This is a genomic window from Campylobacter gracilis (assembly GCF_001190745.1).
GTDB classification, from domain to species: domain Bacteria; phylum Campylobacterota; class Campylobacteria; order Campylobacterales; family Campylobacteraceae; genus Campylobacter_B; species Campylobacter_B gracilis.
Genome location: NZ_CP012196.1, coordinates 1,193,928 through 1,309,270 on the forward strand (window position 1 = coordinate 1,193,928; position 115,343 = coordinate 1,309,270).

Below are 115,343 nucleotides of genomic sequence, written 5' to 3' on the forward strand. Positions count from 1 at the left end.
CTTAATGAGTGGCAGCCGTAAAATAGCGCTACTTTTAAATTTGTTAGCGGTCTAACGACTTTAGCTTTTAATGTATCTAAGCTTTGATATAGCACCCAAAGCAGACTCGTAATCTCGGTGCTTCCCTGATACTGCATACCGCCCTCTTTTAAAAAGGTATTGATATAGCTTTTTGCTCCCTTATCTAGAGTAAGTTTAGCCTTGGTTAGAGTTAGCATACAGGTGGAGCATGTAGTTAGCAGAGGCATCTTCATACCCTCGGCTAGCGCGATGTTTCTGGCATTGGCTACTAGGCTTGCCATAGGATCGACGCATTGAGCTTGACTAGCCCCGCAGCAGCTCCAGCCTTTTATCTCATGAAGTTTAATACCCAGCACCGGAGCGATCGCTTCAAGTGAAATTTTAGACTCCTTTGCGGCTTGACTTAAAACGCAACCCGGGAAAAATGCAAATTCGTTATTCATCCTCTCCTCCTTATTCTATCTCGCCGCTAGCTTGAGCCTTGCGTGCGGTCTCTATCATCTTAACGAGCCCTGCATGACCCTCGATCTCCTCGCCTCCGAATACGTGCAAAGGATTCATCTTGCCCGCAGCCATTAAATTTGCCGCTACGTCCATCTTACCCATATTTGCAAATACGCCTTCGCTTCTCAAAGCAAGCTTGATCTCGTTTAGCCTTCCGCTTCCCTCTACGATATCTAGTAGGAACGCCTCGGCATGACCAGGACCGCTTCCTGCGGTTAAGCCCTTTTTCATCGCTAGGGCGCGAAGTGCGGTGATATCGCTTTGAGCGCTTATACCTTTAGGGCAGCGATCGGCGCACTCTTGGCAGTGCACGCATAGCCATAATCCGTTTAGTACCGCAGGCTTTAGATGAGGCATAGCGTCCTTGCTTCTTGAATCAAATGCGGCGCGGTTAGCATGGGTAAAAACAAAGGGCTGCATATAATCGCTCGCATCGGCTCCAAGCTTATTGCATTCGCTAGCGCAACATCCGCAAAGGATGCAATCCCACTGCTTTTTGACGCGCTCCATCTGCTCTGGGCTTTGCTTACAGCCCTTATCGGCGCTAAATTCTTTCTTAGGCGTAATGGTCGGTTTGATCTTTCTTAAATTCTCGATACTAGGCTCCCAGTCCACCACCAGATCCGAAATCACTCGGAAATTATTTAGCGGCGAGATCGTAAAGCTATCGGGGTTTTCATACTCCGCAAGCAAAGCCTCCATCTTGGTATCGCAGGCGAGATATGAGTGCCCGTTTACCCTCACGGCACAGGCTCCACATATCGCCATACGGCACGCTGCGGTAAAATTTAAAGTGATGTCTAAATTTTGCTTAATAAACTGCAAAACTCCAAGCAGGGTCTTTCCTTTGATCTGCTCCAAACTAAGCTCGTAGGCTTGCTTATAATTTTTGCTTCCATCGAAGCGGTCTATGATAAATTTCATTGGGGTTTCCTTCCGTCAAGAGAGAATTCCGTAACGACGACCTCTTTGTAGCCCAAGCTTAGCTCGCCTGCGTCGTTCATCGTCACGATACTGTGCTTTAAGAAATTTTTATCGTCGCGCTTCGGATAATCCTCTCTGGTATGCGCGCCGCGGCTTTCCAGCCTCTTTTGCGCAGCCAAACACGCACAGCGCGCAAGCAGGATCAAATTTCCAAGCTCAACATAGTCGGTAAATGCGGTATTCATAACCGGATTTGCATCCGCAACGTGCAGCTCGTCGTAGCGCGCTTTAATGCCCTCTAAATTTTGCGAAAGCAGATCGAGCTTCTCGCCTGTTCTAAAGATGCCCATATTGTCCCAAAGCTGCGCGCCTAGCTCTTCGCGTAACTCATACATCTCGTTTGCCTTGCCCGAGCCGTTTGCGATCTGCTTAAATTTAGCCTGCCATTTTTGCGCGAGCTCGCTCGCTCTTTTACCGTCACCAAAACCGCTTTGTTTTGCAGCATAATCCGCTGCGCCGAGCCCTGCAAGCTTGCCCGTTACAACGGCGTCGGTTAAAGAATTTCCGCCTAAGCGGTTTGCGCCGTGAATCGAGATACAAGACGCTTCGCCCGCGGTATAAAGCCCTGAAATTTTAGTGCTCATATCGTCAAATTTTGTGACTTCAATGCCGCCCATCGAGTAGTGTGCAGTAGGACGAATCGGAATCGGCTCCTCGATCAGATCGATGCCCTCAAATAAAATAGCGGTGTGTCTAATTTTAGGAAGGGCTTTTAAAATTTTATCTTTTCCGAGATGTCTTACGTCAAGTAGCACGTATGCGCCGAGCCCCTCGCCGTAGCCCCTGCCCTCGCGAATCTCGGTTTCGATTGCGCGAGCTACGACATCGCGCGGCGCAAGCTCCATCTTTTCGTGGTAATTTTTCATAAAGCGCTCGCCTTTGTTATTGAGCAGATATCCGCCCTCGCCGCGCGCAGCTTCGGTAATGAGCGCGCCGCCGCTTTTGATGCCTGTGGGATGAAACTGCACCATCTCGGGATCGCTAAATCCAAGACCTGCGCGCAGTGCCGCCGCGATACCGTCACCGGTGGCGATATAAGGTACCGAGGTGCGGTTGTAAAACATCCTCGTATATCCGCCCGTAGCGATTACCAAGGCTTTGCAAAGCACCGGATAAAAATCGCCGGTTTGGATATTTCGAAGCACGACGCCCTCGCATTTGCCCTCAGGCGCGCTGATCTCAAGCAGCTCGTGATCGATTAGAAATTTCACGCCGTTGCTGACCGCATCGTCAAAACAGGCGTGCATCAAGATATGACCCGTCTTATCGGCGGAGTAGTTGCATCGTTTTTTAGACGCGCCGCCCATGAAGCGTTGCGCTACGCCGCCCGGGACGCCGCTTTCTTTGCCGTCCACGCCGCCGCTGGCGTTTCTTGAAAATAGCGTGCCGATGTAATCCATCTCGGCAATCGTAGGACCCGCGAGTTCGCAAAATTTAATCGCGGCGTCCTGATCTACGAGATATGCGCCACCCTTTACGGTATCGTAGGCGTGAAGTTTGTATGAATCGCCGCCACTGAAACTCGTAACGCCGTTGATACCGCCTTCTGCCATACAGGTAGCGTTGCGCGAAGGCATCATCTTCGTAGCCACGACTACGCTGAGATTTGGATTACTCTTTCTTACCGCTACGGCTGCGCGCAAACCCGCGCCTCCCGAGCCGATAACGAGTACGTCCACACTAGGAAGGCCGCCTTCGTTGCCGCCGTCTGCGCTTTTACTCTTGTCGGTATCCACGCAGCCGCTAAGGCTAAGCGCGCCGACGCTGATACAGGCGGATTTTAAGAAATCGCGTCTGTTAAAATTTGATTCGCTCATTTTCCTCTCCATTTGAGAAATTCTTAGCTTAAGTTTAAAGTTCTAAACTAAAAACGTAATTTTAGTTTCATTTTTAACATAAGTCAAATATTATTTAGTGTATCATTTCATAAGAATTAGATTATCAATTGGAGAGGCTAAATGAATTTGCATCGCATGGAGCTAGTATTAAAAGTAGCAGAATTCCGCAGCTTTACTAAGGCTGCCGAAGCACTTAAAATCCCGCAGCCGTCGCTATCGCAGAGCATTTTATCGCTGGAACGTGAGCTTGGAACGCAGCTTTTTAACCGCACGAGTAATCCCATTTCGCTTACGCGCGCGGGAAAAATTTACGCTAGTAAAGCCAAAGTCATTTTTGACGCCATAAACGACCTAAAAAGCGATATTTCTGAAATAAGCGGCGTAAAAAATGATAAAATTCGCATCGGTTTTTCGCAAAACGGCTATAATCTACTGCCGTCGCTACTGCCGATGTTTTGCAAGAAATTTAAGGATTCGGATCTGCAAATCACGCAGTTTTCTTCTGCGCTTAGCATTCGTGAAATGCTACTTCAGGGCGATCTTGATGTCGGTATGCTGATACTGCCCATTGATATGAGCGGACTTGACGGGGTTAAAATTCTAACGCAAAAAACCTATGTCGCTCTAAGCTCCACCCATCCGCTCTCGCTTGAGTTTAAAAACGAATCTGTTCCTAAAATTGACATTTCGCGCTTAAAAGAGGAAAGATTCATCCTGCCTAATCAAAGCCTAAGAAGCGCCGAGCAGATAGATGCATTTTTTGCTGCTGCGGGATTTGCGCCGAAAGTGTTGTGTCGCACGGAGACTTTTGATATCGCCAATGCTATCGTCGCAAGCGGCGCAGGAGCGTGCTTTAGCATACCGCAGATGATAAAAGAGGATAAGGCGAGCAGGATAAAGCTCTTTGATGTAGGCGCGCGTGAGCTCGATAATACGCTGATAATTGCCTACAAAAAAGGCAAACGTCTAAACCATCTAGCGCAGGCATTTATCAAAACTGCACGTAAAATTTCTAATGAAATTTAAAATTCATAGCTCGCAACGATAAATGATAGATTGAGTTTTTGCAGCACTTTGCCTCTCTTTTAGCTTTTGCATAAAAATTTTTAGAGCAGATTTTGCTCAAACTTGGGATAAAATTTCAAACTAAGCTTAAATTAGAATTTTGCCAATAGAATTTTTTATTGCTAAAATTTCACTTACAATTTACGACGGAATTTAGCGCGAAATTCTAATTTTTCACTCCATTTAAAATATCCAAATCCTTGTTATACACCTTAGTATCTACTTCAAAAATTCCAAGCAGCGTGTGAAAAAGATTATCGTGCGAAAAAGCGTCATCCTTGTGCGATTTAAGCGCACTTAGATCATATCTTTCGCGCATTTTTCCCTCACCTAACCAAACGATAGCGCCGATATGCTTTTGCGCCTCTGGAGCGAAAAGATAGGGCATACCGTGCAGATAAACGCCGCCCTCGCCGAGGCTCTCGCCGTGATCGCTCATATAGATCATCGCCGTTTCGTGCGTCTTAGAATACGGTTTTAAAAAATTTATAACCCTACTTAAAAAATAATCCGTGTATAAAATCGCGTTATCATAGGCGTTTGAAATTTCTTGCTGCGAGCAGTTTTCAAGCTCGTTATCGCGGCAAACGGGGCTAAATTTTTCAAATTCTTTCTTATAGCGCTTAAAATACGCAGGCCCGTGATTGCCCATCTGATGCAGCACGATTAACACGTCTTTGCCCGCGTTTTCGGCGACAAATTTATCAAGCCCTGCAAGCATCCCCTCATCCCTGCACTCTACGTCGCAGATTGGATTATTTTGCGGAATTTTAAAATCCTGATATTTCACGCGCAGCGCCACACCTTTGGAATCGGAATTGTTATCGCGCCACAAAATCGCCATGTCATCAGCGCGGTTTAGTATGTCTAATACGTTTTGCTCCTCTGCGGCCTTTTCGACACTAAATTCATCGCGATTTAACAGCGAAAACATGCACGGCACGCTTTGCGCCGTCGAAGTGCCGCAAGAATGGGTATTGCTTAGGCTTACGACACCCTGCTCTTTAGCTAGCAGCGGATTAGTATCTCGCTCGTAGCCGTTTAGCGAAAATCTATCCGCTCTCGCCGCTTCACCCACGACTACGACGACGAGCTTTTTTGGGCTTGTGGAATTTTTATCGATATGCGCGTCCGTAGCGATTTGCATCAGAGGCTGCGAGCCTTGCTTTTTGGATTTTGCGACAAATTTAACGCCGCTGTAGATCCAATATCCGGGATTTGCGTAGCTGCGTAAAATTTTATGCTCTCTGAAAAACGACGCGTAGTATTTGCTAAATCCAAAAAGCAGGGCCGCAATGATTATTATGCAAATGCCCGCTGTTTTGAGTTTAGCTAAAATTTCAAATTTAAGCGGACGGTAGCTAACGCGCGAGCGAGCAATCAGCACGCAAGGTAAGACGCCCAGCACCAGCACATAAATCGCCAGTCGCAGACTGAAAAGATCCGCGGACTCGGCAAAGTTCGTCTGGGCTGCGTTACGTATCATCTCAGAATCGATTACGACGTTATAGCTATCCATAAAATACGCTGTAAACGACGAAATAAAAAAACAGATCATCAAAATCGGCTTGGTCGTATAACGCGAGCTAAAAATCGTAAAAAATAGCGTCAAAAAAGCGATCAAAGCCGCCACGTCGCAGACAAGATAGATAAAATTTAGCCCCGAGATTCCGTATGCATTTATGATATTTTTGAAAAAAGAGAAGTTAAAAAATGCCACAAAAGCAAGCGAGCTTAGAAAAATAAGCTTCTGCTGCGACGGATTTTTGAAAAAGCTAGGCACGAAGCGTTCCTTGAGATAAAATTTCAAGTTGAAATTTTACGGCGTTTTGGTAAATGCTCGGAAATTCCGCGCTTCGTATCTCACAAATCGCAGCAAAATTTTTGTGAAATTTTAAAATTCTTCGCGTATTCATCTTAGCTTCATCTTGGAATTTTAAAATTGCGCCATCCAAAATAAATTTGGAAATCAAATCAAAAGGATTAAAGATGAAAAATCTTAAAGCTTTAGGCGCACTCGCCACTACATTCGCCCTTGCGGGCGCATTAAACGCAGGAAGTTTTAGCGAAAAAGACGCTAAAGTTTCATTCGATCAAGCAATAGGGATCGCGCAACAAAACTTTGGTGACGCGACTATAAAAAGCGTAGAAATCGACGATGAGCACGGAAGGCTCGTCTATGAGATCGAGTCGTATAAAGAAGGTAGCGAAAGCGAGATCAAAATCGACGCTCAAAGCGGCGAAATTTTAAAAACTCAAACGCAAAAGAAGCTAAAGCCTAGTAAAATTGATTATTCGCAGGTCAAAATCAGTGCCGCAGACGCTCGCGCCAAAGCACTTAGCGCAAACGCCGGCTGGGATTTTCGCGAGGTTGACTTAGAAAGCAACGGCGGTAAGCCTGCATACGAAGTCAAACTACGCCAAGGCATGAGCAAAAAAGAGGTGCTAATCGACGCCGCTACGGGCGTGCAGATCTTGCAGTGTCAAAAATAAGCAAAGGTGCGAGATGAAAAATCAAAGCTTAAAGGGTGGAGCAGATAACTCCGCCCAAACTAGTGAGGCTTTGGACACTAGGGATTTTAGCATAAATGAAAACGTTGATGCTATAATTTATGATGCCCAAAATGCAGGCGCGGCTAAAAATTTAGATGAAAATGCGCAAGATTTTTCGGTAAATTTAGCAAGTGAAACAAGCGAGCGGAATCTCGCGTCCTGCGAGCAAAATTCTAAAGATTTTTCTAGCGTGGAATGTTGCGAAAAGCAAAAGAATTTTGTAGATGCGAAAGATTGTGAGGGCGAGCGGAATTCTTCGCAGACGCAAGACTTATCAAGTGCGCAAAATTTCGCTAGCGAGCAAAATTTCGCCGATACACAAAATTTTTCTGATACAAGTAATTTAGCAAGCGCGCGAGATTCTGCCAGCGCAGCAAGCTGCGCGGAGGCTTGTAATTCTTGCAAGCCGGTGCTTTGCAGCCGCTGCAAACGCGAAATCGCTAAGCAAAATTTCAAGCTTGGCTGCGTAGGATTTGGGCTTTTTGCGTTAAATATCGCAGCAGGTGCCCTAAATTTTTTAGGGCGGTTAGGAAGCGTAGCGGATAAAAAGGCAAACGAGATTAGAGCTAGACAAAAGGCGTCTGCGAATTAGCGCAGCTCCCAACGCTACTGAAATTTGACGGTGCATAAAGCGAGCGGGTTTACACATCCAAGGCGCCGCAAAATTTATGCGTTTTTGGCTAAAATGGCGGATTAGAATTAGCAAAATTTTAAAGGAACGCTTTGAAAATTTTACTTGTCGAGGATGAAAAAGATCTAAATCAAATCATCGCAAAATGTCTGAAAAAGGACGGCTACAGCGTAGATTGCGCCTTTTGCGGCAAGGAAGCGCTAGAGTTTTTGGATGTCGCGAAATATGACGCTATCGTGCTTGATGCGATGATGCCCGTGATGGACGGCTTTGAGTTTTTGAAGGCGGCGCGGGCGCGCGGACTTGGAACGCCGGTTTTATTTTTAACTGCGCGGGACGCCAAAGAAGATATCATCGCAGGGCTTGATCTGGGCGCAGACGATTATATGGTTAAGCCCTTTGATTTTCGTGAGCTTTTGGCGCGACTTCGCGCAATTATCAGGCGTAAAAACGCTACTGCGGATAACGAAATTATCATAAGGCAAGTGCGCCTAAATTTAAGCAAAAAATCGGTCGTCTGCGCGGGCGAGGTGGTGGAGCTAACGGGTAAGGAATATAGAATTTTAGAGCTTTTAATGCTAAATCGCGGTGCGATTTTAAGCCGCGAACAAATCGGCGAGAGCATTTGGGATTTTAGCGACGAAGCAAGCTCAAATGTTATCGATGTTTTAATCAAAAATATCCGCAAAAAGCTAGGCGAGCACGGCGATATAATAGAAACGAAGCGAGGGCTTGGCTATGTCGTGGCAAAATAGCAAGATTTGGATTAAAATTTCGGCGATTGCGAAGCAGATTTTTGTCACTACGGCGCTTTTCATATTAAAATTCGTGCGAAATTTTAAACAGAATTTTACGCATAATTTTGCGTGTTTAAAGAAAAGCCACAAGAAAAATCCCACGCAAAATATCGAGTTAAACCGGGCTCTAAATTCTACTCAAAGCCGGGCGTCAAATTTTAAACGGAATTCCACGCAAAATCCGGCATCAAATTCCGCGCCAAATTTTTCTGCTACAAGCGCAACGCCTGATCTAGCGCAAAATTCTAATAGCGTTCTCGCGCAAAATCAAGGACAAAATTTCGTGTCTAAAATCGCGATAAGAAATTTAACTCAAGCCTTAGTCCTTGCATTCTCAACTGCTAAAGAAAATTTTAGCTCACGCGCGCTACCTATCAGCCTACGCGTGACGCTTTATTACAGTGTATTTATTTTGGCGCTTGCAGGCGCTATTATCGGCATTTGCGGCTATATTTTAGACGAAGTATCAGGAAGCTCCGTCAGCCAAAAAAAGCTTGCCCATCTAGTGCAAAAAGCCGCGCGCGAGGGAAAATTTAAAAGCTTTGATGACGGTGTATTTTTCTACGAACATGACGGACAAAGCGGCGTGATCGCGGGGTTTGTGCCTAAAGGCTTCGATCCTGCGTTGCCGCTCTCGCGTCAAGGCGCGCGCGAGGTGGAGCTTGACGACGATGAGTTTTTCTATTATGACGCGCAGATCAAAGGACGCAGCGCATGGATACGCGGCGTCATCGCAGTTAGCGAGTTTGAGCTTGCGATGAAGCGCGTGATGCTAATCGCTCTTATCCTATCGCCGCTATTTGTAGTGCTCGTCATCTACGGCGGCTACGCGATCATAAAAAGAGCGTTTAAGCCCGTGCGCACTATGTCGCGTACAGCTAGCGAGATCGGAGCTAGCGGCGATTTTACGCGGCGAATAGAACTACCGCGAGGCAAGGATGAGCTAAGCGCGCTCGCGGCTACGTTTAATGAAATGCTAGCATCGCTGCAAAGCGCGTTTGAGCGCGAGCGGCAGCTAAGCGCCGACATTTCGCATGAGCTGCGTACGCCTGCTGCCGTCATACTGGCTCAAAGCGACTACGCCCTAGCCTACGAACAAGACGCGAGCGAGGCAAAGGAGAGTTTCGCGGTCATCAATAATCAAGCGCGTAAAATTTCGGCGCTAATAGAGCAAATTTTAGAGCTTGCCCGCTTGCAGCGCGGCGTGTGTTTGGCACCCGTAAGCTTAAACAAAATCGCAAGCGAGTGTGCGCAAGACTTTCAACTTTTGTGCGCACAAAAAGGGCTAAGCTTTAGCTCGCAGATAGCCGAGGGCGTGCGCGTAAACGGCGATGAGCTGCTTTTGACCAGGCTGATTAACAATCTTTTAAGCAATGCTTTAAAATTTACGCGCAGCAGCGTCGTTTTAGAGCTTTGCGCGAGCGCAGACGCGTGCGAACTTAGCATAAGCGACGATGGAGAGGGCATAGAGCCTGCTTTGCAAACTAAAATTTGGGACAAGCTCTATCAAATCGAGCGTTCCAGAAATCGCGAGCAAAATAGCGGCGCAGGGCTCGGGCTAGCCATCGCCTCACAAATCGCAAAGATCCATAATGCGCAGATTTTACTACGTAGCGAAGTAGAACGCGGAAGCAAATTTAGCGTAAAGTTTAAGAAGGTTTAGGCGGTTTTGTGGGCTTGGTGGCGCAAAGAAATGCTGGGCGGCGAAATTCTTAAAATTTTATCGCCTATTGTTGCTTAAAATTTAACGACTATAGCCGTATATAGGGGCGATGGTGTAATTTTAATTAGGCCGGCGTCGCCAATAATATCGGATGATTTTTGCGATAGTCGTGCGCTTTTAAATTTAAATGGGTCAAATTTTAAAATTTAGTTTTACCGAGAAATTCCGCGGCAAATTAATAAGGCAAGGCGCAGCATTTTGCCTTGGGCGAAGTGATAAGGCAAGCGCTTTAGAGCTTAAGTAGGCCGGCGCGGGTAATTTAAGAATTTTGAGATATGCGGCAAAATAAGCCTTCGCTGAAATTTCACGACGCAGTATTACAGGATAAACCTTTGCTAAAATTCTAAGACGCCACATTCGGTTCTAAAGAATTTAAATTTAGGAGTATCTAGCGACCAAGTAAAATTTAAATACGGAGCAAAAAAGACAGACTGAGATTTAAGACCGCCTACATAAGCGAAATTTTGTCTTTTTGCCTGCTTCGTCCTCGTAGCTTACGGCGATATAATCAAAGCCGTTTGCCTTACCTCGTCCCATGAGGCAGCCCCGCCGTTTATTAGTATGACCCTACCGCGCTCGTCGGTCTCGTATCCGTCCATTTAGTCGTCGTAGTGATTTCTGTAGCCAAATTTTACGCGGGTCTTGCACGGCGGTAGATTAAATTTCACTATATAGCTACGGGCTACTTTTCTGCGCCATATTCGTCGCAAAACGTCGCGCCTTAGCCGTACGCAGTGCTATCAAAAAGTAAAATTTCCTCGCCCGTTTTTACGCATTTAATTGCGAGCTTGCATGGTATGAGCTCGCCCTCACAAGTCCGCAGGGATGGAATTTCCTAAATTTTTCGCCCTGCCTAGGATCGTAATCGCTCTGCGTTCGCATATATTTACGCACCTGTAGCAAAGCGTGCACTCATCGCCGAATTGCGCCTTTTTGCAAGCGAGCTTTATGTTTTGCATCGGGCAGGGTTTGACGCAGGCCCCGCATCCGCTGCATCGCGATGGATCGAGGCTCGGCTTGCGCTTGGCAAAGGGGCTTTTATCCCAAATTTTCATCCAAAGTCGCTGTCCTAAAAACCCTGCGATACGACAGAGCGCGCCCAGCCCCTCTTGCGGCGGACGATTTGCGCCAAGCGCCTCCGCAACGCGTCTGACTTTAGCGTCCGCCTCTTTGATTATGCGCTCGTTTTTCGCTTGCGAGTAGCCAAAAATCGCCACGTCTAGGATGAACGCGGGCATTTTGATATGAGCGCCGCCCGTTATGTTTGCGCCGAATTGTTTTAAAACTCTAGCCGCGCACCCTGCCCCGTCGCCGCTGAAAATCTCCATCGTAGCGAGGATGAATACGTTTTTGCCGCTAAAGCTCGCGCCGTTTCGGTAGAGGAAGTCGCGCACGATACGCGGTAGGTCGCTAAAATAGACGGGATATGCCAAAATGACGTCGTTGTGGTGCTTTAAAAGCTCGCCGCAGGCCTCGCTCTCGATCGAGACGCAGACGCCGCCAAGATGAGCGATGAGCCTACTCGCGCAATGCTTCGTGTTGCCCGTGGCGCTAAAATAGATCGCTATCATACGCGTCTCCCAAACTATGCGAATTTCGGTAAAATTTAACCCTTACCGAATAAATAGAATTTTACGCTTCTTTTGCATTGCATAAAATTTTAAAATTTAGACGTGACGGCGAAATTTAAATATGCCGTCGCGCCCTAAAAAAGCAAAATCAATTCAGATATTTTCTGCCGCCACCATGCCAAAAACCATACAATCAGCCATGCTCATAGTACCGAGTCTACTTGCGCCGTGAACGCCACCGGTGATTTCGCCCGCAGCGTATAGCCCTGCGATCGGCTCGCCGCTAGCTGCGTCGATAACCTGGGCTTTGGTATTGATCTGCACGCCGCCCATGCAGTAAAGAATTTTCGGGCTTGTTTGGCACGCATAAAATGGAGCTTTTGATACGTCGATACCGCTTACGTCGGCTTTTGTCAAAGGCTTGCCAAACTCCGGGTCACTTCCTGCTTTGACATAGCCGTTAAAATCCGCGATGGTTTTTAAAAACGGCTCCAGCGGAATTTTATAAAATTTTGCAAGCTCTTCCAAGGTATTAAATTTTTTAATTGAGCCTGCTTCTACACCTTTTGACGTATAGACCGGATTATTTGCATCAACTGCGGCTTGATCGCAGATATTTACGGGGTAGTTGTCGTTATTTTCGCTCTCCGCCATGCATTTAAATATCGCTTCGGTTTTGATCTTGCGCCCGGCGTGCTCGTTCATAAAGCGTTTGCCCGTCTTTGGATCGACGGTTAGACCATAGTCGTTAGCGCAGTGATTTGAAAATAGCGCAGAAGTACCAAATCCCTTCTCGCTAGGATTAGTATAAGGATTTAGTTGAATCCAGCTGAGTTGCAAAGGATTCGCACCTAGCTTCATCGCCGCGATAAGCGTACCTGCGGTAGCACCGGGTTGGCTTACGGTTTCGATATTGTCTTTTAGATACGGCACCTGCTGCGCGCGAAACCACTTATCCGAACTGTATCCGCCCGCAGCCAAAATGACGCCATCTTTGGCTTTAAAAAATTTTACTTCGCCACTTTTGTTTTCCCTATCATCGCTAGCAAGCTGCGGATCGAACTTATATTCTTCGCGACACTTTACGCCTACGACGCGACCGCTGTCATCCACGACAAAATCATCAAATTTAGTACGCTTCTTGATTACAGCATTTGCATTTTCCTCGATCGCCTTATGCATCGGCTGGATGTAGCCCGAGCCGCTAGCATTTTTGGCCTGTACGGCGCGCTTTAGCGAGTGTCCGCTAGCAGATATCACCTTGCCCGAAAACTCCACTCCGATGCTTTTTAGGTATTCAAAAGCGTCGCCTGCACGGTCGTAGATGACGCCTAGCAAATCTATATGATTTAAATTTAGCCCGTCTTTTAGGCAATCTGCGATGAAAGCCTCCTTGCTATCCGTGATGCCCGCGGCTTTTTGGAATTCGTTATTTGGCACCGCCATATTGCCGGCGTTAATGACGGAATTTCCGCCCGCACGACCCATCTTTTCGATCATAAGTACCTTTTTGCCGCGCTTAAGAGCCTGAAGTGTCGCCATCGAGCCTGCAAAACCGCTACCGATAACGACAACGTCATATTCTTCGTCAAATTTTACGTCCTTAGCGTTTTGCGTTGCACTAGCGCTGCTTGCAGCCAAAGCCAGAGCTCCCGCCGCGCCGATTTTAATAAAATTTCGTCTTGAAATTTCTTGCATTTTTTGCTCCTTGCGTTGAAATTTTATAGATTATACACCCACGTAGCGAAATTTAACGTAAAGACTTAGTGATAGAATTTTAAAAATTTAGAAAAGAAAATTTTAAAAGCGCAAATTTAAAGCGAATAAATTCCGCTCCGCTAGCCGAAGGCTAGGCGTAAATTTTAAAATTTACGGCGCACGGATTTGCTCGCCGCCTGTGCGAAATTTTGCCGCCGCTATAAAATTTTAAAGTGCGCGGTATTCAAATTTAAAAGACGCGCGGCAGAATTTTAAGTGCTTTAAATTTTAAAACGCTTTGAAATTCTACGGCACGCTTTGCGGCTTTGTCTCGAAAATTTTAAAGACTCGCACAGTATTTCGGCGCAAAGCACGCACCGCTACTTCGCGCCGAAATTTAACAAAACGCGCGTTGACAACCGCTTCGCGCCGAAATTTCGCGGGCGCTAAATTTAAGCCCCGATTGTTTCGCCAGCGATCATTCCGAAAACCATACAATCAAGTATCGCGTAGGTTCCGAGCCTACTTGCGCCGTGCACGCCGCCGGTTACCTCGCCCGCAGCCCAAAGCCCCGGGATCGGCTCGTGAGTAAGGCTAGAGATGACCTGAGCTTTGGTGTTGATCTCAAGTCCGCCCATCGTATGGTGCACCTTCGGCATCGTGCGGCTTGCGTAAAACGGTGGCTTGGAAACGTCGATGCCGTCCAGTTTATCGACAACCTTGCCGAATTCCGGATCTTTGCCCGCTTTGACGTAAGAGTTATAATCCGCGACGGTCTTTAAAAACGGCTCCAGCGGCAGATTGTAAGCCTTCGCAAGCTCCTCTAGAGTGTTAAATTTTTTCACGACGCCCGCTTCTAGAGGCCTTGAGGTATAGACTGGGTTACGCGCGGCGACGGCTTGAGAGTCGCAGACGTTTACCGGATAGTTGTCGTTTTTCTCGCTCTCGGCGATAACCTTAAAGCAAGCGTCTGCCTTAATCTTGCGTCCTGCGTGCTCGTCCATAAAGCGCTTGCCCGTCTTTGGATCGACGGTAAGACCGTAGGTGTTGCAGCAGTGATTAGTAAAATTTACCGCAGCGCCGAAGCCCTTCTCATCTGGCGAGCAATATGGAAGGAACTGAATCCACGACGTAAGAAGCGTAAATGCGCCGATTCTATTTGCCGCTAGCATCGCTCCCGCCGAGCTTCCCGGATGGTTGGTGCTATCTATGCTAGGCACTACGCGCGGATCTTGGATCTGGCGATACCATAGATCGCGTCCGTATCCGCCCGAAGCTAGCAAAACGCCGTCTTTGGCTTTATAGCTCTTTTTCTCGCCGCTTTTATTTTCCAAATCGTCGCTAAAAAGTTTCGGATCAAATTTATACTCCTCGCGAGCTTCTACACCCACGACGCGGCCGCTATCATCCACGATAAAATCGTCAAATTTCGTGCGGGTCTTGATCGTGACGTTAGGATCGTTTTGAAGTTTACCCATCATCGGCTGGATGTAGCCCGAGCCTGAGCCGTTGGTCGATTGTAAGCTTCTTGCGACGCTATGGCCGCTCTCAAATATCAGCTTATCGCTAAATTCCGCTCCGCAGCTAGTTAAAAGATCCACCGCATCGTTGCTGCGATCAAACATCACGCCCAAAAGATCGGTATGATTGAGCCCGAGTCCGTCTTTTACGGCATCGGCGATAAAAAGCTCCTTACTATCTTTGATACCTTGTGCGACTTGAAATTTATTCATCGGAGCAGCCATATTTCCGCCGTTGATGACGGAATTTCCGCCCGCGCGACCCATCTTTTCAAGCACCAGCACCTTTTTACCGCGCCCGCTAGCTTTAATCGCCGCAGCAAGTCCCGCAAAACCGGTGCCGATGATGACGATATCGTATTCCTCGTCAAATTTGACATCCTTGGCGTTTTGCGCTGCAGTCGCGCTACTAGCCCCCAGCGCAAGTGCCCCCGCACCCACCGCGCTAATCTTTAAAAAACTACGTCTTGATACGTCTTGCATTTGCAACTCCTTTAATTGAAAGTGTATATTTAAAAGAAATGATAACTCGAATTTAAAGGTAAGTCAAATAGAATAACGTTATAAATAGATAGTAAAAAGCTATGAAATATGGGCGTTGATATAAAATTTTGAAATTCGGCGGGCGAGCGGAATTAAAATTTTAAAATTTTATCAGGCGTTCGTTTACAAATATCTGTCGAGCATAAAAGAGCTCGGCGCGAAAATCGCAATAAATGCAAATCCGCGCCGAGCTTTAAAGCCGCTACGCCTTAGCGAGCGACCTTAAATTTAAGCGTTTGCAGATCGTAGTTATTTACCTGCTCGTATTGCATATCCTCGATAGAGATCGCAGGAAGCGCGCACGAGCCCGCCATAATCACGTTTATCGGAGTATAGATGACTCCGCTGCTATTCTCTCCATCTCGCGGATCATAATAGAAATAGCCGCTTTTTGGGAAGCGAAGCACTCGGTCATACAGATACTCCGTGTGTTCTAGTGCCACGCTGTCTTGCATGCCCTCGACTCTAGCCTGCGCAGCCGAGCCTAGGCGCTCATTGACCGCCTCAAAGCAGCTAGGCATCGCCTCGTCGATTACGAAATTATAAAGATAATAATTCGCTCGCCAGCTGATCTTAGAGTAAATTTTCTGCCCTACTTTAAGCTTGTTTAGATCGACGACGTTACCGCGAGCATCTATAAATTCGCGGTAAATTTCAATCCTCTTGCTATCCATAGAATGGGCGTTTAGGCTCTGTATGCTCAAAGCCTCATGCTTTAAAGGCGCGCTTTCATATCCAAAGCCAAGAGCGGTAAAAAATAGCTCGCCATTGCCGATCATCGGCGTAAATTCTATCGCGCCGTCTTTTACCGCGAGTTTGGTATCTAACGGCGAATTGAAATTTTTCGCCTCGCCGTCGTATTTTAATGCAAAATGGGCTTCTTTTTTCGCGTCCTTAAAATATGCATCAAATCCGCGTATTACGCTTGCTCGCTCCTGCGTGTTGTTTATATTTTTTAGATCGCGAATGATCGCATCGACCGTGCGAGCCGTGCTATCATCTTTGATGCCAACCTTGCCGAATGCATAGAGCTTAAAGGCGGCATCTCTTACATCGCTAGCAAATGTCAAACCTGCTCCGTTATCAGCGTAATCGTAATTCGCCTCATCTATTTTTTCGAGCATAAATTCAAACTCAGTCGTCATATTGTGCTTTTTAAGTATCGCAGCCAAGGCGATACTAGCCATCGGCGAGTCTTTATAAAGATCGTTGTCGTAAACGAAATTTATCTCATCATCGTCCAGTTTGCCGTATTGATCTAGCACGAAATCCGCGTATATGCGGAGCGTATCCTGATCTTTGTAGCTTGATTTTAGCGCGCTAAAAATTAGCGATCTTTGCTTATTGCTAAGGAATTTATATCGCGTATCAAGCTCTAGCAAAACGTCGCTTGCATAGATCGAAGCATAGTAGTTAGTAACGCCGTGAGCACTCCAGTAACCGAAATCGCCGTTAGGTTTGAGGCGAGATAAAATTCTACTTGCATACTCGTTTACGCGGTTGGTTAAGGTTTTATTGGAGTCTTTGCGTGCGACATAATCAACCGCTATCATTCTTGAAGCAAGCTGTTCGGTGCAGCCGTAAGGATAGAGATATAGCTCGTCCGCTAGGCTAAAAGCATTAGGCGTAGCACTGATGTGAGTATAAATTTCTTTATAGCTCGGATCGACTTTGAGAGTTACCGGCTTATCGCCGTAGCTTACGTGAAATAGCTTCGAGCGCGGAAACTGGCTGATTATGTCAAATTCTACATCATTGCTAAATTTTTGCCCGTTTGCGTCAAGATCAAATTTAATATTTGCATCTGCAATATCAAGCGCGCTCGCGGTGAAGTTCGTGTGCTTGACCTCCAGCGGTTTAAGCGTGAAATTTGCCTCACCGCCGCTTATAGCGACCGAAGGAGATGAGCTGATTTTCAAGACCGCCTTTTGCTCTTTGTCAGTCGTATTGATGAGCGTTAGCGGCACGGAAATTTCATCACCGCGCACCATATAGGTTAGATCGGCGGGCTTTATAACGACGTCGTCTCGGACCTTGGCTTCGACGTTTGCAGAGCCGATCGTAGCCGCCTCTCCGATAGCCATGGCGCTTAGACGGATCGTGGAGTTGAAATTTTTCGGCATCGCAAGCTCAAATTTCGCCTCGCCGTTTGCGTCTGCTTTTGCGATCAGCATTTTGATAAATTTTTTCTGCTTTTTGTTTTCGACCGGGCTTAAATTTCGTTTAGCTTTCGCCATCACGCCGTCTCCGCCGAAGCTTAGCTCTTTAGCAGTAGTTTGATACACGCTAAGATCGTCGTAAATGTCGAAGTATCGCAGCGCAAAATACGCGCTAACGTCAAACGCCTTAAATGCATCGAGCTCCTCTTGTGAGACGATATCTAAAATTCCAAGATCGACCGCGTATAGTATGACTTTGGAATTTGGCTCGCTTTTTACGCTGATCTGCGCATTTTGCCCGTTTTTGTAGCTTTTCTCGGCTAAAATTTGCACGCCAGCCTTGTGCGAGCTCGCATCTAGCGCCACCGGCACGTTTGCATAGGCTCTAAGCGGCATCGCAGCGGGTGTCGCAGCGCGCGCGATTACAGCGTTGATGTGTCCTCCGACGAAATTCTCCGGCACGCTAAGCTCAAATTCCGCGCTACCGCCTTTGACGGATAGAATTTTATAGTCGTAAACCTGCTCTCCTACGAGCGAGATATTTAGCACGCCGCTTTCTACCGGCGAATTGATGACGCCTTTAATTTTATCTCCGGCTTTAACCTTGTCGCTTGCGAGTTTGATTTTAGCGCTTTGAACGTCTTTAGCATTTACCCGTCCATAATATCCCCAGCCGCTTACATCCACGCGCACGCCAGCACTTGCGCCGCTTGAGTAATCGTTTGCGACGATTAGATAATTGCCGCCGTTTTGGAATTTATACTCAAACTCGCGCGCATCGGTGCTAACGGCGCTTACGAGATTAAAGCTTTCTTGCTCGACGTATCTATTGCCGTCATAAACGTAAGTAAAATCGTCGCGGTAAATTTCAACGTCGATCTTGCCTTTGACGTCGGTTTTGGTTTTGGAATCTAGTAGCGCAAAGCCGAATTTTACGCTATCGCCGCTTGATATAAAATCCTTGTTCGCGCGAATTCCTACGATACGATCATAAGGCAGATAGCTCAGGCTGCGATATGCGTTTACGTTTTTGCCCTCCTCGGTTACGCTGAAATTTAGTAGAATATTTATGGCGTTAGAGACATTTAGATCAGCTGCTGCCGGCGAGAGTGCAAGCTCTTTTTTGCCGGCGGAGCTTAGCGTAAATTCTGCCCTGCGAAGCTGCGTAGCGCCCTTTTTCTTTAAGCGATCGTTTAGAAACGAAAAGCCCTCGTAGCCTTTAATTTTCAGCTCTTTTTCATAGGCGTTTGCTTCCAGTGAGCCTTTCAAATCTCCAGCCGGCGCGCCTGCAAGATAGTTTGAGCTTAGCTTTAGCGTGATGATCTCATCTGCGCCATATTCGTCTTTGGCAGTGAGAATTTCATTTTTAATGCGGTTTGGGACGAAATTTTCTACGCTGAAGCTTTTAGAAGCGATGATTTTATCCTCATAGATGAGATCTAGGCGGTAAGTGCCGCTTTTCTCGCCCATCAGCTCGTCGATTTTAACGCTGCCGAACTCATCGGTGTTTTGCGCGCGCGTGATGATCACAGTGCCGCTAGGATCGTAAATTTTAAATTTAATCGGCGTATTTTTTAAAGAGCTAAAATCGCGATTTTTCATCACGATCGTGCCTAAAAGCCGCTCGTTCGGGCTTATTAGCTCGCTTGCGAGATAAACAAACGGACGCTTTGCAGTAATCGTTTTCTCGACGCTTGCAACGGCGTTATTAAATAGCACGAACGCATGCTCACCCCCCTTGCTAATCTCGATAGAGCGCGGGTTTTTAGCTAGAATTTCCATATTTTCTAATCTTAAAATTCCATCTCCGTCCGTTTTATCCTCTACGATTAGCTCGTTTTTATCGCTGTAAATTTTAACCTTCGCCCTGCTTAGCTCCTCGCCATTACTAAGCCTAGAAGTATAAATCAGTGCGCCGCGCTCAAGTAGCACCACTTGAGCCGTAATGTCGCTAAGATAGGCTACGCGCGAAACCTCTTGCATCTTTTCGCCCACTTTGTAAAACGCCGTGATTTTATAAATTCCATCCTCGTAGCCTTTAAAATCCATCGCGATTTTATGCTCCGCAACGGCGTTTTTAGCGCCTCCTATATCGAAGCTCTTAACCGCGATCTCGCTAGCTAGCCCACCTACGCTATCTTCGTTGCTTTCAAAGTTTAAAAAATACCTAAAATTTTGCTCAGGGACTTTAGCAATCGAAATTTTAACCTCATTTACGTTTGAGCTTTTAAATGCCAACGAAGCGGATTTTGGGATAAAATTTTTCTCGTCACTAAAGGCTACAAAAGGCAGCCTATCGCCCATTTTTACGCTTTGTTTTATCTCGTCTCGCAAGATATATGAGCTATCTCCGAATCCCTTTAGCAGCCTGATATCGTAGCTTTTATTCGGCATAAACTCGTCGCTTACTATATCTGCATAGTAGTAGCATGAAGGATCGTCGCTTTCGCCGCCCTCTTCATCTTCGTCGTAATAATAATATCGCGGCTGAGTGAGGCTAAATTTACTCACGCCTGCGATCCTTATGTATTTGGCGGACAGCTCGTCCATATAGTTAGGAAAACACACTCTAGCTGCGAGCGAGCCGTCTTTTAGAGCCGCGGGGCGAATCTGCACGCCACTTAAATTTGAAGCGTTAATGCTGTCGTTAAAAGGCTCTTCGTCCGTGCGCAGCTCCACCGGATTTTGCAGCTTTGCGCCCGCTTTTGAGGTGAGAGATTCTATTTGCAATACGACGTTTTGTGCCTTAGGATCGAAGCTGAATAAAAAATTCCGATCATCGTGAGAGCTAAGCTCGTAGGATATGTCGTTTTGGGCTAAATTCTGCGCGCGGTAAATTCTAGTCGCTTGCTGTAGCGCGTCCTTGCTAACCGTATCGTTAAATTTGATTGCCACTAACCCGGGACGTAGAAGCGCGATATGCTCGGTGCTAAAAGGCTCTGTCTCGAACTCAAAGCGCACCCCGCGCGCCTCGCACGAATAATTAACCCCGGCGCTAAGCATCGGCTTTGGATAGAGCCTGATTGAGCTCTCGCTCACGCTTTCGTAGGTGCCCGTGATTTTGGGAGTGCATTTTAGGATCTGCTTTTGCGTGACGCTAAATCCACTGCCGTCCACCCCACTAATCTCGTAAGCCCCGCTAGCGTATTTGATCTCTACGCCCGCAGCAAAGCTAGCCAAAGCGCAAAATAGCGCTGCGCTTAGTAGTTTTGTCTTCATAAAATTCCTTTGCAAAAATTTTACGAAATTATATACAAATTAACCTTTTATTTTCTTTCATTTACTCTAAAATTTGCTTTAGCGAAATTTGCATTTTCGTCCAAGCAGCCAAGCTCGAAATCCCCTGCGCCGAGGTTAAGCGTAAAAGCCTCGCCGTTAGTGCGCGCAAAATATTCTCCCGTTTTAACTTTAGAATTTGCAGGCGCTAGGCTTAGCGTGGTAAAATCTCGTGCCGCGGAATTTTGCTGCGAGGAATTTCGATCCGTAAAATTTTTCGCTGTGAAATTTTCAGCCTCCGAATTCTGCTCTGTAAAATTTTGCAAGATAGAATTTTGCGACGCCAAATTCTGTATGGCTGGATTTTTAGCTATGAAATTCCATCCCGCAGAATTTTGCTTCGTAAGATTTTGTGATTTTAAATTCTGTGGCGTTAAATTATCTTGCTGCGCCGCGCTAAAATGCTTGGAATCCAAATCCGCGGAATTCTCCCTCGTAAACGCGGTGAAATTTAGCGCTATAAACTCCCGCGAACCGCCGCTTAGTCTGATATATACCCGCTCGCCGAAAACCGCCGTGCACTGCACCTTAAGCCGCAGCGTGCCGTCCGCGCCGGTCTCGTAGGTTTTGGCGTTGATATCGTTTAGCACGGGCTTTACGGCGACAAATTTAGCCGCACACCTTCCCGCGCGCACCTTTTGCAGATCGATCAGACCTTGTTTTAGCAGATAAAAAAGCTCGCTCGTGCCGTAAATTTCGCACTCCTCGTTGGGCTCAACCCCATCGATCGTAAGATCGTCGGCGCTTTGCGCGCACTCCTTTTCACGGTACGCGTCGGTGCATACCCGCCGCAAGCTCACGCCCGCGGGGCGCGCAAACTCCACCTCGCCTAGCATGCCCGATTTATCGAGGAAGGCAAACATATTAAATGCCACCTTCGCCGCACTCACGCCGCCGCTAAGATCCCTAGTCTTGGAGCCATCGAAATTTCCCAGCCAGACGCCGAGAGTAAATTTCGGCGTGAGCGCGACGGTGTAGAGATCGCGCGCATCGGCGCTCGTGCCCGTTTTAAACATCAGAGGCGGCGCGTTTAGGGTGTTTTGCCACACCGAGCCGAGGTAGGAGCGCGGCGCGTTTCTTAGCATCTGCGTTACGATATAGGTGCTCTGCGGGGTTAAAATTTGCGCATCGTCGCCGATCTTTACACCCGCTATTTCGAGCTTTCGTAGCTTTCCGCCGTTTGCAAACGCGCTGTAAAGGCGAGTAAGATCCATTAGACTCATCGAAATACTTCCCAGAGCGATACCTGCGCCGTAATAATCCTTGCTAAACTCTGCCAGATGCACGCCACTAAGCATCTCGTACAGCCCGTCGTCCTCAAGCATCAAATTTAGCTTCACCGCAGGGATATTTAGGCTTAGACTTAGCGCATCCGTCGCACTCACTGCGCCCATGAAGCTCTGGTTGTAGTTGCGCGGCACGTAGCCCGCGAAGATTATCGGCGCGTCGATCAGCTTTTTTGAAGGGGTGATGAGCCCGTGCTGCAGGGCCTTGGCGTAGATGAAAGGCTTTAGCGTCGAGCCCACGTTTTTTTGCGAGCGCACGCCGTCGTTTTGCCCCTCATTGGCGCTAAAATCGTGACTGCCGATATAGGCGATCACGCTCATACTTTCGTTATCGATCAGCACCGCAGCGCCGTTTCTAACGCCCTTATCGCGCAGAGAGAGGATCTCGCTTTTCAAAAAGCCCTCAAGCGCGATCTGGGTTTTCAGATCCAAGCTCGAATAAATTTTACCCTCGCTAAGGCGCGCAAGCTCCTGCGCTCGCGCGGTTTGCTCCTTAGGCTGCGCGCCCCCTTTAGAGTTTGCGGAATTTTCCTGCGTCTTGGCGTTGGGATCGGAATTTATCTGCGCCTGGGTGGCTAAAGCGAAATTTTGCGGCACCTTGACATTGGGAGCGGGATTTGCCCGCGATTCGGCGCTTGCAGCAGAAGCTGTCTGCATTTTAGCGTTTGAAGTAGAATCTGTTTGCGTCCTAGTGCCTGAAGCGGAATTTGTCTGCGCACTAAAATTTACGTGCAACCGCTCGCCAGAGCTTGCATCTGCCTGGAAATTTTGCGGCAAACGCTCAGCACCTCGTTGCTCGTTCAAATTTAGATCTTGCGAATTTTGCGGGTCTTGGTGCGGATGCGCGATACTGACGACATTCTGCCGCTTGTTTAAATTTATATCCGCATTCGGATTTTGCGGCGGATACTCGGTTTGCCCTTTATCTGAATCTGTATCTGCCTGCGGATTTTGCGGCAAACGCGCAGCGCCTCGTTGCTCGTTTAAATTTAGACTTTGCGAGTTTTGCGACGGACGGGCAGCATTAATTGAATCTTGCCTCTCATCCAAATTTGCGCCCTCTCGTTCATTTGATTTTACGCTTTTTGGTTCATTCGGTTTCGCGCTTGCCTGCGATTCTGCGACTTCGCGCTCGTTTAAATTTAAGCTCGTTCCGCCTAAATTTAAACTCTTCGGCGCATTAGTTTTAAAATCCGCCTCTTTGGGATTCATTTCTTTCAAATCCACTTCCGCCTGCGCGTTTGCGGCGCTTGATAAATTCGCCCCAACCTTCGCCGCAGCCGTAAAATTTGATTCGGCACCAGCCGCGTCCGAAAAATTTAACTCTACCGCCGCGGCTCGGTGCGCAGACGAACTTGCTTGCCCAGCTGCCCCGCCGGGCGCTCCGACCTGCTCTAAATTTTGAGTGAAATTTACGTCATCTTTGACGGTAAAATTCTGCATTTTATAATTGTTAAACGCCAGTAGCGCGTAATGCGGCACATAATTGGGCGCTGCGTAGCGCCTGGGCGAAAACGGCTCGGCAAGAGCGCGCTCGTACTCGCTCTGCGAGATCACGCCGCCCTCTCGCAGCTGAGAAATTAGGCGGTTTTTGAGCGCGTTGATGTTTGATCTGCGGTCTAGGCGGTTTTTGTTAGGGTTTTTCGGGATCACGCTAAGAAGCGCGATTTGAGCGTTGCTAAGCTCGCGCAGGTCCTTTTTGAAGTAAAAATACGCCGCGGTCTTGACTCCCTCGATGTTGCCGCCGTATGGGGCGAGGTTGAAATACATTCCTAAAATTTCATCCTTGCTGAAGTGCCACTCCAGCTGAAAGGCGTTGAAAATTTCGATGATTTTGTTCTTGTAGCTGCGCTGTTTGGGGCGCATCATACGCGCAACCTGCATCGTAATCGTCGAGGCTCCGACGCGCTCGACGTTACCCTCGCTTTTTTTAGTAAAATTTTGCGTAAAATTATACGTAGCCGCGCGCAGGATCGAGGCTGGATTAACGCCGAAATGGTAGTAAAAATAGCGGTCTTCAAAGTAGATCGCGCTTTGTTTCAGCCGCGGCGGTATCTCGTCTGCGGCTGCGTAGAAGCGCCAAATTTGATCGTCGCTGATCTGCATATTTAAAATTTCGCCGTTTCGGTCATATAAAATTCTACTCTTCTGCTTATTTAGCATATCCAAATTTAGCGGATAAAGCGCGTCTAGGATCAAAAACAGAGCGAATGCAAATGCGCAAAATAGCGCGATTTTTAACATAAATTTTAGAAATTTCATCGCGCAATTATATCAAAGAATTTTAATGATTTTAGGCTATAATGGCGCCTTTTTGCAAAGGAATAATCTTGGACGCTCTAGCTAAGCTAAACACCGAACAATACGCCGCAGCAACCGCTCCTGCGGGGCACAATCTAGTAATCGCAAGCGCAGGCACGGGCAAAACCAGCACCATCGTCGCTCGGATTGCTCATCTGCTAAATCTCGGCACGAGTCCTAGAAAAATTTTGCTTCTTACTTTTACGAATAAAGCCGCGAGCGAGATGATAGCGAGGCTGCAGCGGCATTTTGATAAAAAAATCACCTCCGCAATTGTCGCGGGCACCTTTCACGCCGTATCCTACGCCCTACTTCGCGAGCTGGGCAAGGGCGTGATCCTAAAGCAGCCCGCCGAGCTAAAGACGCTGCTAAAAAGCCTCGTAGAAAGGCGCAAATTTTATCACGTAAGCGACACGCGCCCCTACGGCGGGGCGTATCTGTACGACGTGTACTCGCTGTATCAAAACAAAGAGATGAGCGCGGATTTTGCGACGTGGTTTAGCAAAAACTACGAGGATCAGGCGGAATTTGCCGAAATTTACGCAGATATTTTGCGCGAGTTTGAAGAGGAAAAGGCGAAATTTAACTACGCCGATTTCAACGACGTATTGCTAAAGATGCGCCGCGAGCTGCAAAAGGGCGCGCCGCTGCGGTTTGATGAAATTTTAGTGGACGAGTATCAGGACACGAACTCGCTGCAAGGAAGCCTCATCGATGCCTTTGCGACGAAAAGCCTTTTTTGCGTCGGCGATTTTGATCAGAGCATCTATGCTTTCAACGGCGCAAACATCGACATCATCGGCAGCTTCGGCAAGCGCTTTGCGGACGCTAAAATTTACGCGCTGAATATCAACTACCGCTCAAGCTCGGCGATTTTAGCGCTTGCAAATCGCGTCATCGCGAACAATCCGCGCCTTTACGAAAAGAAGCTGATCGTGGGCCGCGAGGGAAAATTTAGCGCGCCTAGGCTGCATGTTTACGACGATACGGCGGCGCAATACGCCCACGTAGCCGCACAGATCGCACAAAGCGGAGTGCCGCGCGAAAAGATCGCCGTCATCTTTCGCAACAACTCCAGCGCCGACGGCGTCGAGGTCGCGCTTAAGGAGCTCGGTATAGGCGCAAAGCGAAAAGGCGGCGTGAGCTTTTTTGAAAGCCGCGAGATCAAGGTCTTTACGGACATCTTCGCGATGATAATAAACCCAAAAGATATGATGGCCTTTATGAGTACGTGCGAATACGCAAGAGGCGTCGGCAGCGCGCTAAGCAAGGAGCTTTTCGACGCATTAATCGCGCTTGGGCACGGAAGCATTCACGCAGGGCTTTTGCGCCCCGATGAGAGCGTTAAAATTTTTGAAAAAAAGAGGAAAAACTACCAGCTCGGACTTTTTGACGATGTGGATATTATCGGCTCGGTATCGCGCTTTGAGGCTTTGGAATTTGATGAGTTTTTTCGCTCGCATCCGGTGCTAAAACACAATAAAATCACCGAGGGCGGCGCCGTATTTTTGCACGAAATTTATAAAATTTTTAAAAAAAGCGGCTCCGCTACAAGGTCCGCTACGCTGATCTCGCAGATCAAAAACTCATGCCTTTTCTCGCTTGTGGCGGATTTCATCGCGACAAAGCGCGCGACGCTAAAAAACGGCAAGATAGACGATGAGCGCAAAAAGGATGAGATCTCCCGCATCTACGATAAATGCGGCATTTTAGAGCAGATCGCCGGTAAATACGCGGATCCGCAGAGCTTTTATAATTTCATAACTCTGGGCGCAAAGGAGATGAGCGAGGGCGAAGGGGTAAATCTGCTCAGCGTGCACGCAAGCAAGGGGCTTGAGTTTTGCAGCGTCTATCTCATCGATCTGGCGCAAAACCGCTTCCCGAACCTCAAGCTAATGGCGATGGGCGGCAGCCTAGAGGAGGAGCGGCGGCTCTTTTACGTGGCGGTTACCAGAGCGCGCGACGAGCTTGTGCTAAGCTACGCGAAATTTGATAAGATCAGAAAAGTTAGCTACGAGCCGAGCTGCTTTTTAAGGGAAGCGGGGCTGGTGAAGTAAGGCAGAATTTTGCTCGCTAAATTTGAAATTTCATTTTAGCGCGGGTGGATCGGTTTGGGTAAGAATTTTACTCCTCGCGTACGTCTGACGCGCCGCCTGCTACGACTTCTTTATCGGATTGCTTGGTAAGAATTTCGCTGCGCGATTTTTGTAAATTTTGCGATTTGTAAATTTTTGAGGTGCGGGCAGCCGTAAAATTTCACACCGCAACTTGCGGGATTAAATTTTAAAATTTCACTCCCGTTCTGTTGCATGGTTTTAACGCGGCGAATTCCCCGCAAAATCTTACGCGGGTAGAATTCTACGGCAAAATTCGGCGATAATAAAATTGCACCACCCTATTTCGCCTTTGCGTTACTCTAAAATTTACGCGTTTTATACATCGCGGAGCTCAAATTTTATTTAACAAATTTTAAAATGCCGCAAATTCCACGACGAGTTAAAATTTTAAAGCGCTTCAAATTTACGGCGCTGCGAAATTTAAAATTTTACTACGTATTGCGCGCGCCGTAAAAATACGCGCCTTGCCAAATTTATCGCGGTGCGAAATTCCGAGCAGCGACAACCCGCATATTTATAAATAGATTTCGTATCGCGTAAAATTCCATTGCCGGTAAAGTTTACTGCCGATCAATTTATCGCCAATACTATCGCGCAAATTTAACGCGGCGCAAAGTCCTTCGCCGCGTAATTCACATCGTATTAAACACCCTATCTCCCGCGTCTCCAAGACCCGGCACGATATATTTTTGCTCGTTTAATCTCTCGTCGATCGCCGCGGTGAAAACCTCGACCTGCGGGTAGATCTCGCTAAATCTATGAAGCCCCTCTGGCGCTGCGATGATGGAGATAAATTTGATCTTTTTAACGCCGTTTTTCAGCAGAAATTTCACCGCGTCTATCGCCGTACCGCCGGTCGCAAACATCGGATCGATGATGATCGCGGTGCGCTCTGCGGCGTCTGCGGGCAGTTTGGCGTAAAAAAACTCCGCCTGCGCGGTCTTTTCGTCGCGCTGAAAGCCTAAAAATCCCACGCTGGCATCCGGTATGAGCTTAAATACGCTATCTAGCATCCCCAGCGCGGCGCGCAAAATCGGGCAGATCATGATCTTTGTGGCGAGCTTATACGCGCTGGTCTGCGCCACGGGCGTATGCACGCTCACCTCGCGCAGCGCCAGATCGCGCGTCGCCTCAAACATCATCAGATAGCTGATCTCATCGACGAGCATGCGGAACTGAAACGGATCAGTCTCCCGATCGCGCAGGATCGTGAGCTTATGCTCGATCAGCGGGTGCTTGATCAGCCTCACGTTAGACAGCTCGCACGCGGTTTGGTACGTACATTTTTGGCTTTGGCTCATTTTCTCTCCTTAAATTTACTGAATTTTGCGCCCTTTGGGGCATTTTGATCGTATGTTTTAGCGCGAGCGCTCGCGTCATGTCGCTGAAATTTTGCCGATAACGGCAACGCGATTTTAAATTTAGCTCATTTTCGCTCGCAATGCGCGCGTTACGTTTAAATTTAGCTCGGCGGCTCGCTTTAAATTTAGCACTTTTAAAACGCAACGCTTTAAAATTTTGCTCGCTTGAGCCGCCTCTGATTTGGTCGTTATTTAAACACGGCGTGCTTTTTATCGGCACGCCGGTGCTACTTTTTGGCGAGCGCTTGCGGCGTAAATTTTATCTGCGAAATTATCGTCTGAGGCGGCTTTAAATTTACTTAATGCTCTCACTCGTGAGCCAAATTTTAAAATTCCACGTTATCTTGCGCGCCGAAATTTATAATTTTCATACGCACTGGCACCCCGCAAGCAAACCGAATGAACCGAGCGCGTATCTTTTTAAATTTAGTCCGCCGTAAGCGGTTAAATTTGCCCTGCCGAAGCGATCAAATTTAACCGCAAAGCCCCTACTCCTTTACCACGCGCAGGAACGAATACACGTCCTGCACCCCTGGCGCGTGCGTCGCGTACCAGATCGCGTGCTTTTCGTGCTCGATATCCGTTACTACGCCGCTAAATACCACGTCGCAGCCCACGATCGCCACGCGCACCGCAGTGCCTGAAACGTCGGTGTCGGAAAAGAGATTTTTCTTTAAATTTGTAAAAATTTCAAACGAATTGCACGGATATTCGGGCTTTTTGACGCGCAGATAGGTATGCACGCGCTGCACGCCTTCAGTTTGTCTAGCTAAAGCAAGCAGCGGCTCGCGCATCTCTTCGCTATCCAGTAGCCCGATGAGATAGACCTCACCGTAGAAGCATTCGACCTCCAAATCCCAGCTGCTAAGGCCTTTGGTAAATAGAATTTTGCTTTGGATTTTAGTCTGGATGAGCTTGTCGCTAGCGACCTCGCTTACGCTGCGGCGGTCGCGCGCTACGGAGTAGATGTCGTATACGCTAAGCGCGTTACCAGCGGGCGCCAGCGGAGCCGCGCACGAGCTAAATAGCGCCGCGCAAGAGAGCAAAAACACCGCTAAAATCGCTAGAAACAAAACCCTCAAACCCTCTCCAATCTCGTTTAATTTCTAATTTATCTCAAGCCGGCTGCCGGCGCCGCTTTTTAAATTTAGCCCCGCAGGCGCCGTTTTATCGCAGCTTAAAATTTTGCGGCGCGAGATTCAGCCCAAACCGCGTGCTGCAAAATTTTACAACGTAAATTTTAAAATTTACGTTGTAATTCGCGCGGCTTGCAGAATTTTGCGCTTTCGCCACGGCGGAATTTCGCGCGCAGTATTCGTCGCCGTAAAATTCTACGCGGCTAAATTTCATTGCAAATTTGCCGCGCGAAATTCTACGGGGTAAATTTCTCGCGGCGGAATTCGCCTCTGTAAATTTTATATTGCAAAATCCGCGCCCAAAATTCTGCTCGGTCGCGGCTAATTCGTCGTAAGTCCGCCGTCTATCGCAAATATTGCGCCGCTGACCCACTTCGCCGCATCCGACGCCAAAAACACCGCCGCATCGCCGATGTCCTGCGCGCTGCCGATTTTGCCGAGCGGATAGATATTTTGCACCATCTGTTCAAACGCCTCGCGCCCCTGCGGGCTAAGCGCGCTTAAATTTCGCTGAAACTGCGGCGTCAGCACGCTTCCGGGCGCTATGGCATTAACGCGCACGCCGAGTTTGCCGACCTCGAAGGCAAGCGATTTGGTGAAAGAATTTAGTGCGCCTTTGGTGATCGAATACGCCGTCGTGGTGCGCCCCACGAGCATTCGGTTCGCGAAATACGACGAGATATTGATCACGCAGCCCTTGCTAGTCGCAAGCGCGCCCAAAAGCGCCTGAGTAAGCAGATAGGGCGCTTTGACGTTTAGGTTTAGATGAGCGTCCAGCAGCGCTTCGTCGGTCGCCTCAAACGGTACGAATTTTCCCAACCCGGCGTTATTTACAAGGATATCTATCTTAAGGGGTAGCGCTAAAATGCGCTCGCAAAGGTCTTTTATCGTTTTGCTTTGCGCCAAATCCGCCTCTATTGCGTAAGCTTTCACGTCGTAACCGCCCAAGGCCTCCTGCGCGATTTTTAATTTCTCCACGCTTCTGCCAAGCAGGATCAAATTTGCGCCCTCTTTGGCAAAACACTTTGCGATGCCAAGCCCTATGCCGTCACTTCCGCCCGTAATTACGGCGGTTTTACCCTCTAATCGTTTCATACTTTTCCTTTCAATGCGTAAATTTATGCTCTAAAAATTTGAGCGAGACTTACGGATCTTGCAAACTTCGAAATTTTGTAGGCTTTGAAATTTTATCCGCTTTAAAATTTCGCTCGCTTTAAAATTTTACGGCGAAGCGAAGTTTCGTCGATAAAATTTTACTAATTTTAAAATTCCATCGATAAAATTTCACAGCAAAATTCCATCGCAAAGCTCGCGGCGAAATTTCATCGGGAATTTCATTCGTAAATTCCACCCAAACTGCGCCGCTTGGCTTACAGCACCTGTTTTACGCTACTAGCCGTGATTTCAAGTAGCCTCGTAGCAAACGGAAATTTCGCCTTCGTTTCCTCAAACTCCGCGCCACTATCAATAAAGCGCGCCGTGCCCTTCACCACAAAGCCGCGCCCTGCGCCGAACCTGCCTGCTAGCTCCTTCGTTGCGACGCTAAGCTCGACGTTTGGATTTGCCTCCACGTTGCTTTGCGTCTTTTTCATACCCGCAGCGGGGATGAGGATGCGATCACCCTTAATGACGAGATATCTGTTCCACGTATTGCTGATGTGAGCCTCGCCGTGCGCGCAAGTAGCGATACCCACGGCGCATTCGTAATTCAAAATCTCCAAAAATTCCTTACTAAACATTTTCTCTCCTTAAATTTACGTTTTAAAGCTCGCGATTTTGGCTGACAAGCCCCGCGCGCAACTGAAATTTTAACTACCTCCGCCACTTTCCGCTGCGACTAAATTTTATATTTCAAAAGCGCATCTTTTTCGGCTTTGCTTACGCGAAAGCTATCGCGGATCTTCGATATCGCCTTGTTTTGGATAAATTTAACCGCCCGCTTGCTCTCCAAAAACGCAAGCGTGATCTCGCGCTGCTTAATAAACATCTCGGCTATCGCCCACGCCGCACCCATCTGCACGTAGTACCGCTCGTCGCTTTCGGCGGCACAAATTTCAAAAAATTCCTCGGGCGTGATCGCGTCCATATTTCGCATAAAATAAACGTAGAAAAATCGCCGCTCAAACTCGTCCGCACCGCTTTTGGCCTGCTTTAGCAGCGCATCCGCGAAAGCGGCGTTCTTAAATTTCGGAGCGAACATATCGCAAACCGCCCAATTTGGCATCGTTTTGATAAAATCGCTCGCAAGCGCAAATTTCGTCTCATCTTGCTTAAAAAGCATTATAAAAAAGCTCTTTAGCACGAACTCCTCGTGAAAAACCGGCTTATATTTTTGCAGCTCGCGCCGCGCCTCATCCGCCGTGCTCAAAGCGGCGAAGCTTTTGCGAGCAAGCGCACGCAGCGCTGGAGTGCGCACGCCCAAAATCTGCGGCGCGGGTATTAGGCGCTGCGAAAATTGCGCGAACTTCTCCTCGCTTAACGCTCGCAGCTGCCCCAGCATATTTTCTTGCAAATCCATAGCTTTCCTTTAAAATTTGATTTAAAATTTTACCCACCAAACGCAAGCCGATCTCGGCGCGCCGAAATTTCGCCGCACAGGCTATCTATTTAAACAGATCGCGCCGCAAGCTTCAACTAATCGTCTATCGGGTCGCGCCACTTTATAAATCGCCCGCCATACCCGCTCAAAGCCTTTGCTCAAAAATACGCCTGCTAAATCGCGTAGTATGGCGTCAGGCAAAACAAGCCGTATCGCCAAAGCCGCTTAAATGAAGCTCGGTGCGTCGTTTGAAAACAAAATCAGATCGCCGCTGTGCGTATTTTCGCTCAAAACCCGCTGCAAATCGCGCTTGTCTTTCAAAACGATAGTCTTTTTTGGATCTATCCTACTTTGCAGCACCTCGGAATTTAGCTCGCCCGTAATGATCGCGAGATCAAAAATTTTATCGATCTTGGCGGCGAGCGTCTCGTTGTCCTCGCGTGTGCTCTCGACGATGCCCGGCGTGATGATGACCTTGTGGCCGCCGTAGCTTCGCATCAGCTCGTAGCTTTGCAGCATGCCGCTTAGATTGCCGTTGAAGCTATCGTCGATGATGATCTTGCCGCCTGCATCGAGCCGCGCAAGCCTGTGCTCGACGGCGCCGACGTGCGCAACGCGGCTTTTGATCTTATCTGTGCTAAGACCCAAAAATCGCGCGATCTTTATACACGCGGCGAGATTTGCGGCGTTAAATTTACCCAAAATCGGCGCGAAAAACTCATGCCTCTTTCCTTGTTCTCTCCGTCCGTTTGGAGCCTCTTGCACGCCCCGCTCTTTGTCGCCGCAAATTTTATCGTCGCTAGCGGCACGAGCGGCTTGTTCGTAAAATTCTCGCTCGCTCCGTTCGGCGCGGGACATGGAATTTGCATCGTCAAAATCGGCGCCGTAATTTTTAGAATTTTTGTCTTTTTCCGCACATGCCGCACTGCCTGCATCTAAGCTTAAATCGCCCTGCCCTTCGCCTTCTGCGGCGGATGTTTCTGCGCGCGGCACAGAATTTTCGCCGCTAGCACCGCTTTCATCATCGCTCAAGCTAAGGCTAAATTTTATTCCGTCCAGATCCGCGCCGCAAATTTCCAGCCCCTCGTCGTAGATTGTGACGCGCTCGTCCGCGCTTTTTTGCGTGGAGCTGTGCAAAAACGCATGCTTTAGTCGCGCGCTTATTAGCGCTTCAAGCTTGGTTTTGCGGATGTTTTCGATGCTTTTGAAATACTCGATGTGTTGCGCGCCGATCTCGCCCACGACGACGATCTGCGGCGCCAAAAACTCGGTGATCTCGGCGATGTCGCCGCTTAGCCTGGCGCCTGCTTCGGCGATGTAGATCTGCGTATCTGTGGGCAGCGCCTCGTTTACGTCGCGCACGAGCCCTGCTAGCGTGTTTACCGAGCGCGGCGTCTTGTAGCAGCGAAAGTCGCTTTTTAAAATTTGATACAAGAAGTTTTTAATGCTCGTCTTGCCGTAGCTCGCGGTGATCTGAATGATCGTAAGAGAAGGCATCTGGGCTAGTTTTTTGCGCGCGGCGGCCTTAAATTTCGCAGCCTGCGCCCGCTCGTAAGCAAAGCTCGCCGCAAGAGCGGCGCCAAGCGGCAAAAAGATCGGCAAAATCGGGCCCCCCGCGGCATAAAATGCGGCGTTAAAGCTAAACACACAAACCGCCAAAATCGCAAAAAATCGCTTCACGCGCGGCGTAAAGACGAGCTTTTTATCAAGCCCTCTTTGCCAAAAATAAAGCGCTAGCGCGTAGGCTGCGACGATTAGAATTTTAGCAGCGCGCAGGGTATAGAGGGATGCTAAACCGAATTTAGCCGCACAGAGGCCCGCCGCGATCTCGCAGCCGAAATACGCCGCCAGCGGCAAAATCAAAAAATAGAGGTGCCACGCGGGCTTGGTAAAGTGAAAGATGATGCGCGCGGGCTTGTACGAAAACCACTGCAGGCAGGTGATCAGATAAAAGCCGAGCATCAGGACGAATGCCGCGTGCGCGATCAAAAATATTATATTCATCTTTTAAAATTCCTTTTTATAAGTTTGCGCGCCCGCCTTGCAAGCCCGTGCGGGCAAAACGCGGCGAGCTCGGGCTAACCGGCATTCGACTTCATTTGCAAATTTTACGAATTCTCGCTTTGCAAATTCTATTTTTGCAAACTTCGCTAGCTCGCAAATTCACACTCTCGCGAAAGCTGCACGAGTCGCGTGTTCGATAAATTTACGCTGCTGCGCCCTGCCTGCGTTTTCGATACCGCTCCGCGTTCATCTCTCCGCGACCTGAAATTTTCGCACGCTGCGTATCTTGCGACATCGCGCCCTGCCTCGCGCGATGATTTGCATTATTTACGACACATAGACCTTGTGTCTCGGCAAATACATGACGCGGTTGTGCGACTAAATTTAATTACTCGCTTTGCGGCACACATACACGGTTTCGGCGCGTCTTGTACGGCCACCATAATCGCAAACACAGAGCAGAAACGATCCGCTGCTGCGTTAAAATTTTAAAATTTAACGCAGCACGCCGCAATTTGAGCTTTGCGTTTTATACCACGAGCCCAAAGAGCGGATTTTATACCGCTAAATTTTAAATATGTGCCGCGTGCTCGCGACTTTATAATCTAAATTTACGCTTCGGTTTGCGATCTTTACGCAAACACTCCGCAAAATTTTAAAACGCGAGGTGAGCCGTATTAAAGCGCCGCATCGAAATGCTTTTTAAAATGCGCCCGCTCTTGCCTTTCGCACGATCTGTTTTTATATCTAAAGCGCGATTTTTAGCAGCGCTAAAATTTCGCGGCCAAATTTTAAAATTTACACCAAATCGCGTTTCGCTTTAAATTTAGCGCGGCGCCAAATCTTTAAATTTAGCTGCCGCTAAGCTCCTTTTCGATCTGCTCGCCGATAAATTCCGCGCTCTGCAAAAAGAAAAAGTGATCCCCCGCGAGCGGATAAAATTTGCTGTTTTTGACGAGCGAGTGGATCAGCTCGCCACTTTTTAGGCTAGTGGCGCGATCGTCCTTGCCCCAAAAAATGAGCGCATTTTGCGGGCTTAGCGCGGAAAAAATATCGCGAAAGTCCTCATTTACGACGTTTTTTAGCGTCTCATACATCGTCTTGCTCATACCTGCGGCATCCTTGCTCGCAAACGCGCGCCAAAGCCCCGCCAGTCCAAGTCTTTTTAAAATTTTAAAAATCGCGATTTTGGCGCGCACTGCAAAGGGCTTGGGTTCGATGATACCGGCGCTGCTTAGCAGTATGAGATTGCGCGGAGCTAGCAATGCAGCGATCTTGCCGCCGAAGCTGTGCCCCATGATCGCCGCGGGTTGCCCGCCCAAAGCTGAGATAAAGGCGCGCATAATCTCTGCATAATCCTCGCTGCCAAGGGCGCGTGCGGGCTGCGAGCTGGCGCCGAATCCCGGCAGATCGACGCACACTATCGCGTAACGGCGAAATTTATCTGAAAAAACCCGAGACATAAGCGCCTTGTTTGCGCCCCAGCCGTGCAGCACCAAAATATATTCGGCACGCTGTAAATTTGAAATTTCGTAGCTGATCTTGTAGCTCTCGCCGCCGCAGACGAGCTCCTTACTCGCCACCGCTGCTCCTTTTAGCGTAAACGGCCTTGAGTAGCTCGACTGCTTTTTCGAGCCGCTCAAACTCGCTCATACTGATCATCACGGCTTCGAATTTGTTGTTTTTGACGATCAGGGCTTTTTTGATCTCTTGGTTTTTGATCTTGTTTAAAACGGTGCTGAAGTTGCGCACGATCTCGGTAGCGGTGTAAATTTCGTCTTGATTTATCATAACTCGACCTTTTGGAGTAAAATTTTACGCAAAATTTAGCGTAAAATTTTAAACGATTGGCTACTTATTAGCGGTGATTTTGGTGATCAGCTCGTAGCTTACAGGGATCTGCCTCATTGGCGGCAGCGATGAAGCAAGAGCTGCTAAAACCTCGGAGAAATCATCAAATAGGTAGTTTGCGAGACTGCCAGGATTTGGATTTATCTCGTTTAGATAAATTTCGCCCTCTTTTTCAAAAAAATCGCAGCGGATGAGCGCGCCATCGAATGATCCTGCGTTATAAAGCCGCGTAAAGGCGTCTTTCATCTTACCCTCTAGCAAAGCGCCAGGACGAGCGGGCTCGATCGCGCCACTACGCGAAAAATCCAAATATTTACGATCGAAATTTAAATAGCCCTCCTTTTTCGGCTCTTCGATGTTTGAAAATACGATTTTGCCGTCTATTTTAGCGCCTGCGAGATTGAATTCCTTTACGTTTTCCCAGTATGGCTCTACGATCGCGCTATCGTCCAGCTCAAAAGCCTGATCCAGCGCATAGCTAAACTCGCTTTCGTTCTTGGCTATCGAAATTCCGATGCTAGAGCCCAAATGGGCGGGCTTAACGATGATCGGGAAATTAAAATTAGGCAGACTAGTACGATTTACGATCTCATACGGCAGGGTTTTTACATTTGCGATTGCAGCTAGGTGCTTGGTTAAAATTTTATTATAGCTTAGAACGCTAGCTTCTATGCGAGGTCCGATATAAGGGATGCCAAAAAACTCAAATAGCGCTGCCATTTTGCCATCCTCGCCATCGCAGCCATGGATTAGATTGATATATGTGCCGACTTCTAGCATGCTTTTGCTAAACATTCCACTCTCAAAAAATCCGCCCGCACCGATGCTAAGCTCTTTTGCTTTAGCATAGCTGCCCTGCTTAAAATATGCCGCGCGCATATTTTTATCCTCGATGCGGTAAAATTTACGATTTTTATCGCAAAATACAAACTCCAAGTCCCAGCCTTTTAGGGCATTTTTAACGGCAATTGCCGAGATGATACTTACTTCGTGCTCGTAGCTTTGAGCTCCAAAAACTATGCCAAATTTCATTGCTTTCCTTCAAATTTTATTTTCTACGCTAATTTTTTTAACGCCTCTTTGACAAGATCTGACGTATTCGTGCTGCTGCAGCCTGCTAAAATTTGATTGATCTTATCGCGCTTAAATCCAAGGCTTTGTAGCGCGGATGCCGCTTCGTTTTTATAAGTCTCGCTAGGACCGAATTCCATTAGCTTCGCATCGCCTAGTTCAGCAATGATCCGTCTAGCGGTCTTTGGGCCGATGCCCGGAACTGAAGTTAGCGTCGCAGCATCCCCCGTAGCTACGCAACGCGCAAAATCCTGCGGAGCGAGCGTCGAACAAACCGCCATTGCCGTGCTTGCACCTACGCCACTAAGTTTGATTAGGGTTTCAAACATCTTTTTTTCACTCTCGTCTAAAAACCCGTACAGCAAATCGGCATCCTCGCGCAGAATTTGTACGCACGCAAGCTCGGTCAGCTTGCCCTGCGTGAGCTTCGCGGAGGTATTTAATGACAATGAAAGAGCGTAGCTCACGCCGCTAGCGCATTTAATGACGCAAGCAGTGGGCTCCTTACGCGTGATAATTCCTTCGATCGCCGCTATCATCTAAGAGCCTTTAAAATTTCGTTTATGCTCTCATTAAGCGCTAAATTTAGAGCATTATAAATGCTTTGCGAGCTGGGATCAGGCACGAAAACGCGCTTAGTGACGATGCCCGATTTTATGCTTTCTAAAGAATTTAAAATTTCATACCCCATGGTGACGGTTGCCTGATCGTTATTGATCTGAAGCGCTACGATACTGGTTTTTAGGCGCAAATCCCGCTCTTTTGGCACAAAGATCGGATTTAGCGAGCAGGTGGAAAATGCCGCATCAAGCAGCGCCTTATATACCATCTCGCTAGGCATCGTGATAAATTTGGCGTCGCTTGCGAACCGCGTTCGGTTTCTAAAATCCACTATTAAAATGTCGCGCCTATCGACGAGATCTGTCGCCGTGATGGTATCGATAAAGATATTTTTGCGCGCACCGCTAGGATTTACGCAGCGCTTTTGATCATAACGCAGCTCGTAGTAGGTGTATGGCTTAGCCTGCTTAGCTAAGCAGCCGCCTAAAAATATCGCCGCCAGCGTCGCAGCAAGCGTAAACTTTATAAAATTTTTCATCTTTATTCCTTTTTATCGTCGCGATCCGCGCTTTTAGAAGTGTCTTTAAAAAAGAAATCGTAAGGATTGTCCTCTAGCCTAAACATCGCGCCTTGAAATTCTCTAAGTGATTTTTTTAGCTCGCCAAGAGTGTTTTTTGCCTCCTCAAGCGTAGGATCCAAGATTGCTTTTAGATTGTACTCGCCGCGATCGATACGCTTAGTGATGATGCCTGCGGTTTTATCCAGTGAATTCGATAGATTGGCAGCACTCACGGCAAAAGCGTTTAGATTATCTAGCAGCGCGTCTAGCTCCTTCTCGCGCTCGTTTAAATTTGCTATGAGAGTATTTACGTTAGCAAGCAGTGCGTCTAGGCTTTGGAATTTTTTCTCATCACTTAGCTCAGCGCTAAATTTATCCATCGAAGATAGAATTCTATCCACTTTATCGGTATTTTGCTTAGACAGTAGCCCATTAATCTTAAAGATCATCTCACTCACGCTATCGGTGATGACTTCAGCTTTAGAGCCGATTTTATCAAGAAGCGTTTTATCCAGTGCAATTATCGGCTTTTTATCATTCGGCGGGAAAAGCTTGCCGCTTCCTTTCGTGATATTTATAAACGCGATTCCGCTGATGCCTTGAGATTCTACCTTAGCGACGCTATCTTGCGAGATCGGTAGCTTGCTTTTTACTGAAATTTCAATCTCAATAATCGCATTTTCGATATCGGCAAAGTCGATGCTTTTAATAATGCCCGCATTTACGCCGATAAATTTAACCTCAGAATTCTCCTTGATGCCTACGGGAAGCTCTTTTGTGTGGATATAGTAGGAGCGGTAGCTCTCGCCGCGGTCGGTCTTAGTAAGCATCCACCACATAAACGCCGTAAGAGCCGCGACACAGATCATAACAAATGCGCCTACTATCGTGTATGAAGTTCTATTTTCCAATCTTTTCTCCTAATTTCAGAGCGTAAAATTTAAGCCCCGCGATATGCCTTAAAATAGCCATTTAGGCTTAAATTTTAAAACTTAGCACTTTCTCAAATAGCCGCAAAATTTGCAGAATCATCTGAGTTTAAATTTTAAAGCTTAGCGTGCATTTTGAAATTTCAAAATATCGCCGCGCTGTATTTTAGCGTAAATTTTACCGCTCCGGTTTAATTTAGCGCCGCTTACTCGCTAAAATTTTAAAGATTTACGTACTATCCAATAAATGCGCCCTTAAACGCGACCCGCCTAAATTTTAAAATTTCGATTGAGCCGCTAAAGTCTAAATTTTAAAATTTAAGCCCTGCGGAGCCTGGAATTCCTCGCTAGGTTTAAAATTTTCCCGCCGCTATTTTAAAATTTTAGCTTGCACCTATCTAAATTTTACCCGATTTTACCCATCGCGACATGTATTTCGACTAAATAAATTTCAAAGCTCAATCCTTTTGCCTCATCTTAAATAGCTCTTCAAGCGGGTTATTCTCTAGGCTTGAAATCTCCTCGATGCTTCCTTCAAAAGCGATTTTTTGATTATCCACGATCAAAAACCGATCCAAAATGTCAAAGATACTATCTACATCGTGCGTCACCATCACGACCGTGACGCCAAGGCTGTCTCTAAGCTCGCAAACAAGCCTATCAAGGGCTCTGGCGCTGAGCGGATCAAGTCCTGAGTTTGGCTCGTCCAAAAATAAAATTTCAGGGCTAAGTGCTAGCGCGCGAGCCAGCGCTACGCGCTTTTTCATACCGCCGCTAAGCTCGTTTGGGCTAAGCGCGGCAGCCTCTTTTTTAAGTCCCACCTTTTGGATCCAAAACATCGATAGCTCATCTATCTCGCGCTCGCTAAATTTAGAATATTCGCGCAGCAGTACGCCTACATTTTCGAGCACGCTCATCGAGCTGTAAAGCGCGCCAAACTGAAACATCACGCCGCATTTTAGGCGGATCTCGTTTTGCTCCGCCTCGCTCGCGCGCCAAATATCGCGCCCGAAAATTTTAATCTCTCCGCTTTGCGGTCGCTTTAAAAATATGAGGGTTTTCATTAATGTCGTTTTGCCGCTGCCGCTGCCACCTAAAAAGCCGTAAATTTCGCCCCTTTTGATGCTAAAGCTTACACGATCGTGCATAATGCGCGATCCGTACGCAGTAGTAACATCGCGCGCGACTATGATTTTGGAGGTCCCACTAGATTGCATTTGCTCGCTCATAGTCCGATTTCCGAAAACAAAACCGCAAATACCGCGTCGATCGCAATGACCCAAAATATCGCATTTACGACGCTAATGGTAGTGTATTCGCCGATGCTTTGAGTATTTCCTTTGACCTCGAAACCCCGCATGCAGCCGATGATAGCGATGAATGCCCCGAAAAACGGCGCTTTAATCATACCTACTAAAAAATGCCTAAGCTCTACAGAAGCCTTAAATCTATCCAAATAATCGCTAAAGGCTATGTCTAAATACGCGTCACACACGATCATCTGAGCAAAAATACTTACCGAATCTGCGATAAAAATGACTAGTGGCATGATTAGTACCATCGCGATAATGCGCGGCATCGCAAGAAAATAAAACGGATCAAAGCCCATAGTCCTCATCGCATCGATCTCTTCGGTGATCTTCATCACGCCGATCTGCGCCGTAAAGCTCGAAGCCGAGCGACCCGCGATAACGATAGCAGCGATTAGAGGCGCTACTTCACGGAGGGTCAAAGCGCCCATTATATCGATGATATAGATGCTGGCACCAAATTTAGAAAGCATATCCGAGCCTATGTAAGCAAGCACGATACCGATCAAAAATGCTGTCAATGAGACGATGAAAAGCGCGTCTATTCCGCTATCTTTGATGAAATTTACGGTTTCTTTGAAGCGGAATTTCATCGGATGAATTATAAAAGCCGCGAGTTTGGAAAAAAACTCGCCTAAAAAGCTTGCAAGGCTTAGCAAGCCTAAAATTCCAAGATGACAATAAAGTCCGATCTGCGCTAAAAAATTTAGCCTGCGAGATTCAGGCACGTAGCTAAAATCGATCGTTTTATCATCCATAAAGCTTAGAATTTTGGCGGCTTTGCAGCTATCCTCCACAAGGCTAACCCGCTTGCCGGCAAGGGCGTTTTTGATCATCAGCGCCATGAAATAGTCTAAATTTGAAATTTCGCTTAAGCTTAGCTCCAGCTCGTTTAGATTTTTTACCGCTTTTTTTAGCGCAAGTAGCTGGGAGCGCGAGCTTTTATAGTTCCACTGCCCGCGTAGCGATAAGGTGTTTTTCCCGCCCGAGCTTTCGAGCGAAAAGGCTAAATTCCGCAAAAATTTCTCTCCAAAATCAAAAAATAGGGGAAATTATAATATAATCAACCTTGGCATTTTATAAAATTTAATGGAGATTTATGCTCAGAGGCTTTTTTACAAATAGCGCAGGCACGCTGGTTTCGCGAGTTTTGGGTTTCGTGCGCGACCTGCTTACCGCATCGGTTTTGGGCGCGGGGATTTATAGCGATCTATTTTTCGTAGCGTTTAAACTGCCCAATCTTTTCCGCAGACTATTCGGCGAGGGAGCCTTTACGCAGGCGTTTTTGCCTAGCTTCACCGCCGCGCGTAAAAAAGGAATTTTTGCCGCAGCGGTGCTTATTAAATTTAGCATTTTCATCGCGCTTTTAACGGCGCTCGTGCTGCTTGCCGCGCCCGTTTTTACTAAAGTTTTGGCATACGGATTTAGCGCCGAACAGATCGGTCTTGCGGTGCCCTACGTGCGGATAAATTTTTTCTACCTTACGTTTATCTTCGTCGTTACGCTCTTTGCTTCGCTACTTCAGTATCGCGACCACTTCGCTACGACGGCGTTTTCGACCGCGCTTTTAAATTTATCGATGATCGCGGCGCTTCTGCTAGCTCGCGGCAAAGACGGCGCTACAGCGGTACTCTATCTTAGCTTCGGCGTCGTAGCGGGCGGGCTTTTACAGCTTGCGGTGCACGTTTATGCGCTGAAGTTCACCGGTATGTTGCGCGTCTTAACAGGCGGCTTTGCGCGGCTTGCGCGAGGCGATAAAGCACAAACGCAGGGCTTTTATAAAAATTTTTTCGCGGGCGTGCTCGGTGCGTCTGCGCTTCAGCTAAGCTCGTTTATAGATACCTTTTTTGCGAGCTTCCTTGCTAGCGGCAGTATCAGCTATCTTTACTACGCCAACCGCATATTTCAGCTGCCACTCGCGCTTTTTGCGATCGCGCTTAGCACGGCAATCTTTCCGCGAATGAGCAAATTCGTAAAAGCTCACGACGACGCGCAGGCTCTGGCGCTCGTGGAGCGCGGATTTTACTTCCTTTTAGCGCTGCTCGGGCTCTCTGCGATAGGCGGCGTGATGCTGCGAAACGAGATCACGCAGCTGCTATTTGAGCGCGGAGAATTTACCCGCCAAAATTCTATCGAATGCGCCGCGGTTCTCGGTGCGTATATGGTAGGGCTCGTGCCATTTGGGCTGTCTAGGATTTTTTCGCACTGGCTGTATGCGAATATGAAACAGAAGCTAAGCGCGAAAATTTCGATCTGGTGCGTCTTTATAAACGTTGCTTTGTGCGCGCTGTTTTTTAAACCCTTCGGTGCGGTGGGGCTTGCGTTTGCAAGTACGATAACGGGGGCGTTTCTGCTCGGCTTTAACCTCTATTTTTTTGGATTTAATAACTTTTTGGCTATAATCCGCGCAAAAAAAATTATTGCGATCGCGGCGCTTTGTGCGGGCGAAGCGGCGATTTTATACATTTTAAAAGGCTTGTATTATGGTAATTTATGATAGTTTAAGCAAAAAGAAGCTCCCGTTTAAGCCCATTAGCGACGGGTTAGTGCGCATTTACGCCTGCGGTCCGACCGTCTATGACGACGCGCATTTAGGGCACGCAAAAAGCGCCGTGAGCTTCGATTTGCTGCGCCGCGTGCTGCAAGCGGAGGGCTATGAGGTTAAATTTGCGCGAAATTTCACCGACATTGACGATAAAATTTTAAAAAAGATGGAGCAGAGCGGCAAGAGCCTCGAGGAGATTACGGAGTTTTACACCCGCAGATATTTGCAGGATATGAGCGCGCTAAACGTCGCGGACGCGAGTATTTCGCCCAAGGCGACCGAAAATATCGCCGCGATCTGCGAGCTCATATCCTCGCTTCTTCAAAAAGGCTTTGCCTACGAGATCGCCGGTGACGGTATCTACTTCGACACGCGCAAGGACGGGGATTATCTAAGCCTTAGCGGCAAAAAAGAGGGTGCCGGCAAAAACATCGCCCGCGTCGCCTCAAACGATGCCAAGCACGACGAAAAGGACTTCGTGCTGTGGAAATTTGACGAGAATTGGTTTGATAGCCCATTCGGCAAAGGGCGCCCGGGCTGGCACAGCGAGTGCGTCGCGATGATTTTGGCGCACCTTGATAGCGGCGATCCGCAATTTTGCATAGACATTCACGCAGGCGGTGCCGATCTGCTCTTCCCTCATCACGAAAACGAAGCCGCGCAGTGCCGCTGCGCCCGCCATAGAGCGCTAAGCAAATACTGGCTTCACAACGGCTTCGTGCAGGTAAATAACGAAAAGATGAGCAAGAGCCTGGGCAACTCGTTTTTTGTAGGAGACGCCCTAAAAATCGCACCTGGCGAGGCGTTGAGATTTTATCTTTTAAGCTCGCATTACAGGGCAAATTTTAATTATTCGGTGACCGATCTGCTTGCGAGCAAAAAGAGGCTAGATAAAATTTACCGCCTTAAAAAGCGCGTCCGTGACATTTTAACTCCCGTTGCGGGGCAAAATTCTGCGCCCAAACTGCCTGCTGCGGAGGTTAAATTTAGATCGGAGATGATGGAGTTTTTAAGCGATGATCTCAACACCTCAGGCGCACTTGCGGTGCTTGATAGCTTCGTAGCAAGCGCGAACGAAGCGCTCGATCGCGCGCCAAAAGACAAGGCGCTAAAAGCCCGTATCGCTGCGAATTTGGAGTTTGCGAAGCAGACGCTCGGAATTTTATATGAGGATGAGACCGAATACTTTCGCTTCGGCGTGAGCGAGCAGCAAAGAGCGCAGATCGAGGAACTGATAAAACAGCGCGCGCAGGCGAAGGCGGAAAAGGACTTTGCAAGCGCGGATGCCATCAGAGCGCGCCTTACGGATATGAAGATCGAAGTGATGGATACGACTAGCGGCACCGTTTGGGAGGTCGCAGCGGAGTAAAACGTAAAATTTAACGCAAAATTTTGCGTTAAATTTTATGATTTTTACGATGCGAAGCGTAAATCCGAACGCTAATCCGCGCGAAAATTTCAGTGCGATTTTTATCTGAAGCATTGCTATGCCGCGGCGCGATTTTATTTATTGATACGGTGCAGGAGCGATGTATGGCGTGACACGGCGACAGAGGCGCGAGGCGGATAGCGATTTTCATTCGTCGGCGCAGCTGATACGGCGGCGCGATATAGCGCGGTACAGCGGTAGCACCACGGCTCGTCTGTGCGTAAATTTCAATGCGATTTTTAGATAATTGGCGATGCAGCATAGTGAAAGCAGCACTGCGGCGCGCCTTGTGCATAAATTTTAACGCAACTAAGTGCAGTGGAATATGCTGCAGCGACGCGCAAATTTCGGCGCGATTTTTATTCGGCGATATTGTACGCGGGTGCGCGCAGCGACGAAAGTCACGATTTCATTCGGTAACGCTGTTGATATAGTGGCTAATGCGCAAGGCAGGCCGCGATTTTATAGGTAGTGCGGTGGTACGAAAGAGCAATGCAGCGCGGCGATGCGAAGCCGCGATACAACGCGGTGTAATTACGATACGGCGCTTTGTAGCGTTTTTATGGCGCCTCAAAGCATTTAACGCTTATAGCGTGCGAAAGTGTTTAGAAATCGCGATGAATAAAAACTCGCTCGCTTTAAGCGCTTAACGCTTTAAAAGCGGCAAACAAAAAAGCTAAATCTCGGCATCGTTCGTGCGGCAGCGTATGTGGGCGGATAGATTTAGTGAGTTTGCGAAGCGCAAATTAGTCCCGCGCCGCGCCATAAATTTTGTGCTGTCTCGCGGCCGAAATTCTAAAATTTAAGGAATTTTAAAATTTCAGAATTTTTGAGATTTTAAATTTTAAAATTTCAATAATTTTGGGATTTCATAAATTTCAGAAATTTTGGGATTTTAAATTTTAAAAATTTTATAAAAAAGGATTGTATTTGAACGGTTTTAAAACTTTACTATCGCGCTTTAAGCCCTATTTTAGGGATTACAAGCCGCAGTTTGCATTGGCGATTTTGGGTATGGTGATGACGAGCGTGGCGACTGCTGCGAGCGCAAAGCTGGTCGAGCCCGTTTTAAATAAAATTTTCGTCGAAAAAAACGAGCCGTATCTCTATACGCTTCCGATCGCGATTATCGTGGTTTTCGCGATGAAAAGCGGCGGTGCGTTTATGCAAAACTACTTCACCGCCTTCATCGGTCAAGACACGGTGCGCCGCTTTCGCGATAGGCTCGTCGCAAGCCTCGTGCGGCTGGACGTGGATTTTTTCAACCGTTTCCGCACGGGCGAGCTCATCAGCCGCACGATCAACGACATCGAGCGTATCCGCGTCGTGGTTTCGAATATGATCCCCGATTTTTTCACGCAGATCATTACGATTTTAGGGCTTTTGAGCGTCGTGATCTATCAGAGCCCAAAGCTTTCGTTTTTCGCGCTCGTGGTCTTTCCGTGCGCGATATATCCGCTCTCGCGCCTTGCAAAGCGGATGAAAAAAATTTCGCGCGAGTCTCAAGAAAAAACCTCCGATATCTCCTCGGCGCTCAGCCAAATTTACTCCAACATCGAAATCGTTAAAGCAAGCAACGCCGAGAGCTTTGAAGTGGAGAAATTTAACGCCGAAAACAGGAAATTTTTCGGTCTAAATTTAAAGGCGGTCGTAACGACGTGCCTGGTAAGCCCGATTATGGAGATGCTAGGCGCCGTGGGTATCGCCGTGGTGATCATCGTCGGAGGGCAGGAGGTCATCGCGGGTCAAATGAGCATCGGCAGCTTTTTCAGCTTCCTTACGGCGCTTTTTATGGTCTACACGCCGATAAAAAAGGTCTCCTCGCTCTACAACAACATGCAAGACGCCATCGCAGCGAGCGAGCGGACGTTTGAGCTGATCGACTTGGAGCCTACGATCGTAGGCGGCGGCAAGCAGATGGGCGAGATCGGCTCGGTAAGCTTTTGCGACGTGTCGCTAAACTACGGCGACAAGGCGGCGCTGAAAGATATAAACTTTGGCGTCAAAAAGGGCGAAATTTTAGCGCTCGTCGGAAACAGCGGCGGCGGCAAAAGCTCGGTCGTAAACCTTCTGATGCGCTTTTACGACGCAAGCAGCGGTAAAATTTTATTCAACGGCAACGACGAGATCGGCGAGTTTAGCATCCCTAGCCTGCGCGAAAATATTGGTCTCGTAAGCCAGCGCGTCTATATTTTTAACGACACGATCGCGCAAAACGTAAGCTACGGCGCGGAATTTAACGAGCAGCGAGTAATAGAGGCGCTGAAGCTCGCTAACGCCTATGAGTTCGTAAGCTCGATGAAGGATGGAATTTACACCGTGCTTAGCGAGTTCGGCGCAAATCTTAGCGGCGGACAGCGCCAGCGTATCGCCATCGCGCGCGCGCTGTATAAGGACCCGCAAATTTTAATATTCGACGAGGCGACTTCGGCGCTGGATAACGCAAGCGAAAAGGAGATCTCAAACGTCATCGAAAAGATCAAACAAAGCAAAATCGTCTTTGTAATCGCCCACCGCCTCTCCACGATCGAGCGCGCCGATAATATCGCCGTGATGAAAAACGGCCGAATACTTGCTATCGGCACCGACGCGAAGCTGACGGGCGAATGCGAGGAGTATCGCAGCCTAAAGGGGATCATGCAAAATGGCTAAATGGCGCCCGGGCTTTAGCGATGAAAATTCTACGCCATTTTGCGCCCTATTTTGGAATTTCATCTTTGAAATTCCGCCCCTCGGTCTTGGATTTTGGAATTTTAAAATTTTATCTTTGAAATTTAGCCGCCGAGATTATCCGCGAAGATTGAAATTCTATCTTGAAATTTAATCGCGCGCTGAAATTTAGCCACGCGGATAGCGGTTTTGGCTGCAGGGTTTTTTCAATAAAACCCGAAAGCTCGACTCTTTGATGCGACGAGACACGACTACTAGAGCTTTAACGTTTGGATTAAAATTTTATCTTAAAATTTCAGCGCTTCGTTGCGAGCCGCCTCTAAATTTAAAAGCTCGCGCCGTTTTAAAACCGCTGCGGTAAAATTTTATCGCGCGCTAGGCTTTTCGGCGCACTACATGCACTTGATCTTGGGCATCTGCGATAAAATTTTGGCTTGATTTTCCTTTATAAATTTTCGCATCTTTTTAAAATCTCTATCCGAATCGAAATTTTTCAAATATTTTTATATAAAAACCGAGCTTTAATCAATAAAAGGCTACAATAACGCCAAATTTAATTCCAAGGGAAAGTCATTGTTTGAATCCATGCGCGCAGCACGCTCGCTAAGCCCCCTATTTCTGGGGATCTTCTTTATGTTTATCGGCGACGCGCTAGTCATCGCAAGCGCGGGCATCATGCTAAAAGAATCCGGCCACAGCGAGCTTGAGATCGGACTAATTTCGGCGTTTTTCTTTTTAGGGGCGATCTTTAGCGGCTTTTTCGTGCCTTACATCATCGGTGCGCTCTCATACGTGCGGGCATACGCAGTCTTTACGGCGCTTTTCGGAATTGCTGCAATGCTGCACGATCTTGGCTCAAACCTCGTATATTGGGCGATTTTGCGCTTTATTTTGGGCTTTTGCTACTACGCGCTTTTGATGATAATCGAAAGCTGGATAAACTCAAAGATCACAAACTCCATCCGCTCCCGCGTCCTCGCGATCTACGAAGCGGTTTTTTACGGCGCGTTTGCGATAGGAGTTATAATTTTGGCGCTAAATTTCGGAACGATGAAAGTTTTCGTGCTAAGCGCATTTTTCATCATCTTGGCGCTGCTGCCGGTAAATTTAATCCGCTTCAACCCTCCTAGGGTTCCCGCTCGCATGCGAGTTTCTATGCCGCAAATTTCGATCGTGCCGCCGCTTGCGTTTGCGACGGTAGTTTGCGCGGGCATTTTGATTAACGGCTTTTTTTCGATGGCGAGCGTTTTTGTGCTAAGCGCGGGGCTTGGAGTGGGCTCTGTGGGCGCATTTATGGGATCGGCGATGGCAGGAGGTTTCTTGGCGCAGCTTGTTTGCGGCACTATTTCAGATAAGTTTGGTCGCAAACGCGCCATAATGATAGTTTGCGCCGTGGGTCTTACTTCCTGCACGGCGCTATTTTTTGCTAAAAGCTTCATCCTAACGTGCGCACTTGCGCTGCTACTGGGATTTGGCGCTTTTCCTTTGTATTCGCTCGCCATCGCGCGCGCAAACGACTCTATCACCGGCGAGGGCGCATCTCGCGTACAAATTTCAGCGGCGATGCTCTTTATCTATTCGAGCGCGTCGCTCTGCTCGCCTTTGATCATCGGCGCGATGATGAAATTCTTAGGCGCAAACGGCTTTATCTGGGTGTTTTTCGCGGCGATGAGCTTTTTATTTATATTTGCTATCTTTCGCCCCGAGATCGCGCCGAAAAGATAGCTTTAAAATTTTAAATTTTTTCGTAGATCAAAAATTTATAATAAAACGCCGCGATTGCAAACATAAAGCCCATGCCGAAGGTGATTTGCGAAAGCGAAAATCCAAGCTCGAAAAAAAATCCGATCGCAGCCGACACGAGCGTCGCGACGATGAAATACGCCATGTCGTTATAAGCGATGACGCGCCCGAAAAACTCCCTGTCGACGTGGCTTTGCAGCTGCGTAAAAGAATACGACCACACCGTCGTGATGAAAAATCCCGCCGCGATCATGCCCGCAAACGAAAGCCAGTAGTTAAACTCCAGCACCGCCCACAGCGCGATGCCCGCAAACTGCCCCAGCAATAGCCAAAAAAACGTATGTTTATTCACGATCTTACTTAGCCATATCTGCCCGAAAAACGCAGCCGCCGAGCGCGACATATTCATAAGCCCGATTACTAGCGAGGCGCTTAAAATTTCTTTGTATTTATATTTCGCAAGAAGCGCGATGAGATTGTCGTAGGTAGTGACGGCGACGAAGGCGTGAAGGACGATGAGATGCACCACCAAAGGATGCGAGCGCAGGTAAGAAAAGCCCTCCTTTAGCATCTTAAACACGGGTCCTGGCGCGTTTCTTGCAAGGTCTTTAAAATTTAGCCGCAGCAGGATAAAAAACGAAAAAACATATAAGCAAAAATCCAAAATAAAAGCCGCTCTCACGCCGAAATAGTGGATAAAAATACCCGCGCTCGCCATTCCGAAAGTATATGTGATCGTCCAGATAATGCCCGTCATCTCGTTGGCAAGCTTGAGATAAGGACGGCTTAGAAATTTCGGCAGCGTAGATGATTCGGTTTGAAAAAACAGCGTGCCTGCGACGCTGCGCACGACTACGATCAGAAGCAACAGCCACAGATAATTCAAACTATCGATAAAAATCAGCATGAAAATACTGATCATCTCGGTTATAAACATCGCCGTCATCAGTGGCTTTGGTTGAAATTTATCCACGATGATGCCGTTGATGGGCGCTAAAAAAACGTTTGGCACGAACGAAACGACGCCCACCGCCGTGATCGCCCACACCGGCGCGCCAAGCTCTATGAGTAGCGTAGCGACCCCCACCACCGAAAACCACAAGCCAAACATACATATAAAACCCGCCGAAAAGAGTAGGCGGTAGTTGCGCGAATGGCGAAGCAGCACAATGTATCTGATCATAAAATTTTATCCTGTAAATTTAATATAAAAAATCTAGCGAAATTGTATCACGACGCGCCTTAAAAGCCAAAATAAGCTAAAAATGCTATAATTGCGAAATTTTAATTCAGGAGTGAAAATGGAAGGGTTCGTAACTACGGTAATAGTATTTTGCGTCCTCATCGCGGCAATTCTAAAGATGGGGGTCAAGATCGTCTCGCAATCGGAAATTTTAATCATCGAGCGGCTGGGTCGCTTTCACAAGGTACTCGACGGCGGCTTTCACATCATCGTGCCGTTTTTTGACGCGGTGCGCGCGAAGATGAGCGTGCGCGAGCAGCTCGTGGACATCAGCAAGCAGCAAGTCATCACCAAAGATAACGTCAACATAAGCGTCGACGGTATCGTGTTTTTGAAAGTCATCGACGGTAAGATGGCGCTTTACAACGTCGAGGATTATCGTCGCGCGATTTCAAATTTAGCGATGACGACGCTACGTAGCGCGATCGGCGAGATGAGCCTAGATAACACGCTTAGCTCGCGCGATCAGCTAAATTCCAAACTACAAATTGCTCTGGGCGACGCTGCGGATAACTGGGGCGTAAAGATCATGCGCGTAGAGATCTCCGAAATTTCGGTACCGCACGGCATCGAAGAGGCGATGAATATGCAGATGAAGGCAGAGCGCGAAAAGCGCGCGATCGAGCTTAAAGCCGAGGCGGAAAAAGCAGCCCTCATCCGAAACGCCGAGGCGCTAAAGCAGGAGAAGGTGCTCGAAGCCGAGGCGATCGAGCGTATGGCGGATGCGAAAAAATACGAGCAGATCGCGCTAGCACAAGGTCAAAAAGACGCGATGGATAGTATAAATTTAGCGATGAGCGCTTCTAGCTTTGCGGCGGAATACCTGCTCGCGCAAGGTCGCGTAAACGCCTTCAGCGAGCTGTCCAAAAACCCGAGCAAAGATAAAATTTTGATCCCTTACGAAACGAGCGAGCTGATCGGCTCTCTTAGCGTGCTTAAAGAATTCCTCGGCAAAAACGGCGCGAAGGATGCTAAATGAACGCGCTGATTTTTATCATAATCGGCGTGATTTTAGCGATCGTCGAGCTTTTGGTGATGGATTTTACCTTTATATTTTTCAGCGCCGGATTTTTCATCACGGGGCTTTTGAGTTTCGGCTTTCATCTTGATTGGGACGTGCAAATTCTGCTTTCGTTCGTACTTTCGTTCGTACTTCTAATCGCACTTAAAAGACCGCTAAAATCGCGCTTTTTCAAACCCAAAGAGAAGCATGAGGATAATTTTTTGGACGAAAGCGGCACCGGCACCGTCAAAAACGGCATGGTCTATTTCAAAAGTACGTTTTGGAAAAGCGATGAAATTTCAGATCTTAACGAGGGTGACCGCGTCGAAATTTTAGGCGTAAAAAACGGCCAGATCGTGGTTAAAAAAGATAGCAGTCGAAATTCTAGCGGCGCAGGTGGCGTAAATTTAAATGACGGCGACGCAAATTTAGGCGACGCGGACAGCACGGGTACCGACGATAAAAATTCTAACGTCGCCGCAAGCAAAAGCGCGCAAAGCTCTGGCGCTAAAGAAGAAGCGCCTGAAGATCTGAAAGAGGCGTAGAGTGAGCGCTAAAACCGCACCGAAAAAAACGATCAACAGCAAAGATGAAATTTTAAAATTTTTATCGTCGCAGAAAAAGAGGCTTTTTGCGGTTGGCGTTACCGAGCTAGGGTTTTTCGGTAGCTACGCCAAGGGTAGCGCCGACGAGTTTTCAGACATCGACATCGCGATCGAAACCGACGGGGCAAAAATGGTAAAAAAACTAGGAAACCCCCTTTCGGCGCTGGTTTTTTTAGACGATTTTAAAAAAAAGCTGTCCAGTAAATTTAATGTAAATGTCGATCTGTGCGATACTACCTCTTTAAGTCGCGAAGAAAAAGCAAAGCTTTTGCAAGGAGCGATTTATGTTTGAAAAATCAAGCGTAGAGCGGTTAAAAAAGATATCTGATAAAATTTCATCCATCCTAAATAAATGCGAGGACGGCGTAGCGCAGGCTCTTGCTGATGAGGACGTTTTGCAACCCGCGATAATGATGCAATTCATCAATATCCACGCCCTGCTAAAAGGGCTGCAAGAAAGCAACGATTTGCAGGCTTTGGCGATCTTTAGCAAAGATGAAATAAGAGCTATCAACGCCATCAGAAATATCGCTTCGCACGAATACGAACGGCTAAATTTTGAGCTGATAGAGATAGCCATCAAGGACTATCTACCGACGCTAAATCAAAAAATCACCAGCGCACTAAAGCCGTATCGCAAAGGCAAATCGGAAGGATAAATTTGAAAAGACTAAGTATAGACGAAGCTCTAAATTTAATAGAACACGCCGATCTGAACGAGCTTGGGCGAGCGGCGTTTGCGCGCAAGCGCGAGCTGCACCCGGGTCGCGTCACAACTTTCATCATCGATCGAAACATAAACTACACCAATGCTTGCATGGTGGATTGCAAATTTTGCGCATTTTACCGCCACGCAAGCGACGCGGACGCCTACGTGCTGAGCTTTGAACAGATTAGCGAAAAGATCGAGGAGCTCATAGCCGTGGGCGGCACGCAAATTTTATTTCAAGGCGGCGTCCATCCGAAGCTGAAAATCGAATGGTACGAGGATCTGGTGGAGTTCATCCGCAAAAATTACCCGAGCATCACGATCCACGGCTTCTCGGCGATCGAGATCGATTATATCGCGCGCCTTAGCGGCATTAGCACGCTCGAAGTGCTTCGCAGGCTGCAAGCCAAGGGGCTCTACTCGATGCCCGGAGCCGGAGCCGAAATTTTAAGCGACCGCGTGCGAGAGCTAGTAGCGCCGCGCAAAAGCGATAGTGCCACGTGGCTTAGAGTGCACGAGGAGGCGCACGGCATCGGCATGAAAACGACTGCTACGATGATGTTCGGCACGCTGGAAAGCACGCGCGAGATCGTGGAGCACTGGGATAAAATCCGCGAGCTGCAAGACCGCACGGGCGGCTTTCGAGCGTTCATTTTATGGAGTTTTCAAGGGCAAAATACCCGCCTTTTGCGCGAGCATCCAGAGATCAAAAAGCAAAGCCCCAACCGCTACCTGCGCCTGCTCGCTGTCTCGCGACTATTTTTGGATAATTTCAAAAACATCCAAAGCAGCTGGGTCACGCAGGGCAGCTACATCGGGCAGCTGGCGCTGAAATTCGGCGCGAACGATCTGGGAAGCACGATGATGGAGGAAAACGTCGTAAAGGCCGCGGGCGCGAGCTTTCGGATGAGCAAGGACGAGATGATAGCGCTGATCCGCGACGTAGGCGAAATACCCGCCAAGCGCAACACCAACTACGATATTTTGGAGACGTACGCTTAGGTGCGGACTTTTGCGCGTTTGCGACGCGAAATTTATGCGCTTACGGCGCAAATTTAGCGGCAAATTTGCCTTAAAACAGATGGCGAATTTTTACGATCGCGAGCGTGGAATTTTGCCGTGAGTTTTAAAATTTTGATAACAGGATGGGCTTAAATTTACGGGCGCGAAAGGAATTCGCGCGGTAAAATTTCATTTTGCTGCGGAATTTCGCCTTAGAATTTTATGAACGCGAAATTCCGTGTCGCGGCGTTTTGGGCGCTGAAATTTTACAAAACGTGCGGCGCGATTAAATTTTAAAATTTTAAGCAGGACGGGCAAAACTGCCTTGGCGCGAAATTTCAAAAACTATCCCGGTGCAAATTTAAAAGCGGCGCGTTTAGCTGCGTCAAAATTTTAAAATCGCGCCCGAAAGAACGATGAAATTTAAAAATTTTATAAAGGAAAACGATGGAAAAAAAAGAGATTTCACTTAAAGCTAAAGGCGGCAAAAGCGCTAAAATCGACTTTTTGTATCAGTTCGACGATTCGCTGCCGGTAGCGAGCTTCAAGCTAATTTTTAAAGCAAGCGGCGCGGTGAGCGAGAAGACCCTGGGCCTTGCGCGCATCTGCGCGGGCGTTTTGGGCGAGGGCTCAAAGACGCTGGGAGTGAGCGAATTTCACCGCAAGCTCGATATCCGCGCGGTCGAGATCAGCGCTGCGAGCAATTTTGAAACCTTCGGCATCCAGGTAAACTGTTTAAAAGAGCACTTCGATTTCGGCCTAGACATGCTGCGAGAGCTGCTTAAGGAGCCCAATCTAACGCCCTCGGTGCTGGAAAAGCTAAAAATGCAAACCATAGGCGAGCTCGCCGTGCTAAAAAGCGAGTTCGATTACATCGCGACATGCAACCTAAAAGCGCTTCTGTATCCACGCACGAGGCTTGCTCAGCCGCTCATAGGCGACGAGGCGAGCGTAGAGCGGATCACGATGAAGGACGTGCGGGAGTTTTTCGCCTCGTTGAGTTTAGAGAATTTATACGTCGTTTTATGCGGCGACGTGAGCGATAAAAACCCGAAAATCGCTGAAATTTTAAGCCTCTTTGCAAGCGGTAAAAAGCGCGAGCTGCCGTTTTTCGCGCCGAGCGATGCGAAAAAGATAAAGATCCAAAAGGAGCAGACGCAGCAGGCCTATATCTACTTCGGCGCGCCATTTACGCTGCCAAAGGAGCAAGAGTTCATCGCAAACACCGCGCTTTTCGTGCTCGGAAGCAGCGGTTTTGGCAGCAGGCTGATGGAGCGCATCCGCGTCAAGCACGGCCTTGCGTATTCGGTCTATGCGCGCGGCGATTTCGAGCTTAGCCGCCGCGAGTTTTGGGGCTATCTGCAGACCAAAAATGAAAATTTACAAAACGCCGCCGCGCTCGTAAAAGAGGAAATCGCGAAATTTATCGCATCGGGCGTGAGCGAAGCGGAGCTAAAAAGCGCTAAAAAATTCCTAATCGGAAGCGCCGTGCTGCAAAAAGAGACGATGTTTAAGCGAGCGGCGATCGCGCAGAGCGAGTATTACAAGGGCTACGCATTCGGCGAATTCGAGCGAAATTTAAAGCGCATCGAGACGCTAAAACTAGGAGCGCTTAATGATTTCATCAAGTCGCACGACGAGATTATGAACCTAAGCTTTTCCGTCATTTGCGACGAGGCCGCCGCAAAAAAGGGGCTTAAAATTTAGTCCGTCGCGGCACAGCGAGTGCATACCTGCGACCGGTCTAAAATTTGGGTAAATTTTAAAATTTGTAAAGCGGCGCGAACGATATTAAGTCGCAAACGGCGCTAAATTTTACTTTTTCGCTCCGTTTGCGGACAGCTTGCGTTTAAATTTAAAACCGCGCTTGCGTCGCGCTAAAACTTGCGAGGCTTTACAGAAACGGCTAAATTTGCGAACCTTATAAGGGTGGCTAAATTTAAAGTCACCGTGCGCGGCTCGGTAAAATTTCAGCGCGCAAAATAAAGCCCGATTTCATGCGCCGCTTACAAGCTGCGCCGTGAAATTTAAAAGATGGTGCACGCGAGCATCTCTTTCGGATCGTACGGTTCGTAAATCGCGCCGTAAAATTTCAAACGATCGCGCTATGTTTAAAATCCGGTGTGCGCCGCAAAGGCGCAGCCTTCAAACAAAACACGCGCAAGGCGGCAAAATTTACAAGCGCAGCCGGCGAGCAAATTTGCCGCAATGGGCGAAATTTCGATCAAATTTAGGCAAGCGTTCGATACGGCGCGTAAAATTTCGATCAAATTTAGGCGGGCGATTTCGCTTCGACACGTAAAATTTCGTAGCGCAATGGCTTAGCGCCTATAAAATTTAAAGGATGAAAATTGATTTTTGAAGCAAAAGACGCGGCGACGCTGCAAAAGGCGGGCATCACGACGCTTTTGGATCTGGCGCTGCTTCTGCCCAAAAGCTTCGACGATCTGAGCGTGGGGGATGCGCCGTGCGCGGGCGAGAGCACGGCGGAGGTCGAGTGCCTCTTCCAGCACAGGCGCGGCTCGATGCTCATCGTCACGGCGCACTGCCTCAGCTGGGAGCGCGAGATCAAAATCGTGATCTTCAACGCCAAAAGCTGGCACTTCGGCGCTTTTAAGCGTGGCAAAAAATTTTTCATCCACGGCAAATGTGACGAGAGCTTCGGCTCGTGGCAGTTCGTAAACCCAAAAATCGTGAGCGAGCCAGGCAGGATCGCACCCAAATACAAAGCCGCGCTGAGCGACGCGGCAGCGCAAAAGCTGATCAAAAAATACCTAAGCGCGGACGCGCTTTTAGCCTGCGGGCTGCACGCGGACGAGGCGGCGGTACTGCTCGCGCTACACGAGAGCTCGCCGCGCAGCGTGCGAATGCTAGCCGCGCTAAATAGGCAACTCAAAGAGGGCGGTGCGGAAAATTTCGGCGAGCGCGACGACGTTTCAAACAGCGGCAGAATTCCGAGCGGCAGTGAAATTTTAAATGGCGGAATTTCAAACAGCGACAAAATTTTAAATGACGACGGAATTTCAGATAACGGCGAAATTCCAAGCTCGCAAAGCTCCGCCGCCGAAATTTTAAACGGCAGATCGCAAAATGATGAAATTTTTGGAGGTAAAATTTCAGTCCAACCGCAAGGCGATAAAATTCTTGCCTGCGAAGTGAGCCGAGGCGCGGCGAATGAAATTTTAAGCGGCGGAATTTCAAAGAGCGCGGAGACTTCACTCCCCCCAAGCCTCCGTGACGACGAGATTGCGAGCGACAAAATTTTAGACGGCGATCAGCCTCGGGTGCGCTGCGCAGAGATTTATAACGACGAAAATTTTGACGTCCAAAGCGGCACTGATTTTCTTGCTGTATACGGCGCCGAGGCGCGCGGAGATGAAATTTCGAACAACCTCAAAGCCGATAATGACGCGGCAGCGAACAACGATAAAATTTCAAATGACTTAGTATTCGACGTCCAAGCAGCAGCACGACCAGCAGACGCTCAAGCTTCAACCGCCCAACCCATGCTAGAGCATGTCGCGACCGAGCAGTCCATAGCCGCCCAACAAAATTCAAGCACCCAAGACGTAGATACGCAATTCGCGACCACCCAAACTCAAGACGTAGGTAGGCAACCCGCAGCAATCCAAACTTCAGGCGTTCGAATCGCAGATTTACAACCCGTAGCCGCCCAAACTCAAGAGGTAAGTGGAAAACCTACGGCAATCCAAACTTCAAGCCGAGTAGCGAGCGCACAAGCCGCGACTACCCAAACTTTGAGCGCACAAGCTACGGGCGCACAGCCTGTATGCAATCAAACCGAAAATCTTCAGACGGTAGTAGCCGTGCGGACCGCAACCGCAAAGCCTACGATCGCTCAGACCGCAAGCGCCGAGGCTGTTCAAGACGCGCTCGCTGCACCGATGAACACTTCGCGCGATTGCGCCGCCCAAGCTACGACCGCCATACCTACAATCGCTCAAATTGCAAGCGAGGCTGAAACTATCCATGCCGCCGAGACCGTCCGAGCCGCAGCCGTCACGCAGATGAGCGGTACTGCGATTTTACGCACGCTGAAATTTGTCGAAATTCTAAACTACCTGCAAAAGCTAAGTGCAAAAAAAACGAGTTTCCCGGCGCAAATTTACCCGCTGCGCGACATCTCTGACTGGCTTGCCTCGCTTCCTTTCGAGCCTACGCGCGATCAGCTAAGCGCGATAAAGGACATCGCTAGCGATCTGCAAAGCCCTCTGGCGCGCCGCCGCGTCGTCATGGGCGACGTAGGCAGCGGCAAAACGCTCGTGATCCTCGCGAGCGCGGCGATGAACTACCCGCGCATCAGCTATCTGATGGCGCCTACAAGCATCTTGGCCGAGCAGATTTACGCCGAGGCGCGCCGTCTGCTGCCGCCGCAGATCAAAGTCCTGCTCGTAAAAAGCGGCGATCGCGAGCCGAATTTCGCAGACGCGCACCTTATCATCGGCACTCACGCCCTGCTCTACCATGAGCTCGCGCCGTCAAATCTCATAATGGTCGATGAGCAGCACCGCTTCGGCTCCAACCAGCGCGAAAAGATCGCGCGCCTCACCGAAAACGGCGAGTTTCGCGCGCATTTCATTCAGTTTAGCGCCACGCCGATACCGCGCACGCTAAGCATGATCCAGTCCGAGCTCGTGAGCTTTAGCTTTTTAAAACAGCTACCGTTTGAAAAACGTATCAAAACCAAAATCCTGCAAAACGACGGATTTACGGGCTTTATGCAGGATCTGCGCCGCGAGCTCGCCGCGGGCAATCAAGCGATCATCGTCTATCCGCTCGTGCAACAAAGCGAAAGCTCGGTCTATCAAAGCCTTGAGGAGGCGGCGCCGTTTTGGAAGGCTCAGTTTGCGGACGTGATGATTACCCACGGCAGCGACAAGGACAAGGAGGAGATCCTGCGCCGCTTCCGCGACGATGGGCGGCTGCTGATAACCACGACGATCGTCGAAGTAGGCATCTCGCTGCCGCGACTTAGCGTCATTTTAATCGTGGGCGCCGAGCGAATGGGGCTCGCGTCGCTTCATCAGCTACGCGGGCGCGTCGGGCGCAAGGGCCAGGCGGGGCGCTGCTACCTCTACACCAAGCTCAAATCCCCGCCGCAGCGCCTACGCGAGTTCGCAGCGACGCTGGATGGATTTAAGGTCGCAAATATCGATCTGAAAAACCGCCAAGGAGGCGATCTGCTGGGCGGCTCGGTGCAGCACGGCGCGATGTTTGCGTGGTATGATTACGAAGAGGACGTAACGGCAGCGGCAAAGCAGCGACTAAAGGACATAGGACGGGGTGCGTGAAATTCTACGAGATGCGATAGAATTTAAACGTAATTTAGCCGCGGCAAAATTTTACGAAGCGAATACGATTATGAGGTAACGAGCGATCTGATATAAAATTTTAAATTTCACGGCGCAGATTGCATCGGATAAAATTTAGAGCTTTACCAAGCGTCGTTTGCTTTTAATTTCTAAAATTTATGCAACTTAAAGTCCAAAAAAGGAGAGCAAAATGGCTTACGTGACCTACGACAAGGCAAAATGGCACTGGGGCGCGAAAAATGCGCCGGAGGGTATCCCACAGGAAAACGGCGCGACGCACATCGCGTTTTTCTTCCGCTGGTGCATGGAGCGCAAGCTCTATTCCAAGGACTTCGCGGCGGATTTCGCGGACGATATAGCGCGGATGGACGATAGCTTTGATTATCGCGGGTATTTCTTTGGCGCCATGGACGGCGTGCTGGGCAGCGACGAGCTAAACACCGCCGGCAAGGCCTTCGCAAATGCCTACTACACCACGGACCGCACGAAATTTGCTAAAACGCACGGCTGGTATTTGCAAGATTACGACGATTTCGTCGCACGCAAATTCGGCGATAAAAACTTCGACAACGCCTATTTTTACATAGAAAACTCGCCGCAAAATTACGCCGAGATCAAAGAGATCATCGATCGCCGCTACGAGGAATTCTTGAGCTTCAAGGCGGCGAAGTAGAAATTTTACCACCAAGCCTAGCCGGTTTAAAATAGGCGCCTAAGCCGAAACGGCGCGCGATGCAAATAAGCAGAACCGATGCGTTGCTGCGAGCGGCAGGGCTTAAAATTTAGGTAAATTTAACTATAATCGCCGCAGAAATTTTAAAATTTCACAAAGGATTTCATAGATGATCAAAGCACTTCGCGGTATGAACGATATTTTGGACGAGCAGGCGCGCATCTACTCGCAAATTTTAAACGTGTGCGAGCGCGTGGCGCGCAATTACGGCTTTTGTCTCATCGAAACGCCTAAGCTCGAACAGACCGCGCTATTTCGCCGCAGCGTCGGCGAGAGCAGCGACATCGTCGGCAAAGAGATGTACGAGTTTAGCGACAAAAGCGGAGATAGCGTCTGTCTGCGCCCCGAAGGCACTGCGGGCGTCGTGCGCGCCTTTATCGAAAAAAAGCTAGACCGCAGCGGCGGCGTGCATAAATTTTATTATCAAGGCTCGATGTTTCGCTATGAGCGCCCGCAAAAGGGGCGTCTGCGCGAGTTTCATCAATTCGGCGTCGAGTGCTTCGGGCAAAGTAGTGTTTATGAGGACGCGAGCGTGATCTTGATGCTAGCTCAAATTTTACGCGAGCTGAATGTCGCCGCAACGCTTAAAATCAACTCTTTAGGCGATGAGGAGTGCATGCCTGCGTATAAAACCAAGCTCGTAAATTTCTTGCAAGAACACAAAGACAGGCTCTGCGAGGACTGCCAAAGGCGTATCGACACCAATCCGATCCGCGTGCTGGACTGCAAAAACGAAAGCTGCCAGAAAATTTTAGCCGCCGCGCCTCTTATAACGGAAAATTTAAATGACGCCTGCGCCGCGGAATTTACGCAGCTGCAAAAAATTTTAACCCAAAACGGACAAAAATTTCAGATCGATGCGAAGCTCGTGCGCGGGCTTGATTACTACTGCAAGACCGCCTTTGAGTTCGTCTCATCCGAGCTTGGCGCACAAAGTGCCGTAGGCGGCGGCGGACGCTATGACAGACTCGTGGAGTTTTTAGGCGGCAGAAAGACGGCGGGCGTGGGCTTTGCGATCGGTATCGAGCGAATAGCCGAAATTTTAAAAACGCGCGAAGCCCCTCAAGAGCGCGAGGGAATTTATATCGGCGCGCTGGATGAGGCATTCGTAAGCACGGCATTTTCGTTTGCATTAAAGCTGCGAAAGTTTTGTAAAACTCAAATTTCATACGAGCCCAGGAGTCTAGCCAAGCATTTAAAAGCAGCCGACGGGGCGGAGGCGAAATTTTGCCTTTGCATCGGGCAGGACGAGTTTGACCGCGCCGAGGTGTGGTGCAAAAATTTAGAGGATCAAAGCACCTTTGCGATCAAATTTAAAGAGGTCGAAGCATTTTTTAAGGATAGAGCATGAGCGATTACGGACTAAATATTTGGGGGAATTCCAACTTCACGATAGACGGCGGCAAACTATGCCTAAACTCCGATTTCAAGCAGCCTTTGGTGGATATAATAAAAGAGATCCGCGCAGACGGCGTACGAGGCCCGATACTACTTCGCTTCCCGCACCTCATCAAAAAGCAGATCGTCGAAATTTACTCAAATTTTAACCGCGCTATTAAGGAGTTTGGCTACAAGGGAAAATTCCACGCTGTCTATCCGCTTAAAGTAAATCAATTCCCGGGCTTCGTTAGAAATTTAGTCGATATCGGCGAGCCTTACGGATACGGGCTCGAGGCCGGCAGCAAGCCAGAACTGCTGCTAGCGATGGCGTATAACAAATACGGCGCGCCAATTACCGTAAACGGTTTTAAAGATAAGGAGCTTATAAATATCGGCTTCATCGCCGCAGAGATGGGGCATAACGTAACGCTTACGATCGAGGGACTAAACGAGCTTGAAACCATCATCGAAACGGCTAAGGAGCGGTTTGCGCCAAAGCCTTTCATCGGGCTACGCATCAGGCTGCATAACTCCGGAAGCGGACTGTGGGCGAAAAGCGGCGGGATAAATTCTAAATTCGGCCTTACCTCGACTGAGCTTATAGAGGCGATAAACTTACTGAAGAAAAACGACCTCATCGAGCAGTTTACGATGATTCATTTTCATATCGGCTCGCAGATTACCGAGATCCACCCGCTCAAAAAGGCTCTCATCGAAGCGGGCAATATCTACACCGAGCTTCGCAAAATGGGTGCGAAAAATTTAAAATCCATAAATTTAGGCGGAGGTCTTGCTATCGAATACTCCCAAGCCAAAGAAAGCTCCAGCCGCAACTATACGCTAAAAGAATACGCCAACGACGTGGTTTTTTTGCTAAAATCGATCGCAGAGGATAAAAAAGAGGCCGAGCCTGATATTTTTATCGAGAGCGGCAGATACGTAGCCGCCAGCCACGCTGTGCTAGTAGCGCCGATTTTGGAGCTTTTTACCCAAGAATACGCCGAAGAAAAGCTCGCCCTAAAAAAGGATAATCCGCCGGTAGTCGCCGAGCTATACGATCTGTATAAAACTCTAAAGCCGTCCAACGCGCTAGAGTATCTGCACGACGCCATGTCGCATATGGAGAGCGTACTTACCCTTTTTGATCTGGGCTACGTCGATCTGATCGACCGCTCAAACGGCGAAATTTTAGTTCATCTAATAATGCGAAAGGCGTATGGAATTTTAGGCAACAAGCAAGAATACAGCAATTTCTTAAACTCCCTAGGCAACGCCCAAGAGCGCTATTTGGTAAATTTTTCGATCTTCCAAAGTCTGCCCGATTTTTGGGGCATCAAGCAGCACTTCCCGATCATGCCGCTAGAGAGGCTGGATGAGCGCGCCACGCTATCGGCGTCGATCTGGGATATTACTTGCGATAGCGACGGCGAGATAGAATTCGACAATCAAAAAAATCCGCTCTTTCTGCACGATTTCGATCCTGAAAAAGAGGAGTATTTTTTGGGCTTTTTCCTTGTCGGAGCCTATCAGGAGGTGCTTGGCATGAGCCACAACCTCTTTGCACACCCAACAGAGGCGACCGTGATTTTAAAGGATGACGGCGGCTTTGAGATCAAGGATTTTATCGAATCTCAATCGGTCATCGACATCTTGGAGGATATGGACTACGACGTAGTAGATATCCGCGAAAGCCTAAACGAGCGCGTCGAAAAATCAAATCTTATCGGAGATAAAGAGAAAAAGCATATCCTGGGCGAGCTATATCTGTTTTTAAACGACAATAGCTACTTAAAGACTATCAAATGAGTTTTTGGCAAATTTTAAAACAGGACTTCATCGAGCCGATGCGCCAGGACCCCGCATGCAATAGCGTATTTGAGATATTTTTCTGCTATCCCGGCGTCTGGGCGCTAATAAATTATCGCTTCGCGCATTTTTTCTACGAGCGAGGTTTTAAGCTTGTAGCTCGCGCAATCAGCGGGCTTAGCCGCATAATCACCGCCGTAGATATAAACCCGGGCGCGCGTATCGGCAGAGGAGTGTTTTTTGACCACGCTACGGGGCTTGTCATCGGAGAAACGGCGATCATCGGCGATAACTGTCTGATCTATCAGGGCGTCACTCTCGGCGGCGTGAGCTTAGAGCATGGCAAGCGCCATCCGACGCTGCAAAACGGCGTCGTAGTGGGCGCAGGAGCCAAAGTATTAGGCAACATCACTATCGGCGAAAATTCCAAAATAGGCGCAAATTCCGTAGTCGTAAAGGATGTCGCACCAAACTGCACCGCCGTGGGTGTGCCGGCTAGAATTTTAGGCGGCTGCGAGAGCGATCCTTTGGCGCATAATAAAATTCCAGATATCAGCCAGGAGCTTATCAAATATCTCATCAAACGTATCGAAATTTTGGAAGATTGCATCTGCAGTGGCAGAAAAGATATCTCCGCAATGGATGAGGATCTAAATAAATTCTACGAAGAGTATCTGAAATCATTAAAATAAGAGGGTTAAAGTGAAAAAAGCTCTATTTTTTATAATTTGTGCGATTTTGTCGGCAAGCGGCAGCGATGTTAATAGCGCGAAAAATTCCGCGAACGACGCCAGAATAAGCCTAGTAAAAAGTCTATACATCAAGGATACCTATTTCGGCGATCACAAAAATGCCCTATCGGCTTCTTTCAGATCCGTGCTTATGCAGGATGAAGCATCTGCTGGCGAAGGCGAGGTAGGCTGCTTGGACTATGATCCGATAATCGGCGGTCAGGATGTCTGCGACGACGCGAAATATGATTTTGAGCTAGGGCAGCGCGATACCGTCGTAGTGACGCAGACCTGCCCCTACGGTGCGCAGACGATAATCTACAAACTCGTCCGTAGCGGAGGAGATTATAAAATCGACGATATCTACGACCAGGACCCAAGTAGCGGCAGGGCTTTTAGCGTCAAAAATCAAATTTTAAATTGTCTAAATCAATCCAAGGAGCATCAATGAAATTAACACTTTCAAGTCGCGTAAGCAAGCTCGGCGAAAGCCTAACGATCGCAATCAGCACTAAAGCCAAACAGATGAAAGCTCAGGGGCAAGACGTCGTAATCCTAAGTGCGGGCGAGCCTGATTTCGATACCGCAGAGGTCGCCAAAAAGGCTGTCATAGAGGCTATGGCTAAAGGCTGCGGAAAATATACGCCGGTTGCCGGCACGCCTGAAATTTTAAATTTAATCGCGCAAAAGCTAAAGCGCGACAACGGCCTAAACTACAGGCCCGATCAGATCATCACCAACGTAGGCGCCAAACACTCGCTATTTAATGCTTTTAGCTGCATCTTAAACGAAGGCGATGAGGTTATAATACCGGCGCCTTATTGGGTCACCTACCCAGACATCGTAAAATTCTGCGGCAGCAAGCCCGTCATCGTAGACACCAAGGCGGAAAACCGATACAAAATCACCGCCTCACAGCTCAAAGCCGCGATCACGCCGCGCACGAAGGCGCTGTGTCTTTTCAACCCGAGCAACCCCGCAGGCGCCGTATATTCGCGCCAGGAGCTACAAGAGCTTGCGGAAGTGCTAAAAGGCACGGATATTTTAGTAATTGCCGATGAAATTTACGAAAAAATCGTCTTCGGCAAGAGCTTCATAGCCGCAGCAAGCATCAGCGAGGATATGTTCGGGCGCACCGTGACGATCAACGGGCTAAGCAAATGCGGCGCGATGCCCGGCTGGCGCTTCGGCTACACCGCCTGTGCGATCGATGAGCTAAATAAGGCGATGATCAGCCTGCAAAGCCAAAGCGTCAGCAACGTAGCTAGCATCGTCCAGGCAGGCGCGATGCCGGTATTGCGCGGCGAGGCGGATGATTATATCGAGGAGATGAGGCGCGAATACGAGCGCAGGCGCGATTTTGGTACGGACGCGATAGGCGCGATCCCAGGGCTTAGTGTCGTAAAACCAGATGGCGCATTTTATTTCTTCATAGATTGCTCCCAGGTAGAACCTGATAGTATGAAATTCTGCATGCAACTGCTAGATAAAGGGCTCGTAGCCACGGTGCCAGGAAGCGGATTTGGCATGGATGGGCACTTCCGCGTAAGCTTTGCGTGCTCTATGGAAAATCTAAAACGCGGCTTTGAGCGCATAGAAAAATTCGTAAAAAATTACCACATATAGGCACGCTAGCGAAATTTTGATCTAAATTTGTCGTAGCTTAGCGGCGAAATTTTTACATAAAATTTAATGCGGCTTGGCGGCAAATTTAGTGTGGCACGGCGTAGCTCAGTGCGAGATTAAATTAAAGCAAATCCGGTGCGACGCAGCACGGAATTTAACTCAAATTCCGCCCATCACAGCACGATACGACTCGGCTTAGCTCAGGTAGAGCGGTAGTTCAGTGCGGTTAAAATTAACGTTTTTTATCCGAGGCGTTTAAGTTTATTCCATGCTGTTTTATCCAAGAGTATTTAAATTTCGCCGTTTAATTCAAAATTATAACTATCGCGAGCTTGGCGATAAAGGCTAATTTGCCCTTGCTCTACTTAAGAACGATTAAGTTTCGCGCCGTTTTATTTAAAAGCATTAAAATTTCATACTTGCCGATGCTACTTCGATTTCCCCGATTCCTTTACGTTTTACTCAAGAGCGTTAAAATCTCATATCGCCGCATTACGGCGCCTGCCGCGCGGAATTTTATCTCGGCGGCGATATTTCTAGCGCGGATACGGTCCTGCGCGGCGCGCAGGCGAGATCCGACCGCCAAAGCCCAAATCCGCTTAAATTTAAAATTCCAAGCCCGCTCGGGTTAAATTTCAAACCTAGAGCCCGTTTAAGGCGCATGCAGGGCGAGCATAAATACGCGCGCCGCCCAAACGGCACATAGACGAGACGATCCGCCTCGTCCTATCGCGCCGGCAGACCTAGATAAATTTCAAATGCGGCGGCGATCCTGCTGTGATGCACCGCGACATGCTTTTGCAAATCTCGCGCCGAAATACCAATTTGCGACTTGTATTTCGGCGGCATGCCGCGACACGTTTTTGCAAACGGCTCGTTTGTGGCGGAGCAGTAGGGGCGGCACGGATCAAATATACCGCGGTTGCGTACGAGCGAAATGCCCGCCTAAATTTTACCCGTTCGCTTCTCCGCAAGCACTTACATGCGCTCCGAATTTATACGCGGCGCGGCGCTCGCATCCGCGACGCAAAAAATGAAGCGGTCTGTGCGCGCGACGCAAAATACAGAGGCGCGAAATACAGAGGCGCAGGAAGCGGCCGAGCGGTGCACGAAACGAGCCGCAAAGCTAAGAGGCTTTTAGGTTTGCGCTCTCGCAGGCCTTCAAAAATCGGTTTTTTTAAAATTTCCCCTGCGCGTAGATCGCAAAAATCAGCCTTTAATTTTTTTTCGCCCGCTCAAATTTTAAAATCGGCTCTTTAAAATTCTCCTCTGTGCGAGCTCTTAGAATTTCTCCTTTTTTTGAAATTTTAACGCACATTTAACTAAAAAATTCAATAATTTCAAATGTATATTTTACTTTTTTAAAGGAGAACATATGAGAAAAACTGCCCTTGTTTTAGCGCTTCCGCTATTTTTTACGCCCGTTTTAGGCTTTGATGTAGCCAAACTCAACGCCAAAAAAGCCGTGCCGTACGAGCAAAAGACGCAGGAATTTAGGCTGCCCGTAGGCATCGACGAAAACGGCGTCATAGACGAGGCGAAGCTCGGCGACTCGCCTTATGCAAAGACCGTCATCTACGGCGCGAAGCTCATCAACGAGACGACGAGGTATCTCGGACCGCAGGCAAAGGACGAAAAAATGCGCTTTGCGGGCAACAACCTATCCTGTTCGAGCTGCCATACGAGCGGCGGCGTCGTGCCCGATCAAAGCCCGTTTGTTGGTATCTACGCGAGATTTCCGCAGTATGTCGCGAGATCGGATCAGCTAGTCACGCTGCAAGACCGCATAAACGGCTGTTTTCAGCGCTCGATGGCGGGCAGAGCGATCCCTACGAACTCCAAAGAGATGCGCGCGATGATCGCCTACATGCACTGGCTCTCCGCAGGATATGAGGTCGGCGCAAAGGTAAGAGGCCAGGGGCTGCCGAAGGCGCAGTTTTTAGACCGCGCGGCGGATCCTAAAAAAGGCCGCGAAATTTACGCCGCAAAATGCGCCGCCTGCCATGGCGAAAACGGCGAAGGGATAAAAAACGAGGCGTTTGCTCAAAACGGCGATTACTACACATTCCCCGCGCTTTGGGGCGATGACAGCTACAATACGGGCGCCGGTATGTATAGGCTCATCGAAGGAGCAAGGTATGTCAAAGCCACTATGCCTAAAGGGGACGCCTCGCTAAGCTGGGAGGAAGCTTTCGACGTGACGGCGTATATAAACTCAAAACCGCGCAAGATCAAACCCGATAGGAAGAAAGATTTCCCCGATCTAGACGTCAAGCAGATGGATATGGACGTGGGGCCCTACAACGACGGATTTGACGAGAACGATCACCGCTTCGGCCCATACAAACGCATGATCAAAAAATAAAATCAAACGCCGTCCTTGCGGCGGCGGAATTTTGACGTAAATTTAATGCGGCTCGGAATTTAACGTAAATTTAGTGCAACGCGACACAGAATTTAATGCAAACAGCGTGATGCGGTACGGATCTTAAAGCATTCTGCTCGGCGCGGTATAGCTTGAAATTTGCGCGAATTTGCACAGCACGATACGGCTCAGCGCGAGATTTAAATACAAATTTGAGCATCTTACCGCCGACCCGTCCTACTCGCTGCTTTTGCCCGCTTTTATCATCTTTATAAATTCCTTTGCGAGCTTGGATGGCTTTTTATACACGACCGAAAACGACACGTCCAAAAGCGGCTCATCCGCGACGTCAAAGAGCGTGATGTAGTCCTTTTGCGTCTCAAAAATGTACCGCGCGAAGCTAAAACTCACGCAAAGCCCCGCCGCAACCATCGCATTAGCCACGTAAAAATAGGAGGTGTCGCAGAAAATTTGAGGCGTAAAGCCCGCGTTTTCAAAGATTTTTTTAAAATTCGATTCGCTTTTTAAAATTTTACTGCTGATTGCAAATTTATCGGATTTAAACTCGCTAAGCGAGATTTTAGGGTATTTCTCGGTAGAATTTATACTCGCTCGCGAAACCGCAGGATGCGATGAGCAGACGCTTAGAAGCAGCCTGCGCTTTTTTATAAACTCGCACTCAAGCCCCTCCGCGACAAGCTCGCCGAAGTGCGCGGCATAGACGATGTCAAGCTCGCCGCTTTTTAGCATCTCGATAAGCGCGGGTTCGGAGTGGACGTGCACGATCCTGATATCGGCCTTCGAAAACCTACTGCAAAAGACCGCGATGATCTTTTCGATAAATTTAAAGCTGGTCGAGGTCGCGCCGATAACGAGCTTACCCGTCTTGATAGACGAAAGCCCGCGTATTTCGTTATTTAGTTCCTTATTGAGCCTAAGCATATTTTTCGCTCTGGCGATGTAAATTTCGCCCGCGTATGTAAGCTCAAGGCCGTTTTTTCTATCAAAAATTTCGATCCCGAGCTCCTTTTCCAAAAGCATAATGCTCTTTGAAAGCGACGGTTGTGCGATTCCAAGCTCGCTCGCCGCTTTTGTAAAGCTTTTAAGCTCCGAAATTTTTACCGCAAATTCCATATGTCGTAAGCTCATATTTTGCCCCTTCGGTTGAAATTTTATAGCCTTTAGCTATTAAATTATATACCAAATAATATTTGACTTACATAAAGATTTAATATAAAATTACGACATTAATCTTTAAGGTTAAAAAATCTCTAAGTAAAGGGGCAAATATGCAGAGACGCGACATACTGAAAATGGGTATGGTAGGAGCCGGTGCACTCGCACTCGGCGCGGTAAATGCGCAAGCAAGCGCGGTGGACGCAAAGGACGTTAAATTTGACGAGGAGTGGGATGTAATCATCATCGGCAGCGGTTTTGCAGGGCTTGCGGCAGGCTTAAAAGCCGCGCAAAAAGGCAATAAAGTGCTAATCCTCGAAAAGATGGGTCGTATCGGCGGAAACTCCGTCATCAACGGCGGCGGTATGAGCGTGCCGATGAACCCTGTGCAGGAAAAAACGGGCATCAAAGACAGCAAAGAGCTATTTATGAACGACTGTCTAAAAGCAGGACTTGGCATCAACCACCCCGAGCTTTTAAGCACCCTAGCCGATCGCGGCTTGGACGCGTTTAAATTCCTCGTAGATAACGGCGTGCAATTTAAAATGGATCACTGCGCGCACTTCGGTGGGCACAGCGTCGCCCGCTCGATGCTAACTACAAACGATAGTGGCTCTGGCTACATCCAGCCGATGCTTGAAAAATTTGAAGCGCTAAAAGATAAGGGCTGCGAGCTTCGCCGCCGCGCTAAATTTGATGATTTCGTAATGGACGGCGAGCGAGTAGCGGGCGTCGCGATCCGCGAGGAGTATAAATTTGACCCAAATCTTTACAGCGACGATCTTGAAAACACGAGCGGCACAAAAAAGACGCTCAAAGCCAAAAAAGGCGTAGTGCTCGCAGCGGGCGGATTTTGCCGCGATAAAATTTTCCGCAAGCTTCAAGATCCACGCATCCCTGATGACGTCGATAGCACCAACCATCCTGGAGCAACTGCGGGCGTGCTGCTAAAAGCCTTTGAGATCGGCGCATATCCGGTGCAGGTCGATTGGATCCAGTTCGGTCCATGGGCGAGTCCCGATGAGAAGGGCTTCGGCACCGCTCCGATTCTAACTCAACAAGGCACCTTTAAATACGGTATTGCCGTAGACGTTCGCACGGGCAAACGCTTTATGAACGAGCTTGCAGATCGCAAGACTAGAGCGGACGCCGAGTTTAAAATTTTGCGCGAGGATCCAAAAGCCTATCCGATAACATTTGCCGACACCAAAATGGCGTTTAAAGACCTAAGCGAAGAGGTGATTTCCAAGGGCATGGCAAGCGGCAAGCTAGTAGGCGAATGCGCGAGCCTAGATGAGATCGCCAGTAAATACGGAGTGCCTGCGGATGCTTTAAAGCAGAGCGTCAAAAAATACAACGAGGGCGTTAAAGCCAAAAAAGACGAGTTCGGCAAGCAAGAAAGCGCACTAAGCGAGATCAACGAAGCAGGGCCTTTCTACGTCATCCGCCTCTCGCCGAAACCTCACCACACGATGGGCGGTCTAAAGATCAACACCAAAGCCGAGGTCTTATCATCTAAGACGAATAAGCCGATCCCTGGGCTTTGGGCTGCAGGCGAGATCACCGGCGGAACTCACGGCGCAAGTCGCTTAGGCACCGTCGCGATTACCGACTGCATAGTTTTCGGAATGATCGCAGGCGAGCAGATCGCTTAACTAGGTCTGAGCGCAAGCTCTTTAAATCTTTGCCGGTAGCGAAAGCGGGCCGGCAAGGCAGTTTTCTAAAAGGTTGTAAATGAAAAATTTCAGTTTTACGGCGCTGTTTCTGTGCTGTATCATCGCGACTTTGTTCGGCGCGCCGAGCGCTAATGACGCCAACGCCACGAACATAGTCGTTTCAGATGAGCTTCGGGCAAAATACAAAATCAAACCTCATCACGAGCATTTGTCGTTTGATTGCGTTGATTGCCACATAAATCAAGGAAGCGATCCGTCTAAATTTAAAAGTATCGGCGACAAGGGCTGTATCAGCTGCCACGGCGACAAAAAGCAGCTTGCTTTGAGGCTTAAATTTATGGATACGCTCAAGGCCAATCCGCACAACTCCGTCCACGACGGTCCTACTCTATACTGCGACGAATGTCACAACGAGCACAAGGCATCTACGAATATGTGTACCGAATGCCACGAGCACGAAGTGCCACAATGGATGGGGGTGACGCCATGAGAATTTCTAAAAAATTACTAGCGCTTATCATCTTAATAAGCGGTATTATAGGCTTTTTCGTCGTCGTGCCGGTGCACTATGCGCTTGAGAAAACGAGCACCGATAAATTCTGCGACGTCTGCCACGAGATGGATCCGATGGTGATCGCCTATCAAGACGACGTGCATTCGGGCAAGGGCAAAACGGGCATCAAAGCCCAATGCGTCGACTGCCACCTACCGCACGACAATATCGTAAAATATGTCTATCAAAAGGCCAAAAACGGCGTGTTGGAGGGCTACTCGCACTTCTTTGACGAGCCTGAAAAATTTGATTGGAACAAAAGGCGCGAAGAGCGCGAGCACTATGTGTTTGACAACGGCTGCACGAGCTGCCACGCCACCGTGATCGACAGCAAAATCACCTCCGAGCAGGCACAGCGCATGCACGCGCACTACAAAAAGCTCCTAGGCACCGAGCGCGAGCTCAAATGCGCGAGCTGCCACGTAAGCGCAGGTCACGGCATCGGGCTTCGCAACTACCTAGAGTACTGGCGACCGACGTATAAAATTTACGAAAAGAAGATGATGGAGGAAAAGATCAAAGCTAAGAAGGGATTTTTCGGCGACGAGTATAAACCTAGCGCTGAAGAGCAGGCCTTTATGGACGCTTCTAGCGCGAAGAAATAACGCTTTGAGATTATAAGCGCTTCATTCACGCTCCGCCGCAGGTTAAATTTAAAGCTCAATTTTGGGCTTCTATTTAATCCGCGGCGGTTTAAATTTAGCGGGGTCAAATTTATCCCGCTTGATCCGACGAGTAAAATTTTATCCTTTCTCATCTCTTTTTCGCTTTTTGGACAGCTTTAAAATTTATCCAAATTTAAAATTTTACCAGAAGGCAGCTGTGCAAAAATCATCGCTTTTTTTAATATCTCAGCGCCGTGCTATGGCGCAGTCAATGCCTGTAAGAGCTTAAAGGCAAATCAGTTTGCCGATGGTCTGCTTGCGGTAAAATGCTGATAAAATTTTACTAGATTAAATAGCTACGTTAAATTTAAATAGCAGGTTTTAGAATTTTAAAATTTCGCCGATCTATCTTGTAAATTTATCGTCTAAATTTAGCCATTGCTGCATTAAATTTTAAAAGCCATGTTTAGTTTGGATGAAACATTTATCAAGCGCGAGCCCGCTTGATAATGCATGATGGGGAAGAGTAAATTTTTCGGGTTTAAACGCCCTTTTTGCGTCATATACGAGGCAAAATAATGCAGATGAGAAAGAGCGGAAAATACTCCGCTCTTTAAAATTTTACTTGCCGCTTAGATCAAATTTATACGCAGCCTGCAACCATATCTCGTTCTCGTCGAACTTTCTATTTACGCCGCTAGCGTAGTGGTCGCTCCTCTCAAGCGCAGTATAAGTTACGCCCAAGCTTAGCCCCTTCACGGCCTTAGGAGCGTAGTTTGCCGTTACCGCCCAGCCCTCTATGTCCATGCTGGTGCCGACTCTTTGGCCCGCAGCCCCGCTAGCATTGATATTATTAGTGCCGCCTACTCTGTCTTGATCGCCTTTTACGTAGTGTAGCGCGGTTTTGAAGCCATCTAGGCCAATAGCGCCGAAATTGTAATCAAGCACGATCTTATGCGTATCCATACCCGCGTATCCCGTGAATACGAACGGACCTCTAATAGGCAGAGCGGTGTATGATCCAGGGCCGTTGCCGACGCCCAAAATAACGGCATCGTCGTCGCTAACGGTCGTATAGGCATACGATAGACCGAATCCGAAAAACTCGCTAACCGAGACTCTTGCGCCGAACATATCGCCATCAAGCCTTCTTGGCTCCAGCCCTCCGTCCACGCGCGAGCCTTTGTAGTTAAGATCAAATCCTAGCTTTAAAATCTCGCCTACCGGCACTTTTACGTTCGCCTCGGCAAGATACAGGCTAACGTCGCCTTCCTTTAATGCGTTAGCGGGCTTTACGTCCGTTACCGCTGCGTAAGCGCCGGTTAAAGTAGTATAAGGCAAGGATTTGTTTTGAACGTATGCGGAGAAAATATTTTCAAATTTTACGGCGACCGGACCGGTCATATTACCCAGAATCACCCTATCTTTAAATAAAGGAGCCTTTCCTTCGCCAGCCGGAGCACCCATAGCGGTTTTACTCCTTCCTTGGAATTTATAAAACCATCCGCCCCACAAGGTAGTATCGGGGATATCTTTATTAGATATCGCCACGCCCTCGAAAGCTTCTTTAAACGCCCTCGTATAGTTGCCTGCTACCAGCGGAGTAACGACATATTGTCTACCCGCCTTTATATCGGTATTGCCTATGCCGTATCCCAGGTATAATTCAGATAATACCGCACCCTTGGTATACCACTCCTTATCGTAGGCGGCCTTATTGCTTGAGCCTACATGATACGGCATCAACCAGCCTTGCCCGGTAAGCCCTATTCTAAAGCCGTAAAGAGGATCGGTAACGTATCCGAGCTCAAGACCCACGCCGAATGCCTCGTAGTCGTTATCGCCCGTAGCGGCTTCGCCTCTATTATCTACGGTTTTATTGGCGTAAGTTGTCTTTACCGTTCCGCCAAGCTTACCGTTAGTAATCGCCTCAGCTACGCTCTCCGCCGCGCTTAGCGAGGATACAACGCATGCGCAAACCGCCGCAGCTAAACTTAGTTTGATGAGTTTCATTCGAAATCTCCTTTCATAAAGATTTACAAATATTTATAAAATGAATTATATCAAACAATCTCGCCGTTTGCGATAAAAAAGGGGCAAATTTAAAATAAAAATTACGCAACTTTATAAAGATTAAATTAATTAGAGGTGGAATTTATAGCCCGATTTATGATTTCATGTTTTGGCGAATATTTTCGGCTCTCGCCCCAACCTCAACTCGCGGATAAAAGCGATCAATACCTCAAAATTTCTAAAACGCCAAACCGAGCCGCCGAATAAAATTTTTACCGAAATCAAAGAGTGAAATTCCGCCGCTTTTAAATTTTAAAATTTAGAAAGCGCGGTAAAGCTTGCTAGCTAAAAATTTCTTTTTAAATTTAAAGCGCGACTACATAGATTTATACAGCCTATGCAACCGCGCGGAATTTAGGTAGCGGATCGAAGCTCTAAATTTAGATAATCTACAGAGCCTTTGCGATAAGCTCGTTTACGTTTTTGATAAACTCGCTCGGATTTTCCAGCTCCTGCCCCTCGCTAAGGCGCGCCAGATCGTATATTATCTCGGATACTTGCGGTAGCATTAGCTTATCGACCTGCAGCTTTTTGATGATCTCGTGATCTGCGTTGATCTCCAAAATCGGCTTTATTGGCGGCAGATTGCGGTTTCCCATCTGCTTAAGCAGCTGCTGCGTCGCAAAATCGGGATCGTTCTCGTCAAAAACAAGGCAGGAAAGCGAGCCGCTTAGACGCGATGAAATTTTAACGTCCTTGACGCGTTCGCCTAAAATTTCTTTGATCCTTGCGGCAATCTCTTTGGCTTGCGGCGTCGCGGCGTCGTCGCTCGAAGCTTCCTGCTTGATCGAAGTCGCGTTTTTAACTGGCGTCTTATCAAACTCAAAAACGCCTGGCATCACGATCGTATCGATCTCATCGTCGCAGAGCAGCACCTCCGTGCCCTCGGTGTTAAATTTCTCGATCAGAGGCGAGCTTTTAAGCATCGCGGCGCTGTTTCCCGCGATATAATAAATCTCTTTTTGACCCTCTTTCATTTTTTCCTTATACTCGCTAAGCGTGATGAGGCCGTCTCGCAGATTTGATTTGAAAAGGCATAATTTTAAAATTTCCTCTTTGTTTGCGCCGAAACCGTAAAGCCCCTCTTTCAAAACCCTGCCGAATAATTCGTAAAATTTTATGTATTTTTCGCGATCGTTCTGCAAAAGCTTTTCTAGCTCGGATAGAATTTTTTTCACGCTCTGCTCGCGGACGTAGGCTAGAATTCGATTTTCTTGTAAAATTTCGCGACTTACGTTTAGCGGCAGATCCTCGACATCCATTATGCCGCGTACGAAGCGCAGATAGCTAGGCAGCAGCTCTTTGGCGTCGTCGGTGATGAAAACGCGCTTGACGTAGAGCTTCACGCCGCTTTGATAATCGACGCGGTATAGATCGAAAGGCTCGCTACTCGGCACGTAAAAGAGCGTCGTGTATTCGTGCGTGCCCTCAGCCTTGGTGTGAATGTAAAATAGCGGATCGCCGCTGTCGTGGCTGATCTGCTTGTAAAATTCATTGTAATCGCTCGGTTTTAGGCTGCTTTTCGGCAGTTGCCAAAGTGCGCTCGCGCGGTTGATCTGGACGTTTTTAACCTCGCTATGTCCCTGCTCGCCCTCTTTTTGCGCGGGAACGTATTCTTCTTTATCCATAAAGATCGGATAAGGGATGTGGTTGGAGTATTTTTTGATAATGCCCTCGAGCCTATAGCCGTCCAAAAACTCCTCATCTTTCATATGCAGAATTATCGTCGTACCGAAGTCCTCTTTCTGCGCCTTTTCGATCGCGTAGTTGCTCGCGTCGCTGCTCCATTTAAAAGCATCCTGCGAGAGCGGCTTGCGGCTGATCACCTCGATACGATCTGCAACCATAAACGCCGAATAAAACCCGACGCCGAACTGCCCGATAAGGTTGCTATCCTTCGCCGCATCTCCGCTAAGGCTTGCCATAAAGCCCTTCGTACCGCTGCGCGCGATGGTGCCCAGATTGCTCTCGAGCTCGGCCTCGTCCATGCCGATGCCGTTGTCGCCGATGCTTAGCGTTTTGGCTTCTTTGTCGATCTTGATATCGATGCGCGGCACATACGAAAGCGCCTTATATTCGTCGTTTGTAAGGCACAAATAGTTTAATTTATCCAGCGCGTCGCTTGCGTTTGAGATGAGCTCGCGCAGGAAAATCTCCTTGTTTGAATAAAGCGAATGGATCATCAAATTTAGCAGATCATTCACTTCGGTCTTAAATTTTTTCTTTGCCATTATGCGGTCCTTTTTGAAAATTTTGGCAGATTATATCATGGAGTGCTAATCTTGTCAAGAGTAAATAAATAAACTTGATATGAATACTATCAAGTTTTGTAAATTTATGCGCGTCCGAGGTATATAAAATTTAAACCTAGCTGCAGATGATACCGGCGATAACCAATCCAAATTTTACGGCGCATCTGCACCAAATTTGCGGATTTTTCTTAGCCGTCGTTTTTTGAAAATTTCAAAATAAGATGATATAATCCGCCTTGATTCCAATGCGATTTTTATGATAAAAACGAGCGTTTGACTAAAACAAAATTTATCTAGCAAAAAGGATTTCATTTGAATAACGAAGAAATCATACAACGCATAAATGAGCTGAGAGAAAAGCGGGGCAAAAATTTAAAAAGCTCAAACGAAAATGTCTGCGAGACGGATGCTAATGCAGATCTGAATGCGGACGCCGCCGTAAATTTGACTGAAAAATCAGGCGCAGGTTCGGCCGCAAATTTAAGCCAAAAACCGAGCCCTAAGCCCTCCGTCGCTACCGCAAGAAATAAACAATCGTTCAAAGATGCAGATCTCCGCGCTCCACGCAATAATCGCTCTACGCCGAAAATACTCCCTCTCGTCGTCGTATGTATAGTCGCGATCTTTATAGCGATAAAAGCGCCTTTTCGCACAGAAATTTTGAACAAAACCCGAATTCCTATCAATCAAGCTAACGAAGACACAAACAAAAATCCTAAAGAAATTTCTATTCACACCAAAGACGGCACTTTAAAAATGAAAAATCCCGTAAGATTTCGCGAAGATTGCGACGGCGGAGACGGCGATGCCTGCGCCGTACTTTCGAGCCTATTGCTACTAAATGGCGAAATTTCGCAAGAAGGCGCCAAAGATCTGCTTAAAAAAGGCTGCTACGAGCTTAACGGCGGCGAAAGCTGCACGAGACTCGCAGGCTACGAGGATAGAGATTCGCAAGAGAGTAGAAAACTGTACAAAAAAGCATGCAAGCTCGGCAATGGTGAGGGCTGCTTCATGTTCGGTTACGTCGCGTATTTTGACGACGATGACAAAGAAACGGGTACGCGATACTTTGAGCGATCGTGTGAGTTGCGATTTGCAGAGGCATGCTATTTTCTAGTGGGAATTTATTCAAATGATCCGGCAAAATCGCAAAGATATCAGGCTTTATTTGAAAAATATCAACAAGAAAACGACGATGCGATAATCAGCTTTAGGCGCAGATAATTTTACACTCAATGCACTTTTGCGCGCTTTGTTTGCGCGCTTAAATTTGCGCAAATCAAAAAAGCGTCCTTCGCCTGCAAGCATGCAAATTTAAAATTTTTACTCAAACCGAAGCACCGCGTAAAATTTACGCAAACGCAAAAAGTCAAATTTAATCGGTTTAAATTTAAAGCCTCGTGCAGAAGTCGTCTCAAATTTACACACAAAGCGCGAGTATGAAAACAAAAGTGCCTTAAATTTTACTCATCACGTCGTCGATTATCGCTTGCGCGCCGTTTCGATCCACGAGCTCAAGCAGTCCTTTGCTCGCTCGCGCCACGTCGAAGCTCTCAATCAAGCTCAATATCCGCTCGCCGCTTGCGTCCTGCTGGCGTAAAATTTCACAAAGTCCGCGCTCTTTAAGAAATTTCGCGTTATAAAACTGATGATCCGCCGCCGCGAACGGAAACGGCACAAATATCGCGGGCAGGCCATTTGCGCAGAGCTCCCACAGCGTGCTGGCGCCGCTGCGTCCGACGCAAAGATCGGCGCTTGCGATGAGCTCGTGCATGTTTTTGCAAAAGCCCACGAGCTGTATATCTAGGCCCTGCTGCGCGTAGGTCTGCGAGATGCGCTCAAACTCGCGCTCGCCGCACTGATGGATCACGCCGTAGCCGAGACCCAAGAGCTTGGGCGCAAGCTCCACGGCAAGCGAGTTGATAAAGCTCGCTCCCTGCGAGCCGCCCAAAAAGATAACCCTCTTAAGTGCCGTGCGCTGCCGCGCCGTCTCGAAAAAAATATCCGCGATCGGATAAGCGAACGCGGGCTTTTCATAGGAGCTGTAAAACGCGCGCGCAAAGGGCCTCAGTAGGCGGTTGAGCCTCCCGCAAACGGCGTTCTGTTCGTGGATAAAAAACGGCACGCGAGAAAGGATTGCCGCGATGGATGCGGGCGCCGAGCTGTATCCACCCACGCTGATGAGCGCGCGGACGCCGTTTTGCTTTAAAATTTTACGCGCCACAAGCGAGAGGCGCAGGATGTTTAGCAGCGAGGCTAGCTTGGCAAGACCCTTTTTATCGACGACGCCCGAGCTTTGCAAAAAATAGGTACGCGCAAAAAGCTCGCTATTTTCAAACCACGCGCGATCCTGCCCGCGGTTTGAGCCGATAAAGATCGCTCTGATGCCCTGCTTCGCAAGATGGGCGGCTAAATTTTTAGCGATTATCAGATGCCCGCCGGTGCCGCCGCCGCTGATTGCTATGACCATACTTTTCCTTTAAATTTATAAAATTTCGCGCTTAAATTTAAGCCGCGGCGTGCTTCGGCGCAGAATTTCAAACGCAAAATTCGCCTCTAAATTTACGCCTAAATTTAAATCGCACTCGTTCCAAAGCCCGCAAAAGCTTTAAAATTTCGCCCTTTTCGACGCCATCAAAACGAGCCCCACCGCAAACGATGCCGCGAGCAGATGGCTGCCGCCGTAGCTCAGAAACGGCACGGCGATACCCTTAACCGGCGAGATCGACGTAATGCCGTAGGAGTTGATAATGAACGAAAAGAAAAACATAAAGCCGATACCGAGGCAAAAGAGGAAATTTACGTTACTCGGCGACTTGCTCGCGGTCTGAAAGATGCGAAATAGCATCGCATAAAATAGCACCACGATGAGCAAAATCCCGATAAATCCCCACTCCTCGGCGATACCTGCGAGCACAAAGTCGGTATGCACCTCGCTCAGATATCCTAGCTTAAAGCTTCCAAGCCCGAGCCCCTGTCCGAAAAACTCGCCGTTGTTTATCGCATTGAGCGAGTGTCCGACCTGATACGGCGCGCTAGCGTCCTCTATACGCAGCCCGGCGGCTGTTTCGGGCGACATAAATGACAGCACAAAATCCTGCACGCCGCCCCACCACGAGCGCACGCGATCGACCCTGTGCGCGCTCGTGACGATAAAAACGTAAGCAAGCCCCAAAATCCCCATAAAGCTAAAGCCGATGAGCTTGAAACTCGTGCCCGCAAAAAGCGACATAAAAATCATCGTAAGCCCCAGCACCGCGACCTGTCCCAGATCGTTTTGCACGATGGCGACTAGGATCACTACAAAGCCGAAAAGCGCTACGTAAGGAAGCAGCGTCGCGATCTCGCGCCCGATGCTTTTTTTGGAGTGATCGAGCTTGCGCGAGAAGCTCCACGCCAAAAAGTAGATGAAGCCCACCTTGAAAAATTCCACCGGCGCGAGGTTAAAAAACGGCAGTCTGATCCAGCGCGCCGCGCCGTTTACGTCGGCGACCAAAGATTTAGGTAAAAAGCCCATCGCAAGCATCAAAATCCCCATGATCGCAAAAAGCGACATGCACACCGGCGTTAGGCATTTATCGGGATCGGCGCGAGAGACGATCCACATCACCGCGATGCACGCGATCCCTACCGCGCACTGACGATAAAAAAAATGCAGTGGTGTAGCACCCAGCAGAAGCACCGTATATGAGCTCAGCGACAGCGAAAATATCATGCCGATCGTAATGAGCGCGCAGGTGAAGTAATATAGCCATTTATCGGTTCTCAATCATCTCTCCGTTTTAAAATTTATTCGCATTTACGCGCGCCGTGCACGCTTCGTTTGCCGCGCGAGGCTCAAATCTTGAATCACGCCCGTGCTGCACGGCACCGATCGTGGCACCGCCTTTTAAAAAGCGTACGGCACGACCACGTATTGTCTTTTGGCACGCAATGCGATCATGCATCTTTGGCGCACGGCGCACATTATTTTTCTCGCACATAGGCGGCTTTATGGCGCACACTACGGGATAGCACGCCACAACAAGTATAATCTTGCGTTATTCCGCAAGCGCGCATTGCGTACGCTCTATTCTAACATATCGCGACGACTTTTGACGCACGCTGTGGATAGAGCGCTGCGAAGCGCAATCCACGCCGCTTTTTAAGTGCAAATTCTACTCTCGCGTATCGCGAAGCCTTTCGACACGCGCTACCACGCCGTAGAGCGCAACCTCCCACTATCTTTTAATACACAGGCGGGTGCATTCTACTCTGGCAGGCGTATCGCGGCGACTTTCGGCACGCGATAACAAGGTCGCAAACCTCGACTATGCAAAATCGCACACGAGTAGCGCGCGGTAACTGCAAAATTTTACGCCGCAACATCCATTACAAACACGCTCGCATGCCAATCGATTTTCGGTGCATGGCCAACGTAAAACGCGCCGCATCTTACAATACAGCCGCACTTTAAAATGTGATTTCGCTGCAAAACCGCGTTTGTACTGCATAGTCCGTGCGCAATTTCGTTTTAAATTCATTCGCTGCTACGTCGCAAATTTGTTAAATTTATACGCGCAGCGACACAAATTTCGTTCCGAAATTTTACGCCGCAGAGCATTGTAAACACTCGCTCGCAAAACATACCGTATGCAGCCGCACTGCGAATTATACCCACACAAAACACCGCGTGCCAAACAGCTTGTCGCGCGGCTTGCTACACAACGGTTTTTAACGTGCAGCGCGAGCACTCGCGCTGCAAATCAGTCGCTGCGAACGACTGCGATACTCCGCTACCAACCTTCAGGCGTGGCAAACTTTTCTCATGTACTCGCGCACGGCAAGCCAATACTCCGACAGTTTCTCTCGCTCGCGCAGTTGCAAAACGCTTAATATCGGCGCGGCGCGATTTAAAATTCAGGTCCGCTGCGGCAAATTCTAAAATTTTAAAATTTCAAAGCCAAAAAAAGGGAAATTTTAAAATCAAAATTTGCGCTGCAAGCCGCCCGTCGCCCCATACACAGCAGCTTCTGATAAAATTTCAAATTTACGTCGCGAATCACCGCAACCCATAGCCTTTGAACGAAATTTTATCCGTCGCAGATCGCCTATCGCTTACATATCGGTAACTCGGGAAGCTTTAAATTCTGCGTCACAGATGGAATTTAAATCCCGCCGAGCATTAAAATTTAAATCTCAAAACCCTTTCGCTCAAATTTTAAAATTTTAAATCCTGCGCTTTTTTCACTGTGCTTGCGCTTTGAAATTTCACGTCGCGGTTTAAATTTGGCGCCAAGAACACAGCGCTCAATTAAACCGCGCCTTAAATTTCAATACGTCTTAAAGCGGGCGCGCCGTAAACGCAAGCTATAAAACGCGCTGTTTGTACCTGCCGAGCGCTACCTTTAAAGCGCCCCGCTATACCGAAAAAAAGCCTTGATCGCATCCGCGCAAGCTGCCACACTTTACCACAGCCGCAGGAAAACGAGTATGAGCTGCAAGGCGCGCAAATTTTAAAATTTAAAATCCACCATGTAGATTAAAAAATTTTAAAATTCCACGGCTTCATATCCGATAAATTTTAAAATTCCACCGATGCAGACCCATCAAATTTTAAAAATTCCGGCACCGTAAGTCTAATAAATTTCAAAATTTCGCCGCTTAAATTTCATCGAAATTTTAAAGCTTACTTAATTATGTCGCGCTGGCCTTTGGCGTTGATCTCGCTTAAAACGCCCATCTGTTCAAGCTGCTCGATGATCGTCGCGGCGCGGTTGTATCCGATGCGCAAGCGGCGCTGCAGGTAGCTGATCGAGGTCTTCTCCTCCTCCAAAACAATCGCCTTCGCCTCGTCATAAAGCTCGTCAAGCACGATATTTTGCGGATTGATTATGCCGCCTTCTTGCTTGGCGCCCTCGTTTTCGATCAAAAATCTCTCGTCATAAACGACGCTTTCTTGCGCCTTTAAAAATTCCGCGATCTTGTTGATCTCATTCTCGGTCGTAAACGGCGCGTGCAGGCGGATGAGCCCCGGCGCGGTAGGCGGCGTAAAGAGCATATCACCCCGCCCGAGCAGGCTGTCCGCGCCCATCTGATCCAAAATCACCTTGCTATCGACCTTCGAGCCCACGCGGAAGCTGATGCGGCTAGGCAGATTCGCCTTTATCAGCCCCGTGACGACATCCACGCTAGGGCGCTGCGTCGCTACGATGAGATGGATGCCGCTGGCGCGCGCCATCTGCGCTAGACGCGCGATGTAGTGCTCCACGTCCTTGCCGCTCGTCATCATCAGATCCGCGAGCTCATCGATGATAACGACGATGTAAGGCAAAATTTCGCCACCCTCGCGCAGCATCTTTTCGTTGTAGTTGTCGATATTTTTCGTCCTGTTTTGCGCCATGAGCGAGTAGCGCTGCTCCATCTCGGCAACAAGATTACTTAGCGCGATAATCGCCTGCTTAGGCTGCGTGATGACGGGCGTCAGCAGGTGCGGGATGTCGTTGTAGATACTAAACTCAAGCATCTTCGGATCGATCATTATTAAGCGTAGGCTCTTGGGCGAGTTACGATACAAAAGGCTAAGCAGCATGGCGTTGATGCCCACGCTCTTGCCGCTTCCCGTGGTGCCTGCGATGAGAAGGTGCGGCAGCTTCTTAAGATCGGTGACGAAGGGCTGGCCCACGATGTCCTTGCCAAGCACGATAGTAAGCGGACTGGAAGCACTTTTAAACACGTCGCTTTCTAAAATTTCGCGAAGATAGATCGTGTCGATATTTTGATTCGGAATCTCGATACCCACGACGTCTTTACCAGGAACCGGCGCCTGGATACGGATGGTCTGCGCCCTAAGAGCCATCGCGAGATCGTCTTGCAGCGTTAGAATTTTACTTACCTTGATATGCGCAGCGGGGCGAAACTCAAAGGTCGTAACGACTGGACCCGAGTAGGTTCGCACCACGTCGCCGTCGATCTTAAATTTACGCAGCTTATCAAGCAGGTCGTAAATTTTACGATCGATCTCGCTCTCATCGATGCTACTTTTCTTTTTCGGCGGCAAGTTTAAAAAATCAAGAGGCGGCAGCTTAAAATCCTTGGGCTTAGACATCCTGCCTTTATCGAGCTGATCCAAAAGCCTTTTGTTTTCGGCGACCTCGCTTAGGCGCTCGACCCTTTTTAGTCTGCTCGGCTTTCCCTTTTGCGGCATTTTAAGCTCGCGTTCAGTGGAAGCCTGCAGACCCTGCGCGTCACCAAAATTCTGCTCATTTTCAGGCTCGCGAGCATCGTTTAAATTTTGTAAATTTCGCTCGCCTTCAAAACCGCGTCCGCTTGCACCCTGCTCCGCGAAATTACCCTGTTTCGCCGAATTTTCCTCTCCGCTCAAAGCGTCATTCGAAGCGTTAAAATTTTCCGCACCTCTCAAGCCCTGCGCAGACGAATACCTTGCGAGCCCGCCTCTTTGTGCTGCATCCGCATCGCTAGCAAAATCGTCTCCAATTTCATCCCGCGAGCTTTCATCTCTTGAGCCAATAAAGCAGTTTTTGATAATGTCGGTAAAACGGTCTTCAAATATGAGCACTAGCGAAAGCACAAAAATCGTAATATTAAAAATCCACACGCCGACGCTTCCGATCATGCGCCTAAGTCCGTCCACCGCGAAGCTGCCAACTGCTCCACCACTAGCGCCAAAGAGACTCGACTGCACCATCAAAATAGTAAAAAACAGCAAAATGGCTCCGATGCTAAACTCAAAAAATCTAAAGTCAAAACCGCGAAAATGCTTATAGGCTACGTATGCTAAGGCGAGCAAAAATAGCGGATAGATGTATGCAAAATAGCCGAATAGCTGGGTATTAAATGAGCGGATGGCATTGCCTGCGCTGCCTACAAGCGCAGAATCGGGCGCAATGGTAGCAAGCCCAAAAAATATTATGATAGCCGATACGACGATAAAATATACTTCTTTAACTATGATTGATCCTTAAATTTAAAGGGGTATTTTAGCCAAACGAAGGTTAAAATTTTATTTGAAGATGAAATTTTAATGCTTTGATAAAATTCCGCGCCCTCGCAGGCGCGGAATTAAAAGGGTTAGTTTTTGACGGCTTTGCCCAGATCCCACATAGGCATGAAGATACCCAGAGCCAAAAGAAGAACCATACCCGCCATAAAAAATAGCATGATCGGCTCGACGTAGCTTGAGATATTATCGATGATATCGTCGAATTTCTCTTTATAATAATCCGTGACGTTGCCAAGCATCTTATCAAGGTTACCGGCCTGCTCGCCAGCGCTGATCATCTGAATAAGCATACTCTCATAAAGCCCTGTATTGTTAAACGCCTCGGTTAGGCTCACGCCTTGCTGCACGGCAATTTTAACGGTAGAGAGTTTCTCTTTTAAAGTATGATTATCCACCATTAAAACAGATGTATCTAGTGCATCTGCGATAGGAATACCCGCTCGCACAAGCTCTGTAAAAATAAGCATAAATCGCGACATCGTCGAGAAAAATATGATCTTACCAAATAGATAGACCTTTAAAATCGTCTTGTCAAAGCCCTTTTTAAACTCAGGATTATTGCGATATGCCCATCTAAGAGCTATGATAGTGCCTATAATGCCTGCTAAAACAAAAATTCCATAATTATTAAGCGTGCTTTCGATGCCAAGTAGAATTCTAGTAGGTAGTGGCAAATCTGCGCCCAAATCCTCAAAAATTTCACGGAATTTCGGCACAACATACATCATCAAAACCGAAAACGCAATCGCCATAACGATCATAAGGATCATCGGATAACGCATCGCCTTTTTAAATTTACGCTGGTTCTCCCAAAGCTCTTGAAGCATGGCGGCAAGCTTGGCTAGGGATTCTGCCATATTACCGGTAGCTTCGCCCAGACTTACCATCGCAACGACGACATCACCGAGCTGGCCTCTAAATTTCTCCGTAGACTCTGTCAAGCTAAGACCTGCGTTAAGATCATCGTTCATCGCGCTGAAAATCTCTTTTAGCGTCTTATCCTCTGCCGCCCTTGCGACTTCCTTGATCGAGTCGTGGATTGAAATTCCGGCATTTGTCATAACGGAAAGCTGGCGGATCGACGCTACTAACGGCAGCGTTCTAACTCTTCCGCTACCACCTAACATACGCGAAACCTGCGCCTTAAAATCGCCGCCCGTATTGGCTACGACTTGGGTTTCACCTCTTTTTACGATCGTCCCGCCTACGCGCTGCTTCATAAGGTTGTTTGCTTGCACTTTATCGCTGGCTTGCAAAAACATCTTTCTTCTTGCGCCCTTGGCGTTGTATTCAACTTCTAATTGCTTTTTCATTGTTTAGCCACCCTATAAATTTCTTCTATACTAGTTACTCCGCGCGCAGCACGTATAACACCGTCTTCAAACATATCTATAAAACCCTCCTCCTTCGCTAAGGCTCTCATATCGTCCTTCGAGCCACCGTTAGCGATCAAGCTCTGCATTTTATCGGTAATAGGTAAAATTTCACTAATCATCTCACGCCCCATGTAGCCCGTTTGACCGCATTGATCACAACCCACAGCCTTAAAAAATGTGTATTTTTCAGGCAAAAATTCCTTCAGCTGATCAAGCATCGATTTAGGAAGATTCGTAGGCTGCTTGCAGTGTGGGCAAAGCTTTCGCACAAGACGCTGCGCCTCTACCGCAATCAGTGCACCACTTATGAGATAGGCCTCTATACCCATATCTACTATTCGTGGGATCGCGCTAACGGCGTCGTTGGTGTGTAGGGTCGAGAAAACCAAGTGCCCCGTAAGAGCGGCTTGGATCGCGATCCTAAGGGTCTCTTGATCGCGAATCTCACCGATCATTATGATGTCGGGGTCTTGTCTTAAGATCGAGCGCAATGCTGAAGCGAAGGTAAGACCTGCTTTTTCGTTAACTTGGACTTGTTGGATTAAATTTACTTGATACTCTACCGGATCTTCTACGGTAATGACCTTTGTATCAATATTTTTAATATCGTTTAGCGCCGCATATAGCGTCGTAGACTTACCGCTTCCCGTAGGTCCGGTAACCAAGATAATACCGTATGGAGCCTTCATGGCGTTATTAAATTTCTTAAAGCTATCAGGGTGCATGCCGAGCTTTTCCAGGCTTATGATAACCTTGGATTTATCTAGAATACGCATAACGGTAGATTCGCCGTTGATGATAGGCAGTGTCGAGATACGAAAGTCGTACTCGCGACCTGAAATTTTCATACTAAACCTGCCGTCCTGCGGCTTGCGGCGCTCGGCGATATCCATGTTAGAAAGCAACTTCAAGCGGCTTACTAACGGCGGATAGATATCCTTATCAAAGATAAAAATTTCAGCGAGCATTCCGTCGATTCTGGTGCGCACGACGCAGTTATTCTCGGTAGGCTCGATGTGAATATCGCTACCGCGCATCTTAATAGACTGGCTAATTATCATCTCAATGAGCTTCAAAATCGCCGAGGTATCATCGCTGCTTCCGCTACCGCCGGTGTTAGCAAGCTCTTTGCGGATCTCCGCTACGAGCCCTTTAATGCTCTCTGAAAGCTCAAGCTTAGATAGATATTTATTTACCTGATTTGGATCGGCTACTACGATTTTAAGCAGCTGTTTGCTAAACATAGCCTGCGCTTTATCTTGCGACTCAAGATTAAACGGATCAGAAAAAGCAACGTAAATATTCAGATCATCCGCTTTAACCGGTATCACGCCGTATCTTTTAAGCTGTGCGGTAGGAGTGCGTTCCGATAGCCTAAAGTCTATGTCGATATCGTCTAAGTTCATATACGACAGGTTCATTTTTTTAGCTAGAATTTGCAAAAATTCCTTCGGATCCATCGAAAATTTTTCGCTTATATCGTCAAATTCTATCTGGCGGCGCTTGTATAGCTCAACTAAAATCGAGCAAAAATCATCCTGGCTTAGATAGTTATCTCCGACTAAAACCTCGCCTAGCGTCAAACCGATATCCATCTTGTCCTTGATTTCCGGAACAACGGTGCTAGTAAGGATATTGTTTCGTATTAAAATCGCAACGATCTGCTCTTCAATCTTTGTCATCGCGATCACCAATAAATTTTAATTGAACTAAGCTTATCGCCAGCATAAATTGCAATTACCATCTTTTTTACCTCTTCCTCTTCTTTGATAAAAAGCTCGGCGCGCTCGCCGTTTTCTAGGGTAAAGACATACGTATCACTCTTTTTTACGTATGCTCTCTCCGTAAATTTATCAAAAATTTCAGACAAAATATAATTGATCTTAGGCGTTCTTATATAGCTTATGTCTACGCCATCACAAAGTGCCAAATAAAGCATCTTTTTTTGAAAAACTATAGTCGAATAAAGAGAAGCATTCTCGCGAGCCTCTTTCGTCTTATAAAGCATCACCGTAGGCACGACGAGCTCATTTACTTTATCCATCTTTAGGCACGCCTTGGCATACATATTTGCAAGCGCCTCGCTCTGCTCCTCGATGAATAAATTTCGCACGCTTTCTTGGCAGATACGGTTATACTGACCGATCTGATCCCAGTTGCGCACGTCATCGGCGCTAACTGCAAATAACGACGCGATCGCAAAAGCTAAAATATATAAAATTTTCATAGTTTATCGCTTCTTATCTTCGAAATTAGGTTAGAAATTTCGCTATTTTTCGCCTTTGCATTAAAGGTTTCAAGAGCGTAAAGCGCGTCTTCCTTACGACCCTTTTTATAATTGGCTTTAGCAAAAATTATCCAGCTGGCGACGTTGTCCTTATCAAGCTCATTTGACGTAAGAGCCCATTTGATCGCATTATCGTAGTCTTTCTTATTATACGCTTCTTCAGCTAGCGATAGCGAATACTCGATCTTATTCGTCGCGTAAAATTTGCTCTCCAAGCTCTGCTTATCTTCGCTTAAATTTGAAGTTTTTATCTCAATTCTAGAACTTAGTGGAGCGCTACTTGCGGTATTTGTAGAACCTCCCGAGAAATTTGATTTAGGTGGCAATGGAGCACGCCCAAAATCTATAACCTCGTTTTTAGGCGGCTGATTTGCAAAAGCTGCGTTATTGGCATTAGGCACATTAAATGTAGGAGCATTTTGATTGCCAAAATTCTGTCCGCCAAAATTTTGACCGCCGAAATTTTGTGCCTGAGCCTGCCCGCCATAGTTTCCGCCATTTTCGTAATTATTGGTTATCTTAAACCCACCGGAATCCTCGCTGGATAGTACACCCACGTCGTTTAAATTTAAACTTGGACGTTCCTTTTCGTGCTTAGAAGTACGAGCAACTTTCGGCGCGCTGATATTATAATCTTCTTTGGAGATATTATTTTGCACTGCAAGATCTGCCGCCTGCTGCTCGGCATCACTAGCAGAATTTGTAGCTCCGCCCTTATCCTCAATATTTTGATTGATACTTGCCATACTGACGCTATCACTATCTTTAAGCAGCCAGAATATCGCTCCGATCGCAACCGAGATCAATATCAAAAGCCCCAGAATCGTCTTGTCGAATCTCAATACGAAATTCGGCTTAGATTTTAGGAAAGAAAACTGCTTTCTGTTTTTGTTATACTCTTCCCATTTTTTTTCAAGTTCGTTTACTTCGTAAAATTCAAGCATTTATTATCCCCGAGCCTATCGCTGCCATCTCTATAATTTTATTATTAATCTGCGAAAAACTAATTTCCGTAGGTTTATTTACTTCGTAATACTCAAAAAGCTCATACATCTTATACATAAGCTTGTTGATGTTCCTCATATTGCCATCCGTTAAATTTAAAATCAAATCGAAATTATCGTCGCTAAACATAAAATAGTATTGTTGAAAGCCATGAAGCACGAGCTTTTTTTCAATATACAGCTTGACTTCACCTAAATTTGAATTAGGAAGCTCGATGCTCTCCCAAATTCTAGTTTTAAAATAATCCTTTGCGAGGCGATCTTCCTCGTCTGTCTTATGAACCGTAAATAAAAATTTAAATAATCTGGTATCCGCCATAAGGCGAATTTTTTCTATTAAATTTCCTGGATACAGCTGAGCTTCGTCGAGCAAAATAACGACCTGCTCTACCGCGCCCACGTTCGTAGAAATTCCAAATCTCTCTCTGTAAACCCGCATAAAATTTTCGTAATTATCAATCGGCTCGCTAGGAGTAGAATGAAAAATCTGCGAATAAAGCTCTAAGAAAAATTCTTTCTCATCAAAAAACGGCTGCGGTACAAATACGACTCTTACCTTTTTTTCAAGATCGACCTTGATCTTATTAAGCAAAAATGTCTTGCCGCAACCCGGTTTGCCGTAAAAAAGTATTAGCTTTAGCGGTTTTTGCAAAGCATTTAAAATTTTATGATAAGCAAGGGTAGATTTATCGAGATTAACGAAGTCTGAGACTTCGTTATCCTCGATAAAAATCTCCTTGATCGCCGTATAGTTATTACTCATTTTCGTAGATGGATTTTGAGTAACCTAGCTCTTTAAGAGAGGTAGCAAGCGGCGCGCCGGTATTGTCGATGATATGTGGAGTTACTACGAAGATTAGCTCTGATGTGCTCAAAATATCGGCAGTACTTTTGAAAAGATTTCCGATTAATGGAATTTCGGCTAGCACAGGCACCCTAGTGTTATTCTTGGACTTAGTTGCACCAATCAAACCGCCTAAAATTACAGTATCGCCATCATCTACCCAAACTACACTAGAGAGTTTCTTTTGCAAGGTATCAGGTGCGATATCTCTTCTGCCGTTTTCTTTTCTTACGTTATCTTCGGCATATTTAAGAGAACTTAAAGACGGATTGATTCGTAGCATAATCCTATTATCATCTGAAATTTCAGGCAAGATATTCAAAAGAATACCTACAAAGATCGAATACTGATCATCTGACTGAGTATCTCCGCCTTGATAATCACCTGTAGTAGTAGATTTCAATACGTAGTTAATAGTATCACCTACGGAGATAATAGCAGGCTGATTATTCATCGTAGTTACCTTAGGGCTAGATATGATTTTGGTTTTGCCCTTAGTCTCTAGGAAGTTAATTAAACCGTCGATATTAAAATTTAGATTGGCCCCTATCGTCCAAGTTCCGTGAGTATCGCTAGCTTTTCCTCTATTTCCGTTATCTATGTGATAGCCTGAAAGCTTAGTCGGATCTCCACCTACATAAGTATTAAATCCTAGTTGAAATTTACTCCAATCAATACCGGTAGTGTATTCGTTATTTAGCTCGACAGATATGATATTTACGTCTAGCAAGACTTGGCGACTAAGGCGTTTTTGCATACCGCTTAGATATCTATCTACGCGAGCTATCTGAGACTTCATAGCAGTAACGGTTACTAAACCGGCATTTTGATTTATAATAGGAGCGACTGCGACGTATTTTTCGGTACCGTTATTTAGAACAGAAGTGATTTCTTCACTAATCTTCTCCCAAAAATCAAATTTCTCTTTGGTAGTGATCTTATTATCTTCTTTATTTTCTTTATCGTCGCTATCATCCACTTTCGTAGGTGCGGAATCGACAGAAGATTTAGTAACAGCAATACCTTCTCTAATAGAAGTGATGTAATCCACCTTAAAAGTCCTAGTCTCTAGCGCTGAAATTTTTAATATGCCATGAGAATACTCATAGCTTAGATTATTCTCTTTTATGAGTAGATCTAAAACTTCGCGTAAAGAAAGGTCTTTGATGCTTACGCCTTGTAGTGGCTTACTCATCTCCTCTTGAGCGATAGCATCTTTTGCTACCACTGAGAAACGGCACATATCGGATAGCTGAGTTAGCATCTCGTTTAGCGTAACGGTATCGTTAATCTTAATATTTAGCGCCTTTCTATCGCAGTTACCTGCAGTTGCGGGAGCGGCATATAGACTAGTAGCCGTAACAGACAAAGCAAGCATAGCAGCTATGCTAAGCTTTTTACTTATATGTAATAATAACATTTTGACTTCCTTGTTTTAGTGTTAGTTCGACTTTATTTTCATCGTCGTTGGTAATAATAACGCTATTACCCGTTATTTGCACGATCTTATATGAGCCTACATACTCGCCCAAACCATACCACTTATCGTTTAGCTTAACCTTATCACCCATAATATCTACTAGCTGATAACCTAGATCCACCTGCTGATTAGCTTCTCTAGGCGCATTAGCTTCTTTAGGATAAAACGGATCTTGCAAAGAAGCTATCTGCTCATCGCTAAGACCTACTCTAGGTTTGCTAAGATTATCAAATATAGCATCGTATCCAGCCTTATAGGCACCATTGCTAGGCGCTACCGTCTGATTATTATCTACGGCAAACAGAGTAGCAGAAAGCAACAAAGAGCATAAAATTAACTTTTTCATTAGTAATTTACTCCCCAGATAGATATACCGATGCTTCCACCGATTTTGCCATTTTTAGTGGCATTGATATCCATCTTATTTACATCTACGATCATCTCCGATTGTTCTATAAGGTTGATATACCTAAGGACGTTCGAAAATGCTCCTTCAAATTTCACATCTATATCCAGCAAAGCTTCAGGCTGAAAAATTTGTTTGATGCTAGGCTCTCTTCTATCGCTGTGAATAGCATAAATTTTAATATTGTTATTCTCTGCGATCGTTGAGAGGCTATCCATAAATTTAGCCCAGTTCTTTTCATTATAGGTAAGCTTTGAAATTTCATTTAGCTTGTCGTCTAGATACCCACGCTCTTCAATGATATTGTTAAGGTTGGTCTTAGCACCATTGAGGATATTGCGCTTATTATTAACAAAAGCCTCAGGATCACCACCAAAAAACTCGTTATACTCTCTTTGTGCACCCTCAAGCTTAGTCGTGGCAGTACTTAGATTTGTTTCGCTCTCTTCTAAATACGGATCCGCATAGTTACTCAAAATAAAGTAAGCTACCAAACCTACAAACAACAAAGCTATGTAAAAATAGTTATTTGCACTATTTCCCTTGGAGGCAAACCATTGATCAAGTTGATCTAATGAACTTTTCTTTTTCATTATTTAACCTCCACACTGATATTACTATCGTAAAAGACGGTTTTATTACCCTCTTGTAGTGCGATTGTTTTGGTATCCACGCCATACCCCTCTTTTTTACTGATATCCTCTAAAAGCTCGGTCATTTGCTTATCGTTTTTGGTGCGCACCTGAACAGTTAGAGTCCTATTCTCATCACCGATCCTAACCATATTGCCCTTATTTTTAACGACCATATTGGTTAGCTCGAAAATAGAAACGCCTTTCATGGCGTAATTGTTTTTCTTATCTGAGATAGCGTTAATTAGTTCGCGCCTATCGTTAAGCTCCTTACCACTCTTAGCAGCCTGAGCATTTACCTCTTTAGTCTCTTTATCCAAACGCGCACTTTCGGCTCTAGCAGGAACCATCTGATCTTCTAATCCCTGATATTCGCTAGTTTTATCATTAGCTACCATATTATTATAATAGCCGTAGCCAAAATTATACGCAGGATACACAGCGCCAAGTAAGCAGCCTAGCAGCATATAGCCTATCAGCTTGCCGGTTGATCTTTGGGTCAAAGGTGGAGGTCTCATAAACGGCGAGTAGTTGTGATCGTCGTCTTTAGTAACTAAATAATCTTGACCTACCAAGAACATCAAAATATCTAGCTGAGTGAGCGGATAATCTTTTGCGTTGATTGCAACGTTAAAATTAAAATCCTTGTATCTTAGCTTTAGATTATTTTCTACAAAAACCTCGATCGCAGGAATTTTACCGATATCCGTTCCGATATAAACGTTTTGAATATTGACGTTGTAAATTTTACTAATACCGTTCAACACGTCGTTGATATAGTAAAACATATCGTCAAAAATTTGGATCATATAATCGCGTTCGGTCGGATTTTCTAAATTTACTCCCTGCTTGGAGAGCAGTCTATAAAAGCTCTCTTCATCGACCCTGCTACCGACTAGCTCGACATATTTTTCATGCAAAAATTTTAGGTTGTATCTTACTTGGCGGGATTGAAAATATTCGCCGTTTTGATACACTACCAAAAACGCATCGTCGCGTTGCAAGTAGATGAAGCAGTCGATTCCGTCGCGAGTTAGAACGCCTCTATTATACAAGCCCTCGTATAAAAACGGAGCCATAGCCACATAGTCGATGTAGTTCGTCCTAGCGGCGATCGCATCGAATTCTGAAGTGAGTTTGGCATTATCTACGACAAAGACGTTGAAAATTCTATCATCGCCGCCAGCGCCTATTACCTCACTATAGGTGATTTTGTAATCCAAAGCGGTGTCAAGCCCCAGCTCCTCATACACCTTAACGACGATCGCATCTAAAAGATCCGCGTCCTCTACCGATCTGCTTATCTCAACCGTCGCAGTCATTATATCCTTATACGGAATATATGAGACGTAAGTTTCCTTCGCACGATTCGCTTTTGAGAAGTCGTGCTCGAAAACTTCATTCTCACTTAGACCGAATATGGTTTGCGTGACTTTGTTAATCGCAACAATCGAACTAGCATTTTTACTATTCTTTGCCATAACACTCCACTTCCAAATGAAATTTTCTACGCTGCTAATACTAATAGAAATAAAATAAAATGTCAATAGATAAAATCGGTTTTCACCATAAATTCGTCATTTTTCCAGCTTTTTTTTACAAAAACTGTTAATTTTAAGTAAATTTTGACCTTAGAAAAATTTGAAATTAACTTTTTGGCTCGAATTCCGATCCGTTTGATCGCCTCGCCGTTTTTGCCGATCAACATCTCTTTGTGTGAATTGCTGTCCGTTATGATCCGCGCATACACCGAGGTTAGACCCGGTTTTTCGACTACTTTTTCCATCACGACGTCGCTGCAATACGGGATCTCGTCACTCATACTCTCAAAGATCGCCTCAAGTATGAAGTCGCGATAAATTTCGCGTTCGTTGGTCGCGCTTAAAATTTCGGGGTCGTAAAAATACTCGTGCTCGGGCAAAATTTTACAAATTTCGTCCAAAACCTGCTTTTTATAGACCTTTTTTTTGATGCTAACGGGGATTATCGCTTCGAATTTATCGGTAAATTTTTGATATTGCAGCAGCTTTTGCACGATCTTTTCGTCATTTACTTCGTCAATTTTAGTTAAAATCACGATGTGTTTGATGCCTGCGTTTAAATTTAAAAATTTTTCGTATTCCGCGGTATCATCGTGTACCGGCGCCAAAAACAGCACCAAATCGCAACCCTCAATAGCTCCGAGCGCTACTTCGACCATCAGCTTATTCATCAGCTTGGCGCTTTCGTGCAGCCCCGGCGTGTCCGTGAAAATCACCTGATCTGTGCCGTTCATCGCGATGCCGTTAATCTTACGGCGCGTGGCGTTGATTTTGTGCGAGACGAGCGAAATTTTCTCGCCGCAGAGATAGTTTAACAGCGAGCTCTTGCCCGCATTCGTCCGCCCGATGAGCGTTACAAATCCGCTTTTCATATTTTCCTTAAATTTATAAAATTTTATCCTGCTTGCGACTGGGGCATTAAACCATAGCAAGCAAATTTAAAATCTCGTTTTGCGCAGGCTGGCTCTTGCACGAGCGGCTAAATTTTGAAATTCTGCCATCACATAAGTGGGTAAAATTTAAAATTTCAAGCTGCACGGTAGCGCTAAATTCCGCTCCCCTAGGCGCAAAATTTTATCTATTTCAAATTCTGCGCGCCGTAAATTTTGCGGCTTCATAAATTAACAGCGAAATTTTAAATTTCATCCCACGACTACATTATATATAACCCGCACCGCGCAGAATTCAATCATCCTAGAAATTTTACAGACTTAAAATTTTAAAGCATCGCCAAATTTAAAAGGACGAAATTCTGCGCATTTTAAAATTCCGCTACATTTTGCGCCCGAAATCCCAGCGCTTTGCAAATTCTAAGAGCGCATAATTTTCGCTATCCGCAAAATTCCGCGACTCTGCAGAATTCTAAGAGTAGCTACCGCGCCGCCTTATAAAATGTATTTCGCCAGATCCTCGTCGCTTGCGATGCCTGCGAGCTTTTCGCTTACGAGCTTTTCATCCACGACGATCTTTTGCCCTTTAAACTTATCCGCTTCGAAGCTGATATCCTCAAGCACCTTTTCCATTATCGTATGCAGCCTTCTAGCGCCGATGTCTTCGACTTTTTCGTTCGTGCTTGCCGCAAATTTCGCGATCGCCTTGACTCCGTCCTCGCTAAACTCCAGCTCCACACCCTCGGTCTTTAAAAGCGCCGAGTACTGCTTAAGAAGCGAATTTTTCGGCTTGGTTAAAATTTCACACAGCGCCGCCTCGTCTAAGCTGTCAAGCTCGACGCGAAGCGGAAAACGTCCCTGAAGCTCGGGTATGAGATCGCTCGGCTTGCTGATATGAAAGGCGCCCGCGGCGATAAAAAGGATGTGATCGGTATCGATATTGCCGAATTTCGTGCTTACGCTGCTGCCCTCCACGATCGGAAGCAGATCGCGCTGCACGCCCTCTTTGCTCGGATCCTGCCTGCCGCTATTGCCACTTGAAACCGCCACCTTATCGATCTCATCGATAAAGATGATGCCCTCGTTTTGCGCGCGCCTAACGGCTTCGGCTTTGATGCTCTCCATATCGAGGACCTTCTCGCTAGCCTCGCTTTTGAGGGCAACCTTGGCGTCTTTGACCTTCATCTCTTTTTTGCTTTTGCGCGTCGAAATTCCGATTACTTTGATGAAGCTTTCCTGCATATTCGCCATCTCGGGCGGCAAATTTGGATTTGACTCAAGCGCGTTTTCGCTTACTTCGATCTCGATGCTAAGATCGTCCAGATCGCCGCGCTCGAGCTTAGCTGCCATCTTTTCGTAGCTTTTTTCGTAATCTGCGATCTTCTCCTCGCTCGCTCCGCGCGGAAGCGGCGGAAGGACTTTTTCTAAAATTTTACGCTTGATGTAATCATCGATCTTGTCTTTGTTCTTTTCAAATTCCTCGCCGCGCACTAAATTTACCGACGCAGCGGCCAGATCGCGCACCATGCTCTCCACGTCGCGCCCCACAAAGCCTACTTCAGTATATTTGCTCGCCTCGACCTTAATAAAAGGAAGTCCAAACATCTTCGAAAGTCTGCGCGCGATCTCGGTCTTGCCCACGCCGGTAGAGCCGATCATCAGGATGTTTTTGGGCATCACCTCGTTTTTCATCTCATCTTCGAGCGCCATTCTGCGGTAGCGATTTCGCAAAGCCACCGCTATCGTGCGTTTGGCGCTATTTTGTCCGATTATATATTCGTCTAGTTTCTCTACGATCTGCTTTGGCGTCATCATCTCTTTTCGTCCCAAATTGCGTATGTTTTGATGTTCTCATTCGTGTAAATGCAAATCTCGCCCGCGATTTTAAGGCTTTGCTTTACGAGCTCCTCTTCGTCTAAGCTTGCAAATTTATCCAAAGCTCGCGCCGCGCTAAGAGCATAATTTCCGCCGCTTCCGATCGCTGCGATCTTGCCGTCGTCCGGCTCTACCACATCACCCGTGCCGCTAAGCAGAAAGATATTTTTGCGATCCAGCACCAGCATCATCGCTTCGAGCTTTCGCAAATACTTATCCTTGCGCCACTGCTTGCTAAATTCTATCACAGCCCTTAAAAGATCGCCCTTTGCGCCATCTAAGCACTTTTCAAACATATCAAAAAGATTAAACGCATCGGCGGTGCTGCCCGCAAAGCCCGCCAAGACGTTACCCTCTTTGCCGATCTTTCGAATTTTAGTCGCATTACCCTTCAAGACGGTGTTTCCGAACGTAACCTGCCCGTCGCCACCGATGACAGAGCCCTTCGCGCCTTTGTAGGCTAAAATGGTAGTCGCTTCAAACACTAGCCACCTCTATCTCAAATTTAGCGCTTATGCCATGCTTTAGCTTGACATTTACGTCGTAAATCCCGGTCGTTTTGATAGCCTCGGTCTCTAAAATTTTCTTATCGATTTCGATCCCTTTTTGCTCTTTTAGCGCGGTTGCGATCTCATCTTTGGTCACCGAGCCAAAAAGCGCGCCACTCTCGCCCGTCTGCTTTACGATCTTTACGCGGATCTTAGCTAGCTCCTCGGCTAGTTTTTGCAAGCTTGCGACCTCGTATTTTTCTAGCTCGGCTTGCTTTTTCTTATCCGCTTCAAATTTACGCAAAACCTCAGTCGTAGCGGCTTTGGCGTAGCCTTTGCCAATTAGGAAGTTATTGCCGTAGCCGTCCTTGACCTCCTTTACCTCGCCCGCCTTTCCGAGCCCTTTAACGTCTTTGATTAGTAGTACTTTCATCCATTATCCTTTCAAATTTAGCTTTAAATTTATAAAATTTTATAAGCGGCGCGGGCGGATTTAAAATTTCGTGAAATTTTATGAAATTCGCCCGCAGCCGCTCGCTACTTTTCTGATAAATTTTAAAATTTCGTTTTGTGAAATCCGCCTGCACACCTTACCACTATAGGCAAAATTTCATCTAAAGCTTGCGTCCGTTCTTGCCTGCGATGATAAATCTTAGCGCGCTTAGCTTGATAAATCCGTCGCCGTCTTTTTGATTGAAAACCTTGTCCTCTTCAAACGTCACAAAATCGGTATTAAACAAGCTATCGCTCTTGCTTTCCCTGCCCAGCACAGTCACGTTGCCCTTATAAAGCTCTAGCTTAACCTTGCCGTTTACATGCTCTTGGGATTTGTTTATCAGCTCTTGAAGCAGCAAGCGCTCAGGGCTGAACCAAAAGCCGTTGTAGATAAGCTCGGCGTAGCGCGGCATTAGATCGTCTTTTAGATGCGCCGCGCCGCGATCTAGCGTGATGCTCTCGATCGCGCGGTGAGCCTTTAGCATGATCGTGCCACCCGGAGTTTCGTAGCAGCCGCGGCTCTTCATGCCGACGTAGCGGTTTTCAACAAGATCAAGCCTGCCGATGCCGTTTTTAGCGCCGAGCTCGTTAAGCGCTGCCAGCATTTCGTGCGGCTTAAGCGCCTTGCCGTTTAGTTTTACGGGATCACCATGCTTGTATTCAATCTCGATGATCTCGCTCTTATCTGGCGCATTTTTAGGGCTTACGGTCCATCGCCACATATCCTCTTCGGGCGCATGGGCGGGATCTTCCAGCACCAAGCCCTCGTAGGAGATATGAAGGATATTCGCATCCATCGAATACGGCGACTTGCCGGGCTTTGAAGCGATGTCGATGCCGTTTTTCTTAGCGTAGGCAAGTAGCTTCTCGCGAGAGTTCAGATCCCACAGCCTCCACGGCGCAATCACCTTAATATCGGGATTTAGCGCGTATGCGCCAAGCTCGAAGCGAACTTGGTCATTGCCCTTGCCGGTCGCGCCGTGGCTTATGGCGTCCGCACCGGTTTTTTTCGCAATCTCAACCAGCTTTTTAGCGATCAACGGGCGCGCAATCGATGTGCCTAAAAGATATTCGCCCTCATAGACGGCATTTGCGCGAAACATCGGAAATACGTAATCGCGCACAAATTCCTCGCGCAGATCCTCTACGAAGATATTTTCCTTTTTGATGCCTAGTTTCAAAGCTTTGTTTTTGATTGGCTCCAAATCCTCGTTCTGACCGATATCTGCGGTGAAAGTCACCACATCGCAGCCGTAAGTATCGCCGAGCCACTTTAAAATAATGCTAGTATCTAGTCCTCCGGAATACGCCAAAACGACCTTTTTTACATCTTTTTTTGCCATCTCAAATCCTTTACGTAAAATTTGGCGAAATTCTACCAAAAATAGTTTAATAGTTGCTTTTAAGGCAAATATCGCTAAACTCACACCTATGAGAATCGATAAATTTTTAAACGCAGTAAATATCACCAAGCGCCGCGCCATCAGCGAAGATATGTGCAAAAGCGGCGTCGTAGCCGTAAACGGCGCGGCAGTAAAGCCCGCCAAAGAGCTTAAAATCGGCGACGTTATCACTATAAGTTTTTTGGATAGAAAACAAAGCTTTAAAGTCCTAGCCTTTCCTAGCGCAAAAAATACGCCCAAAAGCGAGCAGGCAAAGTATGTCCAAGAGCTTTGAACTCATCTGCGGCGAGGATGAAATTTCACGCCTCGTGCAGGCTCTGCCAAAAAGCGGCATAATATTGCTAATCGGCGATCTTGCCAGCGGCAAAACGACTCTTGCGCGCGCGATCGTGCGGGCGCACGGGTTAGACGAGCACGTGAGCTCACCTACGTTTTCGATCATGCAAAATTATGGCCAAATTTATCATTACGACATCTATAACGGCGGCTGTGAGGGGATTTTAAAAAACGGACTATTTGAAAATTTATTTGAAGAGGGGCTTCATCTGATCGAATGGGCGGATGAAAATTTGATAAATTTACTTAAAAAATATGAGCTTGATTTTTGCGTAGTGAGGATCACGCCGCACGCGCAAGGGCGAAAATACGAGGTAAGCTATGCATAAACTGGAAGTCAGGGGTCTAAAAAAAACCATAAAAGGCACGCCGATCATTAAGGGCATCTCACTAGAGCTTTACAACGGCGAGATCGTAGGGCTGCTAGGGCCCAATGGAGCGGGCAAAACCACGACGTTTTATATGATCTGTGGGCTGATAAGCGCTAGCGGTGGTGATATCTTGCTTAATGAGAACAGCATCGCGAAGGTTCCGCTTCACAAACGCGCTAAGCTCGGCATCGGCTACCTACCACAAGAAAGCAGCATCTTTAAGGAGCTCAGCGTTGAAGAAAATTTAATGCTCGCTGCAGAGATTACCTATAAAAATAAAGCGGAAGCCTCACGCAAAGTCGATGAGATGCTAAATCTACTCAACATCGAGCCGATCAGATTGCGCAAGGGCGTGAGCCTAAGTGGCGGCGAGCGCAGGCGCTGCGAGATCGCGCGGAGCCTGATGATAACGCCGAAATTTCTACTTTTAGATGAGCCGTTTGCGGGCGTCGATCCGATCGCCGTTAACGACATCCAAAGCATCGTGCGCGATTTAAGCGATCTTGGCATCGGCGTGCTCATCACCGATCATAACGTCCGCGAAACGCTTGCGATCTGCGACCGCGCCTACGTCATTAAAGACGGTGAGCTGTTCGCCGGCGGCACCGCAAAAGAGATAGCCAGTGATCCAAATGTCCGTAAATTCTACCTCGGCGAGGATTTTAGCATTTAGCCGCGCAGGGTTGCTTTAGTTCCTCTAGCTCCCGCTTCGGCGCGCGCATTAATTTCTGCGATTTAAATTTTACGATTTAAAATTCAAGTGTACGGCTGCGATTAGTCGTGCACTTGAATTTCGCGTATTAAATTTTTGAAAAGTGCCCAGGTTCGTTTTAAAATTTTTAAATTTCAAAGGGCGTTTTGTGCACTGCAAATTTTAAATAATTTTTGCGGCAGGTTCTCTTTTCGCGACCGAAATTTTACACCCGCGGTGCATAAAATTTAAATCGCATTTTAATCGCGCTTTGTTTAAATTAAATCAAATTTTAAAGCGTGTGACGTCTTTAAACGTAACGCTTTCATCTGCGCATCAAAATCACGCGGCAGTTTGCAAAAAATATTCGCTCGTAGAATTAAAATTTTAAAGCAACAGCCTAAATAAATTACGTATGCAAAAACGCCCGCAGTTGCGCGATACGGCTTAAATTTCACGGCGTAATTCCGCGAGCGGCAGAGTAAACCAAAGCGCACACAAAACCTACTCGCTTCGGCTTCGACGCATCAAATTGAAAGCGACGCGCGAAGCAAGGCTGTCCGACCCGCTAGAATTTTTCCGATTAAGCCACTTTGTTTAATTAAAATTGCGCTTTTATTTGCTCTGTGGGTTTAAATTTCGCTCATCTTAAAGCTCGCTGCGAATTTTAAAATTTTAACCTGGCACTCGTCGCTTCCCTTAAAATTTTAAAATTCTTAAAATTTTGGCGAGATCAAGGAGAGATTATGAAAAAAGTTCTACTTTCGTGCGCCTTGGCGGGCGCGCTTTTTGGCCTAGAGATCGACGGATTTAGCGCACCTAGTGGTTCACTCATTACCGATGACGCTTTTTATATCGCAAATCGCGGCAGTAGTGAAGATCCACAAGAGCGCGACGGCTTCATCAGCCGCATAGTAAAAAATTCTAATGTCGTGGAGACTAAATTTATAAGCGATCTGATAAATCCGGGCGGAATGGCGCAGATCGGCGACGTGCTCTACGTGTGCGATCTGGACGCGATCAGGGGCTTTAGCAAAGGCCAGGAGGTTTTCAATCTAAAAATCGAGGGAGCGCAGGCCTTAAACGACGTCGTAGCGCTCGGCAGCGAAGTTTTGCTCGCAAGCGATCCCGCACGTGGAACGATCTGGCGCATCGACCTGCTCTCGCGCACCGCGGATGAATTCGTACGCATCGATCCATCGCTAGGCAGCCCAAACGGACTTTTGGCTAAAGGCGATAAGCTTCTGATCACTACATTCGATCTTAGCGGAAAGGTTCTGGGGCGCGTGCTAAGCATGGATTTGAAATCCCGCGAAATTTCGATCTTTGCCAATATGAAGGGGGTTTTCTACGGCATAGTGCGCGGAAAAAACGGCGAAATTTTAATCAGCGACTGGGGAGAGGACCTTTTAAGCGGTAAAATTTGGCGTATCGATGCAAACGGACAGATACGCAAAATAAACCTCGGCGCGATGCAAAGACCTGCAGACATCTCAAGTGACGGCAAGGTTTTATTGATCCCAAAAACGTTGGAAAACAAGGTGGAGCTGATAAATTTGCCCTGAATCAGCCTCTTTTTCGCTCCGCCGCTTACGCGGCGGTGTCCGTACAGAACCGAAGCTGGTCGCTGCGGTGCCTAAACTAATCGCCTTTTTTAGCGCACACTCAAGAGTCAAGTACGCCCAAAAGCTGCGCGTGCCGTCTTGCGACATGCAAATGCCGAGCCTGCCGTAAAATTTGAAAATCCATCTGCCTTCCTTTTAAATTCCATCGCCGCGGATATTTTCGCAGGCAGAGCGGCGCTAAATTTCAGCGCAAAATTTAACGCCAAGGCGTGCTTTTAACATACCTCGTCGTATCTGCGCGAGACCGAATTCTACGCGGACGATCTCGACTCCTGTGCGCTGTCGCTGTAAGGGCGTACGAAGCCTACCATTTCGCGCAGCGCTTATATCTAGGCCGCTACAGGCGGGGACGCCCGCGCGTGGAACCTACCCCTCTACGCGCCCCTCCCACACGGCGGGAGCGTCAAGTTCTGTGTATGAGTTTAAAATTTCATACGGCTCGTAGCTAAATTTATACGCTAGGCTCTGGCACTGCTTCACCGCGTAGCCCAGATAGATCCAGCGCAGCCCCAGATCTTGGGCGAACTCGATCTGTTTTAAAAGCGAAAATTTACCCAGACTTAGATGCGGCAGATACGGATCGTAGTAGCAATACACCGAGCTGATGCCGTCATCCACGATATCGATGAGATCGACGCAGATAAGCCGCCCGTCCTCGCCGTAGTAAGAAATTTCTTTGCCGAAGTCGCCGTGGCCCTGGACATAAATTTCATCATACCGCTCAAAATCGATCTCTTGCAGAGGCCAGCCCTTTTTTAGATGCATGTAGTCGTGATAAAGCGCGAAAAGCTCCAAACGCGCATCGTTTAAAAGCGGGCGAGATTGCCATATATAGGCGGTCGTGCGATTATTTTTATAGACGCGACGGTGCGATCTGCTAAATTTAAAATTTGCGGCATCGATGCGCAGGCTTTTGCACTCCGCACAGGTTGCGCAAATGGGCTTTTGAAAATACCTGCCGAAGCGGCGGTAGCCGTGCTGAACTAAGCTTGAATTATACTCAAAGTCGCAGTCTTTTACGTAGAGATACTCGCTGCGCGCGGCTCTGCCATCCAGATAGGGGCAGGCAAAATCCAGCGTGCAAAATGGAATTTCAGTCATTCAGCTTTTTGATGTTTGCCGCGTCCACGTATTTTAAAAACTCGTCTTTGAGGCGATTTTCGCGTGCGGCGATGCTCTCTTTGGCTACGTCAAGCTCTTCCGTCACGACGCCGTCTAAGCCGCTTTCGCTTTGCGAACTCGAATCATCATCTCTGAAAATATCTTTAAACTCGTCGCGATTTGAATCCCTCTTTTTAGGCTTTTTGGGCGCGGAGCTTGCCGCCTTGTCCTTAAGCATATCCTTTTTTATATCTTTTAGGCTATCTAAAAAATCCATACTCTTTCCTAAATCCGCGCCGATTTGCGCATCGCAGCGATGATGGCGGCGATCGCTTCGTTTTTATTCGGCTGCATATCGTCCATAGTGTTTTCTAAAATTTTGTCTAAATTTTTCTCTACGTAGCTTGTATCGAAAAAGCCAAGTCGGAACTCGCGCGACTTGCTGATGCTGAGCAAAAACGGAATGATAGTACGCACTCCCTCGATGCGAAACTCCTTCAGCGCGCGCTCTAGCTTATTAACGGCCAGGTCGTAGTCAGTGGTTTTGATGATGAGCTTGGCTAGAAGCGAGTCGTAAAACGGCGGAATTTTATAGCCCTTGTAGATGTGGCTATCGACGCGCACGGAAGGACCAAGTGCAGGATAATAATCGCTAACGGTGCCGGGGACCGGGGTGAAATTTTTCCAGACGTTTTCGGAGGTGATACGCGCTTCGATCGCGTAGCCGTGCGGCTTAATATCGCTTTGCTCAAGCTCTAAAATTTCGCCGTTTGCGATGCGGATCTGGCGTACGACCAGATCGACGCCCGTAACTTCCTCGGTGATGCCGTGCTCGACCTGGATACGGGTATTCATCTCCATAAAATAGAAGTTATTGTAATCATCGAGCAAAAATTCTACCGTGCCGACGTTGGTGTAATTCACCGCTTTTGCCGCAGCGACTGCAGTCGTGCCCATCGTTTTACGTAGATGTTCGCTTATGGAGGGACATGGCGCAATCTCGATGATCTTTTGATGGCGGCGCTGAATCGAGCAATCGCGCTCGCAGAGGTGGATGATGTTGCCGTAATTATCGCCAATAATCTGAAACTCGATATGGCGCGGCTTGACGACGAGTTTTTCCATAAAAATTTCATCGTTGTTAAAAAAAGTCTTCGCCTCCCTCGTGCACGAGTCGTAGGCGCTCTCCATATCTTTCTCTTCCCACACCTCGCGGATACCGCGCCCGCCGCCGCCGCCGCTAGCTTTTAAAATCACGGGATAGCCGATCTCGCGCGCATATTTTTTGATCGTATCCATGCTCTCGTGATTGAGCTTTTCAGTGCCGGGCACGATCGGGATGCCGTTTTTGCGCATCAAATAGCGAGCGATGTTTTTGTTGCCCATTTTGCGGATAACGTCGGGCTTTGGGCCGATAAAAATAATGCCCGCGTCCTCGACCTCTCTTGCAAAGTCAAAATTCTCGCTCAAAAAGCCGTATCCAGGATGTATCGCATCAGCGCCACACTCTTTGGCGACTTCGACGATCTTTTTGGCATCCAGATAGCCTTTTAGCGCGTCCGCGCTTACTTCGTAGGCCTCATCGGCGATTTTTACGTGCAAGCAATCGATGTCGGGTTTGGTATAGATCGCGACGCTTTTAATATGCAGATCTCTGCAGGCCCTAATGATGCGAACCGCGATCTCGCCGCGATTAGCGATAAGAATTTTACGTATCATAAATAATTGCCTCTTTTAAAGAAATACCGCGGTAATAATAGTATAAAAAATTTTATAGCAAGTTGAAATTTGCAAAAGGCAGTTGAAATTACGGATGAAATTTAAAGAAGATTTATGGTGCCCGAGGTCGGAATCGAACCGACACGAGGTCACCCTCGCCAGATTTTGAGTCTGGTGCGTCTACCAATTTCACCACTCGGGCATTTTGAAAAGTTTTGATTGTATAAATTTAAAAAAAGATAAGCCCCGACAAGCGGGGCTTGGAGCAAGAAAATTATTTTTTCTTCTTGCCTTTTGCGGCTGCAACAGCCTCTTTTAGCTGTTTGCCGACTTTAAATTTTACTACTTTAGTAGCAGGAGATTTATAAGTTCTGTTTGTGCCAGGAACTTTACCCTCGCGAGCTGCACGCTCTGCAATACCGAAAGATCCGAAGCCGATGAAGCTTATGTCATCACCTTTTACCAAAAGCTCTTTGATAGCCTCAAGTGCAGAATCAACTACATTAACAGTATCTTTTTTAGAAAGACCCGCCTTATCGGCAACTACTTGGATAAAATCAGCTTTTTTCATGCTAATCCTTTAAAATAAAGTGGTTTGGGCGGTATTCTACAATAGTTTCGCAAAAAATACAATAGTTTTTTAAGAAAAAAACGCAAAAATCGGCAAAATTTAGCCGATTTTAGCCCAAATTCGTCAATTTTTCAGATTTTGCTTCTTTAAATTTCAAAATTTTTCCATATTTTTGGAGCTTATTTTTGAAATTTTGCCAGATTTCAAAAAATTTCAAGATTTTACCCCTTCTCGCCTCATTTTTGTAAAATTTCGCCCAAATTTGCCGCTTTAAAATATATAAACTATATTTTGTTATAATCCGCGCAAAATTTCAAAGGTTTTTTATGACTAAAATTTTAATGATAGAGGACGATTTAGAACTCGCCGAAATTTTAAGCGAATATCTGCAGCAATACGATATCGATATTACCGTCGCGGACGATCCGTTTTTGGGACTTTCTAAGCTAAATTTAGAAAATTTCAACCTCGTGATTTTAGATCTCACGCTTCCTGGGATGGACGGGCTTGAGGTCTGCAAAGAGATCCGCAAAAACACCGATATACCGATCATAATCTCAAGCGCCCGCCACGATCTGACCGACAAGATCAACGCCTTCGACTTCGGTGCGGACGATTATCTGCCAAAGCCCTATAATCCGCAAGAGCTTTTAGCGCGCATCAAGCGCCACATCGAGCGCTACGACATAAACTCCATCCAGCGCGCCGCAAAACCGAAAAAAGACCTCGAAGTGGACGATTTCCGCCACGTCATCAGCTTCAAAGGACAGCCACTGTCGCTCACCATAGCCGAATACGACGTGCTTTCGTATCTCATCAAAAAGGAAGGCGGCGCGATCACCCGCGAGGAGCTCATCTACAACTGCAGCTCCATAAGCGAGGAATCCTCGAGCAAAAGCATCGACGTCATCATCGGTCGCATCCGCCTAAAGCTCGGCGAAACGTCCAAAGCGCCTAGCTACATCCACGCCATCCGCGGCGTAGGCTATAAGCTGATACAATGAGCGGGTCTGCGCCGTACGGGCGATGCGATAAAATTTAGCCGCACGCGGCTATAAATTTATAATAGATGTCCGCGCGGCGAAACTGAAATCGCAAGTCCAGTCCGCGCGATTTCCCCTTTTAAATTTAAGACGCCGCAACTGAAGCGTTAAAATTTTACGATAAAATTTTGTAGTTATAAATTTAGCACGCGGTTAGATGCGCGCGGAATTTATCGTCGAATTCCGCAAGCAGTTCGGCTCTACGCGCGGAACGAGTTGTAAAAGGTAGAACCAATCGCATAGCAAGAAGAGGCAAATTTTAAAAATTTAAAGCAGCGCGGCTATTAAATTTAAAAGCACCCTGCTTTGCGATGAAATTTTAAAATTTACGCACCACGCCTTTAAGACGCGCCGTAAATTTAAAGCCGAATGAGCCGTAAGCCGATCCGTGCGCCAAAGCCAAAGTAAGCCCGCGGCTTCAAAGCTTTGAAATTTTCAAAATTTAAGGATCATATAAATTTAATGAAAGTAAGATCGTCGATTTTTTATACCATCACGTTCATCTTCGCACTCGCTGCCGTGGGCGTTTCGCTCGCTCTACTCTGGCTCATTGGCTACGATCAGCAAAACTACACCCGCGAGCTAAACTCCAAATACTCCATCGTTGCGCGCGCGAACCTATATCAGATGAGTAAGCTCATCAGCGATGTCGAATACGAACGGCAGGTCGCGAATTTCGAGTTTTCGACTATCCGCGATGAAGCCAAGCGCGATGAGATCATCAAAGGCGCCGAAATTTTAGACAGCATCTCCGCAGACATCGGCTCTGCAGATATCTTGCTGTTCAAGCGCAAGCACTACTTAAAAATCACACACGCGGGCGAGACGCGGCTTTTAAACGACAAGGAGTATCAGCCTTACCGCTACGATATTTTCAAGGCGATCTACGGCGTCATTTTGGTGATCATCCTGCTTGCGTATATCTTCATCATCCGCAAAATTCGCCCCCTTCGCAAGCTCAAGCGCCAGATCGATAAATTTGCTAAAGGCGATCTTCAGATCAAGGACGTAAGCGTAGGAAACGACGAAATTTCCGAGGTTTCGCATGCATTTTACGAGGCGGTCACGCAGATAAACAAGCTTAACGAATCGCGCCATCTGTTTTTGCGAAACATAATGCACGAGCTCAAAACCCCCATCACAAAGGGTCGCATCGCCGTCGAGATGATCGAGCGCGGCAAAAATCAGGAGCGCCTCATCTCAGTCTTTGAGCGACTGGAGAGCTTAATCAACGAATTTGCGGCGGTCGAGCGCGCGACTGCGGGCACGGCGCTAGGCGAATGCGGAATTTTTTCAATGGATGAAATTTTAAAAGAAGCGCTTAGTATCGCGATGATCGAGCCCGGCTGCGTCACGCTGCAAAATCCGCTAGGTCTAAGCCTAAACGTCGATCTGAAGCTCTTTTGCGTCGCGGTGAAAAATTTAATCGACAATGCCGTCAAATACGCCGCAGACGGTAAAATTTTAATCCGCCTAAACGCCGAGACGATGGACTTCATAACGCTCGGCGAGCCGCTGCAGAAGGACTTTAGCTACTACAAAGAGGCCTTCGTCAAGGGCACGAACGCCAAACAAAGCTTCGGCCTAGGGCTTTACATCGTCGATAATATCGCCAAAGCGCACGGACTAAAATTCCTCTACCGCAGGCAGGACGAGCTAAACGTCTTTTATTTCGAGGGGATCGAAAAGATAGCTGCGTTATGAAATTTAAGCACATTTTTTATATCATTGCGCCAAAAATTCGAAACGAGAAGATGCGAAATTTCATATTTTTAGCGCTATTTTTAAACGCGGTCATATTTTTTCTACCTCGCAGCGCACAAGCCGAGAGTTTTATCACCGACGAAGAATACGGCGCGATGCTGTATAAAAACCCGCGCGGCATCGGCTGCGACAAGTGCCACGGCGAGAAGGGCGAGGGCTCGCTGATCGCGACATATAAAGAATTTAACCGCACCGCGGGCGCCTACTACGAGCGCGCCCTAAATGCGCCGCCGATCAACGCTCTCTCGCTTCAGGAGCTCGCCGACGGGATCAGCAGCTCGCGCGACGTGATGCCAAGCTACTTCCTGACGCAAAACGAGATCATCATCATCTACAAATATATAAAATCGATAAATCAACCCAAAAAGAAGGAGAAAAAATGAATAATCACGACGAATTTTTAGCAGCACAAAAACTTATCCCAGGCGGCGTAGATTCGCCTGTGCGAGCATTCGGCAACGTAGGCGGCGAGCCTTTTATGGTGGATCGCGGCGAGGGCTCGTACATCTACGACGTTGAAGGCAAAAAATATCTCGACTTCGTGCAGAGCTGGGGTCCGCTCATCTTCGGTCACGCCGATGCTGACATTGAGCGCGCCGTCGTGCAGACCGCCAAAAAGGGGCTAAGCTTCGGCGCATCCAGCCCGCTTGAGACGCAGCTTGCTTCGCTGGTGCTAAAAAATTTCGATTTCCTAGACAAGATCCGCTTTACCAGCAGCGGCACGGAAGCTACGATGAGCGCGATCCGTCTTGCACGCGCCTTTAGCGGACGAGATAAAATTTTAAAATTTGAGGGTTGCTACCACGGTCACAGCGACAGCCTGCTCGTCAAAGCGGGCAGCGGCGCGAGCACCTTCGGTAACGCAAGCAGCGCGGGCGTACCGCAGGACGTCGCAAAAAACACCTACCTAGCCAGATACAACGACATACAAAGCGTAAAGGACGTCTTAGCGCAAAACGACATCGGCACGATCATAATCGAGCCGATCGCTGGAAATATGGGCTTGGTGCCGGCGGATCCCGAATTTTTAACCGAGCTTCGCGCGCTGTGCGACGAGAAAAAGATCGTATTGATAATCGACGAGGTAATGAGCGGCTTTCGCGCGAGCGAGCTGGGCAGCTACGGTATCTACGGCGTCCGCGGCGATCTGGTGACCTTCGGCAAGGTCATCGGCGGCGGTATGAGCGTGGCGGCGTTTGCAGGCAAGCGCGAAATCATGGATATGATAAGCCCGCTAGGAGCGGTATATCAAGCAGGCACGCTAAGCGGAAATCCCGTCGCAATGGCTGCGGGCATCGCTAGCCTAAGTAAAATTTACGCTAGCAGCGACCTTTACGAAAGGCTCGGCGAGCTTGCCCGTAGGCTTACGGACGGGCTTTGCGCCATAGCGCGGCATCGCGGCATCGCGCTGCAAACCGCCTGCGTAGGCTCGATGTTCGGCTACTTTTTTGCAGACGAAGAGGTGCGCGACTATGACGGTGCTTTGCGGGCAGACACCGCGCGCTTTGCGAAATTTCACGGCGAGATGATTAAGCGCGGCGTATTTTTGGCGCCTAGTCAGTTTGAGACGGGCTTTATCTGCGCCACGATGAACGAAACGCAGATCGACTTTGCGCTAAATGCCGCAGACGAAGCGATGGCGGCGCTTTAGGGGCTGCATTTTAAAATTTTACGGATTTTAGATGAGAGTAACGAAAAATTTAAACAAAATCGTAAAGGGCGCCTGCGACATCAGCCTAGGCATCTCGATCGTCGTAGCGATCGGCATCGGCGTAGCGATCGGGCTTGGGCTGCGGCACCTCACGGGCTCGCTGCTTTTATTATGGCTCGGCATCGCTATCGGCATCGCGGCGGCGTTTTTGAACGTTTACCGCGCGTGCAAGGCGCTAAACTCGAGCCTAAAGGAGCTTGAGGACGATCCGAAATACAAGGCGGATCCGAAAAATTTTGACGACGACGATGAATGGGATGAGCGAGATTGAATAGGCGATTTTTGCTCATATACTGCGCGCTAAATGCGGCGTTTGCCCTGCTCGGGCTGGCGCTTTGCGGCTCAGGATTTTTCGGCACGGGCTCTTTCGGCGTGCAGGCGCTTGCGTGGCTTCTTAGCTTGGAGGCTGGATTTTTAGGCGCATTCGGTGCGGTATATTTTTCGTTTCGCGCTTACCGCAACAAAATAGAAGATGAGCTCAGAGCCGGCAAATACGATGAAATTTTACGGCAAAGCCCTAAAAATTCCTCCGATTTTATAAGCGGCAAAACTTCCGCAAACGATACGAATTCCGCAAGCTGCGGCGGCGAAAACCGAGGCGGCACAGGCGGCAGCGATGAAATTTCATACAGCGAAGTTTACGGCGGCGAAATTTTAAAAAGCGAAAGCTTTAGGGGCGTAAATTTAGGCGCGGAAATTTCAAATGCTCAAAATTCCAAAGGCGCAGTAAATTTCACGAGCGGCGATAGCTGCGTCGAAAACGATGATAGCCACGCCCTGTACGATGAAACCGCCGCCGAGTGTGCCGCAAACTCCGCCGCCAATATAAATTTTACTCACAGCTCGAATTTAGACGCCGAGTGCGACAAAATCGCTACCGGCGAGTGCGATATAAATTCCACCGAGAGCAGCCGTGACGAAACCTCTGCTTGCGGCATAACCGCTCTGGAACACACCGCCGCCGATAAATTTAACATGAAAGATGGCGCGACTTGTAGCGACTCATACGGCGGCATAAACGACGAGGCTAGCGATAGTTCGCAAGGCGGCATAGGCGCGCGTTGCGGCGACTTAAAAAATGTAGCGAGCAGCGATCTGGGCGGCGGCTTAGATAGCAGCGAGCGGAGCGACGGCGCAGATCGCAGCAATCATAGCGATGGCACAGATAGCGGCAATCGTGGCGGCGATGTAGATAGCGGCAAGCCGGGCGACGGTACGAGCGATTTTGGAGGTGGGATTGACGGCCCGCGCGACGGATCAAATGATGATTTCGACGGCGCGGACGGCAGCATTGATGGTTGGGATGATGAGTGCGAGAGGGGCGAGGTTCGGAGCAACTTTGCGGGGGCGTTTTTCTCTCCGTTTAAAATTTTGTCCTACGCGGCGCTCGTGGCGGCGATCTACCTGCTTGCCAAGCTGTCCTTGCTAAACCCGCTAGCGATTATCTTGGGCGTTGCGATCATTCCTCTGGGCACGATGATCGTTGCCTTCGCTGACAAAGACGCGCGCTAAACTCAAACGGCGCGAGTGGACGCTTTAAATTTTAAAATTTAGCTTCAGCGGGATTGAGCGCAGATCGGCGCAGGATAAAATCGCGGCGATGCCTGCCACCGCGAGCCATACCACGGACACCGCGCGTTTCAGCACGCACTCGGGCGCGCTAAATTTATAAAATTTGCGCCGCACATCTTTGAACTTCTGCGTAAATTCAGATCAACGCGGCGAGCCGTAGAAATTCTACGCAGCATTTAAGCGCGTAATTCTAAAATTAAATTTAACCGCCGCGAATTGCAATTCAGCGCGAAATCCTTATCTATATTTAATTAAATTTTAGCTACCATTACGCAAAATTTGAGGAAAAATTATGAATTACGATACCTTGAAAAAAATCTTTTTTCGATTTGATCCCGAAACCGCTCACAAGATCGCAGAATTCGGACTTCGCGCGCTCTATGCGACTCCGGGCGGGCTTGAGGCTTTGGCAAAATTCGGCGTTTATAAAGATGAAATTTTAACTCAAAATATATGGAATTTAAGCTTCGATAATCCAGTAGGTATCGCGGGCGGCTTCGACAAAAACGCCACGATGATCGCGCCGCTGGCCGCTCTTGGCTTCGGACACATCGATTTTGGCACCTTTACGCCGCGTCCTCAAAGCGGCAACGAAAAGCCGCGACTTTTTCGCCTCGTTAGCGAGCAGAGCATTCAAAACGCGATGGGTTTTAACAACGAAGGTGCCGATGTTATCGAGCGTCGCGTGCGAAAAATTTATCCTTTTAAAATCCCGATCGCCGCAAATATCGGCAAAAATAAGGCCACTTCGAACGAGGACGCGCTAAGCGATTACGAAGCCTTGGGTCGTAAATTTAACGGGCTGTGCGATTTTTTCATCATCAACGTAAGCTCGCCGAACACCCCAAATCTGCGTGCTTTGCAAGAAAATAGCTTCATAAGCGAGCTAATCGGAGCGATGAAAAAAATCACGAACAGGCCGCTCGTCTTAAAGCTGGCGCCCGATATGAGCGCGGATCAGGCGATCGCGCTGTGCGAGTGCGCGGTGCAAAGCGGCGCAAGCGGCATCATCATAAACAACACGAGCGTCGATTATTCGCTAAGCCCCAATGCTAGGGACTTTGGCGGCTTAAGCGGCAGGGTGATTACCGAAAAATCGCGCGAGCTTTTCGCACAGGTCGCTCGAGAGCTCTTCGGCCGCACGATCCTAATCAGCTGCGGCGGCATAGACAGCGCGCAGGAGGCCTATGAGCGCATCAAATCGGGCGCGAGCCTGGTTCAAATTTTTACCGCCTTTATCTTCAAAGGCCCGTTCGTCGCAAAATCGATCAACGAGGGGCTCGCGAAGCTTCTGCGCGCAGACGGCTTTAATAGCATCGGCGAGGCGGTCGGAGTAAATTTAAAAGATCGCGCAGGCGAAGGATACGGCATCAGAAATGATCAGACCGAAAATCGTGGCGACGGCGCGGATTTACGCGCTTGCGAAGACAAAGAGGCGGAAGCTAAAACGGATGAAATTTCAAAAACTACCTCCAAAAGCGACGTAAGCTCCAAACGCGGTAAAATTTCAAAGGACGTTACGCAAAAAGACGCCGCGCAGAAGGATACTCCGCAGGATAATGACGACGTGCAAGATAACGCCTCACAGAAGAAAGACGCCGATGCAAAAAATCTCTCGAAAAGCAGCGCAAAGAGCGAGAATTTAGAGGCCAAAAAAGCAAAGCAAAGCGGCACGGCGAGCAAAGCTGCCAAAAGCAAAACCGCAACTAATGCCGCACCAAAAAACGGCATAGAAAGTAAAAATTCTAAAACGAAAGCCGCGCCAAAAAGCAGCGCGGAAAGCAAAAGCTCCAAAGCTAAAAACGTAAAACGAAGTAGCGCCAAAACTAAAAAAGCTGAGGTAAAAGAGGCTAAAGAACTTAAAGAAACCAGAGAAGCGAGCGGCTCCCAAGACGCGGAGCAAAACTCAAGCAAAAAACGAAAGGCGAAAAAAGATTAATGTTTCCGAAATTTAAGAAAATCACGCTGCAAAATGGGCTTCAAATTTATCACATCCCGATGAATAAAGGCAGCGGCGTCATCAGCGTGGATGTGTTTTACAACGTCGGCTCGCGCGACGAGACGATGGGCAAAAGCGGCATCGCACACATGCTGGAGCATCTAAATTTTAAATCCACAAAAAATCGCAAGGCGGGCGAGTTCGACGCGATCGTAAAGGGATTCGGCGGCGTAAATAACGCAAGCACGGGCTTTGATTACACGCACTACTTCATCAAGTGTGCGAGCTCAAATTTAGAGGTCTGCTTGGATCTTTACGCCGACATAATGCAAAACTTGAGCCTCAAAGACAAAGAATTTCAGCCCGAGCGCAAGGTCGTGCTTGAAGAGCGGCTGTGGCGCACCGATAACGATCCGTTCGGATACCTATTTTTCAGGCTCTACAACGCCGCGTTTTTGTACCACCCGTACCACTGGACGCCGATAGGCTTTCGCAAGGACATCGAAAACTGGAGTATCAAAGATATCAAGGAATTTCACGCTAAATTTTATCAGCCGCAAAACGCCGTGCTGCTGATCACCGGCGACATCGGCGAAAAAGCGGCGTTTGATGCGGCCAAAAAATACTTCGCTCCGGTAAAAAACGAGAGTGAAATTCCGCGCCTTCACTGCACCGAGCCAGCGCAAGACGGCGAGAAGCTTAGCGTTATTTACAAAAGCAGCGAAGCGCAGATCGTGGCGGTCGCCTTTAAAATTCCGCCGTTTAACCACGCCGACGCCGCGGCAATCAAAGCGATGGATATATATCTTAGCGGCGGCAAGAGCTCGCTTTTACAGCGCGTGCTGGTCGATGAGAAAAAGCTCGCCAATCAGATCAACATCTACGATATGAGCGGTAAGGATGAGAATTTATTTATAGTCTTTGCCGTTTGCAACCAAGGCGTAAGCGGCGAGGCGCTGAGGAGTGAAATTTTAGCGCTGATCGAAAAAGCTAAAAAATCTAAAATAAGCGATGACGATATGTTAAAGATCAAAAACACCCTAAGTAGCGATCTGATCTACTCCCTCGACAGCGCTAGCAAGGTAGCGCAGATGTACGGCAGCTACATCGTCCGCGGCGATCTGGACGCGCTATTTAAGCTGGAGCGCGAGATCAAAAGTCTAGATAAAAACGCGGTTAAAAAAGCGATGAAAACCTATCTAAGCCTTAAAAGCTCCACGAGCATTATCTTACGAAAGGAAAACGATGAATAAAAATGTCATAATCGGCTCTATGACGGCGCTGATCACGCCTTTTAAAGAGGGCAAACTGGACGAGCAGACCTACTCCAAGCTCATCAAAAGACAGATCGCAAACGGCATAAGCGCGGTCGTACCCGTAGGCACCACGGGCGAGAGCGCGACGCTGACGCACGACGAGCACCGCGTCTGTATCGAAATCGCCGTAGATGCGTGCAAGGGCACGGACGTCAAGGTGCTAGCGGGCGCGGGCAGCAACGCAACTCATGAAGCGATCGGGCTAGCGCAGTTTGCACAGGCTCACGGCGCGGACGGAATTTTATCCGTAGCGCCCTACTACAACAAACCCACTCAAAAGGGGCTCTATCTGCACTACAAGGCGATCGCGAGCTCGGTAGATCTGCCCGTGCTGCTATATAACGTCCCGGGACGCACCGGCTGCGACATCGCCGCAGATACGATCATCAAGCTTTTTAACGACTGCGAGAACATCTACGGCGTCAAAGAAGCTAGCGGCAGCATCGATAAATGCGTCGATCTGCTCGCGCACGAGCCGCGCCTTAGCGTGCTTAGCGGCGAGGATGCGATCAACTATCCGATCCTAAGTAACGGCGGCAAGGGCGTGATCTCGGTCACTGCAAATTTACTGCCCGATTACACGGCAAAGCTAACGAAATTTGCGTTGCAAAATGAGTTTTTAAAAGCCAAGCAGATCAACGACGATCTCTACGCGATCAATAAAATTTTATTCTGCGAGAGCAATCCGATCCCGATCAAAGCAGCGATGTATATCGCGGGCCTCGCGCCGAGTTTAGAGTACCGCTTGCCGCTTTGCGAGCCGAGCGCGGAAAATCTCAAAAAAATAGAAAACGTAATGAAACAATACACTATCAAAGGATTTTAATTGACGAACGAATTTAAAGGAAAAACGCTAGTTATCAGCGGCGGCACGAGAGGCATAGGCAGGGCGATAGTTTTGGAATTCGCAGCTGCGGGAGCAAATATCGCTTTTACGTATAATTCCAACGAGGAGCTGGCGACTTCGCAAGCAGCCGATCTTGAGAAGGCTTACGGCATCAAGGCGCGCGCTTATGCGCTCAATATCTTGGAGCCCGAGACCTATAAGGAACTCTTTACCAAGATCGACGAGGATTTTGCGCGAGTGGATTTTTTCATCTCAAACGCTATCATCTCGGGTCGCGCGGTCGCAGGCGGATACACTAAATTTATGAGGCTAAAGCCGCGCGGCATTAATAATATCTTTACCGCAACCGTAAATGCCTTCGTCGTGGGCGCGCAAGAAGCCGCAAAACGCATGGAGGCGGTAGGCGGCGGCTCGATCATCTCGCTTAGCTCCACGGGAAATTTAGTCTATATCGAAAACTACGCGGGTCACGGCACGGCGAAAGCCGCAGTTGAAGCGATGGCACGCTACGCCGCAACCGAGCTAGGAGAGAAAAATATCCGCGTAAACGTAGTAAGCGGCGGCCCGATAGAGACGGACGCGCTTAGGGCCTTTACGAACTACGAAGAGGTGCGCGACAAGACCGCCGAGCTTAGCCCGCTAGGACGCATGGGGCAGCCGGAGGATTTGGCGGGAGCATGTTTATTTCTATGCTCGAGCAAGGCTAGCTGGGTAACGGGGCACACCTTCATCGTCGACGGCGGAACGACCTTTAAATAATGCTAAATTTACCCAATATTTTAGCGAGCTTTCGCGTTGCGCTGGCGCCGTTGTTTTTTTGGCTGATCTTACTAGCCGGCCGTGCAAAC

The 115,343-nt window shown here is 47.7% G+C and carries 95 protein-coding genes, 1 tRNA gene and 1 pseudogene (2 of these 97 cut by a window edge); 45 read left to right on the top strand and 52 right to left on the bottom strand.

The window, feature by feature from the left end; all coding sequences use genetic code 11:
* The 3 genes in view from sdhE to sdhA are tightly spaced (at most 10 nt apart) and all read right to left on the bottom strand, a layout consistent with a single transcriptional unit that may run on beyond the window.
* On the bottom strand, window positions 1-464 hold the 5' portion of the coding sequence (gene sdhE / locus CGRAC_RS05985; protein WP_005870434.1) for an 8-methylmenaquinol:fumarate reductase membrane anchor subunit. 394 nt of this gene lie to the left of the window's left edge; only the first 464 of its 858 coding nucleotides appear in the window; it begins with the start codon at window positions 462-464; its stop codon lies off the left edge, out of view.
* 10 nt (window positions 465-474) lie between these two features.
* On the bottom strand, window positions 475-1,449 hold the full coding sequence (gene sdhB / locus CGRAC_RS05990) for an 8-methylmenaquinol:fumarate reductase iron-sulfur subunit (protein ID WP_005870432.1): 975 nt from the start codon (window positions 1,447-1,449) through the stop codon (window positions 475-477).
* The gene (gene sdhA, locus CGRAC_RS05995) at window positions 1,446-3,326 is read right to left on the bottom strand and encodes an 8-methylmenaquinol:fumarate reductase flavoprotein subunit (RefSeq protein ID WP_040303681.1); all 1,881 of its coding nucleotides are present in this window, start codon (window positions 3,324-3,326) and stop codon (window positions 1,446-1,448) included. The genes sdhB and sdhA overlap by 4 nt, the downstream gene beginning before the upstream one ends.
* Before the next feature lie 156 nt (window positions 3,327-3,482).
* Here sdhA and CGRAC_RS06000 point away from each other — a divergent pair, with 156 nt between their 5' ends.
* Entirely contained in the window at window positions 3,483-4,373 is an 891-nt protein-coding gene (locus tag CGRAC_RS06000) for a LysR family transcriptional regulator (protein WP_169748465.1), read from the top strand.
* A 205-nt stretch (window positions 4,374-4,578) separates the two neighbouring features.
* Here CGRAC_RS06000 and CGRAC_RS06005 read toward each other — a convergent pair whose 3' ends face one another.
* Window positions 4,579-6,195: a phosphoethanolamine transferase gene (locus CGRAC_RS06005; RefSeq protein WP_050346325.1), complete on the bottom strand. Its 1,617-nt coding sequence runs from the start codon at window positions 6,193-6,195 to the stop codon at window positions 4,579-4,581.
* Window positions 6,188-6,328, bottom strand: a complete 141-nt coding sequence (locus CGRAC_RS12310) for a hypothetical protein (protein ID WP_157753349.1) — start codon at window positions 6,326-6,328, stop codon at window positions 6,188-6,190. The genes CGRAC_RS06005 and CGRAC_RS12310 overlap by 8 nt, the downstream gene beginning before the upstream one ends.
* A gap of 73 nt (window positions 6,329-6,401) precedes the next feature.
* Between CGRAC_RS12310 and CGRAC_RS06015 the strand changes: the two genes are divergently transcribed.
* The 4 genes from CGRAC_RS06015 to CGRAC_RS06030 all read left to right on the top strand — a co-directional run bounded on the left by CGRAC_RS06015 (window position 6,402) and on the right by CGRAC_RS06030 (window position 10,056).
* Window positions 6,402-6,905 carry a PepSY domain-containing protein gene (locus tag CGRAC_RS06015; protein ID WP_005870419.1) on the top strand — a complete coding sequence of 168 codons (504 nt, stop codon included), beginning with the start codon at window positions 6,402-6,404 and terminating at the stop codon, window positions 6,903-6,905.
* 13 nt (window positions 6,906-6,918) lie between these two features.
* Window positions 6,919-7,557: a hypothetical protein gene (locus CGRAC_RS06020; RefSeq protein ID WP_005870418.1), complete on the top strand. Its 639-nt coding sequence runs from the start codon at window positions 6,919-6,921 to the stop codon at window positions 7,555-7,557.
* 131 nt (window positions 7,558-7,688) lie between these two features.
* Complete coding sequence (locus CGRAC_RS06025) at window positions 7,689-8,351, top strand: response regulator transcription factor (protein WP_005870417.1); 663 nt, start codon at window positions 7,689-7,691, stop codon at window positions 8,349-8,351.
* The gene (locus CGRAC_RS06030) at window positions 8,335-10,056 is read left to right on the top strand and encodes a sensor histidine kinase (protein ID WP_005870416.1); all 1,722 of its coding nucleotides are present in this window, start codon (window positions 8,335-8,337) and stop codon (window positions 10,054-10,056) included. The genes CGRAC_RS06025 and CGRAC_RS06030 overlap by 17 nt, the downstream gene beginning before the upstream one ends.
* A gap of 869 nt (window positions 10,057-10,925) precedes the next feature.
* On the opposite strand, the gene CGRAC_RS06035 is transcribed toward CGRAC_RS06030, so the two are convergent.
* The 5 genes from CGRAC_RS06035 to CGRAC_RS06055 form a co-directional block, all read right to left on the bottom strand.
* The gene (locus CGRAC_RS06035; RefSeq protein ID WP_005870413.1) at window positions 10,926-11,687 is read right to left on the bottom strand and encodes an EFR1 family ferrodoxin; all 762 of its coding nucleotides are present in this window, start codon (window positions 11,685-11,687) and stop codon (window positions 10,926-10,928) included.
* Window positions 11,688-11,840: 153 nt separating this feature from the next.
* On the bottom strand, window positions 11,841-13,385 hold the full coding sequence (locus CGRAC_RS06040; protein ID WP_005870411.1) for a flavocytochrome c: 1,545 nt from the start codon (window positions 13,383-13,385) through the stop codon (window positions 11,841-11,843).
* Window positions 13,386-13,837: 452 nt separating this feature from the next.
* A complete protein-coding gene (locus tag CGRAC_RS06045) occupies window positions 13,838-15,388 on the bottom strand; it encodes a flavocytochrome c (protein WP_005870408.1) in 1,551 nt (516 codons plus the stop codon).
* A gap of 269 nt (window positions 15,389-15,657) precedes the next feature.
* A complete protein-coding gene (locus tag CGRAC_RS06050; protein ID WP_005870406.1) occupies window positions 15,658-20,826 on the bottom strand; it encodes an alpha-2-macroglobulin family protein in 5,169 nt (1,722 codons plus the stop codon).
* A 47-nt stretch (window positions 20,827-20,873) separates the two neighbouring features.
* Window positions 20,874-24,431 (bottom strand): transglycosylase domain-containing protein, encoded by a 3,558-nt coding sequence (locus CGRAC_RS06055; RefSeq protein WP_005870404.1) that lies wholly within the window; start codon window positions 24,429-24,431, stop codon window positions 20,874-20,876.
* Between the two features lie 41 nt (window positions 24,432-24,472).
* Between CGRAC_RS06055 and CGRAC_RS06060 the strand changes: the two genes are divergently transcribed.
* Window positions 24,473-26,527, top strand: coding sequence for an ATP-dependent helicase (locus CGRAC_RS06060; RefSeq protein WP_005870402.1), 2,055 nt, complete (start codon window positions 24,473-24,475; stop codon window positions 26,525-26,527).
* A 692-nt stretch (window positions 26,528-27,219) separates the two neighbouring features.
* Here the strand turns inward: CGRAC_RS06060 and upp are convergent.
* The 15 genes from upp to CGRAC_RS06140 form a co-directional block, all read right to left on the bottom strand.
* Window positions 27,220-27,846, bottom strand: coding sequence for a uracil phosphoribosyltransferase (gene upp / locus CGRAC_RS06065; RefSeq protein WP_040303768.1), 627 nt, complete (start codon window positions 27,844-27,846; stop codon window positions 27,220-27,222).
* Between the two features lie 590 nt (window positions 27,847-28,436).
* Window positions 28,437-29,030: a BON domain-containing protein gene (locus tag CGRAC_RS06075; RefSeq protein WP_005870396.1), complete on the bottom strand. Its 594-nt coding sequence runs from the start codon at window positions 29,028-29,030 to the stop codon at window positions 28,437-28,439.
* A gap of 85 nt (window positions 29,031-29,115) precedes the next feature.
* Entirely contained in the window at window positions 29,116-29,298 is a 183-nt protein-coding gene (locus CGRAC_RS11910; RefSeq protein ID WP_005870394.1) for a hypothetical protein, read from the bottom strand.
* Between the two features lie 107 nt (window positions 29,299-29,405).
* On the bottom strand, window positions 29,406-30,179 hold the full coding sequence (locus tag CGRAC_RS06085; RefSeq protein ID WP_005870393.1) for an SDR family NAD(P)-dependent oxidoreductase: 774 nt from the start codon (window positions 30,177-30,179) through the stop codon (window positions 29,406-29,408).
* Between the two features lie 275 nt (window positions 30,180-30,454).
* The gene (locus CGRAC_RS06090) at window positions 30,455-30,823 is read right to left on the bottom strand and encodes a pyridoxamine 5'-phosphate oxidase family protein (protein ID WP_005870391.1); all 369 of its coding nucleotides are present in this window, start codon (window positions 30,821-30,823) and stop codon (window positions 30,455-30,457) included.
* Between the two features lie 98 nt (window positions 30,824-30,921).
* Window positions 30,922-31,602 (bottom strand): DNA alkylation repair protein, encoded by a 681-nt coding sequence (locus tag CGRAC_RS06095; RefSeq protein ID WP_005870390.1) that lies wholly within the window; start codon window positions 31,600-31,602, stop codon window positions 30,922-30,924.
* A gap of 246 nt (window positions 31,603-31,848) precedes the next feature.
* A complete protein-coding gene (locus CGRAC_RS06100) occupies window positions 31,849-33,627 on the bottom strand; it encodes a Mur ligase family protein (RefSeq protein ID WP_005870386.1) in 1,779 nt (592 codons plus the stop codon).
* A gap of 851 nt (window positions 33,628-34,478) precedes the next feature.
* Window positions 34,479-35,210 (bottom strand): alpha/beta fold hydrolase, encoded by a 732-nt coding sequence (locus CGRAC_RS06105; protein ID WP_005870382.1) that lies wholly within the window; start codon window positions 35,208-35,210, stop codon window positions 34,479-34,481.
* Window positions 35,200-35,418, bottom strand: coding sequence for a type II toxin-antitoxin system Phd/YefM family antitoxin (locus CGRAC_RS06110; protein ID WP_005870381.1), 219 nt, complete (start codon window positions 35,416-35,418; stop codon window positions 35,200-35,202). Before CGRAC_RS06110 ends, CGRAC_RS06105 begins: the two co-directional genes overlap by 11 nt.
* Window positions 35,419-35,478: 60 nt before the next feature.
* Complete coding sequence (locus CGRAC_RS06115; RefSeq protein ID WP_005870380.1) at window positions 35,479-36,510, bottom strand: D-alanine--D-alanine ligase; 1,032 nt, start codon at window positions 36,508-36,510, stop codon at window positions 35,479-35,481.
* Between the two features lie 23 nt (window positions 36,511-36,533).
* Window positions 36,534-37,088, bottom strand: coding sequence for a Holliday junction branch migration protein RuvA (ruvA, locus tag CGRAC_RS06120; RefSeq protein ID WP_005870379.1), 555 nt, complete (start codon window positions 37,086-37,088; stop codon window positions 36,534-36,536).
* Window positions 37,085-37,648, bottom strand: coding sequence for a hypothetical protein (locus CGRAC_RS06125; protein WP_005870378.1), 564 nt, complete (start codon window positions 37,646-37,648; stop codon window positions 37,085-37,087). The genes ruvA and CGRAC_RS06125 overlap by 4 nt, the downstream gene beginning before the upstream one ends.
* Window positions 37,649-37,650: 2 nt before the next feature.
* Window positions 37,651-38,580 (bottom strand): MlaD family protein, encoded by a 930-nt coding sequence (locus CGRAC_RS06130; protein ID WP_005870376.1) that lies wholly within the window; start codon window positions 38,578-38,580, stop codon window positions 37,651-37,653.
* A gap of 476 nt (window positions 38,581-39,056) precedes the next feature.
* Entirely contained in the window at window positions 39,057-39,815 is a 759-nt protein-coding gene (locus CGRAC_RS06135; RefSeq protein WP_040303758.1) for an ABC transporter ATP-binding protein, read from the bottom strand.
* An 8-nt stretch (window positions 39,816-39,823) separates the two neighbouring features.
* The gene (locus tag CGRAC_RS06140; protein WP_005870374.1) at window positions 39,824-40,927 is read right to left on the bottom strand and encodes an MlaE family ABC transporter permease; all 1,104 of its coding nucleotides are present in this window, start codon (window positions 40,925-40,927) and stop codon (window positions 39,824-39,826) included.
* A gap of 80 nt (window positions 40,928-41,007) precedes the next feature.
* Between CGRAC_RS06140 and murJ the strand changes: the two genes are divergently transcribed.
* The 5 genes from murJ to CGRAC_RS06175 all read left to right on the top strand — a co-directional run bounded on the left by murJ (window position 41,008) and on the right by CGRAC_RS06175 (window position 48,277).
* On the top strand, window positions 41,008-42,405 hold the full coding sequence (gene murJ / locus CGRAC_RS06145) for a murein biosynthesis integral membrane protein MurJ (RefSeq protein ID WP_005870373.1): 1,398 nt from the start codon (window positions 41,008-41,010) through the stop codon (window positions 42,403-42,405).
* Window positions 42,392-43,822, top strand: coding sequence for a cysteine--tRNA ligase (gene cysS, locus CGRAC_RS06150; protein WP_005870372.1), 1,431 nt, complete (start codon window positions 42,392-42,394; stop codon window positions 43,820-43,822). The genes murJ and cysS overlap by 14 nt, the downstream gene beginning before the upstream one ends.
* Before the next feature lie 990 nt (window positions 43,823-44,812).
* On the top strand, window positions 44,813-46,534 hold the full coding sequence (locus CGRAC_RS06165) for an ABC transporter ATP-binding protein (RefSeq protein WP_005870366.1): 1,722 nt from the start codon (window positions 44,813-44,815) through the stop codon (window positions 46,532-46,534).
* A complete protein-coding gene (locus CGRAC_RS06170; protein ID WP_005870364.1) occupies window positions 46,527-46,706 on the top strand; it encodes a hypothetical protein in 180 nt (59 codons plus the stop codon). Before CGRAC_RS06165 ends, CGRAC_RS06170 begins: the two co-directional genes overlap by 8 nt.
* Before the next feature lie 419 nt (window positions 46,707-47,125).
* Window positions 47,126-48,277 carry an MFS transporter gene (locus tag CGRAC_RS06175; RefSeq protein WP_005870360.1) on the top strand — a complete coding sequence of 384 codons (1,152 nt, stop codon included), beginning with the start codon at window positions 47,126-47,128 and terminating at the stop codon, window positions 48,275-48,277.
* A gap of 10 nt (window positions 48,278-48,287) precedes the next feature.
* On the opposite strand, the gene CGRAC_RS06180 is transcribed toward CGRAC_RS06175, so the two are convergent.
* Window positions 48,288-49,478, bottom strand: a complete 1,191-nt coding sequence (locus tag CGRAC_RS06180) for an MFS transporter (protein WP_005870358.1) — start codon at window positions 49,476-49,478, stop codon at window positions 48,288-48,290.
* A 118-nt stretch (window positions 49,479-49,596) separates the two neighbouring features.
* On the opposite strand from CGRAC_RS06180, the gene CGRAC_RS06185 reads away from it, so the two are divergent.
* The 14 genes from CGRAC_RS06185 (at window position 49,597) to CGRAC_RS06265 (ending at window position 66,831) form a co-directional block, all read left to right on the top strand.
* The gene (locus CGRAC_RS06185; protein WP_005870354.1) at window positions 49,597-50,517 is read left to right on the top strand and encodes an SPFH domain-containing protein; all 921 of its coding nucleotides are present in this window, start codon (window positions 49,597-49,599) and stop codon (window positions 50,515-50,517) included.
* Entirely contained in the window at window positions 50,514-51,086 is a 573-nt protein-coding gene (locus CGRAC_RS06190) for an NfeD family protein (RefSeq protein ID WP_005870352.1), read from the top strand. The genes CGRAC_RS06185 and CGRAC_RS06190 overlap by 4 nt, the downstream gene beginning before the upstream one ends.
* Before the next feature lies 1 nt (window position 51,087).
* A complete protein-coding gene (locus tag CGRAC_RS06195; protein WP_005870350.1) occupies window positions 51,088-51,438 on the top strand; it encodes a nucleotidyltransferase family protein in 351 nt (116 codons plus the stop codon).
* A complete protein-coding gene (locus tag CGRAC_RS06200; RefSeq protein WP_005870348.1) occupies window positions 51,431-51,805 on the top strand; it encodes a HepT-like ribonuclease domain-containing protein in 375 nt (124 codons plus the stop codon). The genes CGRAC_RS06195 and CGRAC_RS06200 overlap by 8 nt, the downstream gene beginning before the upstream one ends.
* Window positions 51,806-51,807: 2 nt before the next feature.
* Entirely contained in the window at window positions 51,808-52,857 is a 1,050-nt protein-coding gene (locus tag CGRAC_RS06205; protein WP_005870347.1) for a dehypoxanthine futalosine cyclase, read from the top strand.
* A 447-nt stretch (window positions 52,858-53,304) separates the two neighbouring features.
* Window positions 53,305-54,564, top strand: a complete 1,260-nt coding sequence (locus CGRAC_RS06210) for a M16 family metallopeptidase (RefSeq protein ID WP_005870342.1) — start codon at window positions 53,305-53,307, stop codon at window positions 54,562-54,564.
* 2,198 nt (window positions 54,565-56,762) lie between these two features.
* Window positions 56,763-58,169, top strand: coding sequence for an ATP-dependent DNA helicase RecG (recG, locus tag CGRAC_RS11540; protein ID WP_256641403.1), 1,407 nt, complete (start codon window positions 56,763-56,765; stop codon window positions 58,167-58,169).
* A 211-nt stretch (window positions 58,170-58,380) separates the two neighbouring features.
* Window positions 58,381-58,863, top strand: coding sequence for a DUF7832 domain-containing protein (locus CGRAC_RS06225; protein ID WP_005870335.1), 483 nt, complete (start codon window positions 58,381-58,383; stop codon window positions 58,861-58,863).
* Window positions 58,864-59,032: 169 nt separating this feature from the next.
* Window positions 59,033-60,274: a histidine--tRNA ligase gene (gene hisS, locus CGRAC_RS06230; protein ID WP_005870333.1), complete on the top strand. Its 1,242-nt coding sequence runs from the start codon at window positions 59,033-59,035 to the stop codon at window positions 60,272-60,274.
* Window positions 60,271-62,109, top strand: coding sequence for a biosynthetic arginine decarboxylase (speA, locus tag CGRAC_RS06235; RefSeq protein WP_005870332.1), 1,839 nt, complete (start codon window positions 60,271-60,273; stop codon window positions 62,107-62,109). Before hisS ends, speA begins: the two co-directional genes overlap by 4 nt.
* Window positions 62,106-62,801: a serine O-acetyltransferase gene (gene cysE / locus CGRAC_RS06240; protein WP_005870331.1), complete on the top strand. Its 696-nt coding sequence runs from the start codon at window positions 62,106-62,108 to the stop codon at window positions 62,799-62,801. The genes speA and cysE overlap by 4 nt, the downstream gene beginning before the upstream one ends.
* 10 nt (window positions 62,802-62,811) lie before the next feature.
* Entirely contained in the window at window positions 62,812-63,291 is a 480-nt protein-coding gene (locus CGRAC_RS06245; RefSeq protein ID WP_005870330.1) for a DUF3828 domain-containing protein, read from the top strand.
* Window positions 63,288-64,466, top strand: coding sequence for a pyridoxal phosphate-dependent aminotransferase (locus tag CGRAC_RS06250; RefSeq protein WP_005870329.1), 1,179 nt, complete (start codon window positions 63,288-63,290; stop codon window positions 64,464-64,466). The genes CGRAC_RS06245 and CGRAC_RS06250 overlap by 4 nt, the downstream gene beginning before the upstream one ends.
* Window positions 64,467-65,841: 1,375 nt before the next feature.
* Entirely contained in the window at window positions 65,842-66,831 is a 990-nt protein-coding gene (locus CGRAC_RS06265; protein WP_005870321.1) for a c-type cytochrome, read from the top strand.
* Window positions 66,832-67,068: 237 nt separating this feature from the next.
* On the opposite strand, the gene CGRAC_RS06270 is transcribed toward CGRAC_RS06265, so the two are convergent.
* Complete coding sequence (locus tag CGRAC_RS06270) at window positions 67,069-67,980, bottom strand: LysR family transcriptional regulator (protein ID WP_005870318.1); 912 nt, start codon at window positions 67,978-67,980, stop codon at window positions 67,069-67,071.
* A gap of 140 nt (window positions 67,981-68,120) precedes the next feature.
* Here CGRAC_RS06270 and CGRAC_RS06275 point away from each other — a divergent pair, with 140 nt between their 5' ends.
* The 3 genes from CGRAC_RS06275 to CGRAC_RS06285 all read left to right on the top strand — a co-directional run bounded on the left by CGRAC_RS06275 (window position 68,121) and on the right by CGRAC_RS06285 (window position 70,841).
* Window positions 68,121-69,662: a flavocytochrome c gene (locus CGRAC_RS06275; protein ID WP_040303665.1), complete on the top strand. Its 1,542-nt coding sequence runs from the start codon at window positions 68,121-68,123 to the stop codon at window positions 69,660-69,662.
* 79 nt (window positions 69,663-69,741) lie between these two features.
* Complete coding sequence (locus CGRAC_RS06280; RefSeq protein WP_005870314.1) at window positions 69,742-70,173, top strand: cytochrome c3 family protein; 432 nt, start codon at window positions 69,742-69,744, stop codon at window positions 70,171-70,173.
* Window positions 70,170-70,841, top strand: a complete 672-nt coding sequence (locus CGRAC_RS06285; RefSeq protein WP_005870313.1) for a cytochrome c3 family protein — start codon at window positions 70,170-70,172, stop codon at window positions 70,839-70,841. The genes CGRAC_RS06280 and CGRAC_RS06285 overlap by 4 nt, the downstream gene beginning before the upstream one ends.
* Before the next feature lie 621 nt (window positions 70,842-71,462).
* Here the strand turns inward: CGRAC_RS06285 and CGRAC_RS06295 are convergent.
* A complete protein-coding gene (locus CGRAC_RS06295) occupies window positions 71,463-72,854 on the bottom strand; it encodes an OprD family outer membrane porin (protein WP_005870310.1) in 1,392 nt (463 codons plus the stop codon).
* A gap of 449 nt (window positions 72,855-73,303) precedes the next feature.
* Complete coding sequence (gene htpG / locus CGRAC_RS06300) at window positions 73,304-75,145, bottom strand: molecular chaperone HtpG (RefSeq protein WP_005870308.1); 1,842 nt, start codon at window positions 75,143-75,145, stop codon at window positions 73,304-73,306.
* Between the two features lie 333 nt (window positions 75,146-75,478).
* Between htpG and CGRAC_RS06305 the strand changes: the two genes are divergently transcribed.
* Window positions 75,479-76,390: a tetratricopeptide repeat protein gene (locus tag CGRAC_RS06305; protein ID WP_005870306.1), complete on the top strand. Its 912-nt coding sequence runs from the start codon at window positions 75,479-75,481 to the stop codon at window positions 76,388-76,390.
* 232 nt (window positions 76,391-76,622) lie between these two features.
* Here the strand turns inward: CGRAC_RS06305 and CGRAC_RS06315 are convergent, their stop codons facing one another.
* The 18 genes from CGRAC_RS06315 to CGRAC_RS06410 all read right to left on the bottom strand — a co-directional run bounded on the left by CGRAC_RS06315 (window position 76,623) and on the right by CGRAC_RS06410 (window position 97,829).
* A complete protein-coding gene (locus CGRAC_RS06315; RefSeq protein ID WP_005870302.1) occupies window positions 76,623-77,636 on the bottom strand; it encodes a UDP-N-acetylglucosamine--N-acetylmuramyl-(pentapeptide) pyrophosphoryl-undecaprenol N-acetylglucosamine transferase in 1,014 nt (337 codons plus the stop codon).
* Between the two features lie 138 nt (window positions 77,637-77,774).
* Window positions 77,775-78,935, bottom strand: coding sequence for an FtsW/RodA/SpoVE family cell cycle protein (locus tag CGRAC_RS06320; protein WP_005870301.1), 1,161 nt, complete (start codon window positions 78,933-78,935; stop codon window positions 77,775-77,777).
* 1,899 nt (window positions 78,936-80,834) lie between these two features.
* A complete protein-coding gene (locus CGRAC_RS06335; protein WP_407637301.1) occupies window positions 80,835-83,054 on the bottom strand; it encodes an FtsK/SpoIIIE family DNA translocase in 2,220 nt (739 codons plus the stop codon).
* A gap of 182 nt (window positions 83,055-83,236) precedes the next feature.
* On the bottom strand, window positions 83,237-84,481 hold the full coding sequence (locus CGRAC_RS06340) for a type II secretion system F family protein (RefSeq protein ID WP_005870289.1): 1,245 nt from the start codon (window positions 84,479-84,481) through the stop codon (window positions 83,237-83,239).
* Window positions 84,478-86,226 (bottom strand): GspE/PulE family protein, encoded by a 1,749-nt coding sequence (locus CGRAC_RS06345; protein WP_040303655.1) that lies wholly within the window; start codon window positions 86,224-86,226, stop codon window positions 84,478-84,480. Before CGRAC_RS06345 ends, CGRAC_RS06340 begins: the two co-directional genes overlap by 4 nt.
* Window positions 86,227-86,231: 5 nt before the next feature.
* The gene (locus CGRAC_RS06350; protein WP_005870285.1) at window positions 86,232-86,771 is read right to left on the bottom strand and encodes a hypothetical protein; all 540 of its coding nucleotides are present in this window, start codon (window positions 86,769-86,771) and stop codon (window positions 86,232-86,234) included.
* On the bottom strand, window positions 86,768-87,775 hold the full coding sequence (locus CGRAC_RS06355; RefSeq protein ID WP_005870284.1) for a tetratricopeptide repeat protein: 1,008 nt from the start codon (window positions 87,773-87,775) through the stop codon (window positions 86,768-86,770). The genes CGRAC_RS06350 and CGRAC_RS06355 overlap by 4 nt, the downstream gene beginning before the upstream one ends.
* Window positions 87,768-88,598 carry an ATP-binding protein gene (locus tag CGRAC_RS06360; RefSeq protein WP_005870282.1) on the bottom strand — a complete coding sequence of 277 codons (831 nt, stop codon included), beginning with the start codon at window positions 88,596-88,598 and terminating at the stop codon, window positions 87,768-87,770. Before CGRAC_RS06360 ends, CGRAC_RS06355 begins: the two co-directional genes overlap by 8 nt.
* The gene (gene mshL / locus CGRAC_RS06365; protein ID WP_005870280.1) at window positions 88,591-90,099 is read right to left on the bottom strand and encodes a pilus (MSHA type) biogenesis protein MshL; all 1,509 of its coding nucleotides are present in this window, start codon (window positions 90,097-90,099) and stop codon (window positions 88,591-88,593) included. The genes CGRAC_RS06360 and mshL overlap by 8 nt, the downstream gene beginning before the upstream one ends.
* Window positions 90,077-90,505, bottom strand: coding sequence for a hypothetical protein (locus CGRAC_RS06370; protein ID WP_005870278.1), 429 nt, complete (start codon window positions 90,503-90,505; stop codon window positions 90,077-90,079). Before CGRAC_RS06370 ends, mshL begins: the two co-directional genes overlap by 23 nt.
* The gene (locus CGRAC_RS06375; RefSeq protein ID WP_005870276.1) at window positions 90,505-91,158 is read right to left on the bottom strand and encodes a hypothetical protein; all 654 of its coding nucleotides are present in this window, start codon (window positions 91,156-91,158) and stop codon (window positions 90,505-90,507) included. The genes CGRAC_RS06370 and CGRAC_RS06375 overlap by 1 nt, the downstream gene beginning before the upstream one ends.
* The gene (locus CGRAC_RS06380) at window positions 91,158-92,678 is read right to left on the bottom strand and encodes a hypothetical protein (RefSeq protein WP_005870274.1); all 1,521 of its coding nucleotides are present in this window, start codon (window positions 92,676-92,678) and stop codon (window positions 91,158-91,160) included. Before CGRAC_RS06380 ends, CGRAC_RS06375 begins: the two co-directional genes overlap by 1 nt.
* A gap of 62 nt (window positions 92,679-92,740) precedes the next feature.
* Window positions 92,741-93,610: a GTPase Era gene (gene era / locus CGRAC_RS06385; protein WP_040303652.1), complete on the bottom strand. Its 870-nt coding sequence runs from the start codon at window positions 93,608-93,610 to the stop codon at window positions 92,741-92,743.
* 513 nt (window positions 93,611-94,123) lie between these two features.
* Window positions 94,124-95,443, bottom strand: coding sequence for an HslU--HslV peptidase ATPase subunit (gene hslU / locus CGRAC_RS06390; RefSeq protein WP_040303649.1), 1,320 nt, complete (start codon window positions 95,441-95,443; stop codon window positions 94,124-94,126).
* Window positions 95,440-95,988 (bottom strand): ATP-dependent protease subunit HslV, encoded by a 549-nt coding sequence (gene hslV / locus CGRAC_RS06395; RefSeq protein ID WP_005870266.1) that lies wholly within the window; start codon window positions 95,986-95,988, stop codon window positions 95,440-95,442. Before hslV ends, hslU begins: the two co-directional genes overlap by 4 nt.
* Window positions 95,981-96,424, bottom strand: coding sequence for a 50S ribosomal protein L9 (gene rplI / locus CGRAC_RS06400; protein ID WP_005870264.1), 444 nt, complete (start codon window positions 96,422-96,424; stop codon window positions 95,981-95,983). Before rplI ends, hslV begins: the two co-directional genes overlap by 8 nt.
* Window positions 96,396-96,578 (bottom strand): hypothetical protein, encoded by a 183-nt coding sequence (locus CGRAC_RS12220; RefSeq protein ID WP_005870261.1) that lies wholly within the window; start codon window positions 96,576-96,578, stop codon window positions 96,396-96,398. The genes rplI and CGRAC_RS12220 overlap by 29 nt, the downstream gene beginning before the upstream one ends.
* 27 nt (window positions 96,579-96,605) lie before the next feature.
* Window positions 96,606-97,829, bottom strand: a complete 1,224-nt coding sequence (locus CGRAC_RS06410) for an argininosuccinate synthase (protein WP_040303646.1) — start codon at window positions 97,827-97,829, stop codon at window positions 96,606-96,608.
* A gap of 88 nt (window positions 97,830-97,917) precedes the next feature.
* Here CGRAC_RS06410 and CGRAC_RS06415 point away from each other — a divergent pair, with 88 nt between their 5' ends.
* The 5 genes from CGRAC_RS06415 to CGRAC_RS12315 all read left to right on the top strand — a co-directional run bounded on the left by CGRAC_RS06415 (window position 97,918) and on the right by CGRAC_RS12315 (window position 101,131).
* Entirely contained in the window at window positions 97,918-98,163 is a 246-nt protein-coding gene (locus tag CGRAC_RS06415) for an RNA-binding S4 domain-containing protein (protein ID WP_005870259.1), read from the top strand.
* A complete protein-coding gene (tsaE, locus tag CGRAC_RS06420; protein WP_005870258.1) occupies window positions 98,147-98,554 on the top strand; it encodes a tRNA (adenosine(37)-N6)-threonylcarbamoyltransferase complex ATPase subunit type 1 TsaE in 408 nt (135 codons plus the stop codon). The genes CGRAC_RS06415 and tsaE overlap by 17 nt, the downstream gene beginning before the upstream one ends.
* Complete coding sequence (gene lptB / locus CGRAC_RS06425) at window positions 98,547-99,269, top strand: LPS export ABC transporter ATP-binding protein (RefSeq protein WP_005870257.1); 723 nt, start codon at window positions 98,547-98,549, stop codon at window positions 99,267-99,269. The genes tsaE and lptB overlap by 8 nt, the downstream gene beginning before the upstream one ends.
* 764 nt (window positions 99,270-100,033) lie before the next feature.
* Entirely contained in the window at window positions 100,034-100,852 is an 819-nt protein-coding gene (locus CGRAC_RS06435; RefSeq protein WP_005870254.1) for an NHL repeat-containing protein, read from the top strand.
* A 138-nt stretch (window positions 100,853-100,990) separates the two neighbouring features.
* A complete protein-coding gene (locus CGRAC_RS12315; protein ID WP_005870253.1) occupies window positions 100,991-101,131 on the top strand; it encodes a hypothetical protein in 141 nt (46 codons plus the stop codon).
* 147 nt (window positions 101,132-101,278) lie between these two features.
* On the opposite strand, the gene CGRAC_RS06440 is transcribed toward CGRAC_RS12315, so the two are convergent.
* The 5 genes from CGRAC_RS06440 to CGRAC_RS06460 form a co-directional block, all read right to left on the bottom strand.
* A complete protein-coding gene (locus tag CGRAC_RS06440; RefSeq protein ID WP_005870252.1) occupies window positions 101,279-102,013 on the bottom strand; it encodes an arginyltransferase in 735 nt (244 codons plus the stop codon).
* Window positions 102,006-102,290, bottom strand: coding sequence for a hypothetical protein (locus CGRAC_RS06445; RefSeq protein ID WP_005870251.1), 285 nt, complete (start codon window positions 102,288-102,290; stop codon window positions 102,006-102,008). The genes CGRAC_RS06440 and CGRAC_RS06445 overlap by 8 nt, the downstream gene beginning before the upstream one ends.
* An 8-nt stretch (window positions 102,291-102,298) precedes the next feature.
* Window positions 102,299-103,732, bottom strand: coding sequence for an acetyl-CoA carboxylase subunit A (locus CGRAC_RS06450; RefSeq protein ID WP_005870250.1), 1,434 nt, complete (start codon window positions 103,730-103,732; stop codon window positions 102,299-102,301).
* Window positions 103,733-103,847: 115 nt separating this feature from the next.
* Window positions 103,848-103,934, bottom strand: a tRNA-Leu gene (locus CGRAC_RS06455).
* 72 nt (window positions 103,935-104,006) lie between these two features.
* Window positions 104,007-104,303 (bottom strand): HU family DNA-binding protein, encoded by a 297-nt coding sequence (locus CGRAC_RS06460; RefSeq protein WP_005870248.1) that lies wholly within the window; start codon window positions 104,301-104,303, stop codon window positions 104,007-104,009.
* Window positions 104,304-104,629: 326 nt separating this feature from the next.
* Here CGRAC_RS06460 and CGRAC_RS06465 point away from each other — a divergent pair, with 326 nt between their 5' ends.
* The 11 genes and pseudogenes from CGRAC_RS06465 to pgsA all read left to right on the top strand — a co-directional run.
* Entirely contained in the window at window positions 104,630-105,307 is a 678-nt protein-coding gene (locus CGRAC_RS06465) for a response regulator transcription factor (RefSeq protein WP_005870247.1), read from the top strand.
* A gap of 501 nt (window positions 105,308-105,808) precedes the next feature.
* On the top strand, window positions 105,809-107,050 hold the full coding sequence (locus CGRAC_RS06470; protein WP_040303643.1) for an ArsS family sensor histidine kinase: 1,242 nt from the start codon (window positions 105,809-105,811) through the stop codon (window positions 107,048-107,050).
* Complete coding sequence (locus tag CGRAC_RS06475; RefSeq protein WP_005870241.1) at window positions 107,047-107,493, top strand: hypothetical protein; 447 nt, start codon at window positions 107,047-107,049, stop codon at window positions 107,491-107,493. Before CGRAC_RS06470 ends, CGRAC_RS06475 begins: the two co-directional genes overlap by 4 nt.
* Window positions 107,490-108,761 carry a glutamate-1-semialdehyde 2,1-aminomutase gene (gene hemL, locus CGRAC_RS06480; protein ID WP_005870239.1) on the top strand — a complete coding sequence of 424 codons (1,272 nt, stop codon included), beginning with the start codon at window positions 107,490-107,492 and terminating at the stop codon, window positions 108,759-108,761. The genes CGRAC_RS06475 and hemL overlap by 4 nt, the downstream gene beginning before the upstream one ends.
* A 31-nt stretch (window positions 108,762-108,792) precedes the next feature.
* Window positions 108,793-109,092, top strand: a complete 300-nt coding sequence (locus CGRAC_RS06485; RefSeq protein WP_005870236.1) for an AtpZ/AtpI family protein — start codon at window positions 108,793-108,795, stop codon at window positions 109,090-109,092.
* Window positions 109,093-109,103: 11 nt separating this feature from the next.
* On the top strand, window positions 109,104-110,333 hold the full coding sequence (locus tag CGRAC_RS06490; RefSeq protein WP_005870234.1) for an ICP22 family protein: 1,230 nt from the start codon (window positions 109,104-109,106) through the stop codon (window positions 110,331-110,333).
* Between the two features lie 352 nt (window positions 110,334-110,685).
* Window positions 110,686-111,738 (top strand): annotated as a pseudogene (locus CGRAC_RS12520) (quinone-dependent dihydroorotate dehydrogenase); the annotation flags it as partial.
* A 593-nt stretch (window positions 111,739-112,331) separates the two neighbouring features.
* Complete coding sequence (locus CGRAC_RS06500; RefSeq protein ID WP_005870226.1) at window positions 112,332-113,585, top strand: M16 family metallopeptidase; 1,254 nt, start codon at window positions 112,332-112,334, stop codon at window positions 113,583-113,585.
* Window positions 113,578-114,474, top strand: coding sequence for a 4-hydroxy-tetrahydrodipicolinate synthase (dapA, locus tag CGRAC_RS06505; RefSeq protein ID WP_005870224.1), 897 nt, complete (start codon window positions 113,578-113,580; stop codon window positions 114,472-114,474). Before CGRAC_RS06500 ends, dapA begins: the two co-directional genes overlap by 8 nt.
* Window positions 114,475-115,254, top strand: coding sequence for an enoyl-ACP reductase (locus CGRAC_RS06510; protein WP_005870222.1), 780 nt, complete (start codon window positions 114,475-114,477; stop codon window positions 115,252-115,254).
* Window positions 115,251-115,343: the beginning of a CDP-diacylglycerol--glycerol-3-phosphate 3-phosphatidyltransferase gene (gene pgsA, locus CGRAC_RS06515; RefSeq protein ID WP_172539850.1), read on the top strand. The gene runs 465 nt beyond the window's last position; 93 of the gene's 558 nt are visible here — the first part of the coding sequence; it begins with the start codon at window positions 115,251-115,253; its stop codon lies off the right edge, out of view. Before CGRAC_RS06510 ends, pgsA begins: the two co-directional genes overlap by 4 nt.

Bases quoted from the DNA above. Each gene is read 5' to 3' on its own strand.
- CGRAC_RS06415 (WP_005870259.1), top strand. From the start codon at position 97,918: ATGAGAATCGATAAATTTTTAAACGCAGTAAATATCACCAAGCGCCGC.
- CGRAC_RS06180 (WP_005870358.1), bottom strand. From the start codon at position 49,478: ATGATCAGATACATTGTGCTGCTTCGCCATTCGCGCAACTACCGCCTA.
- ruvA (WP_005870379.1), bottom strand. From the start codon at position 37,088: ATGATAGCGGCGATCGAAGGAATTATCACGCGTAAGGAGCCCACTGCT.
- lptB (WP_005870257.1), top strand. From the start codon at position 98,547: ATGCATAAACTGGAAGTCAGGGGTCTAAAAAAAACCATAAAAGGCACG.
- sdhA (WP_040303681.1), bottom strand. From the start codon at position 3,326: ATGAGCGAATCAAATTTTAACAGACGCGATTTCTTAAAATCCGCCTGT.
- CGRAC_RS06020 (WP_005870418.1), top strand. From the start codon at position 6,919: ATGAAAAATCAAAGCTTAAAGGGTGGAGCAGATAACTCCGCCCAAACT.
- CGRAC_RS06200 (WP_005870348.1), top strand. From the start codon at position 51,431: ATGTTTGAAAAATCAAGCGTAGAGCGGTTAAAAAAGATATCTGATAAA.
- CGRAC_RS06170 (WP_005870364.1), top strand. From the start codon at position 46,527: ATGGCTAAATGGCGCCCGGGCTTTAGCGATGAAAATTCTACGCCATTT.
- CGRAC_RS06015 (WP_005870419.1), top strand. From the start codon at position 6,402: ATGAAAAATCTTAAAGCTTTAGGCGCACTCGCCACTACATTCGCCCTT.
- CGRAC_RS06470 (WP_040303643.1), top strand. From the start codon at position 105,809: ATGAAAGTAAGATCGTCGATTTTTTATACCATCACGTTCATCTTCGCA.
- CGRAC_RS06460 (WP_005870248.1), bottom strand. From the start codon at position 104,303: ATGAAAAAAGCTGATTTTATCCAAGTAGTTGCCGATAAGGCGGGTCTT.
- tsaE (WP_005870258.1), top strand. From the start codon at position 98,147: ATGTCCAAGAGCTTTGAACTCATCTGCGGCGAGGATGAAATTTCACGC.
- CGRAC_RS06190 (WP_005870352.1), top strand. From the start codon at position 50,514: ATGAACGCGCTGATTTTTATCATAATCGGCGTGATTTTAGCGATCGTC.
- CGRAC_RS06135 (WP_040303758.1), bottom strand. From the start codon at position 39,815: ATGCAATCTAGTGGGACCTCCAAAATCATAGTCGCGCGCGATGTTACT.
- CGRAC_RS06090 (WP_005870391.1), bottom strand. From the start codon at position 30,823: ATGTTTAGTAAGGAATTTTTGGAGATTTTGAATTACGAATGCGCCGTG.
- CGRAC_RS06370 (WP_005870278.1), bottom strand. From the start codon at position 90,505: ATGAAAAAGTTAATTTTATGCTCTTTGTTGCTTTCTGCTACTCTGTTT.
- CGRAC_RS06355 (WP_005870284.1), bottom strand. From the start codon at position 87,775: ATGCTTGAATTTTACGAAGTAAACGAACTTGAAAAAAAATGGGAAGAG.
- CGRAC_RS06435 (WP_005870254.1), top strand. From the start codon at position 100,034: ATGAAAAAAGTTCTACTTTCGTGCGCCTTGGCGGGCGCGCTTTTTGGC.
- CGRAC_RS06440 (WP_005870252.1), bottom strand. From the start codon at position 102,013: ATGACTGAAATTCCATTTTGCACGCTGGATTTTGCCTGCCCCTATCTG.
- CGRAC_RS06055 (WP_005870404.1), bottom strand. From the start codon at position 24,431: ATGAAATTTCTAAAATTTATGTTAAAAATCGCGCTATTTTGCGCATTT.
- CGRAC_RS06380 (WP_005870274.1), bottom strand. From the start codon at position 92,678: ATGGCAAAGAATAGTAAAAATGCTAGTTCGATTGTTGCGATTAACAAA.
- CGRAC_RS12310 (WP_157753349.1), bottom strand. From the start codon at position 6,328: ATGAATACGCGAAGAATTTTAAAATTTCACAAAAATTTTGCTGCGATT.
- CGRAC_RS06295 (WP_005870310.1), bottom strand. From the start codon at position 72,854: ATGAAACTCATCAAACTAAGTTTAGCTGCGGCGGTTTGCGCATGCGTT.
- CGRAC_RS06250 (WP_005870329.1), top strand. From the start codon at position 63,288: ATGAAATTAACACTTTCAAGTCGCGTAAGCAAGCTCGGCGAAAGCCTA.
- htpG (WP_005870308.1), bottom strand. From the start codon at position 75,145: ATGGCAAAGAAAAAATTTAAGACCGAAGTGAATGATCTGCTAAATTTG.
- CGRAC_RS06085 (WP_005870393.1), bottom strand. From the start codon at position 30,179: ATGAAACGATTAGAGGGTAAAACCGCCGTAATTACGGGCGGAAGTGAC.
- CGRAC_RS11910 (WP_005870394.1), bottom strand. From the start codon at position 29,298: ATGAAATTTAGCCGCGTAGAATTTTACGGCGACGAATACTGCGCGCGA.
- CGRAC_RS06280 (WP_005870314.1), top strand. From the start codon at position 69,742: ATGAAAAATTTCAGTTTTACGGCGCTGTTTCTGTGCTGTATCATCGCG.
- CGRAC_RS06125 (WP_005870378.1), bottom strand. From the start codon at position 37,648: ATGAAAAATTTTATAAAGTTTACGCTTGCTGCGACGCTGGCGGCGATA.
- CGRAC_RS06340 (WP_005870289.1), bottom strand. From the start codon at position 84,481: ATGAAAAAGCAATTAGAAGTTGAATACAACGCCAAGGGCGCAAGAAGA.
- CGRAC_RS06045 (WP_005870408.1), bottom strand. From the start codon at position 15,388: ATGCAAGACGTATCAAGACGTAGTTTTTTAAAGATTAGCGCGGTGGGT.
- dapA (WP_005870224.1), top strand. From the start codon at position 113,578: ATGAATAAAAATGTCATAATCGGCTCTATGACGGCGCTGATCACGCCT.
- recG (WP_256641403.1), top strand. From the start codon at position 56,763: ATGAACACTTCGCGCGATTGCGCCGCCCAAGCTACGACCGCCATACCT.
- murJ (WP_005870373.1), top strand. From the start codon at position 41,008: ATGCTCAGAGGCTTTTTTACAAATAGCGCAGGCACGCTGGTTTCGCGA.
- hslU (WP_040303649.1), bottom strand. From the start codon at position 95,443: ATGATGACGCCAAAGCAGATCGTAGAGAAACTAGACGAATATATAATC.
- CGRAC_RS06000 (WP_169748465.1), top strand. From the start codon at position 3,483: ATGGAGCTAGTATTAAAAGTAGCAGAATTCCGCAGCTTTACTAAGGCT.
- CGRAC_RS06475 (WP_005870241.1), top strand. From the start codon at position 107,047: ATGAAATTTAAGCACATTTTTTATATCATTGCGCCAAAAATTCGAAAC.
- CGRAC_RS06210 (WP_005870342.1), top strand. From the start codon at position 53,305: ATGGAAAAAAAAGAGATTTCACTTAAAGCTAAAGGCGGCAAAAGCGCT.
- CGRAC_RS06450 (WP_005870250.1), bottom strand. From the start codon at position 103,732: ATGATACGTAAAATTCTTATCGCTAATCGCGGCGAGATCGCGGTTCGC.
- CGRAC_RS06185 (WP_005870354.1), top strand. From the start codon at position 49,597: ATGGAAGGGTTCGTAACTACGGTAATAGTATTTTGCGTCCTCATCGCG.
- CGRAC_RS06100 (WP_005870386.1), bottom strand. From the start codon at position 33,627: ATGAATATAATATTTTTGATCGCGCACGCGGCATTCGTCCTGATGCTC.
- CGRAC_RS06115 (WP_005870380.1), bottom strand. From the start codon at position 36,510: ATGAAATTTGGCATAGTTTTTGGAGCTCAAAGCTACGAGCACGAAGTA.
- CGRAC_RS06410 (WP_040303646.1), bottom strand. From the start codon at position 97,829: ATGGCAAAAAAAGATGTAAAAAAGGTCGTTTTGGCGTATTCCGGAGGA.
- CGRAC_RS06265 (WP_005870321.1), top strand. From the start codon at position 65,842: ATGAGAAAAACTGCCCTTGTTTTAGCGCTTCCGCTATTTTTTACGCCC.
- hisS (WP_005870333.1), top strand. From the start codon at position 59,033: ATGATCAAAGCACTTCGCGGTATGAACGATATTTTGGACGAGCAGGCG.
- CGRAC_RS06360 (WP_005870282.1), bottom strand. From the start codon at position 88,598: ATGAGTAATAACTATACGGCGATCAAGGAGATTTTTATCGAGGATAAC.
- CGRAC_RS06050 (WP_005870406.1), bottom strand. From the start codon at position 20,826: ATGAAGACAAAACTACTAAGCGCAGCGCTATTTTGCGCTTTGGCTAGC.
- CGRAC_RS06285 (WP_005870313.1), top strand. From the start codon at position 70,170: ATGAGAATTTCTAAAAAATTACTAGCGCTTATCATCTTAATAAGCGGT.
- CGRAC_RS06315 (WP_005870302.1), bottom strand. From the start codon at position 77,636: ATGGTCATAGCAATCAGCGGCGGCGGCACCGGCGGGCATCTGATAATC.
- era (WP_040303652.1), bottom strand. From the start codon at position 93,610: ATGAAAAGCGGATTTGTAACGCTCATCGGGCGGACGAATGCGGGCAAG.
- CGRAC_RS06035 (WP_005870413.1), bottom strand. From the start codon at position 11,687: ATGATAGCGATCTATTTTAGCGCCACGGGCAACACGAAGCATTGCGCG.
- CGRAC_RS06095 (WP_005870390.1), bottom strand. From the start codon at position 31,602: ATGGATTTGCAAGAAAATATGCTGGGGCAGCTGCGAGCGTTAAGCGAG.
- mshL (WP_005870280.1), bottom strand. From the start codon at position 90,099: ATGTTATTATTACATATAAGTAAAAAGCTTAGCATAGCTGCTATGCTT.
- CGRAC_RS06225 (WP_005870335.1), top strand. From the start codon at position 58,381: ATGGCTTACGTGACCTACGACAAGGCAAAATGGCACTGGGGCGCGAAA.
- hemL (WP_005870239.1), top strand. From the start codon at position 107,490: ATGAATAATCACGACGAATTTTTAGCAGCACAAAAACTTATCCCAGGC.
- CGRAC_RS06375 (WP_005870276.1), bottom strand. From the start codon at position 91,158: ATGAAAAAGAAAAGTTCATTAGATCAACTTGATCAATGGTTTGCCTCC.
- CGRAC_RS06030 (WP_005870416.1), top strand. From the start codon at position 8,335: ATGTCGTGGCAAAATAGCAAGATTTGGATTAAAATTTCGGCGATTGCG.
- CGRAC_RS06500 (WP_005870226.1), top strand. From the start codon at position 112,332: ATGTTTCCGAAATTTAAGAAAATCACGCTGCAAAATGGGCTTCAAATT.
- CGRAC_RS06445 (WP_005870251.1), bottom strand. From the start codon at position 102,290: ATGGATTTTTTAGATAGCCTAAAAGATATAAAAAAGGATATGCTTAAG.
- CGRAC_RS06465 (WP_005870247.1), top strand. From the start codon at position 104,630: ATGACTAAAATTTTAATGATAGAGGACGATTTAGAACTCGCCGAAATT.
- cysE (WP_005870331.1), top strand. From the start codon at position 62,106: ATGAGTTTTTGGCAAATTTTAAAACAGGACTTCATCGAGCCGATGCGC.
- CGRAC_RS06275 (WP_040303665.1), top strand. From the start codon at position 68,121: ATGCAGAGACGCGACATACTGAAAATGGGTATGGTAGGAGCCGGTGCA.
- CGRAC_RS06060 (WP_005870402.1), top strand. From the start codon at position 24,473: ATGGCGCCTTTTTGCAAAGGAATAATCTTGGACGCTCTAGCTAAGCTA.
- CGRAC_RS06485 (WP_005870236.1), top strand. From the start codon at position 108,793: ATGAGAGTAACGAAAAATTTAAACAAAATCGTAAAGGGCGCCTGCGAC.
- CGRAC_RS06270 (WP_005870318.1), bottom strand. From the start codon at position 67,980: ATGAGCTTACGACATATGGAATTTGCGGTAAAAATTTCGGAGCTTAAA.
- rplI (WP_005870264.1), bottom strand. From the start codon at position 96,424: ATGAAAGTACTACTAATCAAAGACGTTAAAGGGCTCGGAAAGGCGGGC.
- sdhB (WP_005870432.1), bottom strand. From the start codon at position 1,449: ATGAAATTTATCATAGACCGCTTCGATGGAAGCAAAAATTATAAGCAA.
- CGRAC_RS06350 (WP_005870285.1), bottom strand. From the start codon at position 86,771: ATGAAAATTTTATATATTTTAGCTTTTGCGATCGCGTCGTTATTTGCA.
- CGRAC_RS06040 (WP_005870411.1), bottom strand. From the start codon at position 13,385: ATGCAAGAAATTTCAAGACGAAATTTTATTAAAATCGGCGCGGCGGGA.
- CGRAC_RS06110 (WP_005870381.1), bottom strand. From the start codon at position 35,418: ATGATAAATCAAGACGAAATTTACACCGCTACCGAGATCGTGCGCAAC.
- CGRAC_RS06345 (WP_040303655.1), bottom strand. From the start codon at position 86,226: ATGACAAAGATTGAAGAGCAGATCGTTGCGATTTTAATACGAAACAAT.
- cysS (WP_005870372.1), top strand. From the start codon at position 42,392: ATGGTAATTTATGATAGTTTAAGCAAAAAGAAGCTCCCGTTTAAGCCC.
- speA (WP_005870332.1), top strand. From the start codon at position 60,271: ATGAGCGATTACGGACTAAATATTTGGGGGAATTCCAACTTCACGATA.